The sequence below is a fragment of the Aminobacterium thunnarium genome, from assembly GCF_055390565.1.
Genome location: NZ_AP042412.1, coordinates 57,672 through 173,014, shown reverse-complemented (window position 1 = coordinate 173,014; position 115,343 = coordinate 57,672). Strand labels below are relative to the sequence as shown.

Sequence of the window (115,343 nt, the reverse complement as noted above, 5' to 3'; positions counted from 1 at the left end):
CCATTACTACAAATCTCCTCTCATTAGCACAGAGCACCCCTCTAAACAACATCTACAACGAGGTGTGCCCGCTTTTAAATTTCCTTTATTTTTAGAGCTTATCTAGCTCCATATAGTCAGTCTCTACTATAGTTTCACGCCCAAAGACAGTAACTGTAAACTTGACTTTTCCCTTCTCTGGAACAATTTCGACAACAGGACCAACTTGTCCTTCAAAGGGACCACTTTTCACCTTGACAATATCTCCAGGTTTCAAGTTCATCTCAATCTTCGGTTTACTCTGATCTTTCCCAATCTTATTCATAATTTCTTTAACTTCTTTTTCGGAAAGAGGAATGGGGTGGTTCCCTGCTCCGACAAAGCCTGTTACTCCGGGAGTGTGACGTACGACATACCAGGACTGATCATTGAGTCGCATTTCCACGAGCACATAACTCGGATAAAGTTTGCGAGTAACTTTCTTGCTTTTGCCGTCTTTGACAAAAACACGCTCTTCTACAGGAACCAAGACACTAAATATTTCGTCTTCCATGCCCATAGTGGCAATTCTCTGTTCAAGATTTGCCTTTACTCTATTCTCGTATCCAGCGTATGTCTGAACTATATACCAGCGTCTCTCGCTGCTACTTTCCATCACGCAAAGGGGGTCTCACTTGGCCCCCTCACCTCCCTACTCAATCTATTTAACCCCATTAATAATTCCATAAACACGAAAGCCTAACTGATAACCTTCGAGAAGATTCCAGTTAATGCCATGTCGACAATGCCAAGATATGCTGCAACAAAAAGGGTAAAAGCAATTACGACAAGCGTAGAATACCACACTTGTTTTTTTCCTGGCCATGTCACTTTCTTAAGTTCTGCTTTTGCTTCTCGCACGAAGCTGAGGATCTTTTCCATACCTCGGCCTCCTATCTTTAAACAAAAAAAATGGCAGGCCCGGCAGGACTCGAACCTGCAACCCCCGGTTTTGGAGACCAGTGCTCTGCCAATTGAGCTACGGACCTGCGAGCAGTGTGTATTTTACACTACTTAGTTTCTTTATGCAAGGTGTGTTTATCACACCATTTGCAGTATTTGTTTAGTTCAAGTTTTTTAGTCTGCTTTTTCTTATTAACAGTGGTCGTGTAATTTCTTCTCTTACACTCCGTGCACTGCAGACCAATAATGTCAGCTGCCATAGTTGTTCCCCTCTCTTAATTTAGCCAAGAATCTCGGTAACAACGCCAGCTCCGACAGTGTGTCCACCTTCACGAACGGCAAAACGAAGTCCTGCCTCCATGGCGATTGGCACTATCAGATCTACCTCAAAGGTCGCGTTGTCTCCCGGCATAACCATCTCTACTCCATCAGGAAGCTTGATACCTCCGGTTACGTCTGTTGTTCGGAAATAGAACTGCGGCTTATAACCAGCAAAGAACGGGGTGTGACGGCCGCCTTCCTCTTTCTTCAACACGTATACCTCAGCCTTAAACTTCGTGTGGGGTGTTATAGAACCTGGTTTCGCTAATACCTGTCCACGCTCTACGTCTTCCTTGTCGATACCACGAAGAAGTATTCCTACGTTATCTCCCGCTATGGCTTCGTCAAGAATCTTACGGAACATCTCAAGGGAGGTCGCTACTGTCTTCGTCGTATCTGGCTTCATGCCTACGATCTCAACTTCTTCGCCGGCCTTGACCATTCCTCGCTCCACTCGGCCTGTAACTACTGTGCCACGGCCAGTGATTGTGAATACGTCTTCTATCGGCATAAGGAAGGGCTTATCTGTCTCTCGCTGCGGAGTCGGAATATAAGAATCACATGCAGCCATCAAGTCCCAAATGCACTTGCTTATAGGATCGCTCTCTTCGCCTGTGCCCTCTTCCAATACCTTCAATGCGGATCCGCGGACGATGGGAACCTCGTCTCCGGGGAACTCATACTTGCTCAGAAGCTCACGAATCTCCATCTCAACAAGATCAAGAAGCTCTTCATCATCAACCTGGTCGGTCTTGTTCATGAACACGACTACGGCTGGAACGTTAACCTGACGGGCAAGAAGTACGTGCTCTCGTGTCTGAGGCATTGGACCATCTGCTGCTGATACAACAAGAATGGCTCCATCCATCTGAGCTGCTCCCGTGATCATGTTCTTAATATAGTCTGCGTGACCAGGGCAATCTATGTGAGCATAGTGACGATTCTCCGTCTGATACTCTACGTGAGAAATGTTGATCGTGATTCCTCTCTCACGCTCTTCTGGCGCCTTGTCGATCATGTCGTACGCCTCAAAATTCGACCAGCCCTTCGTCGACAAACATTTTGTGATCGCTGCTGTCAGCGTCGTCTTTCCGTGGTCTATGTGTCCTATCGTTCCCACGTTAAGATGGGGCTTCGCTCTTTCAAACTTCTCTTTTGCCATTTCTTCTCAGGCCTCCCTGCGTATATAGAATCTCTGCCCTTTCGGGCTCTGTATTCCATGTTTAATACTCAACTGTAAATCGTACTGAACAGATTTTATCATACGAGTCAAGAATATCCATATCTCTGCACATAAAAAGACTCGGAAGAGATTTTACCATACGAGTCAAGAATATCCACATCTCTATACATAAAAAGACTCGGAAGGGAATTCCTCCCGAGTCTGACTTTCAAAAAAGAATTTAATGCACAAACTTGAACCCAAAAGCTTTTGATTACAAGTTGGCAAACTTAAGATCGAGAAAATATAAATTCACATTAATCCTCCCATTCACCTCCTCCTTTTCCCATTTTACTGAAGCAATATAACAATCCTCCGATAATTACAACCGCCATAAAAATCGCTGAAAAGATCGCAGTACCAGTCATATTACTTCCCCTCCTTCTCGATCTCTATTTTTGATTTCATATTTTGTAAAATAAAACTAACGATGAGCACGACAGCTATAAGAATCCAAATGAAATTAGCCCATACTCCATACCCTCCGTAGGGTTTTTTTAAATCCTGCATAAAACCTCCATAAATCACAACAAAAAGAAGACCAGCAGGAACAACATACTTGATGAGCACATCCATCCACGGTCCAACTTTGATATCAGATGTAGCATTGACGTGCTTTCGCAACTTATCAGCACCAAAGACCCATCCAACAACAAGCGAAGCAATAGCTCCACCCAAGAGGAGCGTATAGAAAGCGACAGTTCTATCTATAATGTCCAGCCAATACAGTCCTCCACCTGTACAATAAAGGAGTCCTACTAAAAAACATACGAGACAGCCCCAGAAAACCACTTTTTCACGTTTCCAGCCAAATTTATCAATTAATGGAACCATGAAACCACCATATGCCAAAAAGTAAGCGGAACTCAAGCCTATAATCCAGAACATAAGGAAAAACAAAACTCCAGTGAGCGTGTTCAAGGCGGGCATCAGAGAAACGCCAACAGGATATGTTACAAAAGCCAATCCTATTCCAGAAATCGTAACATCTTGCAAAGGAACTCCCAAAGCCTGCATAATATATCCTACTGTACTGAAGACTGCAAAACCGGCAAGAAAGGCAAAACCTGAATCTGCAAGACCTGTAATAATTGCGTTATTTGTAATATCACCTTTTTTTGCTATAAACCGGCCATAAGCATACATACCGGCCATTCCCAAAGACATGGTAAATGCAATCTGGCTAAAGGCCGCAAACCAAACATCTGGCCCTTTAAGAACAGACCAATCGATATCCAGATAATAGTTAAGTCCGTCAACAGCACCTACAAGAGTTACGCTTCTGGCTATGATTGCAAATATAAGGATCCACGCTAATGTCATCACGACTTCTGACACCTTACCTATAATTTCAGCACCACGTCGAATAACAAAATAAATCACAATCCATGTAAAAGCCAAAGACAAAACGATCTGCCACCGCATACCACCGAGAACTCCTGGCCCATCGGTGATTTGAAGAACTTGTTCAAAGAAGTAAGGACCTGCCCCTTCTGCTCCTGCCGGGCCAACTCCCCAAGCAAGAGTCATTGAACTGAACATGTAAATCAAGGTCCATGCCATAATGACACAATAGTATGAGTCAATCAAAAAGGCTGATACAGCGGGAAACCAGCCCACCCACTCCCATTTTTTGCCAATGTTTGAAAAAACCTCGGGAGCTCCCTTCTGAAAATAATGCCCCATAGCAAATTCTGTAACGAGCCAAGGAATACCAATGGCAAAGAGGCCTATAACATACGCCACCAAGAAGGCTGCCCCACCATAGTTGTAACACATGTAAGGGAAACGCCAGACGTTCCCAAGCCCGATAGCGGATCCGATAGCCGCAAATATCAAATGACGCCGTTTTAAAAACTTTTCACGCCCAACTTCCACCATTTATCTCCCTCCTTTAAAAATTACCACGCCCCTACCTTCGAGCCTTCACGCTCGTTCTACGAATTAACATAAGCAAGGCTCCAATAAGAAGCCTAGCTACGTGCAACGCATATTTATGTTCACATGGGCTTTATGAAAATAGAAAGATCGCGGATGGGGAACAAAAATAAATGGAGGCTTTAAGAACCTAAAAAATGCGATTTAGGTTTCATGATAGCAATAGAAAAATTACTACCTTTTACTTAAAATGTTACTAGGAAGCAGAGCCCTTGTTGTACTATATTAATAGTAAAGCATATTGAATATAAAGTAAAGAGTACGAATTGTTTTACTCTAAGCTATAGAAAGAAGCACAAAAAAAGGATCCCTGAAAACGTCAGGAATCCTTCCTAATCCATGGAGCCGACTTCCGGACTCGAACCGGAGACCCCATCCTTACCATGGATGTGCTCTACCTGCTGAGCTAAGTCGGCTTTTCACATATAAATGGTGGTGGGAGTAGGGTTCGAACCTACGTAGGCGAACGCCGGCAGATTTACAGTCTGCAGCCTTTGACCACTCGGCCATCCCACCACATTTTTAACTATTTACTGGAGCCGGCGCCCAGACTCGAACTGGGGACCTGCTGATTACAAGTCAGCTGCTCTACCAACTGAGCTACACCGGCTCGCCGCTGGTATATTATAGCGGGAGAAAATAATCTGTCAACACTTTTTGTCAACTCTTATTCTCAACGGAATATCATTCTACAGTACTTTTTCTGCTTCTGCAACAAAAGCTTTTATTCCAGCCTGATGTATATACGGTTCCTCAGCCAATTGCGCTAAACGTTCGTGTAAAAGGGCTACATCACATTCTTCGCAAAAGACCATAAATGCCCACTCTTTTCCAGGGAAGATAGCATCCCCCCAATGAGTCTTTCCATTCTTTCGATCTTTACAAAGAACATCTTTCCACACAAAATAGCCGTCAAGCCCATTAGCGTCAAGAATTTCCATCAAATCTTCCGCTACGCTTTCATTGCAAAAAATCCAAAACATTTTCATGCTGTTTTCACCTGCCGCCCTTCTTCAAAACGCTTGGTTCGACGTAGTTTTTCTTCAAAAAGGCTGTAAATTACAGGAACAAGTACAAGCGTAACAATAGTCGATACAAGCAATCCTCCCATTACTGATATTGCCAAAGGCTGCCACAATTCAGCCCCTTGTCCACGGCTCACAGCCATAGGCAACATTCCAAAGAACGTTGTCAATGTTGTCATAAGAACAGGACGTAAACGGCGTTCTCCTGCCTCTAACAAAGCCTCGCGCAGTTTTAATCCTCTGGCACGAAGCAAGTTTATATAATCTACAAGAACTATGGCGTTATTGACGACTATTCCGATTAGCATAATGACCCCCAACAACCCCTGTAACGAGAGATACGTCCCCGTTAAAAGATAGGCAAAAGCAACACCCGTCAAAGCAAATGGTATGCTGAACATAATAATAAAGGGGTCAAGATATGCTTCATATTGCCCGGCCATGACCATGTAAACAAGAAGAACTCCCAAGAGGACAAGATATCCCATCTGCCTGAATGCATCGGCTTGTTCTTCCACTTCTCCGCCAAAGTTGATACGCACACCATGTGGAATCTCTACATTACGTATCATATCTCGCGCATCTTGTGTAACCTCACCTAATGACCGACCATGAACATTCGCCTCTACGATAATATACCGTTGCTTATTCTTTCGCTGTATTTCAGGCGGCCCTACGGTATCATCAAGACTGGCTATAGAGGAGAGACGAATAAGCTTTCCCGTAACACTTGGAACCATAAGACGATCAAGAATATCTCTGGAATCCCGCTGCTCATTGTTTAGGCGAATTCGAATAGGGTAGTCATCGTCACCTTCCCAATAACTTTCATTTGTCTCATATCCATAGTAGTAGGTTCGCAACGTTTGAGCTACAGCAGCAGTGCTGACTCCGGAAAGAGCGGCTTTTTCACGGTCTAATTCAACCCATACTTCTGGCCTGTTTTGTTTCTGGCTCAACGTTATATCGACAGCCCCTGGGATTTGAGCCAAGCTATCTTTTATTCGTGTTGCTGTGCTTAAAACTTCGCTCAGATTATCTCCATAAACTTCAATGTTTAGCGGTTTAGATCCTAAAAACATAGCTTTTATTGGAGATGTAACAATTACTGTCATTTTTTCAATTCCTGGTTTAGCTCTGAGCCATGAGCGCAATTCATTGGCTACGACAAAAGCGCTTCGATTTCTTTCTTTTTTAGGAACAAGCTTTATTCCCACTGTTCCTATATTGGGACCAGCTTCCTGACCTACGGCGACAGCATACCCCTTCTCATCTTTTCCATCGTAAGCATAAATGTTTGTTGCCTCGGGAATTGTCTCTTTGGCGTGCGCCATAATATCGTTCAAGAGAGCTGTCGTTTTTTCGAGTCGCGTTCCTTCAGGCAAGACAAAAGTAATTGAAATATCTCCCGTATCAGGTTCAGGAGTAAGCTCAGTTCCTATATAGCGGAATCCCCAAAAGGTCAAAACTAAAAGTAAAATGGCTACGGATACAACTTTTTTCCGATTATTTAAACTCCACGAAAGAATATTACGATACGTTTTTTCAAGCCAGACAAGACACCGTTCTGTAAATTTATGTATTCGAAATTGATCCTCTTCTCGTTTAAAAAAGCGGCTTCCCATCATAGGGATAAAAGAGAGACTTACGAAAAGAGACGCAACAACTGCTAAAACCATAACGATAGTAAGAGCAGAGAAGAATACACCAACAAGGCCAGAGATAAAGGCCAGAGGTAACAAAACAACAGCTGTTGTAAGGGTAGATGCAACAAGTGCAGATTGAACTTCTCTCGCTCCCAAAACGCTCGCAACAGACCGGCGCTCACCTAATTCAAGGTGATAAACAATTTGGTCAGTAGCAACAATAGAATTGTCAACTACCATTCCGCTGGCAACTGCAAGGGCCGATAAAGTGAAGATATTGATTGTATAGTCAAGCCATCCCATAACAATAAAAGTGATAATCAGTGAGAAGGGTATTGCCGAACAAATAATAAGTGAAGCAGGCAACCGTTTTAAAAAGGCCCAAGTCACTATAAACACCAAAAGAATTCCTACAAATAGTGACGATCCCAAATTCTTAATGGAATCCTGTATAAAATCAGCAGTATTGAGTCCCACGTAATATTGAACGTCAGAGGGAAACTCCCGAGCTTTCATTTCCTCCATTTTGGCCAATACCGAACGACTGACTTCCACTGTATTTGCGTCACTGTTTTTTAAAACGATAAGTATGACAGATCGTTGACCATCATGGAAACCTTCAATTTCTGTTTCTTTAAGGCCATCGACTATTGTCGCTACATCTTGTAAGTAAACAGGCCGCCCCCGTATAACACCAACAATAACTTTTTTAAGTTCATCTACAGATTTAAATCGTCCAGGAACACGAAGATAATACTCTACCTGATCTTCTTTCATTGATCCTGCTGGGATATTGATGTTTTCACTTTCAATAGCCTTGATTATTGTTTGAGTAGACAGCCCTAAAGCTTCGATTTTGTTTATATCGAGCTGAACTTGTATTTCTCGACGATCTCCTCCATAAATAAGAACCTCTCCCACTCCTGGAATCCGTGAAAGCGTTTCCGCTACTGTATTATCTGCGAAATGATAGAGACCCTGAAATGAGCTTCCCGCTGTAAGCGACATACTCAATACGGGAACTGTACCTGACGTAATTCTCAAAATTATCGGCTCTTCTGCATCGTCAGGAAGGTCTCGTTTTGCAAAATTAACAGCGTCACGTATATCCCCTACTTTTACATCAAGATCTTCTCCCCATTTAAACTTTACAGAGACGACAGAGAGATTATCCTGAGACTTAGAAAAAATTGTATCTACGCCTTCTATAATAGAAACCTGATTTTCTACAATTTTGCTTACTCGTTGTTCCACATCGCTTGCGGAAGCCCCTGGCCATGTTGTCAATATATTGATAACAGGGGGTTCAATTTCAGGCAATAAGTCTACTTTCAGAGTTGTAAATACCAACCCCCCCAAAAGTAATACTGCCAGAAAAACCATTAGTGTCGTAATTCGGCGTTTTACAGAAAATTCTGGTAACGTCATTTATGAACCACCTCAATAGCAACGCCTTCTGAAACTTTTTCTGACCTAGTCAAAATAACTTCGTCAGAAGAGGAAAGGCCATCAAGAATCTCAATCATTCCTTTTGACTCGTCCCCTAATGTTACATAACGCAATTCAGCCGTATCCTCTTTTGTTCGCACATAACATATGGATTGCCCAGTTCCAGCCATTTGTCCCACAGCTTCAAGAGGAAGGGCTAAACCTTCATGCGTTTCCAATTCAATAACTGTGCGGGCAAACATCCCCGGTTTTAATATTGAAAGGGAATCAAGCAACACCTCAACTTTTCCAGTTCGTGTCGCTGCATCAAGGGTTGGTGAAATTCGAGAGACAGAAGCCTCAAATTGCCTCCCCGGAAAAGCATCCAGCTGCAAAGAAGCTTTTTGACCAACTCGAACTCGAGGGTATACCTTTTCTGGAACGGAACCTACTGCCTTGACTTTCATATTCTTGGCTATCATGAAAGCAGGCGTTGACGACGTCGTATCGCCGGGATCTAGATTCCTTGCGGTGATAACTCCTGAAATAGGCGCTTCTATTTTGTGATAGCTTTTTAAAATTTTGAGTTGTTCAAGAGCTGCTTGAGCTTCTTTTACCTGTTTTTTAGATGTTTTGTACTCACCATCTATATGCTCAAAATGTTGCCTGCTAATAACTTCTTCTTTATAAAGTGCTGAGAAACGTTCAAAATCGTTTTTTACTGTCCGATAATAAATTTTAGCTTTCGATAGCGTCGCTGCCGCCTGATTAATCTGCTCACTTATCAAGCTCTCATCAAGTTCAGCCAGAATCGTACCCGCTTTAACTATGTCGCCTTCATTGACAAATACTCTTAAAACAGTTTTACTGGGAACCTTACACACTACAGCGGCTTCTTCCTCTGGTTCTAAAGTTGCTGCAAAATGAAGCTTTTCAGTAAAAAGCTTTGTTTCGGGAGAAACCGTTTCTACTTTAATTCGCTCTCGTTCAATAGGCTGTTGCTCTAGCTGATGTTGTTGATAAGCACGAAAACCTATGAGCCCAAGAAAAAGAATGACAATACTGAAGAGCAATAACACTTTTTTCATCGAAACCACTCCTATTCCCTATTCTCCGCAACCATATGGTTAGAACCAATTGAGTATAAAAGCTCAGATTCAGATGTATATGTGTCATATACAGCATCAACAAGTTGGGTTCGTGCGTTAGTTAACGCAACTCTGGCATCAAGCACATCAATGTTTGTTCCAACCTGTGCTCCATACCGCTTCAACGCCATTCGGTAGTCTTCTTCTGCACTTTCTACTTGCTTCTGAGCTACATTGATACGTTGCATCGCTGACTCAAGATTTAACTTTGCAACTGAAACTTCAAGACAAATTTGCTTTTTAAAATCTTCTGCTCTGTAAAGAAATTCATCAGCAGCAGCTCGTGCTTCTTTAGCTTTCGACTTACTCGCTCCTCCATCAAAGAAGGTCCACAAAGCTGTAACAGATATTTTCCAATCATCTTTTTCACTTGGGAAAAAGGTATCGTCTACAACGTAACTTTCAGCTTGCAACACTACCTGAGGACGTCCTTCTGCTGATGCCGCCTGAGCCAAAGCAAGAGAAGATTTAAGAGCATAGTCTAGAGCTTTCAGTTCAGCTCTTTGTTGTAGTGCTACATCTAGTGGTTTCTCTGGAATATATACATTTTTTACACTCTCTTCAGGAGTTGAAAGAACATATTTTTCTCGAAGAGAAGAACCAACGGCCCTTTCTAGAGCATTCCATGCCACATCTACAGCATTAACAGCACGAATGCGGTTTAATTCTGCTTCTGAAACATCCACGTCAACTCTGAGAAGCTCGTTCTTAGCCACTACTCCATGTTTATAAAAAGACTCGACTTGTTTTAAGTGCTCTTGTGATAAGTCCCAAACATCTTCAGCTATAACCAATTTAGCTCTGGCTCTTTGTAAATTATATAAAGCCTTTAAAACATTATTTTGTACTGTTTGAGAAACTCTGGTCTCTTGAGCCTTGGCTCCCTCAAAGGCAAGCTTTTGACTCCGTATCGAATTCTCAACTCCTCCGCTGCTATAAAGCAAGTAGTTGAGAGAAATAGCAGCTCTGTATGTTTTTTCAAAACCGGCAACAGCTCTACCTGTAGGAGCCGGAATGCCATTCAAATAGACGGGATACCAAGGAGCTTCTTTTTCTTGTTGATATGTTATAGATGTTGATAACTGTGGAAGCTGTGAAGCTTTTATTCCCTCAAAACGAGCTTGTGCTTGTTTTACCCTTTCTGCCTCGGCAGCTAACACAGGATTATTTTTTTGAGCTAGTTCTAACACTAGAGATTCAGTGAGGACTTGAGGACTTTGCGCCCAAAGCTTTCTCTCGCATGAAAGGACCAGAACAAAAATAGCCACCACTAAAATAAAAAAAGAAAATATTCTGTTATGGCGCATATGACGCCCCTCCCTTAAGAATACGCAAAACAATAAATTTCCAAGAACGTTTAGCTTCTTCGGCAGAGTATATTGTTCCCAAATTGACTAGTACTCCCGAAAGAAAGCTTTCAAAGAGCCGAATTAACTCCTTCACAGTTAATTCACCTGCTCCATTTTTAAGCTTGGGATACATTCGTATAAGGGTTGATTCAAGCTCTTCTACCAAAGAAGCGCTAATTGACTTATTGAGCTCCAGAATTTCCTTATTTCCCCTTATGGATTCAAGAGCCATATGAACGCTGAACATACGCCAAATTTTATCGTTCATCATTGCATCAATAAGCTGTTCACCCCTCCGAATAAAGAGTCCATCACGTTCTTCTGGTTCTTCAGCTTCAGATGGGAGCATAATACCCCTAATCCGTTCTACCTCCTGTTTTAACACCTCTCTGTAAAGGTCAAGTTTCCCCGGGAAATGCCAATATAAGGCTCCCTTACTCAACCCGGCTTCTCTTACTATGACATCAATACTCGTTCCGTAAAAACCTTTTTCTGCAAAATGTTTACGAGCTATATCTAATATATGCGTTCGTGTATCTTGTGCGTTATCCTTCACGGATTCACCTCCCGACCGTTTAGTATGTTATGATATATACAACATACCGAACGGTCTGTCAATATTAAGCATATAAAAAAAGGGGTGCTTTATAAAGCACCCCTATTAACATTTTCTCTGATTTTCACGAAAGGGATAAAATATTTTTTGCTATTTCAAAATAGACGATTAGCCCAAATACATCGACGATAGTTGTAATAAAGGGACCAGACATAATGGCAGGGTCGATACGCACCATTCGGGCTATAAAAGGTAAGAGTGTCCCAGCAAGATTTCCAAGTAAAACTACGGCAACAATAGCAAAAGCTACAGTTAAGGCTACGCCATATCCTGTATGAAGCATATATGCCCGAACTAAGCCTAAAACGGCTAAAGCTGCGCCTAATAAGATTCCTGTTAGCGCTTCTCTACAAATAACTTTTCCTATATCTTTCCATTCAATATCACCAAGGGTAAGACCTCTTATTACGAGAGTGGAGGCCTGCGTTCCAGCATTTCCACCTGTACCAATAAGCAAAGGGATAAAAAAGGTTAAAGCAACGACACTTTGCAAAGCAAAAGAATATCGTTTTAAAACAACAGATGTCATTGCCTCCGTTAATATACAAATGAAAAGCCACATAAAACGTTTTTTAGCCAACGTAAAAATACTCGCATCAAGATAATTCTCTTCTACAGGCTGAATACCAGCCATACGTTCAAAGTCTTCCGTTGCCTCTTCCTCAATAATATCGAGAATATCGTCAAAGGTAATAATACCGACAAGGCGCTTCTCATTATCGACTATAGGGATAGCCTGTAAGTCATATTTCGACATTATCTGAGCAACTTCCTCCTGGTCGGTTGTTGTTGTTGCATATATAGGGTCGTCCATAAGGGCTGCCACTGTAGTATGAGGTTCAGCCATTATGAGCGTTTCTAAATCGACAACCCCTTTCAGGTATCGCTGGGTATCAACAACAAAACATGTATAAATAGTCTCTTTACTTCGTGCTTGCTTACGGATTCTCTCAATAGCCTGCTCTGTCGTCATTTCTTCCTTTAAATCTATATATTCAGGAGTCATTATTCGTCCGGCAGAGCTCGCTGGATAGTTCAAAAGCATATTAGCAACCTTACGTTCATCTGAAGAAAGACGTAATAACAATCTTTTAACAGTCTTTGCAGGTAACTCATCAAAAAGAGCTGTTCTGTCATCATCAGACATTTCTTCCATAATCTCTGATACTTCCGCATCAGTGAAATGGTTCAGCATTTCTTCTATTTCAGTGCTATCCATAAACTCAAACACGTCAATAGCCTGATCTTTTGCCAGCAACCTGAAAAGAAAGACCCTTTCTACAGGAGGTTTTTCTCCCAAAATTTCAGCAACATCAGCTGGCTCAATAGTGCTTAGAAGCTCTTTTAAGCTTTTAAATTTTTTGCTAAGGAATAATTTATCGATGCTCTCGAGGAATTTGTGGTGCAAATTATCCACTGGCATCTCCCCCTTTGTTCCTATATTTTTTTAAAGGGTGAGAAACAGGTCACACCCGACGGGCGCCGGGCGCTATCAAACCTGCAATGAGGGATAATAGAACGAACTCGACGCCTGTTAGTTCATGAGAAACCTTATAAAACTACACGATAAAGGGACTATACCGCTATCCATGTTACACCTCTTTTAAAAGAACATACGGGGCATTGCATATGAAAACACCCCGTATGTTTTTCTTTTCGTAAAGTAATTAACGTTTGGAGAACTGTCGCAGTCCTCGGGCACCCTTCTGACCGAATTTCTTTCTTTCGACCATACGAGGATCTCGGGTAAGATACCCTGCCTTTTTAAGAACGGGACGAAGTTCTGGATTTAGCTTAAGAAGGGCTCTGGCAATACCAAGGCAAACCGCTCCGGCCTGGCCGGTAAGACCGCCTCCATTAGCCCTGACAAAAACATTGACTTTTCCTTCTACGCCAGCAGTTTTTAAAGGAGCTAAAGCATGTACCTGCCATACGTCGCGGGGGAAATAGTCTTCAACTGTTCTTTCATTAATTTTTATAGTTCCATCGCCCGGGCAAACTCTCACGCGAGCAATAGCATTTTTACGTCTTCCTGTACCCCAAAAATAGGAAGGAGTTGGCATTCTTTTTCCTCCTTTCTTATATTAAATGTCAAGAGTAACTGGCTGTTGTGCTTCGTGAGGATGATTGGCTCCCGCATAGACCTTAAGTTTCCGCTGGAAATTAAGGCGTGTCTTGGAAGGAAGCATCCCTTTCACAACAAGCTCGACAAGTCGCTCTGGTCTTTTCGCCATGATTTCACCGTAGGTCTGGCTTTTAATTCCGCCAGGATATCCTGTGTGGTGATATCTTTTAGCATTCATCAGCTTATTACCAGTCAACTTTACTTTATCCGCATTGATAACAATCACGAAATCTCCACAATCAACATGTGGGGTATAGGTCGCTTTATGTTTCCCCATCAGTATTCTAGCTATTTTGACAGCTAGTCTTCCCAATGGTTTATCGGTGGCATCTACTACATACCACTCACGCGCAACTTTGTCGCGAGTAGCCATGTAGGTACGATTGCTCGCCATGCTCATTTCCTCCTTTATACTTCAATTCAAATATATAGGGAAAAGCCCCAAAGGACACTCATAGACACGAAACTGTTTCTTTATAGTCGCATCTGGGAATGGTGGCGGCACTCCCACTAAAAGGAAACGTTTCTATATTCTAGAAGCATCCGTAGAACTTACTTATTTTACACGTTTTAGCTTAGAATTTTCAATAATCCCTGGCAATCTTCCTCGTTTTGCTATAGGGATTCCATCGATAACCTTCAAATCCATGGTCATATCTCGAGGAGTTCCATGAGCAATATAACTTCCAACGCCAAAAGAATCAACACCCGCTTCAGAAAGAATTCTAATTCGCTCTGGATTAAGGCCGCCTGAAGCAATAATTTTCACATGTGAAAATCCTGCTATATCTAAACGATACCGAACTTCTTTTACAAGCTCAGGTGTTACTCCGCCTCGTTCGCCGGGGGTATCGAGACGAACTCCAAAAAGACGGTCTCCGAGAGCACGAGCTACACGAAGCGACTCTTCAGCTTCATCTTTAAATGTATCGATAAGAACGATCCTCGGTTCCCCTTCCGGAACCTCTTGGTCATAATACTTGGCTAATTCAACGGTGTCTCCCACAATAAGAACTGCAGCGTGAGGAACTGTTCCTGTCGGCTCATGCCCAGCTAATTTGGCTCCTAACATGCAACTCGCACCGGAACAACCACCAACAGCGACAGCCACTCTTTCCATTACTGGAGCAATAGCAGGATGGACGTGTCTTGCACCAAAGCAAAGAACCGGCCTTCCTTCCGCAGCTTCAACGCACTGACGGGCAGCCGTTGCCCACCCACTGGAACTTGCCAAAATTCCGAGAAGAACCGTTTCGTATAGACCGAACTCGGAATAAGCCCCGCTTATTCTCATAACAACTTCTTTAGGAGCGAAAGTATCTCCTTCTTGTAATGAAGAGACAGAAACGTTTTTACTCTGCAAAATTCGCATTGCCTCTGGAAGTCCTGCAAAAACACCATTACCACGAGCAAAAAACTCCGCTACAACCGGAGTATTATCTTTTCCAGCTCGATGGAGCACATCTTTTGTTTTCAAAAAATAGACATCGGAGGTCAATCCACTCAAAATTTCTTCGTGCGTTGCACTATAAAAGCGATCTGTATCGACCGTAATAGAAGAAAGATCGTCGAGGGAATTTAAGTTCCCGTTTTTGGTCATACCTATTCTCCTTTATTTTGTCATTATTACAAGTACAAGAGAAGTTAACATGAAAAGGCCGGTTAACACAACCGTTATTTTCGTCAAGCCACTCAAACGCTGCCACTGACTTCCACCCATATCCGACTGGGTTCCTCCTCCAAAGATGCCGGAGAATCCGCCTTCTTTACGCTGTTGAAGAAGAACTACTCCCATTAAGGCAATACTCAAAAGGATATGAACTATGCCAAGAAACATTCTCACTTACTACACCCCCTACACAATAAGGCACCCAAAATCCAAACAGTAGATTATTCTATCACATTTGTTGTTGAAGAATATGTATTAATTGATAAGAAGCTATAGCTCTATGTGAAATACGAGCTTTTATTTTATCAGGAAGATCAGCAAATGGACTATCAAACCCCTGAGGAATAAAGAGTGGATCGTAACCAAATCCACCTTCTCCTTGTTGTTCCTCTGCAATTTTTCCCCAACACTCGCCTTCCGTTATTATAGTATGCCCCTCTTCAGGAAAACAGAGAGCAAAAGCAGCTACATATTTTGCTGTTCGATCTTCTTTCCCTTCAAGAGATTGAAGAAGCCACTTATTCCTCGCCTCGCTGGAAGCAGCAACTCGAGCAGAAAAAATACCAGGTTTCCACTGCAGGGCGCGAACTTCAAGACCGCTATCGTCAGCTAAAGAAGGCATACCGCTTGCTTCCGCCCACGCCGCAGCTTTCAGATAAGCATTCCCCATATATGTCTGGTATGTTTCGTCCACATCAAGAGATAGACGTTCTGGACCAAAAACAAGATTTATCTGCAAGGGGGCAAGTAAAGCGACAACTTCTTCGTATTTATTACGATTACTGCTGGCAAAAAGAACAGATCTCACCAACACAAGCCTGTCGCTCCTCTTCCGTAATATCAAGAACTGCTACCTGATGCTGCATTATCGATTGAAGTCCTTCTTCTGCCAAGTCGAGCATTGCATTGAGTTCGTCTCTAGCAAAAATTCCCTGCTCACCTGTCCCTTGAATTTCTATAAGCTCTTTATTGCCATTCATTACAACATTACAATCGACTTCAGCTCTGCTGTCTTCCTCGTAACAAAGATCCAAACAAAGACCGTTTTGTATTTTGCCAACGCTGACAGCACCAATAAAAGATTTAAGCGGCAATGTATTTATTTTTTTATTTTCCCTTAAATATCTCAGGGCATCAAACAATGCAATAAAAGCTCCAGATATGGCAGCGGTACGAGTTCCACCATCAGCTTGAATAACATCACAGTCTAGCCAGATCGTTCTTTCTCCCAAAAGAGAAAGATCAACTGCAGCACGTAAAGAACGCCCTATAAGACGCTGAATTTCTTGGCTTCTTCCGTTAATCGTTCCCTTAGTGGTGCTTCTCGTTGTTCTTTCAGCAGTAGCCCGAGGCAACATGGCATATTCTGCAGTAATCCACCCCTGGCCGCTCCCTTTCAAAAAGGATGGAATTTTTTCTTCAACAGAGGCTGTACAAATAACCTTAGTTTGGCCAAAACAGGCTAAAACTGACCCTTCGGCATAGCATGTGTATCCACGCTCAAAAGTTATTGGGCGCATGTCGTTGAACTTTCTACCATCACTTCGTACATAAATATTCTCCATAATAATGCGTTGATCCTTCCTTTTACGAACGAATTTCCCAAGGAACCGAAAGATTTACAGGCGCGCCGCTCTGAGGAACTTTCCCCTCTACGAGAAATCTCACTTTTGCAACTGGAGAGAAACTCTCTTTCACCGTCTGCACGATCCCCGTTATAAGCAGAGTACTTGTCTGCTCCCCTAGAGCATTAAGTGAAGCCATAAAGGCATTATTTACATTAAGATATGCCGTATCTCCATTTCTAAAAACATGTTGAACGCTCACTCCGCGCAATGGATCGCCGCACTCTTCAAAAAGTTTCGCAATAAGACGCTTCATGTCATCTTCCATAATGCTTGAAACTACAACTGCATCTTTTTTAACGATATTTCCGTCTATAGGAATATAGATAGGAAAGGTTACCTTTCTTCCTACAGTTGAGTCTGCTGCCAAAAATTCCGAAAGCTCCTGCTGATTCTCAACAACATCACTCTGGTTTACCAAATTTTTCTTATTCAAAAGATCCAACGTAAAAGATGTTCCCCAATAACCCACTCCAAAAAACAAAAAGACAATAGCAACCCACGCTATGATACGAAAGACCATGGGAGCTTTATGTGTCGATGTCTCTTCTGCATACCTCCGCCCACGCTTAGAACGAGGCTTTGTCTTTGATAACTCCGCTTGTCTATCTAAATTACGACGAATTTGCAAATCATCTTCAAAATCGTCAGAAAAACGATCTTCTTTACGAACCATGTTGTATAGCGCTAACGCGCCACACACCTCCTCTCACATCTCCTATTTTATCGGCCTCCATTGAAGTAGGCCTCTACCCCTCGCGCAATAGCTTCGGCAAACTGTCTTTGAAAAGACGTAGAAGCAAGCTTTTTCGCTTCACTTCGTTCAGTAATAAAACCTGTTTCTATGAGCACTGCCGGCATCGAAGCACCACGCAAAACAAAAAATGGGGCCTGAGCAACTCGTCTCATATTTAAACGATTATTTTTTCCTGCTTTAAATAGATATTCCGCTACGTCAGTACTATCACTAATTTTAGCGTTTTGCTGCATATTTCCAAGAATATTCAAAAGCATTTTTGTCTTTTTATCAACTTGTGCTGAACTCTCACTACCATTATCGCCTGTCAACTCTCGGTTTTCAATTAAAGCCAACTGCATTGCGTCTTTATCTGTAGGCAAAGCCATAATGTATATTTCCGTGCCAGTCGCATGCCTTCCTTTAGGTAAAGCATTGGCATGAATACTGATAAACATATCAGCTTCCCAATTATTCGCCAACTCAGTACGCTCTCTCAACTTTAGATAAATATCTGTGCTTCGAGTCAAACGCACATCAAAACCTCGTTTTTTAATACTCTCCGCTAATAATTTCGAAAACTGAAGGTTTAAATTCTTTTCTCTCAAGCCGTTTGAAACGGCGCCAGGATCTTTCCCCCCATGACCAGGGTCAACAACAATGAGAGGTTCTTTTGATTTCTTCTGAGGTGGCACAGCAACACGTTGAGGAACAGAAACATTCTGAGATTCAGGAATATTCCCGCCAGGTGCTGTTATTTCCAGAATTTCTTTCTGTTTTTCGGGGAATATGTCAACCACCAATCGCGTCGGATTAGGAAGGGTAAAGATGTTCATTTTCCCGCCCTGAACGGAATGCAAGGATACTATATATTTCCCATTTAAAGTATTCATTTTGACAGATACATCTTGAGGATACGGAGAAGAAAGATCGTTTTGAGAAAGACTCGAACCAGAGAAAACAATAGAAACCGACGTATCTACCTCTTTTGATTCAGGTTCGGCCACACCCAAATAGTCAAAAACTACCCTAATTTTTTCTTCATAACGTCCCCATCTCAGCGACTTTAGCTCACATGTCGGTTGTTGAATCAGTTGTTGAACCGGTTGCTGAATCGCTGGCTTAATTTCTTCATGAAGAGGTTGAAGCTCTTCTATAACAACAGGAATATCAGAAGCCCCCATCCACGATAGCGTAGATTTATCCCCCGCTGCCTGATATAAAGATTGAAGAATTTTCATGGCAGATCGAGAATCAAGCCACCAATGTCCATTTTCCAAAACGGGTGCTGAGGCTGTCGGTAGAAGCTGAACATTCAACCATACTGCTGTAGCTTTATGAACAAGTTGTAACTTATTGTTTTTGTAATAAATCAAAAGTGTATCTTCTTTTTGCTCCAAATCAAGCTGTAGAAGTCTCACCATAGTCCCAATAGAAACCATGGTCAATCTGCCTTGTTCTTTTATTGGAACGTCTCCAAGGACACGACCGTTAAGAGCCAAATTCCATCCCGTCGAAGACATCGCCGAATCGGAAATAAAAACAAGTGCTGTTATAAGAAAAATAAAAATAAATATAAATTTTTTACAAACCTGCCGCTGTAACATTATCGATCACCATCGTACATCCCCCAATATCGCCAAAAAAGGAAAGATCGCCCCCTACTAAAACGATACGATTCAACAAATCAAGTAAATTCCCAGCTATTGTCATTCCTGCAATAGGACGATCAAGGAGGCCTTCAAAGAGACGTACTCCTTTTATTCCAAGGGAAAAATCCCCACTTACAGGATTAACTGTATGAAGTCCAAGAAGCTCTGTTACATAAAGTCCATTCTGAACAGAATGGAAAATTTCCTCAGGTGAGAGCGTCCCCGGTTCCATATAAAGATTGGAAATATCCACATCAGGAAGAGAGGAGAAACTTCTTGCCCCATTTCCTGTAGAACGTACCCCATCTTTTCGAGCATATTTAAGGTTATAGAGAAAAGCTTCCACTATACCTTCTTTCATCACAACCGTTTTCTGACAAGGAACGCCCTCTCCATCGAAAGGAGAGGTTCCAAGTTTCCGTGGCATAAGACCATCATCTATGAGAGAAAGAAGAGGGCTGGCAACTTTTTTCCCGAGTTTCCCTTTGTAAAGGGAACGATTTTTATGGACGTTTGAAGCACAAAAAAGATCCCCAATGACAGAAAGCAGTGATGATGAAACCTCTGGAGAAAAAATCAAAGTATATTTTTTAGTAGGGAGAGGCGTTCCCCCCAATGTATAGGCTGTCTGTTTCACAGCCTTTTCCGCTATCTTTTGAAGAGAACAATCTTCAAGAAAACGAAACTCTTCCCCAAAACCCCCCATCTCCATATGTTCGCCGTCGCTCATAACAAGGCTAACACCAGCAGCAAGAGCCGTTCCTTCATACCATCCATATATACCTGCAGAGGACATATAAAAAGTATCCCCTTGCCCATCGGCCCATGAAGCACTTCGTACAGAAACAACCCGAGAGTCCTTTTCTCTTACATAACGAGTCATTTCATTACACCACTCCATACGCTGTTCTGGTGTGATTGACTGAACAGCATCATCTTTGAGCTCTAATTCTTCCGAATAGGAGGGGGCGTCTTCATAAAGAACAACCCACGGATCGGGTTCAACCAGAGAACAATTGTGCAAGCTCCAATCGACAAGTTGCTGTAACGCCACTTTATTTATGGCATTAACATGTGCTACACCCTGACGACCTTCCCCATCAAGAACGCGCAGTCCAATACCTGTAATACAGCCTGAATTATTCTGCTCCGGTTTCCCATCTCGAAGAGATAAGGAAGAATTACATCCTGAATAATAGAGGACATCGGCCCCAGACGCTCCTTTTTTTGTTGCTTCGTCTATTAGAAATTCTGAACAGTGAACTATCTCATCATACCAAGGGACAACCATTCTATTGTCTAACCTCTTCGACTATAATATCTGCGGCCGCCACGGCTTGTTCCCTAGAAACATCAAGATGAGTTACAAGACGTATACGCCGCTCTCCCATTGCCGTAAAAAATACGCCTCTCTTTGAGCAACGATCTATCAACATATCTGCGGTAAGATCACCTTCAGGTAAAGAGAAGAAGATCATGTTTGTCCGCTTACCATTATTCTCTACAGCTATGCCTGCTGCTTCAAGTATCTGAGCAACAAGACTGGCATTATCATGGTCTTCTTTCAAATGTTCAATATTATGTTCTAAAGCGTAGAGGCCAGCTGCTGCAATAACTCCAGCCTGCCGCATTCCTCCACCTACACGTTTCCTCCAATGGCGCGCTCTTTCTATAAAATTGCGAGAGCCGCAAATAATACTCCCAACAGGAGCCCCAAGCCCCTTTGATAAGCAAAGCTGCACAGAATCAACGAGAGTTGTATAAGCAGAGACATTTGTTTCCCACGCTGTAGCAGCATTGAAAAGCCGTGCGCCATCTAAATGAATGGATAGCCCGAGTTCTCGAGCCTTGCAAGCTGTTTGGGCAAAGACGTCAGGAGAAAGAGCTATTCCACCACATTTATTGTGAGTGTTTTCAAGACAAAGAAGCTTGGCAGGAGCAAAATGAACGTTGGGAGGAAGACATTTCTCTTGAACAGCCTCCGGGCTCGGAATCCCCACAGAGTCATCTACAAGCATAGGAAATAATCCGCCGAGAACGGATAGACCGCCACCTTCGTAATTATTGATATGAGAATAGGTCCCAAGAATGACACCATCTCCTCGATTGCCGTGAGTCAGAAGAGAAACAAGGTTCCCCATAGTTCCAGAGACTGCAAATAAAGCCGCCTCTTTTCCTGTTAGTTGGGCAGCCTTTTCTTCTAGTTTTATGACTGTGGGATCTTCTCCATAGACGTCATCTCCTACTTCAGATTCATACATTGCTCGACGCATGGCTTCACTAGGTTTTGTCACTGTGTCACTTTTTAGATCGATGGGAAAGTGCATCTCTATTCTCCTCCTTACATCATTTAGACTCTTTCGTTAACCTTATCACGTTATACTACCATTTATCTACAGGGATATACCTAAACGCGCCCAAGGTAAGAAATCAGTCTTTACACGAATCCCCATTGACACACTGGGTCTATTCGTTCCGTGAAAATCTGAACCTGCCGTAGTAAAGAGATCCATCTCTTTTGCAATACGAAGATACTGAAATATTTGTTGTGAAGAATGGCTGGGGGAAAGACACTCTATTCCCCATAAACCTAAAGATTTTAATTGTTTCAAAATATCGACAAGAACACCATAATCATCTGTCGTTTGGGCAGGATGAGCTAAAACAGCCACTCCATCCGCTTTTTGTATAACATCAATACAAACTTCAGGGGAAAGACGATAGCGAGGAACGTATGCAGAAGCATCGTGGCCAAGATATCTGTCAAAGGCCTGCCACATATTCTGAACATATCCTTTTTTAATGAGGACTCTTGCAACATGCGGACGCGCTACTACATCTCCGTTGGCTTCTGCTCTTACTTCTTCGATAGAAACAGACATCCCCAGTTTCTGAAGCTTTTCACATATTTTTATGTTTCTTTCGTCTCGTCCTTCTCGCAAATCTTTCATATGTTTTTGGAAGAGAGGAGATTCAACGTTAATCCTATATCCAAGAATATGCATAACGCCATTAAACTCTGCTGAAAGCTCTACTCCCGAAACTCCACGCACTCCCAATTTATTGCAAGCTGTTAAAAATTCATTTACACCTTCCGTGGTGTCATGATCTGTTAAACTCATGACAGACAATCCTCGCCTTTTTCCTCTGACCACAAGATCCCGAGGAGCAAGAGTTCCATCGGAACTGGTACTATGAAGATGTAAATCAATGAAAATCATCTTGCTAGCCTGCGATTTCCGAGTCTAGTTCATCAGCAAGAATAACATCAAGATCAAAAAGCGTAACGAGATCAAGAAGCACGACAAGCCGTCCGCCTTCTTGTTTTATAACTCCCAAAAGATATTTCTTTTCCATAGAGGTATCCAGTTGAATATTCTGTTCTATCTGAGAGTCAAAGACAGTACATACTTCGCGAACTGAATCGACTAAAATACCAAATTGAATATCATTCCATGAAACTACAACGATTCGAGAATCTTCAGTCAAAGCTTTTTCTTCCATCCCCAACTTCAATTCCATATCAAATACTGGGACGATCGTGCCACGAAGATTTATTACTCCACGAATGTAATCTGGAGCGTTAGGAACGCGTGTAATTACTGGCGGGACTCGAACAATTTCCTTCACTTCATTTACGTTCAGAGCAAATTCTTCCTTGCCAAGAGAAAAGACAAGAATGATTTGCTCTTCTCCTCTATCTTCCTGAGCTACATTTTCAATATTCTGCGTCTGAGATACATCCATTTTAGGTACTCCTCCTTGTGGAATCCTTATCTACCACTGTTCATGATGCAAAAGAACGCCATCTAACGTAATGATCCGTATATCATGCTCTTCGATTAGAGCTATGCTTGCCGGATCTCGCCCGCGGGGTAAAGAAGCCCCTCCCGGATTTAAAAACCACGTTTTCCCTTCTCTGACAAGTGAACCTACATGAGTATGACCAGATATGACAAGATCTGCTTTTGCATTTAATGCTAAATGTCGTAGTTGAGAGAAATGAGAGCCGTGGTTTAAGAGTATAAGTTTGCCGGCCCACCATATTGTCACGTAAGGAGAAAGTATAGGCCACTTCAGCCACTCCTGATCCCGAGAAAAATCACCGTTGCCTTTTGCAATAAGAACGGGAACAGAAGAAGCATTCATCATATCGGCTAGTCCAGTATCAACTCCACTTTTTAAAACATCTCCTGCGTGAAGAATGGCCTCCACATCACCCCATATATTCAAAGCCTTCTCCCATGCATCTGCGTGACCATGTGTATCGGCAATAACACCAAGACGACGAGACATCCTTTCTCTCACCTCCTCATAGAATCGACAATGGAAAGAACGTCACGTAAAAGGGCAAAAGCTGCTGATCGACGGCCAGCACCAGCACCTTCTATACATATCTCCCCCATTGTATCAGTCGAGATAACTGCACCATTTGTTACGCCATAAAGAGTAACGAGAGGATGATTGGCCGGTAAGGCCGCTGGGGCTACTTCTATGTAAACGTTCTGGCCTTTCCTTTCTATTCTTGAAAGGAGACGCACCACTCCACCTTTAGTTCTTGTCCTGTTAAGCATTTCAGGAGTAACTTCACGAATTCCTTTTACATGTATTTTATCTTTTGTAAGCATGGGAGAGCCCATAAGTGCTTGAGCTACAATCATTGCCTTATAAGCAGAGTCCCAACCATCAATATCTATACTGGGATCAGCTTCTGCATATCCTCGCCTTTGCGCATCAAGCAGTGCATCATCAAGAGTGCTTCCCTGACGCATTTGCTCAAGAATATAATTACATGTTCCATTCAAAACTCCTTCAAAAGACAGAACTTGAGTTGCAGGCAATCCATGTCGGACTAAAGAAAAGAGAGGGGTTCCACACATAACAGTTCCCTCAAAAAGGAAATGAGCTTTATTAACCTGAGCCAGTTTTGATAAAGGGTGATACCAAAGAGCTACTGGAGATTTGTTACATGTAACAACTGATTTTCCTCGCAAGAAGGCTCTCTCGATAAAAGAACGAGCCGGCTCTCCTGTTTCCAAACTTGAAGATGTTGTATCTATGAGAACATCATATTCTCCGTTACAAAGTAACTCTTCAAGAGAAACAGAATCACGATTTTCCTTAGCGTACAGTATCTTACCATCGATACGCCCTGTCTCTTCTTCTGCCTTAAAAACCTCATTAATATCAAGTCCTCGCGGGGAATATATATTTCCTCTTCTTCGCGTAGCTATTCCGTTAATTTGCACTGAACTTTTAAATTGAGAAAAAATTTCTTCTTTTTTTCGTATCAGTAGAGAACAAAACTCACGCCCAACGTTGCCAAAACCAAGAAGAAGAATAGATAAATTCATACAAACTCCTCCAACGCATAATCATTACAGTGCTTCAGCTTGGATAATGTTTTATTTTATCACTTTAGGTAGTGCTTCGTCTTATGTCTATTCATGTTGTATTATTTCTAAATAGAAAATAGAATAGTTCTATATCATACGGAGGGAGTTCTTATCTATGAGCGAACACATTTCTCAGGAATCCGTTTTAAAGGAACTTAAAAATCTCGTGGAGTCTTCTTCTCTTGTAACAGCCAGATTAATAGAAGCAGTCTCACTTAACTCCCAGCTTGCATCCTCTTCCACCCCCGAAATGCAGGATCTCTTTCATCAGTGGATCAACTATATTGCTGGAGAAATTCTAAACATCGCCAATAAAAATGAAACTGTCAACGTAAAAGAAGTGGCAGAGAGTATTGGCGTGTGCGAAACGACAATTCTTTCTCTGCTTCTCTACCTTGAAAGAAATGGATCAATAATTGTTGAAAACGTCACAGTAAAAAAAGGAAAGGGTGAAAATCAGGAATTGTGCCACTGCCTCCGTTCATAAAAAATAATGAGGTGATAGTATGGCAACAGATTTACAACTCTTGTCAAAAAAGGCTCGCAGAAGAGCGGCTCTCGCTGAGGCAGGGTTAGAAAAATCAGCCTCTTTTGATGTCTTATATAGTAATATGAGTTATATTTTTTCTGACATTCTCAATGAACAACAACTTTCAGAAACTTGCGATACATGCATCCAATATGAGATAAATACTCTTTTTGTTCCACTTCTTGCTGTTCCTTATGTGTCCAAGCGTTTTTCAAAAGAAAAAATAAAGGTGGGAGCTATTATAGACTACCCCTTAGCAGGGCTCCCTCCATCGTTAAAACAAGACGCCATACTTTGGGCGGCAAAAAATGGGGCAGATGTAATTGTTGTCCTCATAAGATCTGACGTCATGCATCAGAACAGTGATCATAACGAACTACGTCAAGCGCTTATCTCATACAGAAACGTTTTACCTTTTGATTTCCCCCTCTATTTTGCTTTTAATTCGTATATTTTATCTGAGGAGGAAATCATCACTTTTGCCAGATATTCAGAAATCGCTCGCGCCTCTGGCATCATTTGTATCAAGTACACGAGACAACAACATATTTTACAGAATATAGCTCTTTTACGCTCTGCTTCTCCCGACACAATGAGTGTGGGTTTTTTAGGAAATAGCAAATCCTGGCAAGAGATAGAAACATTAAATGCTGCCGGAGCTGATATGGTCATTACATGTTGTCAACCTGATCTTTTTCGATATCCTTCTCATTTTAAATTTTAAAATTTAAATAATGGGGGCATGGTAATGAATAGCAATTCATCAAGCTATATAAAGCGACTTTCTATTCCACCAATTATTTCTATACTAATTATCCTCATTTTCATTACAACTCGAAATTCCTCTTCGAAAATACAACTCACTCCCTTATTTTCTATTCTCTTACTTTGTTATATTGCCAGCTGTATTTACTATTTTTTTTCGAGTAAGTGGGGACAAAATCACGAAGTTTGGGGGTATCAATTTTTTTCGCAAGGGCTCATCATTGCGGTATTCGGATCTATACTTGGTCAGCATTTCCTAGTTTCATGGCTAGGTGTAACTTTAACCATGGTAGGTCTTATCCTTATGGGAAATAGCTTTTATTCCCATATTTCTTTCCACTTTCAGTGTAAAAACGCTACTGAAAGCATAGAAAATAGTGCCTATCAACCTATAGATATACTCTCTTGCAAGCATTCTCTCGAAATTTTTCCCTTTCCAGCTCTTATTGAAAAAGATGAGGAGAGTTTTCCCAATGGGAAAATGGAAGAACTAATTTCCCTTGATTCAATAGAATCCCCTTTCTCCGCCTTTATAAAAAAACAAAAAAATTCAGATGGTGTTATAACGCTGCCTTCTGGAGAATGGAAGGTTATTGAACATTCAAAAGAAGATATGAAAGCCCTTTTTTTAATACCACATATGAGTAACGAAAAAGAAAATGCAACAAAAACTCTGGGAATATACGATGAGACGGGGCTTTACACAAAGGAATATGCTGTAATTCGAGGGACACAAGAATTAGAAAGATCGTATAGATATCGCCGCTGGCTTTCAGGGCTTCTTATAAATTACTCCATCTCTGACTCTAATAACCTCATAGACGAAAACAAGCATACTCAACTTTTTGAAAAATTTAGTTCCCATCTTATTAAGAATCTACGACATACGGATCTCATATTCCTAATCGAAAATAATGAAATACTTGTTATGCTACCAGAAACGCCGCGTGACGGATTAAAAACCATAAGCAGCCGTATAGAAGATATGGCTTCAATACTTATAGAAAATGATAACAGTATCAGTCACTTATCAACTTGTTGCAAAATCAATTTACGAATAGGAAGTGTTTTTGTAAGTGGGAATGAAAAGATAACATATAAAGATTTTATAGCTGCACTGAAAAGATCAATTAAAAAACAAAACGAAGAAAGCATTTAACTCAAATTGTTTCATGCCAGAGAAACCAAAGGAATTATCATAGGAAATTATAGTAAGGAAGGATGAGGGTATAAAAAAAGATCTCTGGCGGCGACCTACTCTCCCACAGATAGCCTCTGCAGTACCATCGGCGCTGGAGGGCTTAACTTCCGGGTTCGGCATGGAACCGGGTGTGACCCCTCCGCTATTACCACCAGAGATCTCAAACTTTTATTCTTTCGTACTCTAAACACAGAAATCGAGGAAAGAAAACCAAGAGAAAGTGAGAATAAGGCCTCGATGTATTAGTACCGGTCAGCTAAGAGCCTCACAACTCGTACACTCCCGGCCTATCTATCCTGTCGTCTTCAGGACACCTTACTTCCCTATCGGAATGGGGTATCTCATCTTGGAGGCGGCTTCCCGCTTAGATGCCTTCAGCGGTTATCCGACCCGAACATAGCTACCCGGCTTATGCAGCTGGCGCTACAACCGGTACACCAGAGGTTCGTCCACTTCGGTCCTCTCGTACTAGAAGCAGATCTCCTCAAATACCCTACGCCTATGGTGGATAGGGACCGAACTGTCTCACGACGTTCTAAACCCAGCTCACGTACCGCTTTAATGGGCGAACAGACCAACCCTTGGGACCTGCTTCAGCCCCAGGATGCGACGAGCCGACATCGAGGTGCCAAACCCTGCCGTCGATAGGAACTCTCGGGCAGGATCAGCCTGTTATCCCCGGGGTAGCTTTTATCCGTTGAGCGACGGCCCTTCCACTCGGAACCGCCGGATCACTAAGACCAACTTTCGTTCCTGCTCGAAACGTCTCTCTCACAGTCAAGCCACCTTATACCTTTGCGCTCTCTATGGGCGATTTCCATGCGCCCTGAGGTGACCATTGCGCGCCTCCGTTACTCTTTAGGAGGCGACCGCCCCAGTCAAACTGCCCACCTGACACTGTCCTCTGTGTCGTTTCAGACCTCAAAGTTAGAACTTCGGCATGTCAAGGGTGGTATCCCAACAACGGCTCCTGCAAAACTGACGTCCTGCATTCTCAGCCTCCCACCTATCCTGTACATAACAGACCAAAATCCAATATCAGGCTACAGTAAAGCTCCACGGGGTCTTTCCGTCCCACCACAGGTAACTGGCGTCTTTACCAGTACCACAATTTCACCGGGTCCCTCGTTGAGACAGTGCTCAGATCGTTACACCATTCGTGCAGGTCGGAACTTACCCGACAAGGAATTTCGCTACCTTAGGACCGTTATAGTTACGGCCGCCGTTTACTGGGGCTTCATATCAAAGCTTCGCTTACGCTAACCTCTCCATTTAACCTTCCAGCACCGGGCAGGTGTCAGTCCCTATACTTCGGCTTGCGCCTTATGCAGAGACCTATGTTTTTAGTAAACAGTCGCCTGAGCCTGGTTTCTGCGACCACCCTTAGCTCTGTATCGTATATACACATCACCAGAGTGGCACCCCTTCTCCCTAGGTTACGGGGTCAACTTGCAGAGTTCCTTAACGAGGGTTTTCCCGCTCACCTTAGCCTTCTCAGCTAGCCCACCTGCGTCGGTTTCGGGTACGAGCAGCTTAAGACCTCCCTAGAGGCTTTTCTCGACAGCCGAGCTTCAATGACTTCGGTTCCGTAGAACCTCCCCTTCAGGTCTCAGAACTAACATCGCGGATTTGCCTGCAATGCCTTCCTACTCCCTTGGACCGGGTATTCCATCACCCGGATCACCTAGCTTTCTGTGTCACCCCTTCAGTAATAACGGTCTCAGGCTGGGGCAGGAATGTCTACCTGCTATCCATCGACTACGCTCTTCAGCCTCGCCTTAGGTCCCGCCTAACCCTGGGTGGATGAACCTTCCCCAGGAACCCTTGGGCTTCCGGTGAGTACGTTTCTCACGCACTTCTCGTTACTTATGCCGACATTCTCACTTCCATACAGTCCACACGACCTCTCGGTTCGGCTTCACCCCGTACAGAACGCTCCCCTACCGATAGTTGATACTCATCAATTATCCCGCAGCTTCGGCAGTATGCTTAGCCCCCTACATTTTCGGCGCAAAAGTCCTCGACCAGTGAGCTGTTACGCACTCTTTAAAGGGTGGCTGCTTCTAAGCCAACCTCCTGGCTGTCCAGGCACTCTCACATCCTTGCCACACTTAGCATACACTTTGGGACCTTAGCTGACGGTCTGGGCTGTTTCCCTCACGACCACGGACCTTCTCACCCGTAGTCTCACTCCCGCAATACAGTTATGGTATTCGAAGTTTGGTTGAATTTGGTAGGACCCCAGTCCCCCGCATCCATCCAGTGCTCTACCCCCATAACTGAACTCGCAAGGCTGCACCTCAATGCATATCGGGGAGAACCAGCTATCACCGCACTCGATTAGCTTTTCACTCCTATCCACAGCTCATCCAAGTCTTTTTCAACAGACAATGGTTCGGTCCTCCATCCGGCTTCACCCGGACTTCAACCTGGCCATGGATAGATCGTACGGCTTCGGGTCTATTAAACGAAACTCGCGCCCTATTCAGACTCGGTTTCCCTACGGCTCCAGTGCTAACGCACCTTAACCTCGCTACGTCTAATAACTCGTCGGCTCATTTTACAAAAGGCACACCGTCACGCGCCATACATCGCTGTATGGTTGCGCTCCGATTGCTTGTAGGCACACGGGTTCAGGTCTATTTCACTCCCCGCCAGGGGTGCTTTTCACCTTTCCCTCTCGGTACTGATTCACTATCGGTCACCAGTAGTATTTAGCCTTGGATGATGGTCCACCCTGATTCAACCGGAATTCCACGTGCTCCGGCCTACTCGGGAGATGTCTACAGAGTACATTTCCTGTCACCTACAGGGCTGTCACCTTCTATGGCGTGCTTTCCCAACACACTTCAACTAGAAAATGTATTGATAACTCTGTCGTGAGCCTGCGGACTCACTTTGACATTCCCTCGACCCCAAATACACAACGACCGCAGTCTTGACATGTATTCGGTTTAGGCTCTTCCCCTTTCGCTCACCACTACTCAGGGAATCTCTTCGATTTCTCTTCCTCCGGCTACTGAGATGTTTCACTTCGCCGGGTTCCTTCCCTTACGGGATGCCTGTACTCCTACAGGCGGGTTGCCCCATTCGGATATCTGCGGATCAATGGTCGCTTGCACCTCCCCACAGCTTTTCGCAGCTTGCCACGTCCTTCATCGGCTACTGGTGCCAAGGCATCCACCGTATGCCCTTTATACCTTATTCTCTTACTTTCCCTCGATTACTTTCCTCTATTCCTATGTCAAGGTACAAAAGCGAAACAGGTAAGACGAAAATTCTTCACAGTCATTATCTACAAGAGAATATACATCCCCTTGTCATTTCTCCTTAGAAAGGAGGTGATCCAGCCGCACCTTCCGGTACGGCTACCTTGTTACGACTTCACCCCCCTCACCAGACACACCTTCGACGGATCCTTCCATTGCTGGTTAAGCCTCCGGCTTCGGGTGCACCCAACTCGGGTGGTGTGACGGGCGGTGTGTACAAGGCCCGGGAACGGATTCACCGCGGCTTGGCTGATCCGCGATTACTAGCGATTCCTCCTTCATGTAGTCGAGTTGCAGACTACAATCCGAACTGAGACCGACTTTGTGGGATCTGCTTGCCTTCGCAGGCTTGCTTCCCGCTGTATCGGCCATTGTAGCACGTGTGTCGCCCTAGGCATAAGGGCCATGATGACTTGACGTCGTCCCCACCTTCCTCCAGCTTGTCGCTGGCAGTCCATCCAGAGTCCCCGACTCTACTCGCTGGTAACTGGATGCAGGGGTTGCGCTCGTTGCGGGACTTAACCCAACATCTCACGACACGAGCTGACGACAGCCATGCAGCACCTGTGTACGCTCTGTACCCGAAGGTACAGTCCTTCACCTTTCAGATCCGTACCACGTACATGTCAAACCTAGGTAAGGTTCTTCGGTTTGCATCGAATTAAACCACGTGCTCCACCGCTTGTGCGGGCCCCCGTCAATTCCTTTGAGTTTCAATCTTGCGATCGTACTCCCCAGGCGGAATGCTTATCGCGTTAACTCCGGCACGGATGCCTCTCGACACCCACACCTAGCATTCATCGTTTACGGCCAGGACTACCGGGGTATCTAATCCCGTTCGCTCCCCTGGCTTTCGCGCCTCAGCGTCAGTTGCTGGCCAGTAAGCCGCCTTCGCCACTGGTGTTCTTCCCGATATCTACGCATTTCACCGCTACACCGGGAATTCCGCCTACCTCTCCAGCACTCTAGATACCCAGTTTCAACCGCATACATGAGTTGAGCTCATGCCTTTTACAGCTGACTTAAATATCCGCCTGCGCGCCCTTTACGCCCAGTAATTCCGGACAACGCTCGTCCCCTACGTATTACCGCGGCTGCTGGCACGTAGTTAGCCGGGACTTCCTCGTATGGTACCGTCACTTCCTTCTTCCCATACAACAGAGGTTTACGACCCAAAAGCCTTCTTCCCTCACGCGGCGTCGCTGGGTCAGGCTTGCGCCCATTGCCCAATATTCCCCACTGCTGCCTCCCGTAGGAGTCTGGACCGTATCTCAGTTCCAATGTGGCCGGTCACCCTCTCAGGCCGGCTACCCGTCATCGCCTTGGTAAGCCCTTACCTCACCAACTAACTGATAGGACATGAGCCCCTCCTTCAGCGGATTACTCCTTTCACCTCTCGGCATATGGGGTATTAGCAGCCGTTTCCAACTGTTGTCCCCCTCTGAAGGACAGGTTCTCATGCATTACTCACCCGTCCGCTACTAAGAACACATCATCTCTCCTCCGAAAAGTCGTGATGATATGCCTCCGTTCAACTTGCATGTGTTAAGCACGCCGCCAGCGTTCGTCCTGAGCCAGGATCAAACTCTCCATGAATTTCTTTTAAATTGACTGGCTTCCTCTTCGTCTCACCTATTCACTTTACAAGGTCCTGCGCTGCCTTTCGAGCGGCGCGAAGGGTATGATATCATTTTTCCAGAAGAAGTCAACACTAAAAAAGCAAAATCTCTAAAACCACAAAAAATGTACTATCCCTTGCTACCACTGATTTTTTACCATAAAACCATATTTTTTCTTATTTTAAACAACTATTGTCTAAATATTGAATACCTTCGACATCTCAAAAAACACGCTGTTTCCCTGGCTACTATCCATAAAGCAGACTGCTTCTGCATGCTAATATATAATATTAAAATGAATAGATATTGTACTTTGGGAGGGAATGTCTTGGATTTTACAGATCTTGTAAAGAAAAGATATAGTGTAAGAAAATATGATTCTCGTCCTGTCCCCATATCTCTCATCGAAAACTGCATGGAAGCTGCAAGGTTAGCTCCTTCTGCCTGCAACTCCCAGCCATGGTCTTTTATTATCGCTAATACCCCTGAAAAAGTAAGCGCTTTGGCAAAAGCAGCCTTCAGCGGCATATATTCAATGAACTCTTTCGCTGCAAAAGCCCCCGTCCTTATAGTGGTCGTTGCTCAACATTCTCGATACAGTGCAGCTTTAGGCGGCTTTTTCCGTGGGGTACAATTCAGTCTCATGGATGTAGCTATTGCCTGCGAACATATTTGCTTGCAGGCGACAGAACTAGGATTGGGGACATGCATGCTGGGATGGCTTGATGAGAAAAATTTAAAAAAAGAATTGCTTCTTCCCTCATCTGCAAAAATAGATATTGTAATAAGTATGGGCTATCCTGAAAATAATGATGTCGTTCGATCTAAAACAAGAAAAACATTAGATGATATAAGACGATTTCTTTAGTTTATAAAAAAAGATGGATAGGGCTCATAAAGAGCTCCGTCCATCTTTTTTCTACGCCTACAATCTCACACGGAGAATTTATTTTTAAATTCCTCAGGCTTCGCAACTTTCTGTTTTTATATCACAACAACGAGCTTCTAAAGGCAAATATGTAAGATCACATTTCATTCCACCCTTAAGGGAACATGCATTATATCCTAACAATCTCATTAGAGAAACAACTTGCCCAGCAGACTGCCCCGAATAACAACAGACAATTACTTTCTTATCTTTAGGAATCTCATTTAAATGATCTCCCACTTCGCTCCAAAAAATATTAACAGCACCTTCGAGATGTTCTTCTTCATAGTCTTCAGGTTTTCTAATGTCGAGAATGTACACTTCTTCTTTTTTCATTACTTCTTTCAATTGCTCACAACTAATGAGATTGTTACACCCTTTTTTGAGATCCTGGAAATAATCTGCGACCGCTTCTACGATTGTTTTCAAGACAAAACCTCCCTTTAGAGATCGTTGTAAGTAATGATAATCAATATCAATATTGCATGAGGAGAGAGAAATTGTCAATAAGAAACAGAAAATTTATAACTATTATAAACGTTATTTATAAAAACGTTTTTGCATTATTTTTTAAACTGTATTTAAAAGAATTACTTACATTTCTTGCTGTTTTTCTTCCATGATCTGTTTTAAGCGTTTTCCAGTAATAATAAAGTATGATTTCTCCGCAACATTGGATGCATGGTCTCCCACTCGTTCAAGATGACGGCCTATCCACATCAAAGCAGCTGCACATTGGGCAGTAACTTTATCCCCTTTCGGTTTAAGGGCTATGATTTGAATAAGTTCTTCAAAAATATTGAAATAGAGAATATCAAGTTCCTGATCTTTTAAGTAAACTTCCTCGGCTAATGCAGGATTATTAGTCTCAAAAGCATTTAGTGCATTTCGAAGCATCTCTGTCGAAATATTCTTCATTTTAGGAATATCTATCAACGGCTTTAAAAGAGGATATTTGTTAAGAAAAAGTACTCGTTCAGCTATGTTAACGGCTTCATCGCCTATTCTTTCAAGATCTGTAACTATTTTTGCTACAGCAAAAACAAATCGGAGATTTTCTCGAACTGGCTGTCTCATCGCTATAGACCCTAAGCACTCTTGATCTATTTCCACTTCCAATTTATCTATAACATCATCATTGTCTATTACCTTTTGCGCAAGGTCATTGTTTCTTTCAACTAAAGCCTCTACGGCAGAGGCAACGGCTTTTATACATTCCTCTCCCATTTTATGAACCATAGAAAGAATTCTTTTTTTATCACTTGAGTAGAGAATCATTTCCGATGTCAGTTCCTGCTCTGGCTCTTTCTTCTTCCCAAAAAGCATCACCGTCCTCACCTCTTTCTCTGATTTTTCCTCCTTTGGCAACTTCTAACGAAGCAGCAACTATTACTCGTAAGGTCGCTAAGAGACTCCAAAGGGCGGCATCTTGGCGACAATTAAAAAGATGTCCGCGAAAAACCATAATCTGTCTTAACAATTCATCACGAGATCGAAATTCTTTCGCAAGTTCCAACGCCTTCTGAATACTTACAGCGTCATCAAGCGCAAAAGCGCGAAGACTATAACGTACAACATCAACTGAGAGAGAAAGATACTTTTGCCACTCCTCTCGTTGCAATTCACTGGAGAGACGATCTTCTATTCCTTCTTGCCATAAGGTGTAAAGTTTGCCTGTCGCAGTTTCAACAAGCTCTGCCATAGATATAAGCGAATACGAAATTGTTGCATATGACTCCATTTGAGAAGTATTATCGACTGGTGCCGGTATAGCAAACATATAGTCGGAACACTGCTCTAAAAGAGACGGGATCCCTCGCTGTAATTGATAAATCTGCCTTTTATAATCAGGGGCAAAAAAAAGCATATAGATAAAAGTTTCAATGTAATTTGCCAACCGTGTAATTTCTTTTTCCAAAAGAGGAACGGCAAGAGGCGGAAAATCGGTAAGACTTTCATCAAGATAGATAGCTTCTCCCGGATCTTTCGCAATTTCAGAAGAGAACCACTGCCCACTCATAACAGCAGAGCGACGTACAAAAGGCAAAAAAACAACAACATTGAGGACACTCAACCCTACTTGATAAGCTGCTAAACGCATTTCTGAATCTGCAATAAGCAAAGAAACCGAACGCAGTATAAAGGGCGCAAGAGCTATTCCTGCCACAACTCCTAAACAACGATAGACAAGAGAAAGCCAAGCAAGCCTTCGCGCATTAACACGTGCGCCAAGACTAAAAAAAAGGACGGTAACAGACGTTCCTAATCGAGCACCTAAAACTAAAGGATAGAAAGCTTCAGCTGAAGCAACACCAGAAGAAATCAAGGCTATTCCAATGGCAATAACAGCCGAAGATCCCTGAGTAAAAGATGAAACGATACATGCTACGGTAGCGAGAAGAAGAGGCTTTGTAACAAGTTGTGCGATAAAACCTCCAAATGCAGGGGTTTCAATAAGAGGGGCAAATCCAAGCTTTAAGAAGAACATCCCTGTCAAAATAAAAGCTAACCCCTTTATAATTGCCCCTACTTTCTTAAGCTTCTCAGTTTTCCCGTGAGAGAGAAAAAATCCTAATGCTAAAAAGAAAGGAGCAAGGGCAATAACGTCAAGAGCAAGCAAAGGAGCAACCAAAGTAGATCCAACTCCCGCTCCCATCATGACCAAAATAGATCCCTCATAAGGAAGAGCATGGATGTCAACGAGACCTACCGCAAACGCTGTAGCGGCAGTTCCACTCTGCGCAACGGCGGAAAGCAAAACACCCAAAGTAAAAGCCGACGATTTTTTATGCCCCATGGATGTTAACAGTTCTTTGCCGCGGCTCCCCAGGTTTCTTCTAAATGCTTTGTTGCTTTCTTCAAGACCATATAAAAGGATGGTCATTCCTCCAAGCATTAAGGCATAAGAAGAGAGATCTGAATACATTCATCATCACCCTTTTAAAAAGCTATGGAAGCAAAAGCGGTTCTTCCCCTTCGGAATCTTTCTCAAAATAATGCATCGCAACACCATGGCGTAAACCTCTGTCACTTACTGTAAAAGATTCTTCTCTCGTCATGTCTAAAATTTCTTCGACAATACATGCTCCGGCAAGGATAATATCAGCTCGACCAGGAGATAAACCTGGTATTTGACATCGATCTGCTATTGTTCTAGAAGCATACCTGAGCAATTGATCATGCACATCTTCTCTCGATAAATTAATCCCATGTATTCTACTTGCCTTATATGTTTCAAGTTCAAGCTGAACAGCTGCAAGCGTCGTGATTGTGCCGCCTATACCAATGAGGGGGCCTTGGCGGAAAACATGGTCAAGATGTTCTATCTCTTCTTTTATTGCATAACGGGCTCTCGATAAGAGCTCGTCTGATACTGGAGAGACTTGTAAATATCGTTCCGTTAAAGGAACGGATCCTAAAGAGAGGCTGCATCTATCTACAATAGAGCTTTCCTTACCTCGAACAAACTCTGTACTGCCTCCACCTATATCAAAAAGAGTAACTTCTTCGAACTTCAAAGATTGAGGCAACCCTGATAGAGCTCCGATAAAGGATAATTCGGCTTCTTCATCTCCAGAAAGAACGCGAAGCAGAATTCCTGTTTTTTCTTCAAGGAGAGTACTAAAGTAGTCTGAGTTTTCGGCAACTCGCAAAGCCATGGTTCCTACTATCTCAATTCCATCTACATCCAGCGCTTTTGCCTGGTGAACCATGGAATCAATCACTTCAACATTCCTTACTACCGGTTTATCTAAAAGTATCTTATCTTTAAAAAGGCCTTCGCTCAGGCGAGTAATTTCTGTCCTCTCAAATAATGTAGAAATAACATGATGAATGCGAGAAGCAACAAGAAGCTTTAAGGAATTAGATCCAACATCGATGACTGCTACTCTTCTCTCTCTATCCATAACTCTCCCCCCCATTTTAAGCAAAAAGCGGGCTCCCTACGCAAGGGCCCCCGCTTTTAAGTATATTTCAATCGCTAAAAGATTATCGACAAGATTTAATAGGCTTTAGCAAAAATCGTCTTTCTCGCATCAGAAGCACCAGTGAGGAAACAAGTTCCTCTCTCTGTACTATCTAATGGAATGCAACGCGGAGTCGCACCCGTTTCTTCTTTTATTTTCTTTTCATCTTCTGGCGTTCCAGCAAAATATGTCTCTACAAATCCTCCCTTTTCCTCAATAATAGTCTTTAATTCCTGCAGGGAAGAGGCTGAAGCTGTATGCTCATTACGGAAATTGAGCGCTTTTCTATAAAGATTTTGCTGTATTTCATCAAGCAGCTTTTGAACTCTGACAACAACATTTTCAAAAGGAATGTCTTCTTTGGCACCTGTATCTCGCCGAACCGCCCGTACTGTTCCGGCAGCCATATCCTTTTCACCAAGTTCCAAACGCAAAGGTACCCCTTTTTGAAGATGGTAGAAGAAACGATCACCTGGGCGCATAAAGAACTGTTCATCAACACATGTAAAACGACCACCTAATGCTTGGTTTAGCTTATCAGAGAACTCTCGGGCCTTCGGAAGAAGCTCTTCTTGTATCGCTGAATCCTTATTACTGATAGGAAGAATGGCTACCTGCACGGGAGCAATTCGAGGTGGAAGTATAAGCCCGTCATTATCTGAATGAGTCATTATTAAAGCCCCTATAAGTCGGGTAGAAACTCCCCAGCTTGTTGTCCAGGCATACTCCTGCTCTCCCTTTTGGTTTTGATACTGTATATTGAAAGCATGAGCAAAATTTTGTCCAAGGAAATGGCTTGTTCCCGCCTGTAGAGCTTTAGTATCGCTCATCATTGCTTCACATGTAAATGTATTGAGAGCTCCTGGGAAACGTTCTCCTGCCGTTTTTTCACCAGGGATAACAGGAAGAGCCAATATATCACTCATAATGTTTTTATATACCTGTAGCATTTTTAATGTCTCTTCCATAGCCTCTTCTTTTGTGGCATGAGCAGTGTGCCCCTCCTGCCACAAAAATTCTGACGTACGGAGGAAGAGACGTGGCCGTTTTTCCCAACGCATAACATTCGCCCACTGGTTGATGAGAAGAGGTAAATCACGCCAGGACTGAATCCATCTGCTATACATATGCCCGATTACCGTCTCCGATGTCGGACGAACGACAAGGGGTTCTTCTAAAGGCTCCCCACCAGCATGAGTAACGACAGCACACTCGGGAGAAAATCCTTCAACATGCTCTGCTTCTTTCTCTAGAAAAGAATTAGGAATAAGCAAAGGGAAATACGCATTTACATGCCCCGTCTCTTTAAAGGCCTCATCGAAATGGTGCTGAATAGATTCCCATAGAGCATACCCTGTTGGACGAATAACCATACAACCCCTTACTGGAGCATAGTCGGCAAGTTCTGCGACCTTAATGACATCAAGATACCACTGAGAATAATCATTCTCTTTAGGTGTTATGTTTCGTGCCATGTTTTTTTCAACCTCCGTTACAAAAACCCTTTCGGGAAAAATATTTTTATGGTAATGGATGGTGCCCCCAAATCGGTTTCCCGATAAAGAATCCCACTTTAAAATCACTTTGGTCATTATACAGGAACATAAGGCGCCCATCGAAAAAGTGTCCAGGAGCAGAGAAAGATATACCGCTCTCCCAAACACTATCAGACTTTGATCCGTTATCGTCATAAGCCCACCCTGCTCCTCCAAAAATTTCTGCAGTGAGGCTCCCCCACCAACTCTGCATGAAGACCCTGCGAAAAGCAAGATTTAACCACACCATCCGTTCTGCTTCTATTGGTCGATCTGCGTAGCTATAAAGTTCTTCTGCTGCACCTAAATAAACGGCATGGCTGGGCTCGGTCACATCTCCTTCAGCAAAACCACCTCGCAAATAGAGCCTCCACTTTTCTGAAAGAGAAAGAGCCTGAAAGATATTTACTCTGTACAAAAGTTCATCATGTTCCGGCCACCAAAATGCAACTTTCATAGAACCGCCCTTGGTGGGATCCACAGTATCATCGAGAGTATTATATGCCACATAAAAGGTAGGGCCTAGAGCGTCTTCATCTCTTCCATTGAAATGCACTCTCTCTCCGCCAATACCAACTCCCGCTCGAACATCACCCATGGAAAAATGATGAACGAGTCCCAGACCGTATCTATCCCAGTTTTTCTCAAAGGCATTTCGAGGTGTCACTTTCCAATTCTGAGCAGATAAATTGAACTCCCAAGCTTTAGAAATATCCGAAGAGGACAAATATCCCACGTCGGCCGCCCATTGTGACCCTAACTTCAAGTTCAACTTGATAGCATCACCATCTTTTAAAATATCTCTCTTTATTCCATTTATGTAAAGCCATCTATAGGGATGAAGATTTGTTGTATACCCACCTAATCGAAGCTCAGAGCTCGGACGACGCTGGGCTGTAAAGACTATCGCCGTTCCTTTCTCTCTCTTCTCAAGACGGTAGTCTACAGCAAGAACGTCTATACGTTTAGAAATCTCATAACTCGCTTTGAGTACTTTGAAAGAATCTATTGGTTTTCCTATCCAGGATTGGTAGTGTTTTTTAAATTCATTACAAACGTTTTCCGGAAGACCTTCAACACTTACTTCGGCAACAATTTCCTGCCTCTCCTTGGGCTGTAGCTGAGGAGGCGGTGCAAGATTCGATAACTCTCGTATCTTTTTGATGTGGGCCAATGCTACATTACGGCCGGCAGCAATAATTTCTTCTGCCTTAGAAGCGTCAAATAAGGGCATTTTCCCCACTTGTGGGGTCAAAAGCACATCAGCTTCTTTCACTTCATTGGCAACGTTTTGCTGAGTTAAAACCGTTATAGACTGATCAATAACATCAACTACGGTGCGCAGCTCTTTTCTTGTTCTCAGAGAGCTTGTAACGTCGACAGCAAGAACTGGATAGCCTGGAAAGAGTTCTTTCGCAGTGATAACCGGTAAATTTGAAACTAATCCTCCATCAACAAGAAGACGCCCTCCTACTGGCCACGGCTCGAAAAGACCTGGGATAGCCATAGAAGCTCTCATAGCAGAGGCGAGACTGCCACTCTGCAAAACAACCTTCGCCCCAGTCTCCAAATCTGTTGCAACTGCTGCAAAAGGAATGGGTAATTCATTAAAATGAACTACCTGTACTCTCGATGCCATCTGTGAAAATTTCTCTAGCAGCTTAACACCGGAAAGCCCTCCCAAGTAGCCCCCCACACCTCCATGATGAACAACGGAGATCCATGGGACAGAACTTCCCTCGCGTTCTCCCAAAGGTAAAAACATCGGAGAAGACCGCTCAGAAAGAAGACTGCTTAAATCAATATTCTTAACGACTTCTTCCAATTCAAAACCATTGTAGCCGCTAGAAGCCAACCCCCCAATGATAGCCCCCATACTTGTTCCCACAATTCCAGCTATAGGAATATTCTGTTCTTCAAGCACTTGAAGAACACCGATATGGGCGAGTCCCTTTGTTCCTCCGCCAGAAAGAGCGAGAACAACTCCTCCATGAGAAGAAGCTGAACAGGTAGAAACATTTAAAAGAAGGCAACTCAAAATTATAAAGCCAGCACAAATACGTTTCAGATTTGACATCGATCGGCCCTCCTCTTGTCTATACAATAATACTTACAGTGAATTTTAACGTACACAGTGCTAAGGAACAACTCTTTTAATTAATCATCTTCTTGTACTGCTCTCTAAAAGAATGTACAATTTAGATATTTACATAACAATGTGTAATAAGAAAATATTACAAAATAGCCACTCAATATTAATGGGAGGTGGAAAGGGGTATGGAAAGCGAAAAAAAAGGTATGTTCGATTGGTATTTCAAAAGTAATTTATTAATACGGATTCTTATTGGTCTTGTTCTTGGCGCAATAGTGGGGATGGTGGCCGGAGATTCGATTTTATGGGTGAAACCCTTAGGGGACATTTTTGTTCGTCTATTAAAAATGATCGTTATGCCTATTATTCTAACAACACTTGTTGTCGGGGCTGCAAGTATAAGCCCAGCGGAACTCGGCAAAGTCGGAGTCAAAATTGTCGTCTTTTATCTTCTTACATCAGCTTTTGCAGTTGCTGTCGGCTTACTTATGGGAAATTTATTCCATCCGGGACTTGGATTAGACCTCGGCGTTATAGGGGAAGCGGCAGGTCGCGCTCTTGAAAAACCATCCCTTGCAAAAACATTCCTCAATATCATTCCTACAAACCCCTTCGGTGCTCTATCTGGAGGAGATGTTCTTCCCACTATTTTCTTTGCCATTATGTTTGGTCTTGGCATCAGCTATCTTAAAATCAGCAAAAACAGTCGTATTCAAGAGGCTGGAGAGTTACTATTCAAAATGTTTGATGGTGCAGCAGAAGCTATGTACAAAATTGTCGGCTGGGTATTACAGTATGCCCCCATTGGTGTATTCGCCCTTCTTGCCGTTGTATTCGCACAACAGGGAGCCAAGGCAATTGGCCCCTTGGGAACTGTAACTTTTGCCTGCTTCCTGGGATATATCATTCATCTTATTGTTGTTTATGGAGGAATCCTCACACTGAACAAACTTGGCCTCTTTACCTTTTTACGAGGAGCAAAGGAAGCTATGATCACAGCCTTTGTCACACGAAGTAGTAGCGGAACCCTACCAGTCAGTATGAGCAATGCTGACGAAAATCTAGGCGTAGCAAAAAACGTATATTCCTTCACTCTTCCTCTGGGAGCCACCATCAACATGGACGGAACCGCCATTTATCAGGGAGTTTGCGCCCTTTTCATTGGCTTTGCCGTTGGTCTTCCTCTCAACTTTGCACAACAAATGACTGTTATTTTAACAGCGGTTCTCGCTTCAATAGGAACAGCAGGCGTTCCAGGAGCTGGCGCGATTATGCTTCTTCTTGTTCTTGATTCTGTGGGACTTCCCATAGAACAAGGATCTCCTGTAGCGGCTGCATATGCCATGATATTGGGTATCGACGCCATTCTTGATATGGGAAGAACCTGCCTCAATGTCACTGGCGACTTGGTAGGATCTACTGTCGTAGCCAAGAGTGAAAAACTGCTTGATCTATCGAAATGGAGTAAGTAGAAAATGAAGTAAATACGTTAAAAAGCACAAAAAGAAGAGGCTGCTTTGAAAGCAGCCTCTTCTTTTCATTATTTATGTTTGAGATTTTGTCTATGCTTCCAAAGTCGATAACTTCGAACAATCAAACGAACTAAAGGAAGTCGCGTTAAGGCAGGATCAGGGTCACACTCCCCAACACGTTGATATTCGTCGCAAATATCAAGAACGGGAGATTTAGGACACTTCACAATCTGATCGGGATAAATGCTTCTATATCCAGAAACAACAAAAGAGATAACTGACGCAATAGCCGCAAGGCTTGCCACTCTAGAACCAAAAAGCTCCGCAGCTAAAATAGCCGCCGCAATAGGAGTATTAGCTGCTCCAGCAAGAACGGCTACAAAACCGATGCAGCTGAAAAGAACAGGGTCTAAACTAAAGATCGATGCAAAGGTTGCACCAGAGGCCGCCCCTATGAAAAGAGTAGGAGTCACGAGTCCGCCACTTCCTCCAGCTGCCAAAGTTACACCTGTGAAGAGAGATTTCCATATAAAAGCCAACGCTGGAACCTTGGCACCAGTAATAGCCTCAGATATAGTTTGAGATCCTAGACCCAAATACCTAGGACCTACGAGCAACGATAAAAGAACGAGAACAACTCCTCCAAGAACTGACCCTAAAAGGGGGTGGAGTCCTATTTTTCTATATATTTTCTGAGCCGTGTGAAGAATTTCAATGAAAAGAAGAGAAACAAGACCAAAAAAGACCCCCGCGCATACAACCCAGACAATAATATTTGCTCCTGTTAAACGGGGGATATAAAAAAGAGGTTTATAGATATAGGCCATGCCAAGATTCAAAGAAACTTGATAACTTACCATGCCGCTCACGATACACGGCAAAAGAACATCGTAAAAGACCTGCCCAACGTACAACGCTTCAAGACCGAAAACTGCACCTGCAACTGGTGCTCCAAAGACAGACGCCATACCTGCAGATACACCACAAACGACCAATTTTCTACGATCTACATCATTCAAGCGCAATCCTGTCGCAAAAAGATTTGAAACAGCCCCACCAATTTGTGCGCTCGGCCCTTCCTTACCGAGAGAGCCCCCTGTAGAAATAGTGATAATAGCCGCTACCACCTTAACCACCACACTATAGACATTGATCCGTCCATCATGATGGTGAACAGCTTCTATCACGCTTTCCGTTCCTTGACTGCTATCATCTGAGAACTTAAGGTACCTCACCAACAAAACACTCACGAAAAGCCCGACAGGCAGCAAAACAATCCTCCATGGAGGAAGCGTACCGACTTCTGTTGAAAACTTTTCGAGAGTAAGCATAAAGGTAGAGGTACCCGTTCCCACGAAAATACCAATAATAACTGCCAACACCAACCACTTGAAAACACTGTAAAAAAGCGCAAATTCTTCTTTAAAAAACCTCGCCCACGAATCCTCCTGCAATAATCTCACTCCAAAAAAACAAAATTAACAATGAAAAGAGAGAACTAGATAGAGATAACCTCCCTGTGCAATGGAAAAAGGCAAAGTAAAATTACGAATTCCAAGAGATTCACTTGGAACCGTCCGGATGCCCGCTCCTGTAATAATTTGAGGAGGAGTTACGTCTACCCCCTCGAGAGAAGATTGGGTAAGCGCCCGACCGCTCACCATATTTGAAAGTTCCCCAATGACACTTGTTGCAACAGGATCTTCAATGTCAGGTTGTATCATGCCACCAGACATTGCTGATACGACAGCGCTGAAACCTGCCTGATCAAGCATAATTACAGCCGTTCCCTGAAGTCCTCCCCCAACAACACCGACAAGTGAGGCCAAGCAACTTCCATGAACATGAACCCCTTGCGCCACCTCTGACTTGAGAAGAGATACTTCCACCCCCATTTCACGACTCACTGAAATTAGAGATGACCCAAAAGTATTAACAAGAGTCGCCAATTTTTCTACGCCCATAAACCAGAATCTCCCTTCCTCAATCTATTCCCTCGCTTCTAATGTTATATAGCGACGAACAATTACAAGAGCAGCCAGATCATCAATATCTCGATTGGGTGTTCTAAGAGAGTCTGGAAATAACTTCCATAACCCCTTAGGGGGATGTAAGCTCCAGAACACTTTCCTCGCTTCAAGAGTTGAACCTCGCTCTTCCACTATTTCTGCATATATTCCTTGCCCTTCTAAAAAAGATAAAATCTCTTGACACGTTGTTCCATTCCCCACAACAACTCTCAGGTCTGTATCGGGGTTAAAATAGTTCTTTCTGTTTTCCCTGATCCAAGGGGTTAAAAGAGCCCATTCACGTTTCAAAAGGCTCTCCAAAAAGAGAGGCAGATCTTGCTTTTTTACTATGCCTGAAATAAGCAAAACTCCATTATCATCAGTTAGAGCCCAACCAATCTTATCTCTTCCAGGATCTATGCCCAACAACATTTTTACTTTCCCATGGTGGATGCCCAACGAGGATATAACCACATCCACTGATCCGGGTACTGAGAAATCCACGAACTTATCGAATTATTACATATAGTTACTGCTTTTGCCAGATTTTCTCCAAATTTTTCAGAATTCGAATCTTCAAAAGGAGGTAAAAAATAAAGATCGTGGTGTACCCCATCCACCCTTCTTATAATAAAAACTGGAACCATCGGGCATTCATACTTAAGACTCATTTTTATAGGACCATAAGGAGTGCTTGCGGGAAGACCTAAAAAAGGCGCGATAATCCCTTTGTCGCGAACATCCTGGTCAATCAAAATGGCAAGTACCTCTCCTTTTCTAAGGCATGTCATTGCCGCTTTTAAACTAAACCCCTTGCTTATAGTGGAAACATTACATTTCTTTCTATATTCGATAATCATGTCAGTAATTCGTTCATCTCGCTGTTCTGCTCCAATGGCATTCATTGGATATCCCATTCGGGCAATGCTCGCTGCTGCAATCTCCCAATTGCCTATATGCCCTGTTATAAGAATAACGCCATTTCCTTTTTCATATGCTCGACGAAGATTTTCTTCTCCATGAACAGTTACAAAAGAATCGAGAGAAGAAATGAATTTCGGCAAACGAACAAACTCGGCAGCAGAACGCCCAAGATTCAGATAAGATCGCCTTACTATGTGTCTAGCGGTAGTAACTCCCACACCAAGGGCTTCCACACATCTTTTTTCGGCCTTATCAACTCGCTTCTTGCTCAAAGCCCAAAGAGTTGTTCCTAAAGCACCACCCAACTGAAGAGCCGTCTTATGTGGTAATGCCTGAAACAACTTTTGCATATATTGAATTAAAGTCCATGTTGTATTCTGACTTAATCCCACTTATCTATCCTCCGTAAAAATTCGCCGATTATTATACCTTATTCAAGTGTAACACTATATATATTGCGATATACTTATTGAGAAAGTTAAGAAGAAAAAATTCCTCAGGAGGTGATTCGCAATATGTTACGGCGAATTTTGTTCCCAATGGATATGTCTTCTTTCTCAAAAGAAGCTCTTTTGTGGGTTTCCAGAAGAGCTCTTCAGCGACAATCGGACATTCTTATCGTTCATGTTGTCAGCCCGGCCGCTGGGATGAATATTCCCCAACTTGTACAAGAAGCAGAAACGACTCTCAACGAATTCTGCCAGAAAAACCTGCCAGAAAAGCTTTTTTACAAAGTAATCGTAGCTGCAGGAGAATCTCTAGAAATTATTCCTGAATACGCATCAAAAGAAGAATGTACATTCGCTGTCATTCCCTCACAAGAAGCAGGCGAATTGACCCCACTTGTAAGACGACTTGCTATTCCTCAACTTATTTTACGTTCCCGCAATGAACATTTTCCCGAAGAAGATATATATCAAAACATTGCCGTCGCAGTAGATTTATCGCCGGAACGGACAGATATGATGCTTCATGAACTCAGAGACATTCTTCAGCAGGTGGATACTGTTCCGACTCTGACTCTTGTCCATGGCGTTCCCCTTGAAGACGCAGAAGATTCCCAGACTCTCATAAATGCAGCAGAAGAGGCGCTGGAAGTGGTAACACAAGATGTAAGTTCATGGAACACCGAAACTTCGATGCAAATCGTAAGTGGGCAGCCTGAAATAGAGCTTCCTTCCTGGATAGAAAAGACTTCTCCGAGTCTTCTCGTTGTCGGTCTCTCTACGCAAAGAGAAATCTGGCAGTTAATATTAGGCTCCACAGCTGAAGCCCTTATAGAAGGAACGACGTGTCCCGTTTTGGTTCTGCCTACTGCCTGACCAGAAGATTTGAGGCAATCATAGATTCCAAACGATTAATGCGCATATCAATCAAAAACTGAACAAAATCAGGCTCTTTTAAAGGATTTTTGTTGAAAATAAACATTTTTATTCCTCTATCTTCGAGAAATTTTGCATCGTCACAAAGCAGGGAAAGCCTATTGAAAAGTGTTTCTTCTATAGGTTGAGTTGTTCGTATGGCCAGAATTCGAGAAGAGGCCTTTTTTATCTGTGGTAGAACATGTATTCCATACTGTCCATTTTCTAACATGTGAATAGAAAGAGAGTAACCCTTTGTTGTGCACTCTTGTTTCAGGAGATTCCAAAGAATGGGAATTTCTTCTATTTTTTGTCTCATCGTAAATAATTTATCCCATGAAATTTTCAAGGCTTTAATCATAAGTCTCTCATTTTGACTGCTTTCGAACTGATTCTCTTTTAGAGCCATTGAAAAATCAAAGTCAGTATGATAGTCGGGGATAAAAAAATCAGGATGACCGGATTGCACAATAAAAAGAATCCCTGCTCTTATTTCCTGCTCGTTTATGCGGCGCAATTCATTTAGATGTTTTAGAGCCCGTGTTGAAGGAGCATCTGGAAACATAGCTATCTTTTTTCCAAATAGAGAACACGATTTTACCTCTATGACCATGGGCTCTTTTCCGTTAGAGATGAGAAGATCAAATCGGCTGTTTCCCCAAGAAACTTCTCTTCTTACAACTCTATATGCCTCTAGTCCTGGAACTTGCCCCTGATTGAAAAGCCACGCCGCAACGTCATTAGTTTTATGGGTATGAAGCATAACCGGTCCATGCTCCGCAAGGGCTCCCACAACAGTAAATTTCGTTTTTCGAGACGCTGCCGCTGCGCTCTCTTTGATTAAATAGAGAGTTGTTTCAGGGTACAATAGCTCCCATAATCTGCCTGGATTTGGGAGAAATGCCTGAACTCTTTCTCCATCGGAGAGACGACATATGACTAAGAAGCGATTTGGCCTTTCCAGAAAACGTGCTTCGATAAGAGCGTTCCTTTCTCCTATATGAAATATATCTGCCATATATTATTCTCCTTAATGAGGACTACTAAAAAAGATTGCTATAAAGGGGATAGAAATGAGTACGACGGAAATACGAATGACGTGAAAAAGGAGAGCAACAGGAGCATTAGCGCCAGATTCTACAGCAGCCAACCCTAAGCCGGAAAGTCCTCCTGGCGCTGTTGAAAAGACAGCAGTCATTATATCTATTCCACTTAACTTGGAGATACAAAAAGCAAGTAAAATACTAAAAAGTAAAATGACAAGACTATACACAATCGCTATTGGAATAAATCGAGGAATTTGACGAACAGTAGCCATATCAGCTTGAGCAACTATAACAAAAGCTACGAATAATTGAGAAAGAAAGGATAAGAATTTCATATGTTGCGCTTCCATTCCCATAAAGCCCTTGATAAACAACCCCCCTAACAAGCCCCCTACAAGTGCCCCAGATGGGATCTTTAACTTATACCCTACAACTCCTCCCGCTATAATGCCAACATAAAGGAAAACATTTGTCATTTCTATTCCATCACCCTTTAAGAAAAGGGGGCTTTAAAAGCCCCCTAAATAAATTTCTGACGTTTATATTATTAAAGATTTAGCTCAAGAGGGTAAGCATAACGGACGCAGCGACGGCAGTGCCGATAACACCAGCCACGTTGGGTCCCATAGCGTGCATAAGCAGGAAGTTGCCAGGATTCTCTTTCTGACACATTCGCTGTACCACTCGTGCCGCCATGGGAACGGCAGAGACTCCAGCCGCTCCGATCATGGGGTTAATCTTCCCGCCGCTTACCACTTTCATGACCTGCCCCAGCAAAACGCCGCCAGCTGTGCTGCAGATGAAGGCAACGAGTCCCAGAACAATGATCTTGATCGTTCCCCAGGTGAGGAAGTATTCTGCGCTCATGGTTGCACCTACTGACAAGCCCAGGAAGATGGTGGTGGCGTTGAGAATCTCGTTCTGTGCCGCCTGGCTCAGTCGTTCTGTCACGCCGCATTCACGTAACAGGTTTCCGAACATGAGGATACCGATCAGAGGCACCGATGATGGGAGAAGCAATCCCGCAGAGACAGTACACACGATGGGAAAGAGCACCCGCTCCAGCTTGGAGACTGGTCGAAGCTGATCCATACGGATAGCCCGGTCAGCCTTGCTGGTGAAGAGCTTGATTACCGGCGGCTGGATGAGCGGCACCAGCGACATGTAGCTGTACGCCGCAACGGCCACCGCTCCCAGAATCTGGGGAGCCAGCTTCACCGTCAGGTAGATGCTCGTCGGGCCGTCCGCTCCGCCAATGATGGCGATGGATGCCGCCTCCTTCACGTTGAAGCCCATGAGCAGCGCTCCGAAGAGGGCGATGAATACGCCCAGCTGTGCGGCTGCTCCGAGCAGGAAGGTGATGGGATTGGCCAGAAGGGGCGCAAAGTCCGTCAAGGCCCCTATCCCCATAAAGATAATGACCGGATAGATCTCATGTTCCGTTCCGAAAAAGATATACCGCAAAAAGCCTCCGTCGTCCATGATTCCCGAGAGGGGAAGGTTCACCAGCAGGCAGCCGAATCCGATGGGGACCAGCAAGAGGGGTTCAAACCCCTTCACGATGGCCAGATAGAGCATAACAAAGGCCACCCCCAACATGATGACGTTGCCCCACGTGAGTCCCGAGAATCCCGAGGATCGAAGGATCGTTCCCAGTGAGTTTAGATAGACTTCCATAATCGCCTGTCTCCCTTCGGCTTAGCCGAGGACTACCAGGGCGTCTCCGGAATTGACGCTGTCCCCTTCCCGTGCCCGGATCTCTTTCACCGTACCGGCAGACGGGGCGGATATCTCATTCTCCATCTTCATGGCTTCGAGAATAAGAAGCACGTCTCCAGCATTGACTGTCGCGCCGACGCTGACACTTACACGAAGGATCTTGCCAGGCATGGGGGCTGACACTACTTCCCCCCCAGCTACGGGCGCTTCTGCAACTGGTGCCGGAGCAGGAGCTGCTGCCGGTGCGGGTGCCGGCGCTGGTGCTGGTGCTGCCGCCTGAACTGGCGCTGCCGCCGGTGCCACAGGAGCGGTTACGGGCGCTCCACTGCCGAGTTCTTCCACTTCTACGTTGTAGCTTGTTCCGTCCACTGTCACTTTATAGAGTTTGCTCATTCTTTTCCCCTCCACACTGCTGTGTTGTCGTTGTCTTTACCGACCTGACCAGGTCTGGTTGTTTAAGCTTTCGAGCCCTTCCATGATGGCGCTCGATCTCCACAGGCTCACCCGTGGACCACGTCTCTTCGATGATGTGGTACCTGTCGCTTCGATGCTCGTGATGCGGCAGGGCCGGCCCGTTGCTTCCACTAACGCCGCTGTGATAACGGCTATAAGACGTTTCTGGTCTCCTGATGCCGACGGTACCGATACTGGCGCTGCCACAGGCGCTGATGCAGGCTTCGCTGCAGGTGCCGGAGGCGTGCCGCCATTCCCCTTCGGTGCCGTCGGGCTCGCCTTCACACCACCAAAATACTTGATGGCATAGATGATGGCCGTCAGCCCTCCCAAAACCAGAAAAACCGTGGAAAAGGCTATGAGCGCCAAGGTGATCGCCCCGCCTATTCCCGTCTCAAAATAGGTATGAAGATCTGTCACTGCTATCGCCCCTTCCTCGCACTAATGGGGCATGACGCCGTGCTTGCGTCTCGGTCGAAGTTCGCGCTTGTTCGCCGTTCCCTGTAATGCCAGGTAGATCTCGCGGCGTGTCTCTTCCGGCAATATGACCCGATCCACGTAGCCTCGCTCCGCCGCCACGTAGGGGTTGGCAAAGGCCTCTCTGTACTCCTCTATCTTCTTGTTCCGCTCCGCAACCTGGTCTTCCGCCTTTTCGATCTCTTTGCGGAACACGATGTTCGCTGCTCCTTCCGCTCCCATTACGGCAATCTCCGACTGGGGCCAGGCCAGAACCATGTCGGCTCCCAACGATTTGGAGCACATGCCGAGATAGGCACCGCCGTAGGCCTTTCGCAATACCACCGTGATCATGGGAACGGTGGCTTCGCTGTAGGCATAGAGAAGCTTCGCTCCGTGACGGATGATGCCACCCCACTCCTGCTCCGTGCCGGGAAGGTATCCTGGAACGTCTACAAAGGTGACGATGGGAATGTTGAAGGCGTCACAATGCCGAATGAAACGGCTCGCCTTGTCTGAGGCGTCTATGTCGAGGCAACCGGCCATGTTGGCCGCCTGATTGGCGATGATGCCTATCACTTCGCCACCGACGCGACCGTAGCCTGTGACCATGTTCTTGGCCCATAAAGGCTGTACTTCAAAAAAGTCTCCGTCGTCAACCACTTTCTCGATGACGTCGTGAACTCGATATCCCTTGTTCGGATTGGTGGGAACTACGTTGCGAAGTTCCGGCACAAGACGATTGGGATTGTCGTTCGTCTCTTTCCACGGGGCGTTGTCCACGTTGTTGCTGGGAAGATAGCTCAACAACTTCTTCACCTGAGAGAAGCACTCGACTTCACTCTTCGCCATGAAGTGGGCGTTGCCGCTCTTCGCGTTGTGGGTCAGCGCTCCGCCGAGAGATTCGCTGCTGACTTCCTCGCCCGTCACCGCCTTGATGACTGCCGGACCTGTTATGTGCATGATCCCCGTCTTCTCCACCATGAAAATGTAGTCTGTCAATGCTGGGCTGTAGACCGCTCCGCCTGCCGTGGGACCCATGATGATCGACAGCTGGGGAACGACGCCGCTCGCTATGGTGTTCCTGTAGAAAATCTTCCCGTAACCGTTCAGTGCGTCTACCGCTTCCTGAATCCTCGCTCCGCCGCTATCGTTGATGCCGATGACGGGCGAGCCGTTCTTCACGGCCAGATCCATAACCTTGCAGATCTTGTCTGCATGTTTCTCGCCGAGACTGCCTCCAAGGACGGTGAAGTCCTGGCTGAAGACATAGACTCGACGACCGTCAATCTCTCCATAGCCCGTCACAACGCCATCACCAGGGATGGTGTTGCTCTCAAGACCAAAACGATGGCAACGATGGGTGACCAGCTCGTCGAGTTCGATAAAGGTCCCTTCATCAAGAAGCTGCGCGATACGATCGCGCGCTGTCCCCTTCCCCTTCGATCGCTGCTTCTCTATGGCCTTCGCTCCACCGCCCTGCTGGGCCTCGGCGCGCTTGCGATCCAGTTCTGCACAAAGTTCTTCGATACTCCGATTCGTCATAACTCTAGTTGCCCCCTCTAACGTTCTGAGAGCTCAAGCAAAATTCCCCCTGTAGCTTTGGGGTGGACAAAGGCAATTTTCGCTCCGCCAGCACCATATCTTGGCTTTTCATCAATCAAGCGAACGCCCTTTTCCTTTAACTCTGCGAGTGCTTCTTCAAGATTTTCAACACGCAATGCAAGATGATGGATTCCTTCTCCCTTTTTCTCAATAAACTTAGCAACAGGACTATCCTCAGCAGTCGGCTCAAGGAGCTCAATTTCAGTATCCTTTACCGGAAGAAAAGCTGTCTTAACTTTCTGTTCTTCAACTTCTTCCACACCTGCGCATGTAATTCCCAACGCGGTTTCCCATACTTTCAACGCTTCTTCAATATTTTTTACAGCGACACCTATGTGGTCAACAACAGTTACCTTCATGAAACAGTCCTCCTTTTATCTATTCTTTTTTCCATCATGTCCTGAAATATCAGCGCTACTAATCTTAACAAAGAAAAATAGATTTGCCACGTCCTGTAATCCTTATTTATAATGTACAATTATAATTTAAGGGAAATAAAAAGAAGGGGGGGAAACTCCTTGAATCTTGTTACTTGTAAACTTTGTGGAAAAGTATTTTCTTCGTCGCGAGGAAAGATTTGTCCCGAATGTCTTGATGAAGTTGATAACCTTTATCGACGAGTAAGGGAGTTTTTGCGAGATAATGCCTCTCGGAATTATGATGTAGAAAGTTTATCAGAAGCGACAGGCATTGATATTCGTTATATTCAGGCTCTTATCGATTTAAAATATATCGACAGGGATGTTCAGTCTAATTTCAAAGACGAGGAACAAGAAAAAAAGGATCGATTGCTGAAGGAATTTCAAAAAAACCTTGATAAAGGTAATCGCAGGCATGAGTCTGCTGAAAAAACACGCACATATGGACAAGAACGTTATGGAAGTAAGGGAAGAACTAAAAAGTAAGTAATCATAAAAACATAAAGAAACAGAAAGAGGGGCCTTTGCCCCTCTTTCTTAGAAAACCTCTAAACCAGGGCGATAAATAAGTACTGAACAGTGAGCATAACGTGCCACATTTGCAGCGGTACTACCAACGACTAGTCGTTCTATTGTGCTTTGCCCTCGGTAACCGATGACAATAAGGTTGTAATCTCCAGTTTTAGCGTAATCAATAATGACATCAGAGGGACTGCCCTCTTTAACAACCATATCGAAATCTACGTTAGCAAGTTCCGGCATGCGCTCTTTAGCTTTTCTAAAGTAATATTCTAGTTTTTTACGAGCTATCTCAGATATCTCCATGTCGATTTCTGGTGGCAGCCAGGGTTCATATCCTTTCCACAGGGTGGGATGAGGCATAACATGGATAAAGGTTGCATGAACTCCCAAACGCAGGGCTAAAGAACACCCGTAAGCGAAAACTTCTTCTGATACCTTACTTAAATCGACAGCTACAAGAATTTTTTTCGGCATGGTTCTTCCCCCCTTTAAGATCTATAGTAACACTATTATAAAGGATAGGCTGAGACTATTTTCAATACTCTAAAAATTTTTTCATGGAGGAAGGAATGGATACATTATTTTTGGTCTTTATGTTTCTTTTTTTCTTCTTTATGGGAATATATATAGAAAAGTTAGCTTTTCGCATGACCCAAGAAACTTTTCTTCCTGAAACATCTGCTCTAAGAAAAGTACTTTCAAAACCTTTCGTTGCAGGATTCATATTTGCTCTTCCTTGCTCTTTTTTCTTTCTACGGGAAGGGGTTTCTTTCTCTTTTCTTATTACAATACTTCTTTCAATGGGACTCTTTCTCTCTGCTCTCACAGATTTATATAGTGGTTTTATCTTTGATATCGTACCAATTCTGATGGGAGGGATATGTTTATTCATTCGCGCTATTGCAGGATTATCTCCTTTTATAGATGGCATAACAGGTGCTATTGCAGGCATGATAATCATGTTGCTTATTCGTTTACTCAGCAAGGGAGGCTTAGGTAGCGGAGATATTAAGCTCATGGGGGGAATGGGTGCTGGCTTAGGTCTCCACCTCTCTTTATATAGCATATATATTGGCATTCTTACAGGAGGACTCGTTGCCGCCTTGCTGCTACTTCTACGTCGGGCTCACAAAAAACAACCTATACCTTTTGCCCCTTTTCTTGCCTTTGGAGGAATAATTGCCATTGCCACCTTTTCATTTTTAGAGCGTTTCTTCAGCATCTCGCTCCCCTGGCCATGGAATTTATAAATTTACTCCATCAAACGAGCCTTTACGTGAGATACCATTTTCTTCAATGGCTGAATAGAGGCAAGTCCTCTCATTTTTCTAAAAGCATGATCCGCACCTGGTATAACAATAAACTCTTTATCTGATGTACTAACGGCATCAAAGAGACGGCGGCAAGCATCCATGCTAAATGTCTGATCGTTTTCCCCGTAAAAACTAACAAACCACCCGGACCTAATGGAATGAGCGGACTTGTAAAGAAGAGTGTTATCACCAATAGTGTCAAGAATGGGTAACTTTAAAGCCAACGATTCATCCCTATCATCAAGGCTATCGCCGCTGCCAGAGACAATAATACCTGCCGGTGCAACATCAAGGGAAGGCGCACAAAGACCACCATTTACTAATTTTTCACGGTAACTTCCACCTGCCATCAAAATAGAATGAATTCCTCCCAGAGAAAAACCCCATAAATATATTTCATCATTCATGTGACGTTTCTCTATCTCCTCAAGGGCAGCGCTCACATCGAATAGATCCATAGCATACGTTTTTCCTTTAAATGCAGTACGGGCCCAACACTCTCTGTCGTCTCCGAAGAAGCTCCGATCGCGCCGAATCCGACTAGTCTCTGTGAGATATACCGTAAAGCCCAACGGCAGAAGCATCTCTGCGAGTACAGCATATTTATTTCCCTCCTCAAGAGAAGCGCAACCATGAACTCCATGGAAAAGGACTATGATTTTTTTGGTATCTTCATTTTGAGAAAGGCGATTTATAATGACGTGTCGATCCCCGAAAATTCCTGGTATAGTGAATGTTTCTTTTTTCATTAATACTCCTCCCCTAATCAGGAGATAAAACCTTTACTCTCCTTGAGGATGACTCATCCTCTTTTAGTATTTTAAAAGCCCCGACATCCATTCTCATTTTTAAGGCTACTTTTTTTACACTCTCTGAAGATTCAAAGACTTCGTCTCCAAGAGATTTTAGTACTGATGCTTCTTGCGTCACAGAATGTATATTCTCTGAAATAATTCCAGCTTTTTCTGCTATAAGATGAATACGACTCGCTATCTCTTCGGAGCTAGCAGCTTCTTCCTGAGCTATTGAAGCAACATCTTGAGTTGATTCATTTATTTTTTCCAAGGTCTGAAGAATCTGCTCAATCTCTTTTTCTGTCTCTTCAGCAGACTGGGCCGCTTCTAGCGCTGAGGTTACGTTACTTTTTACAGTGTTTACAACTTCTGTTAAATCTGTGCTGATCTGTTGAGCTAGCATATCGATACGACCAGCTTCCTGCCGGCTTTCTTCAGCGAGTTTCCGAACCTCTTCAGCAACTACAGCAAACCCCTTGCCGTGTTCTCCAGCCCTGGCTGCTTCAATAGCTGCATTTAAAGCAAGTAAATTTGTCTGATCAGCTATATGAGAAATAGTAGCAACAAAAGACTGTATCTGGTTGGCACTCTCAGAAAGAGCTTCTACTTTTTGAGCAAACATTTTCTCATGATTTGCTACAGTATGAACTGTTCCTGTCGTCTCTCGTAATCGGCTACGGCCAGAACTCCCCGAACGGTGAGCCATATTCACCAATTCTGCCGTTTCAGCACTTCTCAAAGCAGAACGCTGAGCAACTTCAGAAATTTCAGAAACCGTCTGATTAATCTCTTCAACTCCTTGCGCCAATTTTTCCATATTTTCTGTAGCATTTTTCATCTTAGCACTAATTGATACTGTTTTTCCCCTTGATACTTCGGTAAGAGATTTCATAGAATCTGAAGATTCAGTTAGAGTTCCCGCCACGCCATCTACTGTTACCATAGCCTCGTTAAGTTTTATAAGAAAATAGTTAAGAGATCGACTCACATCTCCAATCTCATCTTTTGCCCATGTAAAGGTCCTAAAAGTCAGATCTAAATCATCTGCCAACTCCCGTAGCCCCTCAGCTGTGGCTGTCGTAGCAGACGTAATTGAATAAGAAATAAAATAACTTATAATTCCACCTACACATAAAAAGGCTGCAAGCATCCCTAAAAGGAGCTGGCCTTGAACTTTATTAAAGATCGAAAGAAGAGAAAGACCACCTAAGGATATAAAAAGGAAAAGAATAAGTGCTGCCAATCTACACTTGATGGATACCTGACGCAACATCTTCATTATAGTTTCGAACACACTCGTCACCCCCATCGGCGATTAAATGCATAGTATTTTAATTATAGTACTCTTTCCTTACGATTTGACAAAGAAGTCTAAAGGGGTCAAAATAGCGTTGACAAATACAGAGTACTGGGGGAGTCGGCGTATACCGGCTGAGAGGAGACGGATGGTCTCGACCCCTGGAACCTGATCCGGGTCATGCCGGCGAAGGGAAGTCCAGCGTAATATTTTCAACACTACCTCACCTTCCTCCGGCTAGGCCTATCAAGGAGGAATTTCTAATGCGTAATAAAACTAAGATTCTTGTTGAAGGGGCTCTTGTTGTAGCCATGACCGTGGCCTTTTCATACATTAAGCTATGGAGAATGCCTCAGGGAGGCTCTGTTACCCTTGAAAATATCCCCTTGCTTATTTTTGCACTCCGACACGGCTTGAAATATGGGTTCGGTGCTGGTACTGTCGCTGGAATTATACAGCTTCTTCTCGGTGGATATGTTGTCCACCCCGTTCAGGCTCTTCTCGACTATCCTCTTGCCTTTGGCGTTCTTGGGTTAGCTGCATTGATACGCAAACCTCTCTGGGCCGGTCTCACTTTAGGAACACTTGCTCGTCTTGTATGCCATATACTCTCTGGCGTCGTTTTCTTTGCAAGTTATGCTCCCGAAGGAACAAATGTATGGCTATACTCTACAGTCTACAATGCCAGTTATATGATACCCAATCTTGCCCTTGGTATTATCATCACCTACCTCGTTTGGGGAAGACTCAATAAAATCGGGCAATAATAGCATATGCTCAGTCTCGATCACATAGGGAAAAGCTATAACGGCCAACCCATTATCAATCATTTCAATTTAAATATGAAGCGAGGTTCCTTCACTGTATTAATCGGCCCGTCAGGATGTGGAAAAACCACGTTGTTTGACCTTCTGACTGGAACGATAGACAGAGACGAGGGAGTTATTACATGGTTAGGAGAAAGTCTGCCACATCTTGGAAAAGCTGCTGCTTATATGCAACAGAAAGACTTACTTTTACCTTGGCTCACTCTTAATGAAAATGCGTTGCTCCCTCGTGCTTTTGCTAAGCAAAATAGTTGTGACATTCAAAAAAAGGTAAAGGAACTTTTTAAGCGTTTTGGTTTGGAAAATTTTGATTCATATTTTCCTCGTGCTGTTTCAGGAGGCATGAGACAACGCTGCGCTTTGATTCGCACCCTTATGTTTGAGCGGGAAATAGTGTTATTAGATGAACCTCTTTCAGCCCTTGATGCAATCACGAGAAAGAGTTTGCAGACATTGTTGCTTACTCTTCAAAACGATTTTCATAAAACCGTTCTTATGATTACACATGACATAGACGAGGCTCTCTTTCTCGCTGATACAATTATTGTTCTCACTCAACCTCCAATGAATATACGAGAGACTATTACTCTATCGTCAAAAAAACCACGAGATCTTAATTCAGGAAAATATATTGCCCTCAAGAAAAAAATACTCTTGGAGTTGGAAGAGGAAATGAAATCATGAAATTTATGAAGAGATCGGCACTATCTCTAGGCTTCTTAACATTCTTAATTCTTATCTGGGAACTGGTCTGTCGATATGGAGATATTCCACCATTTATTTTGCCAGCTCCCTCCAGAGTTTTATATGTCGCGATTCAACAAGCACCTCTTCTTACCTATCACGCTGTTATGACAGGTGCTGAGATTCTGCTGGGTATTATTTTCTCCGTAGCCATAGCTATTCCCCTTGCCATAATGATGTTCGTATTTCCATCTGTGGAACAAGCTTTTTCGCCAATTCTCGTCGCATCACAAGCCATTCCTGTTTTTGCGTTGGCACCTCTTCTCGTCGTTTGGTTCGGATATGGCATATGGAGCAAAGTCTTTATGGCAGCTCTCATTATCTTTTTCCCCATCGTCGTCAATCTTCTCGAAGGTTTGAAAAGCTGCGATGAAGACTACAGAAAGCTCTTTACCCTTATGGGGGCTCCCTTTCTAAAAACCTTTCAATATCTCTATTGGCCGTGGGCCCTGCCCTATTTCTTAGCGGGGTTAAAAGTTGGAGTTTCGGTAGCAACAATAGGAGCTGTGATCGGAGAGTGGGTAGGCGCGCAGCGTGGACTTGGCTATCTCATGATTCAATCAAATGCCAGACTTCGAGTAGACCTCGTTTTTGCTTCAATTTTATGGCTGACAGTAATAGGAGTTTCTCTCTGGATAATTGTGGGTGCTATCGAGAAAAAAGCACTTGCATGGAAGAAATAAAATCTTTTTTGAGAAGGTGATTTTTTAATATGAAAAAAGTACGTGCCTTACTGTGTGCATTGATAATGTTGCTTACGCTGCTCTCTGGGACTGTTTTTGCACAAGAAAAACTGACTGTTATGCTTGATTGGTTCCCTAACATCGATCATTTACCCCTTTATGTTGCTCAAGAAAAGGGCATTTTTGATCAATTTAATCTTGATGTATCTATAGTGAGTCCTTCCGAAACTTCAGACCCACTCAAATTGGCTGCTGCATCTCACATTGATATTGCAATTGGCTATGAGCCCCAAATCATTATTGCAGCCTCATCAAACATTGGAATCAAAGCTGTTGGACGCCTCGTAGGACATCCATTAACGACACTACTTTTTATCGGGGGGAAAGATATTGAGACTCCTTCTGATCTGGAAGGAAAGAAAATTGGCTATACCGTGCCCGGAATGATGGATCATCTCACTGATGGTTTCGCGAAAGAAAATGGTCTGAAAAATTATGAACTGATCAATGTAGGTTTTACTATTATTCCTTCTCTCACCAGTGGAAAAGTTGACGCTATTATGGGGCCTTACAAGAACTATGAAGTTGTGGAGCTTGAACAGCACGGCTATACTCCCGGATATTTTGAACTCGAAAAACATGGAATACCAGACTATGACGAGCTTGTTTTCGTTACAGGAAATAAAACGCTACAAGAAAAGGAAGATTCGATAAGAAGATTCAAGGAAGCTGTTCAAGAAGCAATAAACGTGACGCGACAAAACCCAGAAGAGGCTCTGGAAGCCTATCTCAAGGCTGTTCCTGAAGCTTCGAGGGAGTTGGAAACAGCAGCGTTTGGGAAGACAATCGACCTCTATGCTGAAGAACAGACTTTCAGCGTCGAGAAATGGCAAAAATTTGCAGATTTTGCCCTTTCTATAGGAATGGTATCAAAGGAGGTACAAATTAATGGCATTCTCTGGAACGGAAAATAACACAGCAGTAGCTTCATCACGACTACATATAAAGAAGCTTACTTTTGCAGGATTACTTGCGGCAGCGGGGGTTCTTCTTTCAGGTATATATATTCCCTTTGGTCCAACAAAGTGCTTTCCCTTTCAGCATACAATCAACGTTTTTGCTGGAATTCTTTTGGGGCCATGGTGGGCGGCTTCTATAGCTTTCGTAACGAGTTTTATTCGAAACATGATGGGAACTGGAAGCCTCTTTGCTTTTCCTGGAAGTATTCCTGGGGCTCTTATGGTGGGTTTTGCATATCGCTTCTTCAAAAAGAATTGGGCAGCCTTGGTAGAACCTCTCGGAACCGGACCCATCGGAGCTACAATATCAGCTCTCGTTATCGGGCCTGCTATAGGGAAGACACCTGCTCTTGGAGCCCTTCAGATAGCATTTTTAGCAAGTAGTATTCCAGGAGCTCTTCTCGGTTTTGCCCTTGTCGTTATGACAAAAAAAATGGGCCTTTTCAAAGATCTTATTTAAGACGCGTTTCCTTAGTACCCCTAAAGAAAGAGCCGGCAATTTTTCTGCCGGCTCTTTTTCAAATTCGAAATTACATAATGCTCAAAAAATGGCGTGCCGCTTCTTCAATATCTTCAGAACTGACTATTGCAGAAATAACCGCAACACCATCAACACCAGCTGCCATTACATCTTTAACATTTTTTTCCGTTATGCCGCCAATACCAACAGCAGGAATAGAAACAGCCTTTATGATTTCTCCTATTCGGGATACTCCAACCACATCGGCATCGCCTTTGCTTCCTGTCGGAAAAGCCGCACCAATTCCTATGTACGACGCTCCATTATGCAGTGCTTCCTGAGCTTCTTTCACTGTATGAGCAGAAACACCGACAATAAAGTCTTCAGGTAAAAAAGAACGAACGGATTCCAAAGGCAGGTCATTTTGACCAAGATGTACTCCATCAGCTTCTGCTGCTAAGGCAATATCTAAGCGATCATTAATAATTAAAGGAGCTCCATACTTGTGACAAATCTTTTTCATCGCAACAGCGATTTCAAAGAGTTCACGCCCATTTGACTGTTTATCACGTAACTGTATCAAAGTAGCGCCCCCTTTCAAAGCAGCTTCTGTCTGTTCCAAAAGAGTTCTTGGCGCCCCTATTTTCAAATCTGGAATAACATATAATCTCAAAAAATCTCTAACATTCATCTTTCTTCCACCTCTTTGCAAACAAAACGTTCGTCATATTCTGAGAAAGCACCTGGCGAAAGATGATATATTTCATCGATGAAAGCATTTTGAAAAGAAGCTGGACCTTCTACATTCCCTCTTTGAGATGCTCTTTCAGACGCTAGCGTAGCAGCAACAAGAGCCGTTGTCGCAGCAAGCTCGAAATCAGCTGTTACTGCCGCACAAGCAGCAATCAATGTTCCAACGACACATCCGCTGGCCGTTACTTGGGGAAAGAGACTATTCCCTCCTGGAAGCGAGAGAAGAAAAGGTGACGATTTTGTGACCACCATATCGTCTTCTCCTGTCGCAACAGCAACCACATCATAGCTGGAAGCTATATGCAAAAGAGCCCTTTCAATATTATCGCTGCCAAGAGAGTCAACACCGAGAACAGCCCCCTTTTCCTCACCTAGAAGGCTCATTTCTCCACGATTACCCTTTACTACAGAGACGACGTTGCTCTCAAGTATTTCTTTAACTATAGAAATACGAAAGGGAGACGCTCCATATCCAACAGGATCAAGAACAAGTGGTTTCCCCCTCTTTTTTATAACCGGCAAGACAGCACGCATAGAGTCGCAACTTTCAGTAGTTGGCGTTCCCGTGTTGATAAGGATGCTATCAGCTTGATCGGCAAAAAGAGGTGCCTCTTCCGTCTTTAAAGACATTAAAGGAGAAGCCCCAGCAGCCAAACACACATTCGCCTGAAAGTTTGCCGCAACCATATTTGTTATATGGTACACGAGGGGACGATGTTGCCTAACACTTTCCCAAACTTCAGAGAGATAAATGCCTTTATAATTTGCTCTCTTCTGCCTCATAGCCTCTTATCCACTCTGGTGTTACAGCGTGCCCCAAGGGGCCCCATCCATGGCCTGGTTTAAAGCTGTGGAGCAATGCCAAACGCAAGTATTGACGTCCAAGCGACACTGCTTCCAACAATTCTCTTCCGGCAGAAAGTTCAGCAGCTATAGCAGCGCTTAAAGTACACCCTGTTCCATGGGTATTTTGAGTATCAATGCGAGGATCCTCAAAAACAGTTGTTTTTCCCTCGCAATACAAGACATCAACAACTGTATCCTTCGATTTCTCAACGTCCATATGCCCACCCTTAACCAAAACAGCCTTCGGGCCCAAGCCGGAAATCAATCGAGCAGCTCTCTCCATATCTTCTGTAGTATGAACTTCTATTCCGCTCAGCTTCTCTGCCTCTGGCATATTAGGCGTCACGATTAAAGCAAGAGGCAAAAGCTGTTCTTTTAAAGCCTGAATTGCCGGATCAGAAATAAGGCTGACCCCACTTTGGGAGATCATAACAGGATCAACAACAAGATTTGATACCTGATAATTACGAAGAGCTTCACATACAACAGCGATAGTTTCGGGTCGGCTCAGCATGCCTGTTTTGGCTGCGCCAATTCTAAAATCGGACAAAACGGCATCTAGTTGAGCTGCGACAGTGCTGGGAGGAACGTCATGAACTTCTTTTACTGTTAGGCTGTTTTGTGCCGTTATTGCAGTAATCACAGACATTCCAAAAACACGAAGGGCGGCAAAAGTTTTAATATCTGCCTGAATTCCAGCGCCACCACCCGAATCACTTCCTGCGATAGTCAATGCATTTCCCCGATATAGTGCCAAAGAATGTGCACCTCCTCAAAAAATAAGGAGGAGCGTCCGTATTTCGGCGAACTCCTCCTGAATAAAGACTCCCTGCGCCGGCATTATCCGGATCTGGTTATAAGGGTCGAAAGTCTACCGACTTTCCTCTCAGCTTAGTGCTCCCCTGTAATATTTTTATTTACATTTGATTCTTATGTCGATCTAAATACTTTCCTTCAGTGGGTCTTCGTCCTCTTTCAATAAAAGCCACTTTCCCCAATCAAAGTGGAGCAACCCACTTACTACATAGATAGAAATGGCAGCGAGAGGCGCCGATGTATGTAAAACGGCAATGAGTCCCATAGCAACCATTCCCAAGAAAAGGAATTTCTTCTTATTCGTGTTGCCCTTACGAAGTCCCTTTAAATTGCCATATGGAACACTTGAAATCATAAGGATGCCAGTCCCAACTGCCAGAAAAGCAGCAAAAGCAGAAGGAATTGCAAGGCCAGCTATAACGAAAGAAGCCAGAAAAAGCCCCCCGGCAGGAATGGGCAATCCCTGAAAAGGTCCAGGGACATGAACGACATTGAATCGCGCCAAACGCAAAGCTCCACACAGAGCAAAGAAACAGGCAGTAAGCGCACCAGTGACTCCCGCAAACCCATTCAGATAATTGGTATACATGAGCATGGCAGGAGCAACACCAAAGCTCACCACGTCAGCAATACTATCGTATTCCAAGCCAAATTGTGTTCCGCCACCCAAACTCCGGGCAACTTTGCCATCCATAAAATCAAAAAAGACTGCAAAAAAGATAAGCCATGCTGCCGGAATAAAGCGCCCATGAAAAGAAAGAATGAGCGACAGCATGCCACACAGCAAGTTTCCACTTGTTACCATATTGGGCGCAATTTCTCTAAAAGAAAGATGCCGCTTTTTATTCATTTTCCTCATTACTCGCCGTCACTCCCAACACAGATTTTCCCGCCTTTACTTTCTGCCCCACAGTTACTGTGGACTTTACACTCAAAGGCAGATAGACGTCAACCTTAGAGCCTAATTTTATCATTCCAAAACGTTGTCCGCGTAAGATTTTTTCGCCCCGCTTCAGTCGACAAACAATTCTTCGCGCCAAGAAGCCAGCAATCTGTACAAGAAGAACTGGGCCATGATCTGTTCTCAATCCGACATACATGCGTTCATTCTCTTCAGATGCCTTAGGATTAAAAGCCATCCATTTTTTACCTGGAACATACTCTAGGAACTCTACTGTTCCTTCATAAGGGGCTCGATTGACATGCACATTAAAAGGAGACATAAAAATTCCAACTTTTAACGCCCGCCCAGTGTAGGGATGTTCCACTTCTTCTATTTCGACAACCTTACCATCTGCAGGAGAAACCCACATTTCGACATCTTCTGGAAGGTCTCTTTCAGGATCTCTAAAGAACCAAACAACAAGGGCAAAAAAGACACCCATAACAACGGCCATCCAGGGGGAGAGCAAAAAGCTCCCCCCTGTTAAAAATCCTGTAAAGATAATGAGAGGCCAACCATCACGAGCAATCATTACTCGTCTTCGCCCTCTTTTGTATTTACAACACTAGCATTAGCTAGAATATCGCCTTCATCCAGTCTCATGATAATACTCCCCATAGCAGTTCTTCCCAAAACAGGCGTGTCTGAAACTGCGAGCCGAATAATTCGACCTCTGCTGGTAATGGCCATGATCTCGTCATCTTCTGCAACGCTCCAGCAACCTACTATCATTCCTGTTTTCTCGCTTAGATTCATTACGATAACACCGCTACCACCACGATGCCGAAGAGCAAACTCTTCGTAGCGCGTTCGTTTTCCAACCCCTTTTTCGCTTAAAAGCAAAGGCCATCGGCCTTCGGCAACTACATCACACCCAATAACGTAGTCTCCCTGCCCTAAACGCATAGCCCGAACGCCTCTGGCCATGCGCCCCATAGGTCGGAATTCGGATTCATGAACACGAAGGGCCTGTCCCTGAGCCGTTACTATGAGCAAGTGATCGTCTCCCGACGTCAAGACGATTTCTGCGATTTCATCGCCTTCGTCAAGTCCTAAAACTCTCCGTCCAGCTCGTGTCAGATTTTTAAGTTCGGAAAGATCAAGTCTCTTAGCCGTTCCATTTTTCGTAATGAAGAAGGCATATTCTGCCCCCTCTACAGCACGGCCATGCATGGTCACCACTCGTTCCTCTCCTTCCAAGGCAACAAAGCGGTTAATTAACTTACCACGTCCGTTTTTCGATTCTGGAACCATATGACCTTTCAAGGCAAAGACACGACCCAACGAGGTAAAGAGATAGATATCTCTGTGAGTACTTGTCACAGCAACCAGAGCTATCTCGTCTTCTTCTTGCAAAGAAGCTCCCTTTCTTCCTTTACCCCCTCTTCCCTGGAGAGAGTACTCTTCAAGATCTTTACGTTTCAGATATCCATCTCTTGAAAGCACAACAACAATATCACTTTCAGGGATAAGGTCTTCTAAAGAGACATCTTCCACAGCATCTATAATGTCTGTTTTTCGCTCATTTCCGAAACGTTTTTTCATATCAAGTAACTCATCTTTAATGACTGTATCAAGAACCTTCGCGTTCCCCAGAATCGTCTGGAAGCGTTCTATATCTGATAAAAGCTGGGCTAACTCAGCCTCAAGTTTTTCTCGCTCCAGTCCAGTAAGTCTCTGCAAGCGCATGTCAAGAATAGCTTGAGCCTGAAGTTCTGAAAATTCTAGTTTCTCCACAAGCCCCTTCTTGGCTTCATCAGTGGTACTTGATCCTCGAATAAGAGCGATAACCGCATCAATAATATCGAGTGCTTTTACGAGACCTTCAACAATATGCGCCCTGGCCTGGGCTTTTTCCAGACGAAACTGTGTTCGTCTACGAACAACACTTCGCCTATGGTCAAGGAAAATAGAAAGCATTTCTTCTATAGAGAGTTCTCTAGGATGACCGTCCACCAAAGCTAAATTAATAGCGCCGAAAGTGCTCTGAAGTTGTGTTCGACGATAAAGCTGCCGCAAGACCAAATTAGGATCTGTATCACGATTGACTTCAAGAACAATTCGAAGGCCGTCACGGTCAGATTCATCACGAATGTCCATAACGCCATCAATCGTTTTGTCCTGAACATTCTTGGCAATTGTTTCAATAAGATTCGTCTTATTGACCATGTAGGGAATTTCTGTGATTACTACAGAGGTTTTACCTCTTTTTCCCTCTTCTACGTGGGTCTTGCCACGCATTGTAATTTTGCCCCGTCCCGTACGATAGGCATCTATGATTCCATCTCTGCCGATTATGACGCCGCCGGTAGGGAAGTCAGGACCAGGTAACCTTGCTAATATCTCTCCTATATCAATATGCTCTGGATCAACATCAATAATGTAACAAAGAGCATCAATAACTTCTCCCAAATTATGGGGAGGAATGTTGGTAGCCATTCCTACAGCAATACCCGAACTTCCGTTTATAAGAAGGTTGGGTAGCATTGCCGGAAGGCAAAGGGGTTCCTCGAGTGATTCGTCGAAATTAGGTCCCCAATCCACCGTATTTTCATTTATATCAGCAAGCATAAGCTCTCCAATTTCATACAACCGAGCTTCTGTATAACGCATTGCTGCCGCAGGATCTCCGTCAATAGATCCAAAGTTACCTTGTCCATCGACAAGGGGATAACGCATGCTGAAATTTTGGGCCATTCGAACCATAGTATCGTAGATTGCCGAGTCACCATGTGGGTGATATTTACCCATCGTTTCTCCGACGACACGAGCAGATTTCTTATACGCCGTATTATGACGAAGTCCCAACTCCGTCATGGCATAGAGGATTCTTCTCTGTACCGGTTTCAGCCCATCTCGGGCATCTGGGAGAGCCCGCCCTACAATGACGCTCATCGCATAATCAAGATAGCTATGCTTTATCTCCTCCACCAAGGGTAAAGGGAGGACTTTTCCAAATAGGGGCTCGCCTTTTTTCTCTTCCATATAGATTCTACCTCCACAATAAATTCCTAAAAAACAATCGAAAGAATAGCAAACTATAGTATTTTAACACGTTCGAGGCAAGCTTACTAAAAAAGGGAGAAGGCCTAAAAGCTCTCTCCCCCGCCATATCTCTTCTTAACTATTTACATTATTCACCATTTTTCACGGTGCACTCGCTCTTTATTTACACCTTCATGGGGAGCTTTATGTTCTGCCGGATACCCTAATGCAGCTATTCCAATAACTTTGACACCATCAGGAACTGCTAAAATAGGAGTTACGAGCTCTTCCCGGGGATGTCGATCCATAACTTTAAGCCATACACCTTCAAGGCCAAATGCCCTGGCTGCTAACAATATATTTTCGAGTGCGGCCGCTCCATCTTCAATCCAGGCCAAATCTTCCTCTGGACACGACAACGTATCGGCACAGACAGCAATAGCAAGAGGTGATTCATGTAACATTTTCCCCGAATCATGAGCTTCTGCGAGTTTGTCAAGAACTTCTCTCTGTTGTACAACAATGAAATGGCACGGCCTTCTATTATGAGCACTTGGAGCTGCAAAAGCTGATTCGAGAAGAATATCTACAATATCTTGATCTACCGTATCTTGAGTAAATTTTCGAATACTTCTACGCCCAAGTATTATTTGTATTGTCGTATTATCTCTTTTATTCACTGATATACACCCCTTCACCAGCCATTTACATGCAACGTTCCTTCTTCGATTCCCTTATGCGGATCCTTTTTCTCCTTTCCATACCCTAAAGCTGCAATTCCTAATACAGCGATATGGGCTGGTATGGAAAGAATTTTTCGAATAGCTTCTTCGCAACCTTCCGCATGCCGAACGCCAAGCCAAACACCATCCAAACCAATTGCATGAGCTGCAACAAGAATATTCTGCATGGCAGCAGAGCAATCTTCTTCCCAATAACGTCGGGCAAAATCATTTTTTTCTGGATTTCCACACACAATAATGGCAAGAGGCGCTTCAAAAAGCATTTTGCCATAGGGATGATCCTCCGCCAGACGATTAAGAATAGGCCTATCCGTAGCAACAACAAAATGACATGGACGGCTGTTAGCTGCGCTGGGAGCCGCCGACCCACATTCAATAAGAAGCTCTATTTTTTCTTTCTCTACAGGCTTCTCTTCAAAACGCCGAATGCTTCTTCTACCTAATATTGCACGAATTGCTTCATGATCTCTGATTCCCATTGCTTTCACCGCCTTTTTTCTCTCTTTGTGCATAGCCCCTTTTCCTCAATCCTGGCCATATTTCAGGAATAGTTGCTTCTGGAAAATCTTCAAGTTTTTTACCTGCTGCTCCACGCAGAAAATTATCAACCCACCAATAGACATCCCGTTCTCGTATGGATTTGCACATTCTTTTCATTCTATTCCTTTTTTCCGTTTCATTCATTGTAACAGAGTAATATATAGCATCGGCAGTACTCTCTACATCATAGGGGTTAACGAGAAGAGCTCCGTTACGAAGCTGGGAAGCCGCTCCCGCGAACTCGCTTAGAATCAAAGCTCCTTTGTAATGAGGCTGACAAGCACAATATTCTTTACAAACGAGATTCATTCCGTCTTTAAGAGAAGTAACCAACGCTACATCTGCTGCCCTGTACATCGCTGCCAATTCCTCCTGATTCACTGTTCCGTAACGATAGAGAACAGGGATCCAAGCCGTTGTAGAAAATCGTCCGTTTATTTGACTGATAAGCTTTTGAGTCTCGTCACGAAGCACACAATATTCCACAACTCCTTCACGACTCGGAATCACCAATTGGAATAGAGTCACTTTCCCCTGGAGTTCTGGATATTTTTCGAGAGCCCGAGCAAAAGCTCTCAATTTCTCAGGTAAACCTTTTGTGTAATCAAGCCTATCAACTCCAAGCATGAGGCAATCGCCTGAAATTTCTTTACGTATCTCTTGAGCACGCAGCGCAGCGTTTTTTGTCGAAGCCAAAGAGCGAAATTTTTTATAATCGATGCTGATTGGAAGACTACCTACTCGAATTCTGTTATTCCCAATCGCTAGTTCGACAATAGCCCCACGCCCTATGACATGAGCTGAAGGGGAAAAAGATTTTACACATTCAATAAAGTTTCGCCTGTCACGAAGAGTTTGGAAACAGAGGAAAGAATAACGTTGAAGCTCTTTTATCAGCATTTTACGCCATGGAAGTTTCATAAAGATATCAGGGGAAGGAAAGGGAATATGTAGGAAAAAAGCTGTTGGGCGTTGCACACCTAATCGCTCAAGCCTGCCTGCAAGCAGCATTAATTGATAATCGTTAACCCATATAAGGTCTTCTTCCAATGAGTGTTTTGCTACGATAGAGGCAAACTTATGGTTGACACTGACGTAGGCGTTCCAATATTCGGCCTTAAAACGGCAGTGAGCCTCCAAATCATGAAAAAGAGGCCAAATTATGGAATTGGAAAAACCGTAGTAATAATCATCAATATCGCTCTTCTCAAGTAAAACGGGAACTATTCTGAATCCAGTCTCTTCCGAAATGGGGCCCAAAACATTTCGTAAAGCTTTTAAACTTATTCTCTCTTTTGTTCCCGGCCACCCTATCCACATTCCGCCGCGATCTCGCAATACAGGGGTAAGAGCCGTTACAAGCCCGCCAGAACCTGGTTCCACGAACCATGAATCTTCTCTCTTCTGCAAAATTATAGGCAAACGATTGGAAACGACAACCATACGGTGGCTATCAGCATTAGTCGTGGTTCATCTCCCCTCTCTTCTCTTGCAGACATCTCTTCCAACATCTGAAAAAAGATAAGACCTCGCATGGAGGAACAAGCCTTACATCAGCTAATGTTTGTCGATCTTCATCTGAGACAAGAATTCCCATACATCTTTTCTGCAAAACCGCAAAGGCATCTTCATCAGTAGCATCATCACCTAAATAAGCACAAATAGAATCTGGATATGCACTTAGTATTGTCTTGACAGCCTTCCCCTTATCAAATCCTGGTGCTAGAATTTCTACTCCTCCGTTAAAAGAAAGAATTTTTAAACCATACTCGACCTGTAACTTACTCCAATACTCCATAATTTTTTTGAGTTTATCTTGATAAAGCGCAATATTCCTGCCTCTCCAATGAAGTGCCAAAGAGACATATTTTCTCTCGATCCATGTCTGAAGAGACTCTTCCATAGCCTTTTGCCAAGCTTTTTCAAGCCCCGCTTCGTATAATGGAGCAAGATTTATTCTATGAATAATGCCATCTACTGTCATACGTTCTGCACCATGATATCCCCAAATCTCAATGCCTGTTTCCAATTGCGAAAGCTCTTTAACTTCTGCTATAGACCTTCCTGATATCAAGACAACGATTCCTGAAATTGCTATAACAGTGCGTAACTCTTCAATCACTCCAGGCCAGGGGAAAGCCTTATCTCGTTCTGATGTAAAGGGAGCAAGAGTTCCATCATAATCACATAATAAAAGAGGCGGCTGTTTGCTCTTCATCATTTCTTGCCAAAAAATTGAAGGAACTTCACGCATTGTCATGATGTCATACACATTTCAAAGTCATTTGAACTATCTTGAGAAAGACAGAGCATTAGAGCAAGAAGGGCACGAAGATGAGTTGTAATTAAAAAATTCTCTTGTACATATTCGTGAGCATTTTGCCCCATCCGTTTGCATCGTCTTCCATGTGCAAGAAGATAGCGCAATCGAAGGGCAGCACCTTCTGCAGATTGCACACGAAAACCGTTGTAACGATTTATAATTTGGAGACGAATTCCACCAACATCTCCGCCAATAACTGGTTTATATTTCCACATTCCTTCAGCAACAGTAAGTCCAAACCCCTCTCTGATCGATTTTTGAATAATCACATCTGCGGCAGCCTGTAGTGCATTAATAACTCTGTGGGCATCAGAAGGAAGCTCTATTACATGAATATCCGAATCATCAGAGGCAACATTTCTAACCTGTTCAAGAACAGCCCCTGCTTCTGGATCATCTGTCGCGCCTCCTCCCGCTAAAACAAGTTGCATGTCGGCATGTTGTTTTGCCATTTGATACCCTTTAATTACCCCAAGAGGATCCTTAAAGAGGTCGAATCGTGAAATTTGAACTATAAGAGGACGTGCTCTGTTTATTCCAAAACGTTGGCAAACATCATCTACCTCCCGTTCAGAAAGAATAATATTTTTTTCGCTGAGGGGATCAATACTTGGAGGGATAAGATACTGGGAGTGCGGTAAATGCTGGGAAAAATCAGCAAGAGAGAAAACGGAGGCGTCATAAGAAGATACAATGTGACGAAGCATTTTCCAAACGTTCCTATTGGGAGAACTTGCATCTATATGACAACGCCAAATCCATTTTCCCCTCCGTTTAGGACACAAAGAAAGAAGAGGCGCAGGCTGCGGATCATGAATAAAAACAAAATCTGCATCTTCCAAACGATCTCGCATTTTCTCCGCGTTTTCTCTATTTGTCTCAATATATATTTCACGATATGACTCTGGAAAAGGAACTTCTAATCCCTGCAAGGCATTATGAATAGACTTTGTCGCAACAAAGAAAGATTCAGATCCTTCTATAACCTCCCAACGTGTTTCGATGCCTAATTCATTCAAAAGAGGAACCATACATCGTAAAATTTCTGCAACGCCACCTCCTTTTCGCGTCGAATTAACATGAACCACTTTTTTGCCCTGAAGGAAATTTGCAAAACGGTACAAACTACTTATAACCTGTTCTCCTGCGATAGACCCATATTGTTCCAAAAGCTCTGTCATAGCCTCTCTACCCCCTCTATGACAAGACTTTTCCCGAGAATTGCCACTATCTTTTCCCGAAGCTCCGTAAGAGAATACAAATACGGATCAAGAATGGACAATTTTTCTCTCGCCTCAGCAGTCGTTTCTCCAAAATGTTCAAGCCATCTAGAGAAATCATCTCTTCTATCTTCCCGAACGCGACGTTTCGCCTCTATAAAGTGGAAAAAAATACTTCCCCGGCTCGAAGAAGCTACTGCTTCAGCTAAATTCTCAGGGCTCTCTGCCACCAGAGAGGTCTCTACGATAATCAGTTGTGTCTGTGTAAAATGAAAAGCTCTATCGGCTTGCTTCCAGCTCATAAAATGTTCTGATGAAAGAGATTCGTCAAGAAGATCGATAAGGTCATCTCTAAGTTCCTCTAAATCTCCTTTGTAATCGGGGCTTAAAGCACTTAATTTTTCAGAAAGTGCCGTTTCATGAAGATATTCTCGTGTCCATGATGCAAAATCGTTAACATATTCAGATTCGGGAAATTGAGGGCTGAGGATTCTTCCCCAGAAATGGTAATGCAGGCAACTTATAGGAACTTCTTCTATCCCCTCACGAAGCTCTTGGAGATTTCTAGCCTGGATTCCCGTACTGATAGGAATAAGAGTACATTCTTTGAACTGAAAGTTTCCGTTTTGCACAAAAGCGACCATAGAATATCAGCCTCCTTTTTGAAAAAGACAAAGCTGAGTTTTCTGTATTTTTGGTGTAGTATAAATATGCAGTAAAATTGTAACACAGATAAAAAAAGGGAGGGGACAACGAAAATGACAGGAAGAGAAGTTGCCATTCTTGTAGAGGAAAATTTTAATGATCTTGAATTTTGGTATCCTTATTATCGTCTTATTGAGGAAGGATTCTTCCCAATAGTTGTAGCTCCTGTTGCACCCCGTCATTATATGGGGAAATACAATACTGCAGTAGACGCAACATACTCACCTCAAAGCCTTATGGAAAACTTGCCCTCGGCGGTTATCATTCCTGGAGGTTGGGCTCCTGACAAGTTGAGAATGTCTGTTGAGATTGTTTCATTAGTAGCAGAAATGCATCGAACTCGAAAGGTCATAGCCAGTATTTGCCATGGGGGCAGCGTTCTTGTCTCAGCTGGCATACTTCAAGGACATCAAGTAACATCTTTCCCCAGCATAAAAGATGACATGCAGTGTGCTGGAGCGATATGGGTAGATGAACCAGTGGTTATATCCGACAAATTAATAACGAGCAGAAAGCCATCGGATCTGCCTTTTTTTACAAAGGCAATACTCGAAGCGCTCGGGAAAAAGTAATATGCTCCATCGAAACAGAATTTATATCTATTCGCTATCTGCCTGGAAGACCCCGTAAACAAGTTTTTCCAGAGCACGTTCTATTCTGTTCCATCCAGCTTCAGAACGAATGTCTATGTCGAGGTATGTCTGAGTCGTCTGACTTCGCAGCATAAGATATGTTAGGCCTGCAGAGAGTAAAGCGACAATAGCCGATGTATCAACAGAAGAGTGACAATGAGATTTTTTCATTTGCTCAACAAGAGCAATGCCCTGTTTTTTTCTTGCAGGAGCAGTTTCTTCTGATAGTTCGTTTTGCGAAAGTAATTCTCCTTTTAGTATTTCTTGCGCAAGAACAGAATTTTGCAGTTTTCTAATGTACCCTTTTAACAGGAATAGGCTTGATTCTGCCATATTTTTTGTTTCTTCTCCACATTGTCTCGCTTCTTGTACTATCTCATCAAAAGAAGGCCAGGATGTTCCCTGAGCAACAAATGCTTTAAGTAATTGTGATAGACCGCCAAAGTATCGATAAATTAATGTTTTATCGACTCCAGCTTCTCGAGCAATACGATTAATTCCTAGCTCTTGGAAACCCTCTTGAGAAAGAATTCTTTCTACTGCTTGCAAAATTTTCTTTTTTGTAAGCTCCTTATTCCTGATGATCCTCACCCCTTTTCTCATAATTAATGTACCACAAAGTCACTTATTACGTGGATGACCTCAATATTAATAAGTTTAATTATTCTTTACAGATTTACTATACCTTGAAAAAAATTTCAATTATAGATATACTCAGTTTTGCATATGTTTTTAAGTTGCTTCGAAACTCTAGTCACGCTATTTAAGATCAACAGATGAGAATCTGTTCCTGAAATAGCTCAACGTAGAGTTTGTACAATTAAATAAGCTGCTTTATCTGTCGGCCTGATCGAAAAGCCCGATCAGCAAAGAAGATGAAAAACAGCAGGTGTACCCCTTGTATTGAAGGGAATATACCTGCTGTTTTTTTATTTTTAATCAGAAGGGGGATGAATTGACAAGACGAGACACGGCACAGGCATTACAATACTCATTTGTTTGAATTCAAAAGATCGGGGAGAAAAGGATGAAAATCGTTTCAATTCAAACAGGGAATATGTCACTCCCATTGAAAAAACCTTTTAAAACTGCAGTTCGCTCGGTAAATTCTATTAATGACGTGGTCGTAAAAATAGAAACAGATGCAGGTGTTGTCGGTTATGGAGAAGCTCCTCCTACCGGTAAAATCACCGGCGATACTACAGGTGCAATTCTTGGAGCTATCAATGATCATATTCGTCCGTCTCTTATCGGAAAAGACGCAGAAGACCTGGAAGGAAACCTTCAAGCCCTTCATGAATGTATTATCGGGAATACAAGTGCAAAAGCAGCTTTAGATATGGCTCTTTTTGATATTTGGGGCAAGAGCTTACACGCACCTCTCTATAGACTCTTCGGAGGAAACAAAAAAAGTATAGAGACTGATGTAACCATAAGTGTTAATGAAGCCGATGAAATGGCAAAAGATGCAATAAATGCTGTTAACGGAGGGTACAAAATCTTAAAGATCAAAGTAGGGAAAGAAACGGAAAAAGACTTTGACCGTATTCGAGCCATACGAGAGGCCATAGGATACGATGTCAAGATTCGCATTGATGCCAATCAAGGCTGGCAACCCTCAGAAGCTGTACGCATTTTAACAAGAATGGAAGATGCCGGGTTTGACATAGAACTTGTGGAACAACCGGTAAAAGCCCACGATTTAGGTGGCATGGCTTATGTTACAGCAAGCACCTATATTCCCGTTGTTGCAGATGAAAGCGCATGGAGTCCCGAAGACGCCTTAGAAATTCTGAAGCGCAAAGCGGCAGATATGATCAACATAAAATTAATGAAATGTGGCGGCCTTTCAAACGCCATAAAAATTATTGCTATCTCCGAAATATTTGGAGCAGAAGTCATGTTAGGAAGCATGTTAGAAGGTCAGATTAGCGCCAGTGCAGCTGTCCATCTCGCTCTCGCCAAAAGCAACATTACTCGTATCGATATAGATGGCCCCCTGCTTTGTTCTTCATTACTAGATGTTGGTGACGCCCGTTTCATAGGTCCTGAAATCGTTTTAGGAGAAGATGCCGGGCTGGGAATTACAAATGTACCCGGCACACAATGGAATTAAAAAAAGGAGGGCATTATTATGGAGCATGGAACATTGTTAGGTCTTATTCCTCTTCTTGTGTACATCGTATTATGCTTTAGTCGTTTCGGGCAGATTTTTGCTGTTTCTGTAGGTATCGTTGTGGCAGCAATCATAGGCCATCATGGGATTATGGACATTGCGCAAGGATTAAGAGGTGGGCTCGGTTCCTTTTTAGGGTATATAGGCCTTATTATTTTACTCGGCGGCGGATTGGGACAAGTATTAAAGAAAACAGGCGTTGTAAAAGAACTTGTCTATATGGTAACGCGGAGAATGAACGTAAACTCCCCTCAAAAGGCATTTTTAGTCACGATGACATGTTCTGTTTTCATCGTCAGCTTACTTGGAACATTGGCTGGCGGAAATGCTATTTTAGCTCCCATATTGATTCCTATCGCAGCCTCCGTTGGAGTCACACCTAATGCAATGGCAGTATTGCTTCACGGAGCAGGCGCTTCAGGCCTATTTCTTGGGCCCTTTACTCCTCCTATGGTTGCATTAATGGAGTTTACCGGACTTTCATATCCTCAGGTTTTGCTTAACGCAGGATTGCCAATATCTGTAATCATGTGGATCGTAACTTTCTTCTGGGCATCAAGAGTTCAGAAGAAAACAGCTGGTAAAAATCATTATTCCGAAGCTGACATAGAAAAAATTGATGCCAATGAACTGAGATCTACCCCTCATGTAAAACGAGCCACATTTGTTTTTCTTGTCACAATGCTCTGCACCGTAAGCTACGGAATCTATATAGAGGGCGGCTCTACATTTGTTGTTGCCGTCATGATTCTTGCTTCTCTTCTCACAGGCCTTGCTGGGCGTCTTCAGATTGTAGAGATCATTGATGCTATCTGTGAAGGCGCCAAGGGACTTATTTGGCTTTTCTTCTTCTTCGTATTGCTTGATCCTTTCATTAACTTCATTTCAGACACAGGTGCTTTCCAGGCTTTAGCCACAATGCTTGAGCCTCTGGTCAAACAGAGCGGAACTGTAGGCTTCATCGGCCTGTCCACCTTGGTTGGCATTTTTGGTGTTCCAGGAGCTGCCGTAGCTCAGGCAGAGGTTATAAATAAAATGTTCGGACCGCTGGTTGAATCACTCAACGTCCCCATGACGCTATGGGTTGTTGTTCTTCTGGTTGGATCTCAAATGACTTCTTTTGCCGTTCCAGAAGGAGATATGCAGGGGCAAATGGGACTTGCCAGATCTGACGATCTTAAGTCCGTACTATGTAACGGTTGGCTCATTGTTGTTTGCACCGTTATTTATGTTCTTATTCGAGCAATTATAGTGGCGATGTAAGATGAGCTGGAAAAAGCAAATAGAACAAGTTCTCATTTCAAAAGGGATGACCAATAAGGCTGGAATCATTATCAAAGATATTAAAAATGATGAAACTTTTTCTCTCAACGGAGAGCAATCGTTTCCCTCTGCCAGTCTCATTAAGCTTTCTATACTATGGACTCTTTTCTCCAAGGAGAACGCAGAGGAGTTATCTCTTAATGAAACCATTACATTAAAAGAAGCGGATAAAGTGGAAGGTGGTCTCCTTCATCTTTATAAAGAAGGGGCAAAACTTCGCCTTGAAGACCTTGCTCTTTTGATGATCGCAGTTAGCGACAATACGGCAACAAACCTTATTATAGATCGACTTGGCATTGATCAAATCAATAACGAAATCAAAAAGCTAGGGTTAAAAGGAACTATACTTGGACGAAAAATGTTAGATTTTGAGGCTAAAAAAGCAGGAAAAGATAACTACACGACACCAGAAGATATATCAAATCTTCTGGGAAAGATACTAACAAGCACATCTCTTCCCGTTTCACGTAGAAAGAGAATGTTGGAGATGCTCTCTGCTCAAAAGCTAAATATTAAACTTCCTTCTTTAGTTCCCTTCAATGACGTTGATGAAATTGAAGGCTTCCTCGCTCATAAGACGGGGGAACTACCTGGCTCAGAACATGATGCAGGAATTTTCTTCTACAATTCAGATCATCCCATTCTTGTCACTGTACTGACAAGGAACCTCTCAAACAGAGTAGCTGGAGTTGATCTATGCGCCCAAATAGGAGCCATTATTTTCGAACATTTTGGGAAAGGCTATTTCGACGCATAATAACAAGGGGCTGCAACAATGCAGCCCCTTGTCTCATAAGATAAAGCAACGTCGTTATTTTAGAGTCCTTCTCGATATTTCTTCAGTGCATCTTTATATGCAACCTGTATAGCCTTTTTAGACGAACCGAAGTATCGTGACTGAATTTCTTCTGTTATTTCTTGTTCATCTTGAAGCAAATAGCGTCCTACAAAAAGGTCTCGAATAAAACGGTGAGTAACATCAAGAGTAACAGAACTCTGACAATCCAGGATAAGAGATGATTCTCTTTCTACAATGAAAGAAATAAAGAAAGCATTAAATTGAAAAGTAATTGGGTTATCGCTTGTCGTTCGTGAGTTGCCTACAATGAGAACTGAATTGTCAGGATAATACTTTTCCATACGCTTCACCTACGAAATATATAGCACAAAATTATAGATAGTCAACAAATTTGACTATTTCTAGAAATTCATCCCCATAACCCGCATTAACCAAGCATAAGAATTCTTCATAAGATATGGGTTGAAGGCAAAAATAACATAAAAGCCCATTGCCATAATAGTATGTAGAATAGAAAAGAATCCTCGATACTCCTCTTTTCTGGCCACGACACCTAAAGCACCCTCGCAAATAAAGAAAGCGGAAAGATAATAAATCCATCCTTTCGTTTCTGGAAGCTGAGCAAAGCGCATAGCTCGAAGAACAGAATATGCCGACCACGCCGTTAAAACATACATCTGGGTAAAGAAAAGAACTATTCTTAAAAGAAAGGAAGTACCTTGAACATGAAGAGATCGCGTTTTACCACTTTTTTTGTTTTCCAAACCTTCAAGTAAATCGTAAACTGATAAAACTCTTGGAACAATATAGCGGCTGTACGAACTTGATAAAACCCAGGCCCAAAGAATAAACGGTAGAGCGAACTTGATATAAAGCACAGATGTTCCTCCTCCCCTAGAACCTTTATATTGCTTATTTATTTTACATCATCTTCGCAAAGCCGATACTAAATTAAGGGGTAAATCTGGGAGGTGATTTATATGGATGCCGTAAATGCTGTTCAAAGTGCAAAAGCACAGGAAGTTTGTCAAAACGTTATGATGGCAACGCAAGCATACACATTAAAGAGCGTCACGCAGCTTCAAGAAAAGATGATGGCCCAACTTTTTGAAAGTATGGGAATAGGGCAAAATTTGAATATTAAAGCATAACGTCTCTATCCAGAAACCCCTTGTAAAGATGGGGGATCCATATCCCCCATCTTTATTCATTATTATCAGTCTCTCTGTCAACGAGAGGTTTTGAATATGCTGTCTCAGAATCCCACGGGAAAAGAATCCACGTATCCTGGCTTACCTGTGTTATATAGGTATCAACGTAAAGACTTCCCTCCGGTTTGGCATATACTGTTGCAAAATACGCTTTGGGAAGCATTTTTCTTACAATCTGTGCTGTTTTTCCAGTATCCACAAGATCGTCAATAATAAGACAATTCTCCCCGTCACCCTGAATTTCTTTTAGTATACTGGTTTCTCCCTGTGTTCGAATTGTATAACTCGAAATACAAACCGTATCTACAAGACGAATGTTCAATTCTCTCGCAATAATAGCCGCAGGAATAAGGCCTCCACGAGCAATCCCTATTATTTTCGTCCATTTTCTTGATAGAAGTCTCCATGCAAGAGCTTTACAATCCCGATGAAGCTGATCCCAAGAAACCGGATACGTTTTATGATACCGCTCTTCACTTCCCATCGTTTAGTGCCTCCCTGAATAGAATAAAAAATGGTAAACTTTATATTACAAGTTTTTCTGAATTAGTGGAATTGCTTATTTCTTTTCTGTTACTTTCTCGTCTATCACTTTTTCCCTTTTCTTTTATCATAATCTTAGTATAATTGTTAACAATCATCTTTATTTTTGATAAGTTCTCACACCAAAAGAACGCTCAAGGAGGGCATGCATAATGAAGAAGAGTCTTGTTGTTTTGTTCGTAGCACTGAGTATCGCCCTCTGCGGAACAGCTTTTGCAGCTGAAGCTATTCCCGCAGAAAAAGTAAATCCTGGTTTTGTGTATATTGGTCCTGTAGGAGATGGCGGATGGACATATATGCATGATCAGGGACGATTAGAAATGGAAGAAGCGTTTCCTGGAGTAAAATCAAGCTTTGTCGAGTCTGTTCCAGAAGGGCCAGACTCTGCACGCGTAATGGAAACTTTCATTCGAAACGGCTCTAAAGTCATATTCGCCACATCATTTGGATATATGGACTTCGTACAAGACGTAGCCAAACGTTATCCCGATGTTGTGTTTATGCACTGTTCCGGTTATAAGAGAGCAGATAACGTAGGAATTTATTTCGGAAGAATGTATCAAGCTCGCTATCTTTCTGGTCTTGTTGCTGGAAAGATGACAAAGAACAATGTTATTGGCTTCGTTGCTGCTCATCCAATACCTGAAGTTGTACGTGGCATTAATGCATTTACACTAGGTGTTCGAAAAGCCAACCCGAAAGCAGAAGTCAAGGTCGTGTGGCTTTTCTCTTGGTTTGATCCGGGGAAAGAAAAGGAAGCAACGAAAGCCCTTATCGACTCTGGTGCCGACGTTATCGCTATGCATGCCGATAGCGGGGCAGCACCTCAGACAGCAGAAGAAGCTGGAGTATATGTTGTCGGTTATAATAACGACATGAGCCAATATGCACCGACCAAACATCTCACTGCACCAATTTGGGATTGGGGAATTGTATATAAACGTGTTATGGAACAAGTTACCACTGGAACCTGGAAATCAGAAGATATTTGGTGGGGACTTAAGGAAGGAATGGTAACTCTTTCTGGATACGGCAAAGATGTGCCAGAAGAAGTCAAAGGTCTTGTAGAAGAGGAAAAGGCTAAAATCATTTCTGGCGAATGGGATGTTTTCAATGGTCCTATTAAAGATCAAAGCGGTACAATAAAAGTTGAATCTGGACAATCGCTTTCAGATGCAGATAAGCTCTCCATGAACTGGTTCGTAGAAGGGGTTAAGGGAGATATGCCCAAATAGAAACCCCTAGAATATAGAGGGAGGGCGCATTTCGCGCCCTCTTTTTTTTGAAAGAGATCGCTGTGAAAGGAAACGTTGCCATGGAAAAAGTCATATCGGCTCCACCACTTATACATATGGAAAACATTACGAAAGAGTTTGCCGGTGTCGTGGCAAACCGTAACATCGATTTCGATGTAAAACGCGGAGAAGTGCACGCATTACTTGGCGAAAATGGCGCAGGAAAATCTACACTCATGAATATATTGTACGGCCTGTACCGCCCAGATAAAGGGCACGTGTGCATTGACGGTAAAAGCGTCTCTTTCTCTTCTCCTAAAGACGCTATTGCGTCTGGAATAGGTATGGTACATCAACATTTTATGCTCATCCCCAGTCAAACTGTCTGGGAAAACATGATATTGGGATTAGAGGGGCTTCCTCAAATTCTTCCACGCAAGGAAATTCACCAGAAAATTATAGATATCTCAGAACAATACGGTTTAGAAGTCGATCCTGACGCAAAAATATGGCAGCTTTCTATTGGGGAACAGCAGCGTGTTGCTATTTTACAAATGCTTTATCGTAGAGCGCGGGTTCTTATTCTTGATGAACCCACTGCAGTACTTACACCTCAAGAATCGCTTCATCTTTTCAAGACCATACGACAAATGACCGCAGAGGGACATGGCATTGTCTTTATTTCTCATAAACTTGATGAAGTTCTTTCTCTCTCAGACCGCATAACTATTCTTCGCAAAGGCGAAAAAACAGGAACTGTTCAAACTCAAAACACATCAAAAGAACAACTCGCCGAATTAATGATGGGAAGAAAAGTAACCTTCACTGTTGCTAGAAAGAGTATTGCCCCGGGAAAAGATATCTTGAAAACCGATAATATTACTGTTCTCGGGGAAAGAGGTCTCCCTACTGTAAAAAATATTTCTATTGCAGTGAAAGAACGGGAAATTTTGGGCCTTGCTGGAATTGCAGGAAACGGACAACAGGAACTTTGTGAAGCTCTGGCAGGGTTACGTCCTTTAAAAGAAGGTCGTATTTTTATCGAGAACGAAGAGATGACTCATCGTTCTCCAAAGCAATATATAGATCGAGGAATTCGATACATTCCCGCAGATCGCAAAGGAACGGGACTTGTTCCCAACATGGACGTAAAAGAAAATTCTATTTTGAAAAAGTACTGGAACAAACCTGTAGCCAAGGGGCCTATGATTGATTGGAAAGCGGTTTTCACTCATGCGATGAACCTTGTAAAAAAATATAGCGTGAGTACACCATCAATGGAAACTCCAGTAAAAAATCTTTCAGGAGGTAATCTTCAAAAGCTTATGCTTGGACGAGAGCTGTGCGATGCACCCAAAGCCCTTATTGCAGTTCACCCCACGTGGGGACTCGATGTTGCCGCTACCCACTTTGTGCGAGAGCAGCTTCTCGAAGAACGTGATCGCGGCGCAGCCATTTTTCTCGTATCTGAAGATTTGGAAGAGCTCCTTTCATTAAGTGACAGGCTCGCAGTTATATTCAAGGGGGAAATTATGGGTATACTCAATCACCCCGAAGAGGCCACTCCTGAATTGATTGGCCTCATGATGGCTGGAACTCCCCTCTCTTCTATAAAGAAAGGGGCAAAATAGCGATGAAATATTTAAAGGTTGAAAAACGTCTTGTTACACCAGTTTGGTTTTCTGGCGTCATTCCTATTTTTGCTATTATTTTGGCACTCCTGACAGGTGCCGTTTTTTTAAATTTTATGGGTGTCTCTCCTGTAAAAGCATATCTTTCAATGTTCAAAGCGTCCCTTGGTGATGCCTACGGCCTAACAGAAACAATTGTAAAGGCTATTCCCCTGGCCATGGCAGGTGTAGCCGTAGCTCTTTCGTTTAAAATGCTTATCTGGAATATTGGCGCAGAGGGACAAATCTTTATGGGATCTCTGGCTACGGCTGCGGCTGTTCGCTATTTTTTTGTCGATCAGCCCTTCATTATGTTCTGGATCATGTTTATCTCAGCCTCAGTTGCAGGTGGACTCTGGGCCGCTTTTGCTGGCTATCTGAAAGCGCGTTGGAATGTCAATGAAATAATCACAACCCTCATGCTCAACTACATTGCACTCCATCTCATTGATTTCTTTGTTTACGGCCCCTGGAGAGATCCCGCCAGTCTTGGTTTCCCAATGACAGCACCCTTTCCAGATGCCGCCAGATTGCCTCTTTTCGGCGATACACGTATTCATCTTGGTCTGTTTATTGCCATCTTTCTCGCGATCTTTTTCTGGGCTCTTCTCAAATGGACACGATGGGGATATGAGATTCGAGTCATTGGAGAAAATCCTCGCGCCGCGACTTTTGCCGGAATAAACTATTTACGCAATGCAGTCATCATCATGTTTATATCGGGAGCAATTGCAGGTCTTGCCGGAATGTGTGAAATTGCAGGATTACAAGGTCGTCTTCAGCATGCAGCTTCTGCTGGATACGGTTATACGGCTATTATTGTCGCCTGGCTAGGGCGTCTCAATCCTTTAGCCGTCCTCTTTGTTGCTTTTATTATAGGATCTCTTCTGGTAGGAGGAGATACGTTGCAAATTGTTATGCGCTTGCCTCTGTCTAGTATTCTAGTGCTTCAGGGCCTGCTTCTCTTCTTTGTTCTTGGAGGAGAATTTTTCAGAAGATATCGTATTCGTTTTATCAAGAGGGGAGATAACTAGCTATGGAAATTCTTATTCCTATTCTTGCTGCTGCCGTAAGAAGCGGTACGCCAATCCTCTATGCTACATTAGGAGAAATTATTACAGAAAAAGCAGGCATCTTGAACCTCGGTCTTGAAGGAATAATGCTTGTTGGCGCCTACACGGGATTTTCCGTCACATATAAGACAGGAAACCCGTGGATCGGTGTAATAGCAGCTTTTATCATTGGAACTATGATGGCTACTATACACGCCTTTATTTCAATCACATTAAAGGGGAACCAGGTAGTCAGCGGATTAGCTTTGACTATGTTTGGAACAGGAGCAAGCTCTCTATTAGGTCGATCATATATTGGCTTTACTATTAAGGGACTCAATAAAATTCCATTACCCCTTCTTTCAGATATTCCTATTCTAGGGCCGGTTTTATTCAATAATGATGCCCTTATCTATGTTTCATTTGTATTGGTCGTTATCTTATATATGTTTTTTGTCCGCACTCGAAATGGTCTTTATCTTCGTGCTGTAGGAGATAATCCACGAGCAGCAGATGCCATGGGAATAAACGTAGACAGAACTCGCTATATCTACACCCTTATTGGAGGAGGAATTGTAGCAATAGGTGGAGCCTATATGTCTATCGCCTACACCAAGATGTGGGCAGAACTTATGACAGCTGGTCGTGGCTGGATTGCCGTAGCCCTCGTCATTTTTGCTATTTGGAATCCTTTCCGGGCTGCATTGGGAGCGTACCTTTTCGGAGGTGTAGAGGCGTTTCAACTTCGCCTTCAGGCGGCAGGAACAAGCATTCCAACCCCTCTTCTCATGATGTTGCCTTATATTTTGACTATTTCAGTTCTTTTTTTCATTTCGGTGAGCCAAGGGAAGGGTATCCTTTTTGGAGCCCCGTCTTCTCTCGGTCAGCCATTTTTTAGAGAAGAAAGAGATTAGAGAGTACGAGGGGGTCTGCTCATGAGCTTTTTTATTGGCGATATTCCAGCATCAGGAAGTATTGTAAACTGCGCTGCCGTTATTGTAGGTAGTTCTATTGGTTTGCTTTTTAGATCAAAGCTACCTCAACGTTTTATAGATATGGCCTTCCAAGTGTTGGGGCTTTTTACGCTGTTTCTTGGATTTTTAATGGCACAAAAAACATCCAATTTCCTTATTCTTATCTTCAGTATGGTTGGAGGAGCCATCATTGGTGAAGCCCTCGATCTTGACGGTCGTTTTGCCCGTTTTTCTAATGGAATCAGCCAAAAATTCAAATCGAGCGGCCCAACCTTTGCCGAAGGATTTCTCACCGCAACCCTTCTTTTCTGCATGGGATCTATGGCTATCCTCGGCGCTATAGAAGAAGGACTGGGAAATTACCCGAATCTGCTTATAGCAAAGTCGCTTCTTGATGGGATTTCCTCCCTTGCCTTGGCAACATCCTTGGGCGGAGGCGTGCTAATCGCAGCCTTTCCTGTTCTTCTTTACCAGGGAAGTATTACTCTTCTTGCCAGCACGTTACAACCTATTCTTTCTGAGGGCGTCATAAACGAAATTTCAGCAGCAGGGGGACTTATGCTTATCGCCCTTGGCCTCTCCATTCTTGAAATCAAACGCTTCAGAGTAACAAATATGCTGCCAGCCCTTATCCTTGCAGGGATTCTGGCTTCTTATTTTGTACACTAATTAAAGGAACGCCAACGCATCCAGGGCTGGGTCATTCCATAAAAAGCTATCTTTTGGTTAGAAAAGTATGCCCAGTTCTGGTTGCCATAATCATAGTGCCACCACTCTTCCGGATAGTTTGTAAACCCCGCCTCTTTCATGCAATGATATAAAAGACGGCGATTTTGTAAGGCAGTAAACCCCTTCTCATCAAGAGTTCCCCTTTGTATCATGACATTTTCGTAGTAACACGTAGCAGAACGAGGAGATGTTTCATCAAAGTTACTCCCCATATACAAAAGGCACCCTTCATCATCGACAATGCCAAGATCTACAGCCCCTCCTGTTAGATGGGGAGATGGTTTTCTCGGATCAACTGATGGCAAGGCCACGTACTGTGACACGAGTTTTGACAATTCTGTTTCGGTCATTTCGTTATGTAATTGTTTTATTTCTTCGTAATAGCTGTCATAAAGATGCTTCTGTATACTCAAAGACCGCCAACCATCAAAAATGACGAACTTAAATCCTGAAGGCAGCATGGCAACAGCCTCTCTTAAACGGAAAAAGGCACTCTCCCGAATAAAACACTCTGAAAGAGCATCAGGAACAGACTGGACGTAATATTGGGATCGAACAAGAATACGTTCTGGATAGAGGCTTAATGGAACAAGTTCTTCTCCGCTCTCTTCGATAGGGATACTTTGAATTTTTTCCCAAATCCAAACGGACGGAGAAGAAATAGGCGTTCCATATATATCCATTATGAATTCATCCCTCCTCCTTTACGACAAGTTCAATAGCCTTGGAATAGCTGTAGTTATGGGAGGAAAAGATATTATAAGAAAAAGCACAAGAAGGGCTACACCGATGAAAGGCCATATATACTTAAACACATCGCCTAACTTCACTCCTCCTACAGCTGCAACAATATAATTACACGCCCCCATTGGAGGCGTTATTAAAGCTATAGTCACATTAAGTGTCATGACAACACCAAAGTGAAGAGGATCGATGCCAGCCTTTTGGGCTAAAGGCGCAAAAATAGGAGTAAGCAGCGTCAACGTAGACACCTCTTCCATAAACATTCCAACAGGGAAAATAATTGCTGAAAGTAAAAGCATGAGAAGCCACGGACTCTCTATAAGCCCCGATTGTGTAATAAATCGTGCAAAATGCTGGGGGATTTGTTCCCATTTCAATATCCAGCCTATAACAGTGGCAGCTCCCATAATGAGGAAAATAGAGCTTGTAAGCCTCACTGTTTCATAAATGGTCTCACCCAAAATTCTGGCTGTCAGCTTTCTGGTATAAAAGAAACCTGCCAAAAGGCAGTAGGCAACTCCTAATGCGCCAGATTCCGTAGGAGTCACGATACCCGTTACAATACCTCCGATAATAATAAGAGGCGCAATGAGACCGACAAGGGAACGACGAAGAATCTCTTTGGCATTCTTGCGAACCTCGTTAAAGTCTGAAACTGCCATCTGATGTCGACGTGAGTAAAAATAATTCATCACCATAAAAGCCCCGCCAAGAACAATGCCGGGGAGAATTCCTGCTGCAAAAAGTCCCCCAATAGATGTATTGGTCATTGTGGCATAAATAATCATAAAAATACTCGGAGGTATAATAGGCCCAATGAGAGAGCTACTTGCTGTCAATCCCGCTGAATAGGCAGGAGAAAACCCATCCTTAACCATGGCAGGAATCAAAATAGAGCCAAGAGCAGAAGCATCTGCTGCCGCCGAACCATTGACTCCAGCTAAAATAATTCCACCAACGACATTGACATAGCCTAGGCCACCTCGCACAGAACCAACAATAAGACGACTAAAATCGAGAAGGCGATCTGTAAGTCCGGATCGGTTCATAAGAATCCCCGTCCATATGAAAAAAGGAATTGCCATAAGAGAAAAGATATCCATTCCTCCATAAAACTGCTGCGCTATTACTCGCAATAATGAATAATCACCAAGCAAGACTATTCCTAAAAACGAGGTCGTTAAAAGGGATAGATAAAGAGGAATGCCAAAAATCATCATGGCAAAAAAAACAATAAGCATAATAAAAACCATTACAACCGCTCCTCCTGCTTAAAGAAAGATCGAACAAATAGAAGAATGACTTCCGATAACAACAATGCAAAACCCACAGGAACAGAGAGAAGAGGAATTGTCTTAGGTATATTGAGAGCCAGAGTCTTCATCTTCCACATATTTAAGGCATTGACAGTTCCCAAATAGGTAACAAGAGAAAGAATCCCAACGGTGATAAAGAATTTTATCCAGAGAATACACCTTTGGATATGTCGAGAAAGCTTTGGCGTTACAAAGTCTATAACCATATGATCGCCATGACAAAGGGCTCCAGTCGCTCCCAACATTACAAGCCATACAAGGGAAAAACGAGCTACTTCTTCAGTCCATACAATAGAGCTTTTCAAGACATAACGCATAAAAATTCCTAACAAAATATCGGCGACATTAATAACGAGAAGCGCCCCAGCACTCCAGGCGCTGAGACGCTCAAAGAAATATATTAACTGATTCAGAGAAACAGCGGCTTTCGACCTTTCTCTCATATCATCAACCTTCAATTCCATTCATTATTTACTTGCAGCTGCATTGGCATTCTTGGCACATTCTAAAGCCAGGTCAAGCCACTCCTTGCTTACTTTAGTTTTCAACCACTCATGATAAGCTGGTAAAGCTTTTTCACGAAATGCGTTCATCTCTTCCTCATTTGGCGTATAAACCTGCATTCCATGATCTGAAAGGAATTGAACATCCTTTGAATCTTGTGCCTCGACAGCCTCTCTATTCATGGCATTTGCCTTTTTTGCAGCTTCTAGAACAATATGCTGATTTTCTTCTGACAAAGAATCAAAAAGATCACCATTAATAACAAGGAATTGATCAGAATACTGAATATTAGCTAATGTAAGGTGCTTCTGCACTTCGTACAAACTTCCCATTTTTATGTACATGGCGGGGTTCATCTGACCATCAACAACTCCTGTTTTTAAAGCCATATAGAGCTCCGTCCATGGGATGGGCGTTCCACTGGCACCGAAAGCCTTATAGAGAGTGATCTGGCCTTCGTCCATTCCCCGAAACTTCAATCCTTCAAAATCCTGAGGAGAGCGAATTCCTCTCTTTGAATTAGTAAAAGCTAGGAATCCCCCTTCTTCTATAGCTTCAAGCAAAACAGCACCTGTTCTTTTTTTGAATTCCTCTTGTGCCTGTTTCCAAAAGCGACTCTGATCAAAAAAGATATGGGCAGCTTTATAAGAATTGAACATAAAGGGAACAGCGGTGGCATATATTTCGGGGAAGAGGGGTGCTATCCCTCCAAAAGAAGCGATATTGATGATTGGCTGGTTCATTCCCTCTCGAGCAAGAAGCTCCATTCGCTCTTCTTCGTTACCTAACTGGCTATCAGGATAAAGAGAAATCTTAAGTGATCCAGCGCTCTCTTCTTCAACCATTTTTTTAAAGTTTGTGGCAAATAAGTGTACTGCATTATTCTCTATGTCTGCAGGGCCGTTGTATGACATTTTTATTTCCTGAGCCCATGCCGGCAAAGAAAGACAAAGAATCAAAAGACAAACAGCAATAACGTGAAGAAATTTCACCTTCCCACGCAACATTCTTATCACTCTCCCCATAAATTGTCGTTTCTTTTCCAAATAATTGTACATTTAAAAGATAGGTCCTTCAACTATTCGCGAATCTGTCCATCACCATAGATAATAAATTTCGTTGAGGTTAGTTGCTCTACGCCCATAGGACCTCTCGCATGAAGTTTTTGTGTGCTAATGCCAATTTCTGCTCCGAAACCAAAAACTCCGCCATCAGTAAAGCGCGTCGAGGCATTGACATACACGGCAGCAGAATCAACTGCTCCCAGAAATTTCTGCGCATTGCTATAACTTTCGGTCAAAATGGCATCGCTATGTCCAGTACCATATGTTGCAATATGCTCAATAGCTTCATCAATACTTTCCACAACCTTTACAGCAAGAATAAGGTCGTTATACTCTGTCGCCCAATCCTCCTCTGTTGCGGAAATTGCACGCGAGTCTAGTTTGCATATAGCCTCATCCCCCCGTATTTCCACATTCTTCTCGTGGAGAGCTGCCGCAACTAGGGGAACAAAACGAGATGCAACATTGGCATGGATCAGCAAGGTTTCTACTGTATTACATGTAGATGGACGCTGGGTCTTCGCATTTATAACAATGGGGATAGCTTTCTCAAAATCAGCTGTTTCATCAATAAAAATATGACAATTGCCCATACCCGTCATAATAAAGGGGACCGTCGCATTTTCCTGCACAACTTTCTTTAAGCCTTTTCCACCACGTGGGATAAGCACGTCAAGATATTCATTCAATCGCATCAATTCCATTGTCGCTTCTCGATCAGGACTATCTATAAGATTAATAGCTCCTTGCGGAATTCCAGCCTTTACGGCAGCATCAGATATTATCTGAGCAATAATTCTGTTCGAATGAAGAGCCTCTTTTCCCCCGCGAAGAATCACACTGTTGCCAGCCTTAAGACAAAGCCCTGCAGCATCCGCCGTTACATTGGGACGAGATTCATAGATTATGCCTATCACCCCCAAAGGAACACGAACCCGACCTACACGAATTCCACTCTGTGCTGTCCACATCCCCAAGACTTCACCTATCGGGTCATGGAAGGCCGCTATTTCTTCAAGCCCCACAGCCATGGCTTCCACGCGCTTTTCATTGAGTGTTAGACGTTCGAGAAGAGCATAAGAAAGCCCAGCTTGACGCCCCTCTTCCAAATCCTTCTTATTTGCACATAATATCTCGCTGCAATGATCTCGAAGGGCTCCAGCCATGGCACATAATGCTTTATTTTTTTCTTCAGATGAAGCTGTTGCCAAAAAACGGGATGCTTTTTTAGCCTTTTTACCCATATCCCGAACATATTCAGACATCTTCTTCAATACTATTCCTCCTCCACTCTAGATCAAAGCTAAATTATTACGATGAACAATCTCGTCATAATCGGTATTTCCAAGAAGAGCTTCTATTTCATCAGTATGATGGCCGGCAATAATAGCAATTTCATCGGAGGAAAAATTAACCATTCCCCGAGCTATTTCCACTTTGCTACCATCAAAAATTGATACGACTTCACCTCGCGAAAAATTCCCCTCCACTGCAACAACACCTGATGGCAGGAGGCTTTTCCCTCTATTGCGAACTGCTTCAGCAGCGCCATCATCAACAACAATTCGTCCATGGGGAGTACTTCCGAAAGCAATCCACTGTTTTCGAGCCTGAACAGGCTCCCCAGAAGGAAGGAAAAGCGTTCCCAAATTTTCCCCATCCAAAAGACGACGTAAGATATTCGGCTCTTTATTATTTGCAATAATCATGGGGATACCTGAGGTCATAACAATTCGTGCTGCTGCGAGCTTAGTAAACATACCTCCACTGGAATGCTTGCTTCCCTTCGTACGGGAATGAGCCAATAATTCCTGAGAGACCTCCTCCACAACAGGAAGCAGGTGGGCCTCAGGATTGATTCTTGGATCATCGCTGAAAAGCCCATCTATATCAGAAAGGATAATTAAAAGATCTGCATCGATAAGACACGACACCATTGCTGAAAGAGTATCATTATCTCCAAATTTTATTTCGTCTACAGCGACAGTATCATTCTCATTAATAATGGGGACAACGGCAAAATCAAAGAGGGTCAATAAAGTGTGTCGAGCATTCAAATAGCGAAGACGATTAGAGAAGACGTCACGAGTCAACAAAACCTGAGCCACTGTCTTGCCGTATTCTGAAAAGAATTTTTCATACATGTGAACAAGCCGTCCCTGCCCGATAGCGGCAAGAGCCTGCTTCTCCGGCAAGGTTTTAGGCCTGTCTGGAAAATTGATTTTACCCACGCCAGCTCCAACCGCTCCCGAACTGATGAGACAAACGTCACGCCCGCTACTTTGCAAGTCTGAAATCTCCCTCGCTAAAGTCTCCATGCGAAGTAGATTTATTTTCCCCGTCGAGTGGGTTACAGTACTCGTTCCAACTTTTATAACAACACGTTTACACGACTTTAAACGTTCTCTTTGTACCATTCTTGATTCACCCTCCGCACAACTCTCCAAATTAACGATTACGTACAAGTGTAACACTTGATATAACTATAATTTATAGAACAAAAATTTAAATGTTTAAAGTCTCATATTAAGTAAATCTCCAACCGCTTTATATGCGGGGTTTTCAAAGATTAAAGGATCAGAAAGAGACGCATATACATTTTGAACCTTCCATAAATTAATATCCCAATGGTGACGACGAACAAACTCCAGCATTCTTTCCACCTTGGCCAATGAAGAAAATTGCAATTCCCTATCTGTCTGCTCAGCAAGATAGATCATTTCTCGCTCAAGACGCCCTCGAATATGGTGTTGCAACTCTGCCTCATTAATATCAACTCTCCACGAATGTGCTTGTGTAAGTCGCCTTTCTATTTGTTCCAAATCGGGATCGCCATCCCAAATAACTCTTTTGAGTTCTCCGTTCAAGACAACTTCAGCAGCACTCAGAAGCACGTCAGGCAAAGGCATTCGTATTAATCCCATAAAAGCAAGGAGGCTATCGTAATCACGAATAACACTCTTCAAATAATTTTCTATACGAGTAACATCTCTATCAATAATAGAGTGCATAATTCGCCGCTGTCCATCTTTAAAAAGATGTCGAAGTGAATAAGTGCGATGCCCGAAGAGTTCTACGAAAAATTTCTCTGTTTCTTGAGGAAATTTCTCTTGAAGAGATTCTTGCCATTGGAGCATGTCTTCCTGCCTCGCCGAAGCTCGAACGCCGCAAAGGACGTCGTGTCCTCCCCTATGGAATGCTGCGAAAAAGATTCTCTGTTTCTCACCTGTCACCATATGTAAAAGAGTGGCAACACCCAAAGAGAGACGTTCTCCTTTTTCTTTAAGAAGAACCTTCTTCTCGGCTTGTATTTGATAATTATAAAGAGAAAAAATATCTTCTTCCGCAACATCTTCTTCAAAAAGCGTCTTTACAGCATAATGGGCCGCAACTCGGAAAAAGTCAACATAAAAAGGAACCACAAAAATTTCAAAAATGACGCCACCATTTTTAAACTCTCGTACGTTACTTGGAGCTTTTTCGAGCAAAGACATAAAGTTGTTTTTTATACCTTTACCTGACAATTCTTCAAGCAACGATAGAGCATGATATGCATATAAAAGAACTTGAAGAGCCTCTATACCAGATATTTCATCGAAAAACCAACCACAGCTCGTATACATAAACATAGCGCTACGTTCCATCTCCAAAAGCTTTAACGCCCGTATTTGCTCTTCTGAAGAGAGCTCCCTTGGAGAAACAGCAGAGAAAAATTCTTGGCGAGATCCAGTTGAATTGCCCAGTAGACATTGCACATAGACATTTCTCGCCTGCCATGGGTCCGTAAAGAGAGAAGATGCGTCTTTTTCATAAAATTCATCTATTTTTTGCCGCAACCAATCCAAAGATTCTCTCAGCGGCTGCCTCCACTTCTGATGCCATCCTGGATGTAATCCACTATTACAGCCGCAATCCTCTTTCCATCGTTTTATGCCATGAACACAGCTCCATGATGTTTCGTCACGAATTTGTACTTCATATTGAGGCGGAAAGTTATCAAGATATTCTCCATATATGGTAAGTCGTGTATCTTCTCTTTGTTCCATGTAGTTCAAACACCAGGCAAGAGCCATATCTCCATATTTATGGTGATGGCCAAAGGTCTCCCCATCAGTAGCAACATGAGCAAGAGGTGCTTTTTCTTTCACTCTCTCTATTGACGAAAGAAATCTTTGAGCTAAAAGCTGGCCATTCTGTAAGAGGGAACCAAATGCAATGTCTCTTGCTAAAAAATCGTCGTAGAAAAAGAGAGCAATACTTCTTCCCGACGGAAGATGGCATAAATATGGATGCCATGTTTCAATAGGTTTTTGGCTAGTATCATGCCAATTCGTTTCGATTATACTTTTCCATCTTTTAGCCTGATGAGGGGCCAAAAGAGTAAATCGAATACCCTCAGCTGCCAGAACATCCAGAGTTTCCACATCAATAGCCGTTTCAGGAAGCCACATTCCCTCTGGGAAACGTCCAAAACGAGACGTAAAATCCTGAATACCCCAAACTACTTGAGTTACTTTATCTTTCATGGAGGCCAAAGGCATTATCATGTGGTTGTAAACTTGAGCAAGCGCAGGACCATGATTGGAAAATCTTTCTCTTCCTCTACGGTCTGCTTCTAGCAATCCTTCATATGTGTCATGGTCGTGTCGTTCCATCCACTGTAGTAAAGTAGGCCCTACATTAAAACTCATTCGCTCATAGTTCGAGATAATTTTAATTATTTTGCCGTCTTTGCCTAGAATTCTGGCAACCCTGTTCGGAGCATAACATTCGGCAGATATCCGTTCATTCCAATCATGCCAAGGAGCTGCTGACTCTTGCAACTCAATATCGCCAAGCCACGGATTTTCTCGTGGCGGTTGATAAAAATGTCCATGTACACATATATTTTTCATTTCACTCTTCCTCTTTTCTGAAGAAAAGAGCTCCAAAAGCAGGAAGAGTCAAAGAGAGGAAAGCGGAGTGTTCTTTCCAACGTTCAGGAATGGCTTCCTTTCCGCCGAAATTTCCCTCTCCTCTTCCTCCATACATTTCTCCATCGCTGTTAAGGAGCTCTCGCCAATATCCAGCAACAGGAACTCCGACACGATAGTTATAACGAACAACAGGAGTAAAGTTAAAAATGGCCAAAATCATATTCTCTTCTTCATCTTTCCGAATAAAGCCGACAATGCTTGCGCTGCTATCAGAACATGCAATCCATTGAAAACCTTGCTGTTTAAAATCATTAACATGCAATGCTTTTTCGCTAACATATATCTTATTGATATCATGCACCCATCGCTGAACTCCCTTATGAAAAGGCAAATCCAAAAGAGACCAATCTAAGGATTCCTCATGACTCCATTCTCTCCTTTGCGCAAAGTCATCTCCCATAAAAATTAATTTCTTCCCTGGATGGGCATACATATATCCCAAAAGCAAACGTAGCTGCGAAAATTTTTCTTCGAGATTTCCAGGCATTTTTTCAAGCAACGATCTTTTTCCGTAGACAACTTCATCATGAGAAAAGGGAAGAATATAATTTTCAGAGAAGGCATACATCAGGCTAAAGGTCAGGTCATTTTGATGGTATTGTCTATAAAAGGGATCTTTCTTCATATATTCCAAAATATCGTGCATCCAGCCCATATTCCACTTCATTCCGAAACCCAATCCTCCTGCATAGGGTGGACGAGTTACAAGAGGCCATGCCGTAGATTCTTCAGCAATAGTCAAAGTGTCAGGGAAATAGAGATAAATTGCTTCATTAAGACGACGTAAAAAGGAGACAGCCTCCATATTTTCACGCCCCCCATATTGGTTGGGAATCCACTCTCCGTCATTTTTCGCATAATCGAGATAGAGCATAGAGGCAACGCCATCGAGACGAAGTCCATCTACATGGTAATAATCAATCCAGAAAAGAGCGCTGTTAATGAGAAATTCCTGCACTTCAGTTCGACCGTAGTTAAAAATATAGCTTCTCCACTCTGGATGAATTTTCTGTCGAGGGTCTGAATGTTCATATAAAGATGTTCCATCAAAATAGGCAAGACCATGAGCATCGGAAGGAAAATGAGAAGGAACCCAGTCGAGAAAAACTGCAATATCGGCCCTGTGCAGCATGTCTATAAGAAACATAAGATCTTGTGGAGCTCCATAACGCCTCGTGGGAGCGAAAAAACCCGTTACCTGATAGCCCCAGGATCCATAAAAAGGGTGTTCCATAACAGGCATAAGCTCCACAGCCGTAAATCCCATTTTTTTTACGTAAGCAACCAAAGGATCTGCAATATCTCTATACGAAAACCACTCTCCTTTTTTTCTCATCCAAGAACCTAAATGGACTTCGTATAAAGAGAGGGGGAAAGAAAACCAATTGATTGTTTTTCTTTTCTCCAGCCACTCAGTATCTCCCCATTCGTAATTGAGGGATGTAATAACTGATGCCGTTTTAGGAGGCTTTTCACACATAAAAGCAAAGGGATCTCCCTTATCAAAAATTTCTCCTTTCTTCGAACGGATATGATATTTATAAAAATCACCACAAGAAGCAGAAAAGACTACCCCTTCCCAAATGCCACTTTCATCCCATCTATTAGTGAGACAATCTGCCTCAGGATTCCAATTATTAAAATCTCCAATGACAGAAACTTCAGCAGCATTAGGAGCCCATACTGCAAAATATACCCCCTCGACACCATCTATAGACACAACGTGAGCTCCCATTTTTGTATAGAGTTTCAAATGGGTACCCTCTTTGAAAAGATAGGTATCAATATCTGAAAAAAGGGATAATGGTAAATCTTTGCCGCTCATAATTGTCCCCCTTGCAAAATAAATAAAATTATTTTTTAAATTATAACAATCTCTACCCTCTGTGGTGTAGAATGTCAATACTTAGAAAAAGAGAGAGGAGGGAAAATATGACAAGACATGGTGGAATTTTGCTGCCAGTTTTTTCTCTTCCATCTCCATGGGGCATTGGCGATGTGGGATCTCGTGCCAGGAACTTCGTAGATTGGCTTGCCCAGGCAGGCCAACACTATTGGCAAATGCTGCCCCTGACACATACAAAAGAAATCTTCGGGAATTCTCCTTATAGCAGTCTCTCTGCCTTCGCATGTTCTCCCCTACTTGCAAGCATTGAAGATTTAATTGATGAAGGTTTGATCTACCCCAATGAAATTCCCCTCTTCAATGAAGAAAAGGTCGGCAAGGTGCACTATGGTCTGGCTGAAAAGCTGAAAATGCCTCTTTTGGAGAAAGCCTTTCAGCGCTTTATCCAACGGGCTAACATGGATCCCCTTTATCTTTTTTGGGAAGAACAGCGATGGTGGCTTAACGATTTTGCCCTTTTTATGGCTATTCGCCATAGAATAGAAGATGATCGATGGAACTTATGGCCAGCTTCCATCAGACAAAGAGAGAAGCAAACTTTAGATACGATCAGATCAGAAGAAAAAGAGTATATCCTTTTTACCGTATTTGTTCAGTATGTCGTATTTTCTCAATTTCAAAAATTACGTTCCTACTGTCGTTCCCGAAATGTTGAACTCATTGGAGATCTTCCCATATACGTAAGTTTTGAAAGTGCAGATGTATGGGGTTGTCCTGAAATGTTTCAACTGAATGCTGATATGACTCCCATCGCCGTATCAGGAGTTCCACCTGATTATTTCAGTTCTACGGGGCAACGATGGGGGAATCCTCTATATCGATGGGATTACGCTCAAGATAATTCTTTTCATTGGTGGATAAAACGACTCGAACATGCGTTGCACTTTTTCGATCTGGTCCGCTTCGATCACTTTAGAGGATTTCTTGCCTACTGGAGTATCCCATATGAAGAGAAAACTGCTGTAAAGGGACATTGGGAAGAAGGCCCGAACGACAACTTTTTTTCCGCAATAAAAGAGAAATTCTCAACTATGCCCTTCATTGCCGAAAACCTGGGAATTATTACCCCTGACGTAACTGAAGCCATGAAAAGATACGATCTACCCGGGATGCTCGTTTTACTCTTTGCCTTTGATGAATCGATGCCTCGTAACCCATATATTCTGCATAATCATACTCCCAACAACTTCATATATACGGGAACACACGATAATAATACTGTAAAAGGTTGGTTTGACGAAGACTCCACCACCCAAGAAAAAGAAAGGCTAAGCACCTATACCAATACGCCTCTCGATCGCAACAACGTAACAACCGTTCTTACCCGGCTCGCCCTCATGTCTGTAGCTGACACAGCAATTATTCCTCTTCAGGATTATCTCAATCTGGGGAGCGAAGGAAGAATCAATACTCCATCAACAATAGAAGGGAACTGGCAATGGATGTTAACGGGAAAAGAATTAACAGATTCTCTGGCTGCATCTCTTCATTCCCTCATGACCGTTTATGGAAGGATATAAAGAAAGAAGGTGATGACCAATGCAGTTTCAGCCTCAAAAAAATTTAGGAAAATCTATACAAGATCTCCTTGAGCAAGATCCCTCCTTTCGAACTGTGGCGTATTTCTCCATGGAAATAGGAATAAAAACATCTATCCCCACATACGCCGGTGGTTTAGGTATTCTCGCCGGAGATATATTAAAAAGCGCTGCAGATATGGGAGTTCCCATGGTTGGAATCACTTTGCTCTATCGAAGAGGGTATTTTGAACAAGAATTTAATAATGAACAATGGCAAACAGAAAAACCTGTTCTTTGGCATCCTGAACAGGAACTTACGCCCCTCCACAATAAAGTTTCTATTAAAATTCAAAATCGGGATGTCAACATACAGACGTGGCTCTACGAAATTGCAGGTTCATCCGGATACTCTATCCCAATATACTTTCTTGATACTGATATAGAGTCAAATCATCCGGAAGATCGTCAACTCTCATGGTATCTTTACGGTGGGGAAACCCTCTACCGCCTATGCCAAGAAATAGTTCTTGGTGTAGGTGGACTTCGAATGTTGCGAGATTTAGGCTACAACAACATAGAAACATTCCATCTCAACGAAGGGCACGCCGGCTTCCTCTCTTTGGAACTCATGAGAGAAATGGGATATTACGATCCGGCAAAAGTCAGAGAACACGTTGTTTTTACAACTCATACCCCTGTAGCAGCAGGGCACGATTTTTTTAAATACGAGCTCATTGAAAAGGTTATGTCTTCAGATGCTTTAACAACACTTAAGAGAATGATTCCTTCAGAGGGCGTCTCTATGACCGAATTAGGCCTTCGATATAGTCGATTTGTAAATGGAGTCTCAAAAAAGCACGCAGAAATAAGCCGTAAACTTTTCAATGCGCCTACAATTCAAAGTGTCACCAATGGAATACATCCTACAACATGGGTCAGTCCTGGGATGAGAAAGCTTCTTTCTCGTCACATTCCGGGTTGGGAAAATGATCCAGGTCGTCTTGTCCAAGCTCTGACTCTTCCCTCTGATGAACTCTGGTCTGTACATCAAGCATCTAAAATGCGACTTCTTGCATATATTCTCGAAGAAACGGGAGTATCTCTCAAATCTGACATTTTAACAATCGGTTTCGCACGTCGAGCTGCTACATATAAACGAGCTGACCTCATTTTTTCTAATCTAAAAAAACTCATAGAGATAGGAACAGGTAAAATTCAGCTTATTTTTTCCGGTAAAGCCCATCCTAAAGACGATGGGGGCAAAGCCCTTATACAAAGAATAATGAATACGTCAAATAAAATCAAAGACTCTATACTCATGGTTTACCTTCCAAATCACACAATGGAGCTTGGTCGTCTTATTACCCAAGGAGTAGATATTTGGCTCAACACTCCACTTCGTCCAAGAGAAGCTTCAGGTACAAGCGGAATGAAGTGTGCTTTAAATGGGGTCATGAATTTTTCTGTTCTTGATGGTTGGTGGATTGAAGGCTGGATAGAAGACGTTACAGGCTGGGCCATTGGCCCAACGCCCAGCGATACAGATCTTCATGCCTATGACGAATCGAAAGACGCCATAGATCTTTACGAAAAACTCGAAAAGAAAATTATCCCTGCCTATTATTCAGATCGGGAGCATTGGATAAGAATGATGAAAAATGCAATCGCGCTGAATGGCAGCTATTTCCATACTCATAGAGTTATAAAAGAGTATTGTGAAAAAGCCTATGGGATTTCATTTCGTGGAATATAAGGAGGTGCTACTTTTATGAAAATTTTGCATGTAGCCAGTGAAGTAGCACCTCTTTCAAAAGTTGGAGGTCTCGGCGATGTTGCCGGTTCTCTTCCCAAAGCTCTCCACAGGCTCGGAGCTGATGTAAGAATCATAACTCCGGCATGGCCTGGCGTTCTCGACAAAGCTCGTGAAGAAGGGAAAAAGATTACTCGCCTTCCTCCTCTTATTCATGTCGCGTTACAGTGGCATGTCATTAGCGCTAAAGTATGGAAAACGATAATAGAAGATGTTCCTATTTATATTATTGAAAATAACTCGCTCTTTGAGAAAATACCTATTTATCCAGATGAACTCACTGTTGAAAGCTCTCTCCCATTTGCTTTCTTTTCTCTTGCTGCTCTTGAACTCGAACAAAAGAGCCGTTGGGATCCCGATATTATCCATTGCCATGACTGGCCTTCGGCCCTCGTCCCTATTAGTTTTAGGTGGCATAAATTTTATCGTACCCAAAAGCCCTATCCTCTAACTGTATTGACCATACACAACATTGCCCATCAGGGAGTGCTTCCTTTTCACGTACTTGAAGAGTGGGGAATCGATACACAGTCATTCTCCATTGATGGTCTTGAATTTTACGGGCATGTCAACCTTCTAAAAGGAGGTATTGTAACTGCAGATAGTGTAACAACAGTCAGTCCGCAATATGCAGAAGAAATTCAAACCCAGGAAATGGGCTTCGGACTTGATGGTGTTATCAAAGAAAATAAAAACAAATTATATGGAATCTTAAATGGAATAGATGATACGTGGTCTCCTGAAAGAGACCCTCTTCTCTCATGTCACTATTCATCTGAAGAGTTAAATGGCAAGAAAAATTGCCGGAAAAACCTTCTGGAACAACTGGGATGGGAAGATGACGAATCTCCGCTTCTTCTTTCAATTAGCCGTTTAGCCATGCAAAAGGGGTATGACATACTGATTCCGGCTCTCGATACTATAAGAGATATGGGAATTCGATGTCTTTTTATAGGAAGCGGCAATCCTCTCTTTTCCACTTCTCTGCGTGAAAAAGCCACACTTTACCCAGATCGTATCTCTTTTTTAAACGGTTTTCATGAAAAATTTTCTCACCTTGCCTATGCGGGAGCAGATATGCTTATTATGCCTTCACATTTTGAACCATGCGGCCTCTCTCAGCTCATAGCCCTACGATATGGAACTGTGCCGGTTGCACGAATGACAGGTGGAATTATAGATACGATTCTCGATGCAGATCACTTCTCTGATGGCTACGGATTCACTTTCTCACCATATACAACAGAAGCTCTCGTTAAAACGGTACAACGGGCCCTTGATGCGTTCAAAAATCAGAAACGCTGGGAAGAAATTATGCAACGAGGCATGGTAAAAGATTTTTCGTGGAAAAACTCTTCTCAAAAGTATTTTGACTTGTATCAAAAAATGTTACGCGAAAAAAGGCGGTAGAAAACCTTCTACCGCCCACCATTAACTCCATTAACCTGAAAAATGGAATTCCAATAGTCTGAGAAAAAACGTGCGTACTGTTTATTATCAGCAAGTGGCTTTTCCAATTGAACTCTTATATCGTCAGAGATCTTTGCCGAATGAGCAAATTGTTCCCCCGCTTTTGTCAAAGAAGAAAGATACAAGGAGACGGCATCATGAACCTCTTCATTTTTGTTGTGAAGGAAGTCGGCCTGAGACCTGTACATCTCAAGATCAAGCTGCATTCCTGATATATTTTGTGCCCAACGTTCAAAATAGCTGTGAAGAGGAACAAAAGCCTCTTTTTCAGAGAAACTTCCACTTGCCATAACAATGAGGGAAAGAGGCTTCTCCCTATCTCTGAAAATGAGCTTCACTTGGCCTGTCTCTTCAGAAATTTCAGGCTGGAAGCAGGGCATAAGTCGATCAATAAAAACTCTCATAATAGAAGTCATACCCGAAAAATGAAGGGGAGTGGCAAGCAAAATAGCATCAGATTCTATAACTTTCTTCCGCAACTCCCGCATATCATCCTGCAAAATACAACGCCCAGGGGTCTTTGTCCAACAATAGAGAGACCCTAAGCACGAATGGATAACTTTATCTACAAGCACAACAGAAGATACTTCTGCTCCTCCATTTCGAGCTCCCAACAAGAAATTTTCTATCATAATCGAGGTAGCGCCTCGTCCTCCACGAGGGCTACCATTAAAAGCTACAATTTTCAAACATCCCACCTGCTTTTCACAATAAGTCTTTATAGTGCTATTTCTTTAGTATATTCTTTAAACCTTCCTGAATAGCTTCTTCTAAAAGGTTTTCAGGCTTCTTTTCTGTTTCTCCAGTGGAATCTTTAGGCGGAGCTATCTGCTCTTCAACAGCTGAAGGTTGTGTTCCTTGAGGCGTTGTTTTATCCACTGTCTGAGGCGCCGGAGCTATTTTGACATTAGAAACAGATGGCTTCCCTATCGTTCCGCCTACATTAAAAGAAATATCTCTAAAATCAGATTTTTCAAGTCCAGCTTTTGCTCCTGTAAGAGCTCCCTTCAAGATACCCTCAAGAGATGACGTTCCACCAGCGCCTAAAATACCGGCAACACCTCCGAACAAAGCGTTTAAAACCTGAATATTAGCGTTTCCCTGACATTGAAGAGCTAAAGTTGTATCGAAACCTACAGGCCCTGAAGCTTTAAGGAAACGATATATAGGATCATTCTGGAACGCTGTTGCTTTTGCATTATCGAGTATAATACGTCGCGTTTCAACCCGGAAAGGAGCCACAACTGAAGCAAAACGAATTGCAGATTGGCCATAAAGTGATGCTCCCAGTTTTACCGCTTTGAAGTCACTAATAGAGCCTTCACCTATATGTACCTCTCCTTTACCGTTAAAGCTCAATCCTTTTGCCATGCGCCCTGAAAGCGACACATCGCCCTTAGCTTTGCCGTTAATATGTCCTTCAAGTCCTCCTGTTGCATCTTGCAAGAGAGGATCAACATTTACATTTTCCATATGTACAGATTTTGTAAATGTGCCTTTGGCAAGATCAATTTCACCCTTACCTGAAGCTGTTCCCCCATAAAGTTCTGCGTGCGCATTTGCAAATATAACATTCATACCTTTTAATGTGAAAGGATAAGAAATATTCGAAAGCTTGAGGCCAGCAAAAGATAGAGAAGGAGCTGATAATGATCCTTTCCCCTCACTTGACACTCCAGAAAAAGTTCCATCAAAATCAACGTTAATCGTTCCAGAGGGTTTATACGCAGCCATCTCTTTTACACCGGAAGTAAGAGCAGCCGCATCCAACCCTTTTCCAGAAAGAGAAAGGGTCGCTTCCGGAACATCTTTCTTTAAATTAAACGTTCCTTGAGCGGAGACAGTACCTCCTCCTACAGATGCATTAAAGTTTTTCAACGACATTTTCCCCATGTTGCCTTCCACAGCACCGTTAAGGTTTGTAAAAGCAAAACCAGAGAAAACAGTTCTGGGAGAAGAGAACTCTGCCGATATCGATGGGTTATCGGCCTTACCTTTAACTGCCGTCTTTCCGCTTAATGTTCCAGAGAGAGAGTAGGGAAGCTTTCCTGCCCTCGCCAGCACGGCTAAATCTCCTTCTTTTATTTCAAAAGTAAGATCAAGATCTGCTGGGGCCTTAGGCTGCAATTTCACAGATCCAGAGCCAGATATTTCTCCAGATCCCAAACGAGCCGTAAGTGTACTAAGAGAAATACTCTCTTTCGAGGCATCGATACGAGCCGCTATCTTTTCTGCTCCTACACCTGCAAACCCCAAGGATCCAGCCTTAACATCAAGCTGAACCTGTTTGGGAATCCCCTCTTTCAGAGCGAGATCTGTTTGCAAAGAAAAATCTGCTACATGCCCCTGTTCCATAAAACCTAAACGAGGGGAAACAGCAGAAAGTTGTATCTTCGGAGAAGTTGTCTTTCCTTCTATGCGAGCCGTCGCTGTTACGTTTCCCCGTAAAGCATAATTTTTCAACTCAGGGAAAAAGGGTTCAAGATTTTTAGGGTCAACCTCAGCTGCCTGCACGGTAAGGTTTAAAGAGGGAGAGGGGCTTCCCACTCCTGCTATCGCACCTTTACCAGTCATTGGTATATTACGCCAACGTCCACGAGCCGAAGAGAGAGTCAGCACATCTTTCTCGAAAACAAAGACAACGTTAAGATCATTAAAAGCCTCTTCTCCATAAGAGAGTCGATCAGACCATGTTCTGCCTTCAAGGCGGGGGGCAGTTACAACACCCTTAATACCAACATCAGCGCTCACGGCCCCTTTAGGAACAATTTTCGGGGCTTTAGGAAGAGAAGCTGTTATTTTGCCTACATCTATACTTCGAGCCTTGAAAAGAATATCAAGACGAGGATTTTTTTGTAATTGGCTCACAGATCCGCTTAACGCAAGTGACCCTCCATCAATAACGGAATTCCCTTTGATTGTTGCTGTGCTTCCCTTGAAAGCCACATTGGCAGACGTATTTTGTAGCTGCTGACCATAAGCTTCTATCTGAGCGGCTTTCAGATCTATATTCCCTGCAAGAGTTGTCGGAGACCCCTTCACAACCACTGAAAAAATATCAACTTTTCCCTTAGCGGAAGCTAATGCTGGAACGGTTTTCTTTAACTCTTCCAAAGAAGCATTTTTCCCTTCCAATGCGATATCAATAAATGGGGCTTTCCCCGGAACAAAAGCAAAAGCAGCACGCCCACTAAGAGGAAGAGCCAAAGCTGTTCCCTTTAAATCTTCAAGATTCAAACGAAAAGCTTCATACCTCCAATTACTTTCCACTGATTGTACGGGATATCCTGCAAGAGACGTTCCTGAAAAGGAAAGATGACCGGAAAGAATAGGGTTATTCCATATCCCTTCTGCAATGAAGGATGACGAGAAAAGACCATCATAGGCGCTTCCTCGTAATGTGGGCCAAAAAAGAGCAAGCTGAGCTACGTTCAGTTTCTCTATCTCGCCCTTAATGGAAAGGCTTGGAAGAATAGCACCCTTCGCCATTATCCTTCCCTCTCCAATTTTCATATTAAGATCCTTGAATTCAAGAACTTCTTTCTCACGTCTAAGGTTTATTCCACCTTTAATGGGAACGGTATTCATTAATAAATCTACATCGGCTTTTATACCATCTTTGCTTAGATCAAAATCCGTTTGAGCAATAGTTGTCTCTCCCCAAGGAGTATGGACTCTGCCATTTCTAATAGAAAGAGCCTCTATAGGAGCTTCTCCTTCTCCAGGTTTCATCTTTATTGCAGCGAATTCCTTAGAGAGCTTCTCTGCATCAACATCAAGACCATGAATAGTAACCCGAGAAAGTCGGGGTGATCCTGAAAAAACAGACATAAGATTCACTTTTACTCCCAAAGAATCAGCAGAAAGTAATAATGCTCCCTTTTTACTCAGGGTGATTTCATAAAGGTTGTAGCCTTTTAAAGGATTACCTGTAACGCTTTCAATAGCCAAATCAGCACCAAGAATTTCAGAGACAGCTGTTGTCGCTTCCCGTCTGACAATATCTCCACCAACGTTCATACTCCCTATGATAAGAAGTATTCCGACAACTCCAACGGCTATAAAAAGCGCGAGTGTCATTTTTTTACTTCGCTTCATTTATTACACCTCCTTATACGCCACAAAAAACGTTTTTCCGTTTTTCTCTACGCCAGGCACTCATCATAAAGTTTTCCTTCGGCTACCATAACAGCCTTGCCTTTAAGGTAGGTTTTACAATAATTTCGCTTTTCATCAAAGGAAAAAGAAACCCAGTTGTCTCCCCCTGGATTATGCACATGTATAGGAGAAGTCATTTCCAACACAATAGATGCCGCTACGGCAGAAGCCGCAGACCCCGTTCCACAAGAGAGAGTCAGATCTTCAACTCCACGCTCGTATGTCACTACCTTGAGTTCAGATTCTCCTACTCGCTGAATAAAGTTAACATTTGTTCCGTTGGGGAAACGTTGTGTATCATAACGAACAGTTCGCCCGATTTCGACTAACGTCTCTCTTGAAAAATCTGTAATATTTTCTATAAAAAGAACGCAGTGAGGAACGCCTACGATCAGATAGACAAAAGGAAATGTCTCACCACCTACATTCAGGCTTTCTCCCCAAAACCCCTCTGATAAATCAACATTCCCCATATCGAGTTCCACAAAGGGAGCTTCAACTTTAGCGTGAATAGGGCCTGCCAAGGTTTCAAAAGACATACTTTCTCCCGCTAATTTTTTTTCCCAAGCATAACGAGCAATACATCGAGCCCCATTTCCACACATTTCGCCCTCAGAGCCATCCCTATTAAAGAGACGCATTCTAAAATCTTCATGCTCCGATTTCTCAACAACTAAAAGGCCGTCAGCACCAACAGACTCGCAACGTCGACAGATACGTTCTGCCAATTGCGAGAGAGCTAATGTCCCCATCTGATTGTCTCTATTATCAATAACAACAAAATCGTTGCCATTACCCTGCATTTTTGTAAATTCTAACATAACCGACACCTCGTATTCTGCATTAAAAATGGCAGAGGAATCTCTCCTCTGCCATTATTGTACCGTACCAATTAAAAGTTCGCGTCAGTAAAAACTCAGGCTTTTTCTTCGATTGGTTTCGAAACAAAGAAGAAAAGAGAACATGACGCAACTGCTCCCAAAACGAGAGAGAAGAAAACAGGAAGTCCGAAACCAATGAGGACATAACCTGCTGCCGCTCCTGCAGCAGCCACAAAAGCATAGGGAATCTGAGAGTTCACGTGATCAACGTGGTCAGAACCACTGAACATGGAACTCATGATTGTAGTATCAGAAATGGGACTGCTGTGATCTCCCCACACGGCGCCAGCAAAGACAGCTCCAATCGTAGGAAGTAATATTTCAATAAACCCTGCATCATGAATTTGCGTAACGTTATAAACGAGTGGAACAACTATTGGCATAAGTACGCCCATGGTTCCATATGATGTTCCCGTACAGAATGAAATGATAGCGCCAGTAAAGAAAGTCAAAAGCGGAATCCATGCTGGCGAAAGGGCATTTCCTGCTATTCTGACTATGTACTGAGCTGTTCCTACCTCTTTAATAGCCGATCCGATAGCCCAGGCAAAGATAAGGATCAGGGTTCCAAAGAAAATAGAACTCATTCCTTGCATGAAACCGGCGAAAAGTCTGTTCCAGGAAGCTAGTCTCTGAGCTTTAAAGAAAACGAGGGTAAGGAAAACAGCGCCGAAAGACCCCCAAACCAAAGCCTTTGAACTGTCGCCTTCTCCTACAGCCGTAGCCAAAGAGACATTTGGCCACCCGCCGGTAACAATAAGCATGAGGAAAATCAACCCAACCATAAATGCGAGGGGAACCAAAAAATTAACAATGCGTCTCGGCGTTCCTTCCTCTGGTTCGAAATCTGCATGCTTAGTTGTAATAAGAGGTTTTGCTCCCTCCCGAAGAACCTGCCCCGTCTGTCTGGCTCTCCGCTCTGCATGAAGCATAGGTCCCATATCTCGCTGTGTATAAATAACAAAGGTTAAAAGCACAAGGGCAATAATGTTATAAAACACATATGGAATAGAACGAAGATATGCTACATACGGAGAGTAGCCTATCTCAAGAGCATTAAACTGATTACCAATCTGTCCAACCATATAGGCAACCCATGAAGAAATACCTGCAATACAGGCAATAGGAGCCGATGTCGAATCAACGATATACGACAATTTTTCTTTAGAAATCCGATATTTATCAGTAATAGGACTCATTGTCGTTCCCACAACGAGCGTATTGACGTAATCTTCGAAGAAGATGATAAAACCTGCAAGTTCGGTAACGAGCATTGCTCCGCGAACACTCTTGATCTTCTTGGTAATCCATTGAACAGTGGCTTCAATACCACCGCCAATTTGCATTATCCCTACAAGTCCGCCCATGGTAAGGCTGGTAAGTACAATTCTGGCTCCCCAAGGATCACCTAAATTATTCCACAGCAACTCCACAGCTTTTCCAAAACCTACAATAGGGTTCCATCCTGCCATCATCGTTCCTGCAAACCATGCACCAATAAAAAGAGAAGGAATTACCTCCTTTGAAAGAATACAGAGCCCTATGGCAATAAGAGGAGGCAACAAAGAAAGGATTCCGAAGTCAGGCTTGACCTCGCCTTCCGCTGCCCATGCGATCCCGGTCATAAACAGCAACCCCAGAATTGCTGATACACTCAGGATAAAAACTCTTTTGCCTCTGTTTCTCTCGTCCATCACCATACCTCCCTTATTTAAGAGTTAGTACCCTATTACCTGTGCAAGAGCGAGAAGTCCCATTTGAATAAGATACGCAAATCCAAAAAGAGGAACAAAAAATTTCCACCATTGATCTAACGTTACATGTGCAATACCACACATAATTACGATATTGGCTGATGTAGGGAAAAGAAGATTGGAAAATCCATCGCCATACTGGAAAGCCAGAATTGCTGTCTGCCTTGTCACGCCTAAAATATCAGCCAAAGGCGCCATGATCGGCATTGTAGTTGCCGCCTGTCCAGACCCGGAAGGAATAAAGAAGTTAATGAGAGTCTGCGTTATAAGCATGCCCTGCGCCGATATAAAACGAGGCAACCCTGAAAGAGGTAAAGAAAGACCATATATAACGGTATCTATAACATTTCCCTCTGCCAATACAACCAATACGCCTCGCGCCAGTCCCACTACAAAAGCTCCACCCACAACATCACTGCATGCACTTGCATATTCTTTCGCTATTTTGTTTGGAGACCAACCAGCTACAAGTCCACTTGATATTCCCATGGTTAGGAAGAGACCACAAAGCTCGTTGAATCCCCACCCCAATTTAAGTGTTCCGTAAACAAGAAGAACCATCGTTACTGCAACAATGGCCAAAACACCTTTGTCTCGCCATGTTGTCGTGTTGCTCATTATTTCTTCTCTGTTCATCGCGATATGGCTAAAATCGGTTCCATTTACAATGCTTAATTCTGGATTTCTTTTTACCTTTCGAGCATATCGAAGAGTCCACCAGATAGCAATCGCAGTAAAAAGAGCCCAATGGAAAAATCTAAAGCCAAGCCCCGAAAAAAGAGGAACCTCAGAAACTTTCTGTGCAATTCCAACAGTGTAAGGATTGGTCATGGATGCTGCAAAGCCAACACCGGTAGAGAGACCGACAATGGCTAATCCCACCATGGCATCGTATCCCAGCGCAATCGCCAAACCTACAAAAAGAGGAATAAAACCATAAAACTCTGAAAACATCCCAAAAAGAGATGCGCCAAGACTGAATACGATAGAGAACAAAGGAATCAGAAGAACATCCTTCCCCTGCGTTACGCGTAACAACCAACCGACAAAACTGTTCATTGCTCCTGTCCGGACAACAATGCAAAAAGACGCATACGGCAGAAAAACAAGGAAAATAATGTCAGCAGCAGCAACCATTCCCTTATAAATTGAAATCATCGTTTCAAAAGGACTTACAGGCGACGATTCAACGGTATGATAGCTTCCCGGCACAAGAACTTGGCGTACCTGATTAGGGCCTATTTCCATAGCTTGTCTGTCAAATTGCCCTGCTGGCAGAAGATGAGTCAGAACGGCAGCCAGACAGATCATGATAAAAAGCAATACAAAGACGTGAGGAAGTTTAAACTTCTTTCGTGTTCCGGTACTTGTTTCAGTATTCGTGTCGGTGTTTGTGTCGGTCATTCTTTACATCCTTTCCGTTATATATTGATAAGAAATATTTTTAGAGCAAATGTTGAGGAATACCCTCTCCCAAAAGGAGGTCATCGTAGCTTTGACGATTCACAATAACGTGAGATTCTCCATTACGAACAAGAACAACAGCTGCTCTCGGAATACGGTTATAATTACTCGCCATAGAGAAGTTGTATGCGCCTGTATTAAATACCGCTAAAATATCGTCACGGCTGATGGTGTTAGCAACAAAAACTTCTCGCATTAACACGTCACCAGACTCACAACATTTACCTACAACTGTTACTTTTTTCTCAGCAGGTTCATCGGCTTTATTGGCAACAACTCCCCAATACTGAGCTCCATATAGGGCTGGTCTTGGGTTATCTGTCATTCCTCCATCCACACCGACATAGGTAATGCCCCCAGGAACATCCTTTATGCTCCCGACTCTGTACAGAGTGATGCCAGCTTCAGATACGATCCATCGACCTGGCTCAATAATGATCATGGGACGAACAAGCCCTGCCTTTTCACACTCTGTTGTTACGTGAGACATAATGGGATCGATAAAGTATTTGAGAGTGGTTCTCGTATCTCCCTGATGTTGAGGAACGCCAAACCCTCCGCCTATATTGAGTTCTTCTGTAACAAACCCCAGTTGTTTGAACATCAGATTCATTTCATTCACTAAAGCATCTACGGCCAAAACATGAGAACGATTACTCTGAAGTTGAGAGCCTACATGGAAATGGAATCCTTTAAGTTCAAGAAGATCGGAAGCCATGATCCGGCGAATCGTTCGCAGCAACGTATCACCAGCTAGCGAAAAGCCAAACTTGGATGTGGTATGTCCTGTAGCAATATATTTATGGGTTTCTGCATCAACTCCTGGAGCCACCCGAAGAAGAAGAATTGCTTTTTTGCCTCTTCGTCGTGCCGCTTCCTCGATAATATCTATTTCAGACTCGCTATCTGCAACAATACGTCCCACCCCGGTTTCCAAGGCAAGCTGAAGCTCTTCCAACGTTTTGTTGTTTCCGTGGAATACTGTTCTTTCCATGGGGAAACCGGCCCTATAAGCCGTATAAATCTCTCCTCCGGAAACAACATCAAGCCCCAATCCCTCACTGGCAATAATTTTGGCCATAGCCATAGTAAGAAAGGCTTTGCTCGCATAGACAGCTTTTGTGTTGGGATATTTATGAAGAAAATCTTCCTTCACTTCATGGCAACGCTCACGTATTGCTGTTTCCGAAAGCACATAAAGCGGCGTGCCAAAAGTATTGGCAAGCTCTACAGTATCGCAACCATCAAAAACCAAATGTTCCCTCGAACTCATTTTGTTTCCTCCTCAATATAAAAAAAGGACTCGTCCCCGAAGGGACGAGTCCTTGAACTCGCGGTACCACCCTGCTTAGATACATACACGTATCTCGCTCTGGTCTTATAACGGAGACTACCCGGGAACGTACTCCAGATATGGCTCTATCTTTTCCGCTCCAGCTCCACAGGTTTTAAGCTCTTCAGCCGTGATAAGAACACCTCTCAGTCCATCGAATGTTCATCCCTGGTATCACGATATGCCAAATGCGCGCCCTGTTTCATCGCTGTTTCTTAAAAACATTTGGAGGTATTATAACGAACCCACTTTACTACGTCAACATAGTGTTTGAATTTATCTTTTTAACAGAATTCTCTGAAAGCTTCAGCAATCCTTTCTATTCCCGTAGACATCTCACCAGCTTTTACCTTTGCAAAGGAGAGACGTATAAAGTGTTTCCCTTCCTCTGGAAACGCGAAGAAAATTTCTCCTGGGATAACGGCAACCTTGTGCTCTTTTGCAGCAAAACGGGCAAAAGCCACTCCATCTATCTTTTTATTTTCTCCCCAAAAAAAGAAACCACCATGGGGAAGAGAAAAGGAAAAGCCTAAGGGGGTTAAATATTTGGAAATCGCCTCGGCCATAGCATCTCTCCGCTCTTTATACTCATCTCTGAGTGAATGAAGATGTTCGTCAAAAGAAGGCTGTGATACCACAAAAAAGACAATTCTCTGCAAAAGCGCCGAAGATCCCAGTTCAAGAGTCAGACGTAGCTGAACAGCTTTTTCCATAACCTCAGGAGGTAAAACCATCCATCCGCAACGAAGTCCTGGCGCTACAATTTTAGAGAAGCTGCCAAGATAAATTACAGGATCATCTTCTTCTGCAATACTAAGATAAGTGGCCTCAGGCTGGCTATCAAACCACAACTGTCTATATGGATCATCCTCAACAAGAGTCACCCCATACTTTTTCAAAAGAGCCAGAATTTCTCTTTTTCGTTTTAAAGAAGTGCTTGCCCCTGATGGATTCTGAAATGTAGGGATCGTATAAAAAAAGGCTACTTTTTCTTTTTTTAAAACTTTCTCAAGTCGCATAGGGTCAGGTCCCTCTTCATCTATGGGAACGGTAAGAAAACGAGCCCCCTCTTTTTCAAAGGTCAGCATTGCTTCTGGATAGGAGGGGTTTTCAACAATAACGACATCCCCATCTTTCAGAAAAAGCTGCGAAAGAATATTCAATCCCTGCTGAGAACCAGTAGTCAAAAGAATGCGATCTTCGCCTGGAGCTTCTAAAACAAGTTTTTCATCAGCCATCCAATCAGAAACCCATTTACGCAGCAAAGGATCGCCTGCTGTATGGGGATAAGCCAAAACAGACATATCGTTCAGTGCCTCATTGAACCCTTGTTTAATAACTTCAACCGGATAGAGGTCTTCGGAAGGTTGACCTGCAGCGAAAGAGATAGTTCCTGGACGAGAAGCATAAACCATCATTTCCTGAATCCCCGATGGTTGTAGCTTTTGAGCGCGGGCGTTAAAGAGAGATTCCCAATGCATAATAACAATCACCTCAACATAAAAATTCACTTGACAGAGATGATAAATCTGATACCATCTCTCCATAAACTTTAAAACATATTTTTATCAATCTGTAAACCTTTGTTTAAGGTGGAGGTGTAGGAAATTGAAAAAAATTATCGTTTCAGTACTATTTCTTTATTTGTTCGTTCTCTCACCCATTTCTGCGCATGCTAAGGTTCTAGATAAAGATACCATAGTTATAGGAACAGAGAGCACATATCCCCCCTATGAATTTCGGGATGAAAAGAACAATCTTCAGGGATTTGACATTGAACTTATGGAAAGTATTGCAAATAAACTCGGGAAAAAGATTGAGTGGGTAGATATGCCCTTCGATAGTCTTATCCCAGCGCTACTAGCCCATAAGATCGATATTGTCGCCGCAGGAATGAGCGCAACCCCCGAACGAGCCAAACGAGTAGCTTTTTCTACCCCCTATGAAATATCTATGAGCGCTTTTTTAGCAAAAACTGAGAACACTTCGCTCAAAACACTAAACGACATGAAGGGGAAAATTATAGCTGTTCAGCTTGGAACTGTTCAAGAAACTTTTTCTCGCACAATAGAAGGAGCAAACGTAAAGACCTTCCAAAAATTTGATGATTGTGTGAGAGAAGTTACGCTGGGAAGGGCTGATGCTACATTGATGGATGTTCCAGTAGCTAAAAAATTCCTCGATCAAAAAGATTTTGACGGTAAAATTTCTATCGCATTTGAACAAGAAATTACTGGAGCTGGCAAAGCGCTAGCTATTCATCTTGAAGAAAAAGACTTTTTAGATGCTGTAAATGGAGCCCTTAACGAAATGCAAAACTCTGATGAGCTGGAAAATCTCAGAAACAAATGGTTTAAACAATAAACTAAATAGAAACACACGAAGAAAGAACACAGGGAGGCACACTTTATTTTATGTGCTTCCCTTTATTATTTATTATTTTCTTCTTACTGTCACACAATTTCCTGCAGGAACGCACAAAGCAGGACCCACTGGAATCTTTTTTTCGATCCATTCCAAAGCCTCTTTTTCATTGGTAAAAACTTCCCCTGGAAAAGGCAGGTCAGAACGATCCGAAACAAGTGCCGCTGGATGCCCCTTAAGGTCTGCCACTATTTTCGAAGCAATAAAAGCAGGAATGGAAAAATTTTGTTGCAATTTCTGCATAGCCCTCTCGGGCTCTTCTATAGCAAGGCGAAAATCTTCGCCGAAAGTTCCTGGTCCAGCGCCATCTTCAAGACCTGCAAAAAGGACTAGACCTCCTTTGGAATCCAGTGCATGAAGTACGGCTGAAATAGCTTTTGTCGATTGGTATAGATCAATATCGTATGGATAGCCACCACACGAAACCAGAACCAAAGACGCTTTTTCAGATATCCAAAGGGTCTGAAGCTGTTGCGCCAACTCTGTTCCTTTCAACCATGCCTGGAAAGGATCTCCTGCTACATAACAATATGGGTTCCCATTTTCATCAGGAATCACATTTAGCAAAAATCCTTTTCGTTCAGAAAAAACTATTTGTGCATACTCCTCCATATCTTCAGCTACGGGATTGCCCTTTAATGCTCCGCACTGAACAGAAGAAGCAATTGTCGCGCCCACAAGAGAAAGTGCATGGTTATGCTGAATGGCTTCTGCTCCTGATATACCGGGAAGCAGTGCCTTACGACCACCGCTGAAACCAGCAAGATCGTGATAGGCTATTCCGCCAATGGGAACAATCAAGTCAGCCCTGGCCACAGATTGGTGCAAAATCACAGGAGTTCCACGAGAAGTCACATCTCCAGTTCTGACTCCCTGAGTACTGTCATGGCAAAGAATTTTGTCACCACTCAATGGTATATCTTCAAGAAGCATTTGTATTTCGTTCTTTGTAGGTAATCTATGCTGCCCTCCGCCAATAATCCACGTCACCGGCATACGACCGCCTTCGCGTAGTTCTCTTCGAATAGCCTGAGCCATACGTGGAACATCTTGCCAAGAACGGGTTGCATCAGGAATAACAACAGTAATATCTGAAACTTCTCTAGCCATATTACGCAAAAGAGGACTCTCGCACGGAAGAGCCAAAGCTTTCTCTGGAGAATTAGGGATTGGACGGTTTCCCAGAATCTGAGTTTCCAATATTGGCCGTTCTAAAGAGATATCAAGAGTTCGACGGCCAAGAGCAAAACTGTGAAGAGATTTCATACTGTTTTAAGTCCACCTTTCCATTCATAAAACGTTTTAGGACGCCCAGGACGACCATCCAAAGAAGCAGATACACGCACTACCATTCCCCGATCGGCTAGAAAATCGAGATACCTATGGGCAGTCACATAAGCAAGTCCGGTCTGAGCTGCGACTTCATCACAATCCATAGCTTCCTTATTTCGCTTAACACAATATATAACTTCCCTCATAGTATCGACACTAATGCCTTTTTTACGTATATCCCAATTCAGCTGCTCCCTATAGCTAACCAACTTTTCATGTAATCGCAAACGAGCTCTGAAATCTGAGAGCCGTAACGGTTTTATAATAAAATCATCAGCTCCTACCAATAAGGCCCTTGAAGCCGTATCTTCTTCTTCTGTTTCTGATAAAGCAATGAGAACCACTTTTTCCGAAAGATCCCTCGCTTTTTGTATAAGCTGATACCCACTAACAATGGGCATTTTAATATTCAAGAGAAGGATATCTATTTCATCATCACGTATCCAAGCAAGAGCTTCTTCGGGATCAACTGTAGCGTAAAAACGCCACTCTTCTGCTTCCGCCATTTTTTCAAGCTGGTAGAGAACTTTCCGATCGTTGTCTATAGCTCCCAAATATAGAGTCACTTTTCTTCTCCCCCATTTTTCTTGTCACAAAAGAGCATCCATCTTCGATGAGAAAACAAAACCCATCCGCCCAAGAAAACGCCAAGTAAAGAAAAAAACCAACTTTTTTGAGATGCCATCTCTTTCGAAGGAGAGGAATTATACGGGATACCATATTTTAGGCTCAAATCATGAAGATTGAGAAAATGGAAGACAGGGTACCCTGCAGAGAGAGCCCGACCTATAATGCCATCTCCTGCGTTTTCTCTTCCAGAAGGAAGATGTAAACCTCCTGAGAGAGTCAAGATTTCATCATCATTACCCATATTTGCATGAGAACCACCTATGCTCATCACAAGTTTGGGAACAAAGTTTTCTACAATATTCATCTTCTTTTCTATCATTTTTTCGAGATTCTCTTCACGTAGAAGGGGCACACCTTCCCTTTCCGCCGCTTGAATCATTATCTCTACCCCTTCAGGAGCAATTCCTCCTCCATTTTCGTCATCACCGCCAAGGGTATAGTAATTAGCTTTCGTATGTAATAATCCGTTTTTTCTAAGTTCTTCTGCCATTATGGGCCAAGGAATTTCAGGCACATTGGCACCCCATGTTGACGATCCCAACGAGACGATAAGAAGCACGTTTAGTTTTCGATATTCCGCAGCTTTCAATGCATTAAGCAATAATCCCGGGAAAGAGGATGAAGAAAGTATTGCCACTGGATCTCCTTCTTTCAACCCCATACTATCAAATTTTCTAAGAATGGCCACAGACCAGCCAGGATGACACGCTGTTCGCTTAGATTCAAGACTTCCTAGAGTCGTCGAAAGAGGACTCCACTCCACACCTATAAGTCCAAGTTTCCACGGATCTGCTCCCCCTGCTCCTATCTGTTGATCTTCTCGCAACTGCCAGATATAAAGTTCTGCTTGACGGACATCGTTCCATAATCGCATTTCTTCAGAGGAAAATCCCCAGCGTCTCGGCAAAAACCATAAGAGCACAAGAACAAAAGCCAAAAATAAAAGACGCATACGACTTTTCAAAACAAAGGCTCGTTGTTTCTTCAGATAATCGTTTAAAGACGGGATATGTTCTTCGTTCATAACTTATATCGACCTCTCTAAAAGATGCCCTAAACCAACCAATACATCAAAAGACATCGCCGTAAGCAAAGTCACGATAACCGTTCCAATAAGGGTCTCCCCTATCCCTTGGCGTTGCATATCGGCTGCTAAAAGGCCAGGAACCACCCAGCCAAGCCAAAGAGATGTAGAGGGGAAGAAAAGATCGAGAAGTACTTTACATCCCAAAGCCATGAGCATTGCCAGTGCAATGCGCTGTCGACCATATATACCCGTAAAACGGACAATTATCTCAAGAAGTAAAGCAAGAAAAAGTGCCGTTCCTATAGCTATTCCTACAGAAAGAGGATTTCCTAACTGAAGGGCGATAAAACCTGGGGTAATAATTCCACCACAAGAACGTCCCGTTCGACGATAAAAAAGCATTCCTAAAGCAATTCCTATCCCTATTGTCGCAAACTGAAGATTATGCATGTTTACACCTTTTATATGTATATTCAAGAAGATATTCGAGTGGTAGACCTGCCACATTTCCGCATCCTAATACTCGTTTTTTCTGCCTCATAAAACTCGCAAATTCTTGTGTAGATACCATTTTTATATATTCAATCCCCTCATGACCACAAAAGGGACGAGCCCCCATTAAATAGACTTTCTTCCAATCTTTTCGCCTAAGCCAAGGGAGAAAAGCTTTTAATCGCTCAGGTCTATCCCTTCGATTGTTGAAAAGAAGAGTCGTATCCTCCACGGGCCATCGAAGACTTTCAAAAAGTCGCTGCGTTGTCTCTACATCATTGGCTGAAAAAGCAACTGCTAAAATATTTTCTCCAAACTTTATTTCCTGAAAATCTGCTATATCAGGGAGAAGACGCGTCATTGCTTCTTCTCCCAATTTGGGATCAAGCCCCAAAAAAGAAAGAATATCTCTCACTATCGCCATGTTTTCTTCTTTCCACATAACACATGTTTCAAGAGAAGAAAATGCAGCTA

General features: G+C 43.0%; 109 protein-coding genes, 4 tRNA genes, 3 rRNA genes and 2 riboswitches (2 of these 118 cut by a window edge). Of the genes, 27 read left to right on the top strand and 89 right to left on the bottom strand.

Annotated features, from left to right (window positions below; all coding sequences use genetic code 11):
• The 30 genes from rplK to ACZ5GY_RS00665 all read right to left on the bottom strand — a co-directional run.
• Positions 1–4: the 5' end (the start) of a 50S ribosomal protein L11 gene (gene rplK, locus ACZ5GY_RS00810; protein ID WP_213691344.1), read on the bottom strand. 422 nt of this gene lie to the left of the window's left edge; only the first 4 of its 426 coding nucleotides appear in the window; its start codon is at positions 2–4; its stop codon lies off the left edge, out of view.
• A gap of 87 nt (positions 5–91) precedes the next feature.
• Complete coding sequence (gene nusG, locus ACZ5GY_RS00805; RefSeq protein WP_213691348.1) at positions 92–634, bottom strand: transcription termination/antitermination protein NusG; 543 nt, start codon at positions 632–634, stop codon at positions 92–94.
• 83 nt (positions 635–717) lie between these two features.
• Complete coding sequence (gene secE, locus ACZ5GY_RS00800) at positions 718–900, bottom strand: preprotein translocase subunit SecE (RefSeq protein WP_213691345.1); 183 nt, start codon at positions 898–900, stop codon at positions 718–720.
• 31 nt (positions 901–931) lie between these two features.
• Positions 932–1,007, bottom strand: a tRNA-Trp gene (locus ACZ5GY_RS00795).
• Between the two features lie 21 nt (positions 1,008–1,028).
• The gene (gene rpmG / locus ACZ5GY_RS00790; protein WP_213691346.1) at positions 1,029–1,181 is read right to left on the bottom strand and encodes a 50S ribosomal protein L33; all 153 of its coding nucleotides are present in this window, start codon (positions 1,179–1,181) and stop codon (positions 1,029–1,031) included.
• Between the two features lie 20 nt (positions 1,182–1,201).
• Positions 1,202–2,404 (bottom strand): elongation factor Tu, encoded by a 1,203-nt coding sequence (gene tuf, locus ACZ5GY_RS00785; RefSeq protein WP_307879570.1) that lies wholly within the window; start codon positions 2,402–2,404, stop codon positions 1,202–1,204.
• Positions 2,405–2,833: 429 nt separating this feature from the next.
• Entirely contained in the window at positions 2,834–4,345 is a 1,512-nt protein-coding gene (locus ACZ5GY_RS00780) for a sodium-dependent transporter (RefSeq protein WP_213696055.1), read from the bottom strand.
• A 397-nt stretch (positions 4,346–4,742) separates the two neighbouring features.
• Positions 4,743–4,818: transfer RNA gene (locus ACZ5GY_RS00775), tRNA-Thr, on the bottom strand.
• A gap of 14 nt (positions 4,819–4,832) precedes the next feature.
• A tRNA-Tyr gene (locus ACZ5GY_RS00770) sits at positions 4,833–4,918 on the bottom strand.
• Positions 4,919–4,936: 18 nt separating this feature from the next.
• Positions 4,937–5,012 (bottom strand) — tRNA-Thr (locus ACZ5GY_RS00765).
• A 79-nt stretch (positions 5,013–5,091) separates the two neighbouring features.
• A complete protein-coding gene (locus ACZ5GY_RS00760; RefSeq protein WP_213692156.1) occupies positions 5,092–5,391 on the bottom strand; it encodes a PG0541 family transporter-associated protein in 300 nt (99 codons plus the stop codon).
• Complete coding sequence (locus ACZ5GY_RS00755) at positions 5,388–8,501, bottom strand: efflux RND transporter permease subunit (RefSeq protein WP_213692157.1); 3,114 nt, start codon at positions 8,499–8,501, stop codon at positions 5,388–5,390. The genes ACZ5GY_RS00760 and ACZ5GY_RS00755 overlap by 4 nt, the downstream gene beginning before the upstream one ends.
• The gene (locus tag ACZ5GY_RS00750; RefSeq protein WP_213692158.1) at positions 8,498–9,589 is read right to left on the bottom strand and encodes an efflux RND transporter periplasmic adaptor subunit; all 1,092 of its coding nucleotides are present in this window, start codon (positions 9,587–9,589) and stop codon (positions 8,498–8,500) included. Before ACZ5GY_RS00750 ends, ACZ5GY_RS00755 begins: the two co-directional genes overlap by 4 nt.
• A gap of 11 nt (positions 9,590–9,600) precedes the next feature.
• Entirely contained in the window at positions 9,601–10,956 is a 1,356-nt protein-coding gene (locus ACZ5GY_RS00745; RefSeq protein WP_213692159.1) for a TolC family protein, read from the bottom strand.
• Positions 10,946–11,554 carry a TetR/AcrR family transcriptional regulator gene (locus ACZ5GY_RS00740; RefSeq protein ID WP_307879572.1) on the bottom strand — a complete coding sequence of 203 codons (609 nt, stop codon included), beginning with the start codon at positions 11,552–11,554 and terminating at the stop codon, positions 10,946–10,948. The genes ACZ5GY_RS00745 and ACZ5GY_RS00740 overlap by 11 nt, the downstream gene beginning before the upstream one ends.
• 124 nt (positions 11,555–11,678) lie before the next feature.
• On the bottom strand, positions 11,679–13,037 hold the full coding sequence (gene mgtE, locus ACZ5GY_RS00735) for a magnesium transporter (protein ID WP_213691739.1): 1,359 nt from the start codon (positions 13,035–13,037) through the stop codon (positions 11,679–11,681).
• Positions 13,038–13,281: 244 nt separating this feature from the next.
• Positions 13,282–13,677 (bottom strand): 30S ribosomal protein S9, encoded by a 396-nt coding sequence (gene rpsI / locus ACZ5GY_RS00730; protein WP_213691738.1) that lies wholly within the window; start codon positions 13,675–13,677, stop codon positions 13,282–13,284.
• Between the two features lie 21 nt (positions 13,678–13,698).
• Positions 13,699–14,133 (bottom strand): 50S ribosomal protein L13, encoded by a 435-nt coding sequence (gene rplM, locus ACZ5GY_RS00725; RefSeq protein ID WP_213691737.1) that lies wholly within the window; start codon positions 14,131–14,133, stop codon positions 13,699–13,701.
• Positions 14,134–14,295: 162 nt separating this feature from the next.
• Positions 14,296–15,339 (bottom strand): nicotinate phosphoribosyltransferase, encoded by a 1,044-nt coding sequence (locus ACZ5GY_RS00720; RefSeq protein WP_213691736.1) that lies wholly within the window; start codon positions 15,337–15,339, stop codon positions 14,296–14,298.
• Between the two features lie 12 nt (positions 15,340–15,351).
• Positions 15,352–15,576, bottom strand: a complete 225-nt coding sequence (secG, locus tag ACZ5GY_RS00715; RefSeq protein WP_213691741.1) for a preprotein translocase subunit SecG — start codon at positions 15,574–15,576, stop codon at positions 15,352–15,354.
• Positions 15,577–15,637: 61 nt separating this feature from the next.
• Entirely contained in the window at positions 15,638–16,222 is a 585-nt protein-coding gene (rdgB, locus tag ACZ5GY_RS00710; protein WP_213691735.1) for an RdgB/HAM1 family non-canonical purine NTP pyrophosphatase, read from the bottom strand.
• Entirely contained in the window at positions 16,188–16,973 is a 786-nt protein-coding gene (rph, locus tag ACZ5GY_RS00705) for a ribonuclease PH (RefSeq protein ID WP_213691734.1), read from the bottom strand. The genes rdgB and rph overlap by 35 nt, the downstream gene beginning before the upstream one ends.
• A 22-nt stretch (positions 16,974–16,995) precedes the next feature.
• On the bottom strand, positions 16,996–17,709 hold the full coding sequence (locus ACZ5GY_RS00700) for a GerMN domain-containing protein (RefSeq protein WP_464111915.1): 714 nt from the start codon (positions 17,707–17,709) through the stop codon (positions 16,996–16,998).
• A 47-nt stretch (positions 17,710–17,756) separates the two neighbouring features.
• Positions 17,757–19,376 (bottom strand): N-acetylmuramoyl-L-alanine amidase family protein, encoded by a 1,620-nt coding sequence (locus tag ACZ5GY_RS00695; protein WP_464111914.1) that lies wholly within the window; start codon positions 19,374–19,376, stop codon positions 17,757–17,759.
• A complete protein-coding gene (locus ACZ5GY_RS00690) occupies positions 19,354–20,712 on the bottom strand; it encodes a TldD/PmbA family protein (RefSeq protein ID WP_213696058.1) in 1,359 nt (452 codons plus the stop codon). The genes ACZ5GY_RS00695 and ACZ5GY_RS00690 overlap by 23 nt, the downstream gene beginning before the upstream one ends.
• A gap of 1 nt (position 20,713) precedes the next feature.
• A complete protein-coding gene (gene ltaE, locus ACZ5GY_RS00685) occupies positions 20,714–21,748 on the bottom strand; it encodes a low-specificity L-threonine aldolase (RefSeq protein WP_213691730.1) in 1,035 nt (344 codons plus the stop codon).
• Between the two features lie 66 nt (positions 21,749–21,814).
• Positions 21,815–22,642, bottom strand: a complete 828-nt coding sequence (locus tag ACZ5GY_RS00680; RefSeq protein ID WP_213691729.1) for a PHP domain-containing protein — start codon at positions 22,640–22,642, stop codon at positions 21,815–21,817.
• A gap of 4 nt (positions 22,643–22,646) precedes the next feature.
• Positions 22,647–23,168 (bottom strand): chemotaxis protein CheW, encoded by a 522-nt coding sequence (locus ACZ5GY_RS00675; protein WP_213691728.1) that lies wholly within the window; start codon positions 23,166–23,168, stop codon positions 22,647–22,649.
• A gap of 30 nt (positions 23,169–23,198) precedes the next feature.
• A complete protein-coding gene (locus tag ACZ5GY_RS00670; RefSeq protein WP_213691727.1) occupies positions 23,199–23,717 on the bottom strand; it encodes a YfcE family phosphodiesterase in 519 nt (172 codons plus the stop codon).
• An 8-nt stretch (positions 23,718–23,725) separates the two neighbouring features.
• Complete coding sequence (locus ACZ5GY_RS00665; RefSeq protein ID WP_213691726.1) at positions 23,726–24,775, bottom strand: homoserine dehydrogenase; 1,050 nt, start codon at positions 24,773–24,775, stop codon at positions 23,726–23,728.
• A gap of 157 nt (positions 24,776–24,932) precedes the next feature.
• Here ACZ5GY_RS00665 and ACZ5GY_RS00660 point away from each other — a divergent pair, with 157 nt between their 5' ends.
• From ACZ5GY_RS00660 to ACZ5GY_RS00650, 3 genes are read left to right on the top strand one after another with little or no spacing between them, the layout of a single operon-like run.
• Entirely contained in the window at positions 24,933–25,304 is a 372-nt protein-coding gene (locus ACZ5GY_RS00660; protein ID WP_213691725.1) for a hypothetical protein, read from the top strand.
• A 19-nt stretch (positions 25,305–25,323) separates the two neighbouring features.
• Positions 25,324–26,070: a beta/alpha barrel domain-containing protein gene (locus ACZ5GY_RS00655; RefSeq protein WP_213691724.1), complete on the top strand. Its 747-nt coding sequence runs from the start codon at positions 25,324–25,326 to the stop codon at positions 26,068–26,070.
• A gap of 24 nt (positions 26,071–26,094) precedes the next feature.
• Positions 26,095–27,270 carry a hypothetical protein gene (locus ACZ5GY_RS00650; RefSeq protein ID WP_213691723.1) on the top strand — a complete coding sequence of 392 codons (1,176 nt, stop codon included), beginning with the start codon at positions 26,095–26,097 and terminating at the stop codon, positions 27,268–27,270.
• An 82-nt stretch (positions 27,271–27,352) separates the two neighbouring features.
• Here ACZ5GY_RS00650 and rrf read toward each other — a convergent pair.
• The 3 genes from rrf to ACZ5GY_RS00635 all read right to left on the bottom strand — a co-directional run bounded on the left by rrf (position 27,353) and on the right by ACZ5GY_RS00635 (position 32,177).
• Positions 27,353–27,468 (bottom strand): 5S ribosomal RNA (rrf, locus tag ACZ5GY_RS00645).
• A gap of 66 nt (positions 27,469–27,534) precedes the next feature.
• Positions 27,535–30,519: ribosomal RNA gene (locus tag ACZ5GY_RS00640) — 23S ribosomal RNA — on the bottom strand.
• Between the two features lie 127 nt (positions 30,520–30,646).
• A 16S ribosomal RNA gene (locus ACZ5GY_RS00635) occupies positions 30,647–32,177 on the bottom strand.
• Together the 16S, 23S and 5S rRNA genes form the textbook arrangement of a ribosomal RNA operon.
• Positions 32,178–32,528: 351 nt before the next feature.
• Between ACZ5GY_RS00635 and ACZ5GY_RS00630 the strand changes: the two genes are divergently transcribed.
• Positions 32,529–33,068, top strand: a complete 540-nt coding sequence (locus ACZ5GY_RS00630; protein WP_213691970.1) for a nitroreductase family protein — start codon at positions 32,529–32,531, stop codon at positions 33,066–33,068.
• 93 nt (positions 33,069–33,161) lie between these two features.
• Here the strand turns inward: ACZ5GY_RS00630 and ACZ5GY_RS00625 are convergent, their stop codons facing one another.
• The 6 genes from ACZ5GY_RS00625 to ACZ5GY_RS00600 all read right to left on the bottom strand — a co-directional run bounded on the left by ACZ5GY_RS00625 (position 33,162) and on the right by ACZ5GY_RS00600 (position 40,708).
• Complete coding sequence (locus tag ACZ5GY_RS00625; RefSeq protein ID WP_213695692.1) at positions 33,162–33,557, bottom strand: rhodanese-like domain-containing protein; 396 nt, start codon at positions 33,555–33,557, stop codon at positions 33,162–33,164.
• 165 nt (positions 33,558–33,722) lie between these two features.
• Positions 33,723–34,454 carry a phosphate signaling complex protein PhoU gene (gene phoU / locus ACZ5GY_RS00620; protein WP_307880082.1) on the bottom strand — a complete coding sequence of 244 codons (732 nt, stop codon included), beginning with the start codon at positions 34,452–34,454 and terminating at the stop codon, positions 33,723–33,725.
• Positions 34,387–36,054, bottom strand: coding sequence for a Na/Pi cotransporter family protein (locus ACZ5GY_RS00615; protein ID WP_213699804.1), 1,668 nt, complete (start codon positions 36,052–36,054; stop codon positions 34,387–34,389). The genes phoU and ACZ5GY_RS00615 overlap by 68 nt, the downstream gene beginning before the upstream one ends.
• Before the next feature lie 22 nt (positions 36,055–36,076).
• The gene (locus ACZ5GY_RS00610; protein ID WP_213691973.1) at positions 36,077–37,036 is read right to left on the bottom strand and encodes a Ppx/GppA phosphatase family protein; all 960 of its coding nucleotides are present in this window, start codon (positions 37,034–37,036) and stop codon (positions 36,077–36,079) included.
• 95 nt (positions 37,037–37,131) lie between these two features.
• Positions 37,132–38,571 (bottom strand): proline--tRNA ligase, encoded by a 1,440-nt coding sequence (gene proS / locus ACZ5GY_RS00605; protein ID WP_213691974.1) that lies wholly within the window; start codon positions 38,569–38,571, stop codon positions 37,132–37,134.
• Positions 38,572–38,617: 46 nt separating this feature from the next.
• A complete protein-coding gene (locus ACZ5GY_RS00600; RefSeq protein ID WP_213691975.1) occupies positions 38,618–40,708 on the bottom strand; it encodes a patatin-like phospholipase family protein in 2,091 nt (696 codons plus the stop codon).
• A 200-nt stretch (positions 40,709–40,908) separates the two neighbouring features.
• Between ACZ5GY_RS00600 and ACZ5GY_RS00595 the strand changes: the two genes are divergently transcribed.
• Complete coding sequence (locus ACZ5GY_RS00595) at positions 40,909–42,195, top strand: dicarboxylate/amino acid:cation symporter (RefSeq protein WP_213691976.1); 1,287 nt, start codon at positions 40,909–40,911, stop codon at positions 42,193–42,195.
• Positions 42,196–42,263: 68 nt separating this feature from the next.
• Here ACZ5GY_RS00595 and ACZ5GY_RS00590 read toward each other — a convergent pair whose 3' ends face one another.
• The 4 genes from ACZ5GY_RS00590 to ACZ5GY_RS00575 form a co-directional block, all read right to left on the bottom strand.
• A complete protein-coding gene (locus ACZ5GY_RS00590; protein WP_464111913.1) occupies positions 42,264–43,577 on the bottom strand; it encodes a chloride channel protein in 1,314 nt (437 codons plus the stop codon).
• A gap of 96 nt (positions 43,578–43,673) precedes the next feature.
• Positions 43,674–44,159, bottom strand: coding sequence for a chemotaxis protein CheX (locus tag ACZ5GY_RS00585; RefSeq protein WP_213691978.1), 486 nt, complete (start codon positions 44,157–44,159; stop codon positions 43,674–43,676).
• 24 nt (positions 44,160–44,183) lie between these two features.
• Positions 44,184–44,636 (bottom strand): RuvC family protein, encoded by a 453-nt coding sequence (locus ACZ5GY_RS00580; RefSeq protein WP_213691979.1) that lies wholly within the window; start codon positions 44,634–44,636, stop codon positions 44,184–44,186.
• 2 nt (positions 44,637–44,638) lie between these two features.
• Entirely contained in the window at positions 44,639–45,520 is an 882-nt protein-coding gene (locus ACZ5GY_RS00575) for a lysophospholipid acyltransferase family protein (protein WP_213691980.1), read from the bottom strand.
• 123 nt (positions 45,521–45,643) lie between these two features.
• Here ACZ5GY_RS00575 and ACZ5GY_RS00570 point away from each other — a divergent pair, with 123 nt between their 5' ends.
• Positions 45,644–46,450 carry a universal stress protein gene (locus tag ACZ5GY_RS00570; RefSeq protein WP_213696022.1) on the top strand — a complete coding sequence of 269 codons (807 nt, stop codon included), beginning with the start codon at positions 45,644–45,646 and terminating at the stop codon, positions 46,448–46,450.
• Here ACZ5GY_RS00570 and sfsA read toward each other — a convergent pair.
• The 7 genes from sfsA to mce all read right to left on the bottom strand — a co-directional run bounded on the left by sfsA (position 46,440) and on the right by mce (position 52,127).
• Positions 46,440–47,507, bottom strand: a complete 1,068-nt coding sequence (gene sfsA / locus ACZ5GY_RS00565; protein ID WP_213696023.1) for a DNA/RNA nuclease SfsA — start codon at positions 47,505–47,507, stop codon at positions 46,440–46,442. The two genes, ACZ5GY_RS00570 and sfsA, sit on opposite strands and share 11 nt — an antisense overlap.
• A 12-nt stretch (positions 47,508–47,519) precedes the next feature.
• Complete coding sequence (locus tag ACZ5GY_RS00560) at positions 47,520–48,011, bottom strand: AbrB family transcriptional regulator (protein ID WP_213691983.1); 492 nt, start codon at positions 48,009–48,011, stop codon at positions 47,520–47,522.
• Positions 48,012–48,090: 79 nt separating this feature from the next.
• Positions 48,091–49,212, bottom strand: a complete 1,122-nt coding sequence (locus tag ACZ5GY_RS00555; RefSeq protein WP_307879578.1) for a sodium ion-translocating decarboxylase subunit beta — start codon at positions 49,210–49,212, stop codon at positions 48,091–48,093.
• A gap of 21 nt (positions 49,213–49,233) precedes the next feature.
• Entirely contained in the window at positions 49,234–49,647 is a 414-nt protein-coding gene (locus tag ACZ5GY_RS00550; protein ID WP_464111912.1) for a biotin/lipoyl-containing protein, read from the bottom strand.
• A gap of 36 nt (positions 49,648–49,683) precedes the next feature.
• Entirely contained in the window at positions 49,684–50,127 is a 444-nt protein-coding gene (locus tag ACZ5GY_RS00545) for an OadG family protein (RefSeq protein WP_307879580.1), read from the bottom strand.
• 21 nt (positions 50,128–50,148) lie between these two features.
• On the bottom strand, positions 50,149–51,708 hold the full coding sequence (locus tag ACZ5GY_RS00540; RefSeq protein WP_307879581.1) for an acyl-CoA carboxylase subunit beta: 1,560 nt from the start codon (positions 51,706–51,708) through the stop codon (positions 50,149–50,151).
• Positions 51,709–51,725: 17 nt separating this feature from the next.
• Entirely contained in the window at positions 51,726–52,127 is a 402-nt protein-coding gene (gene mce / locus ACZ5GY_RS00535) for a methylmalonyl-CoA epimerase (RefSeq protein ID WP_213689874.1), read from the bottom strand.
• A gap of 159 nt (positions 52,128–52,286) precedes the next feature.
• Between mce and ACZ5GY_RS00530 the strand changes: the two genes are divergently transcribed.
• Complete coding sequence (locus ACZ5GY_RS00530; protein WP_213689875.1) at positions 52,287–52,673, top strand: hypothetical protein; 387 nt, start codon at positions 52,287–52,289, stop codon at positions 52,671–52,673.
• A 51-nt stretch (positions 52,674–52,724) separates the two neighbouring features.
• Here the strand turns inward: ACZ5GY_RS00530 and ACZ5GY_RS00525 are convergent, their stop codons facing one another.
• Entirely contained in the window at positions 52,725–53,183 is a 459-nt protein-coding gene (locus ACZ5GY_RS00525; protein WP_213689876.1) for a universal stress protein, read from the bottom strand.
• A gap of 95 nt (positions 53,184–53,278) precedes the next feature.
• Here ACZ5GY_RS00525 and ACZ5GY_RS00520 point away from each other — a divergent pair, with 95 nt between their 5' ends.
• Complete coding sequence (locus tag ACZ5GY_RS00520) at positions 53,279–53,959, top strand: prepilin peptidase (protein WP_213689877.1); 681 nt, start codon at positions 53,279–53,281, stop codon at positions 53,957–53,959.
• Between the two features lie 2 nt (positions 53,960–53,961).
• On the opposite strand, the gene ACZ5GY_RS00515 is transcribed toward ACZ5GY_RS00520, so the two are convergent.
• Together ACZ5GY_RS00515 and ACZ5GY_RS00510 are read right to left on the bottom strand one after the other, a co-directional pair.
• Positions 53,962–54,771, bottom strand: coding sequence for an alpha/beta hydrolase (locus ACZ5GY_RS00515; protein WP_213689878.1), 810 nt, complete (start codon positions 54,769–54,771; stop codon positions 53,962–53,964).
• A 13-nt stretch (positions 54,772–54,784) separates the two neighbouring features.
• Positions 54,785–56,110 carry a methyl-accepting chemotaxis protein gene (locus ACZ5GY_RS00510; RefSeq protein ID WP_213689879.1) on the bottom strand — a complete coding sequence of 442 codons (1,326 nt, stop codon included), beginning with the start codon at positions 56,108–56,110 and terminating at the stop codon, positions 54,785–54,787.
• Between the two features lie 106 nt (positions 56,111–56,216).
• Positions 56,217–56,325: riboswitch (TPP riboswitch) on the top strand.
• Between the two features lie 51 nt (positions 56,326–56,376).
• Here ACZ5GY_RS00510 and thiT point away from each other — a divergent pair.
• Genes thiT through thiW form a run of 5 tightly spaced genes read left to right on the top strand, consistent with a single transcriptional unit; the run spans position 56,377 to position 59,846 of the window.
• Positions 56,377–56,880, top strand: a complete 504-nt coding sequence (gene thiT, locus ACZ5GY_RS00505) for an energy-coupled thiamine transporter ThiT (protein WP_213689880.1) — start codon at positions 56,377–56,379, stop codon at positions 56,878–56,880.
• Positions 56,881–56,886: 6 nt separating this feature from the next.
• Positions 56,887–57,624 (top strand): ABC transporter ATP-binding protein, encoded by a 738-nt coding sequence (locus ACZ5GY_RS00500; protein ID WP_213689881.1) that lies wholly within the window; start codon positions 56,887–56,889, stop codon positions 57,622–57,624.
• On the top strand, positions 57,621–58,367 hold the full coding sequence (locus ACZ5GY_RS00495) for an ABC transporter permease (protein WP_213689882.1): 747 nt from the start codon (positions 57,621–57,623) through the stop codon (positions 58,365–58,367). Before ACZ5GY_RS00500 ends, ACZ5GY_RS00495 begins: the two co-directional genes overlap by 4 nt.
• Positions 58,368–58,396: 29 nt before the next feature.
• The gene (locus ACZ5GY_RS00490; RefSeq protein ID WP_213689883.1) at positions 58,397–59,341 is read left to right on the top strand and encodes an ABC transporter substrate-binding protein; all 945 of its coding nucleotides are present in this window, start codon (positions 58,397–58,399) and stop codon (positions 59,339–59,341) included.
• The gene (gene thiW, locus ACZ5GY_RS00485; protein ID WP_213689884.1) at positions 59,316–59,846 is read left to right on the top strand and encodes an energy coupling factor transporter S component ThiW; all 531 of its coding nucleotides are present in this window, start codon (positions 59,316–59,318) and stop codon (positions 59,844–59,846) included. Before ACZ5GY_RS00490 ends, thiW begins: the two co-directional genes overlap by 26 nt.
• A 70-nt stretch (positions 59,847–59,916) precedes the next feature.
• On the opposite strand, the gene thiE is transcribed toward thiW, so the two are convergent.
• The 12 genes from thiE to ACZ5GY_RS00425 all read right to left on the bottom strand — a co-directional run bounded on the left by thiE (position 59,917) and on the right by ACZ5GY_RS00425 (position 71,659).
• A complete protein-coding gene (thiE, locus tag ACZ5GY_RS00480; RefSeq protein ID WP_213689885.1) occupies positions 59,917–60,537 on the bottom strand; it encodes a thiamine phosphate synthase in 621 nt (206 codons plus the stop codon).
• Positions 60,534–61,382 (bottom strand): hydroxyethylthiazole kinase, encoded by an 849-nt coding sequence (gene thiM, locus ACZ5GY_RS00475; RefSeq protein WP_213689886.1) that lies wholly within the window; start codon positions 61,380–61,382, stop codon positions 60,534–60,536. Before thiM ends, thiE begins: the two co-directional genes overlap by 4 nt.
• Positions 61,357–62,202 (bottom strand): bifunctional hydroxymethylpyrimidine kinase/phosphomethylpyrimidine kinase, encoded by an 846-nt coding sequence (gene thiD / locus ACZ5GY_RS00470; RefSeq protein WP_213689887.1) that lies wholly within the window; start codon positions 62,200–62,202, stop codon positions 61,357–61,359. The genes thiM and thiD overlap by 26 nt, the downstream gene beginning before the upstream one ends.
• Positions 62,203–62,254: 52 nt before the next feature.
• Positions 62,255–62,359: riboswitch (TPP riboswitch) on the bottom strand.
• 26 nt (positions 62,360–62,385) lie between these two features.
• Positions 62,386–63,120, bottom strand: a complete 735-nt coding sequence (pssA, locus tag ACZ5GY_RS00465; protein WP_213689888.1) for a CDP-diacylglycerol--serine O-phosphatidyltransferase — start codon at positions 63,118–63,120, stop codon at positions 62,386–62,388.
• A complete protein-coding gene (locus ACZ5GY_RS00460) occupies positions 63,104–63,736 on the bottom strand; it encodes a phosphatidylserine decarboxylase family protein (RefSeq protein ID WP_213689889.1) in 633 nt (210 codons plus the stop codon). Before ACZ5GY_RS00460 ends, pssA begins: the two co-directional genes overlap by 17 nt.
• On the bottom strand, positions 63,736–66,189 hold the full coding sequence (gyrA, locus tag ACZ5GY_RS00455) for a DNA gyrase subunit A (RefSeq protein WP_213689890.1): 2,454 nt from the start codon (positions 66,187–66,189) through the stop codon (positions 63,736–63,738). Before gyrA ends, ACZ5GY_RS00460 begins: the two co-directional genes overlap by 1 nt.
• Positions 66,190–66,341: 152 nt before the next feature.
• The gene (locus ACZ5GY_RS00450; protein WP_213689891.1) at positions 66,342–66,869 is read right to left on the bottom strand and encodes a nitroreductase family protein; all 528 of its coding nucleotides are present in this window, start codon (positions 66,867–66,869) and stop codon (positions 66,342–66,344) included.
• A 14-nt stretch (positions 66,870–66,883) separates the two neighbouring features.
• Complete coding sequence (locus ACZ5GY_RS00445) at positions 66,884–67,411, bottom strand: nitroreductase family protein (RefSeq protein ID WP_213689892.1); 528 nt, start codon at positions 67,409–67,411, stop codon at positions 66,884–66,886.
• The gene (locus ACZ5GY_RS00440) at positions 67,392–68,915 is read right to left on the bottom strand and encodes an alpha,alpha-trehalose-phosphate synthase (UDP-forming) (protein ID WP_213689893.1); all 1,524 of its coding nucleotides are present in this window, start codon (positions 68,913–68,915) and stop codon (positions 67,392–67,394) included. The genes ACZ5GY_RS00445 and ACZ5GY_RS00440 overlap by 20 nt, the downstream gene beginning before the upstream one ends.
• Before the next feature lie 16 nt (positions 68,916–68,931).
• Positions 68,932–69,732 (bottom strand): trehalose-phosphatase, encoded by an 801-nt coding sequence (gene otsB / locus ACZ5GY_RS00435; protein ID WP_213689894.1) that lies wholly within the window; start codon positions 69,730–69,732, stop codon positions 68,932–68,934.
• Positions 69,729–70,976 carry a glycosyltransferase gene (locus ACZ5GY_RS00430; RefSeq protein ID WP_213689895.1) on the bottom strand — a complete coding sequence of 416 codons (1,248 nt, stop codon included), beginning with the start codon at positions 70,974–70,976 and terminating at the stop codon, positions 69,729–69,731. Before ACZ5GY_RS00430 ends, otsB begins: the two co-directional genes overlap by 4 nt.
• The gene (locus ACZ5GY_RS00425; RefSeq protein ID WP_213689896.1) at positions 70,973–71,659 is read right to left on the bottom strand and encodes a DUF5752 family protein; all 687 of its coding nucleotides are present in this window, start codon (positions 71,657–71,659) and stop codon (positions 70,973–70,975) included. Before ACZ5GY_RS00425 ends, ACZ5GY_RS00430 begins: the two co-directional genes overlap by 4 nt.
• A 114-nt stretch (positions 71,660–71,773) precedes the next feature.
• Here ACZ5GY_RS00425 and ACZ5GY_RS00420 point away from each other — a divergent pair, with 114 nt between their 5' ends.
• Positions 71,774–72,292 (top strand): type 1 glutamine amidotransferase domain-containing protein, encoded by a 519-nt coding sequence (locus tag ACZ5GY_RS00420; protein WP_213689897.1) that lies wholly within the window; start codon positions 71,774–71,776, stop codon positions 72,290–72,292.
• A 27-nt stretch (positions 72,293–72,319) separates the two neighbouring features.
• Here the strand turns inward: ACZ5GY_RS00420 and ACZ5GY_RS00415 are convergent, their stop codons facing one another.
• The gene (locus tag ACZ5GY_RS00415) at positions 72,320–72,901 is read right to left on the bottom strand and encodes a TetR/AcrR family transcriptional regulator (protein ID WP_464111911.1); all 582 of its coding nucleotides are present in this window, start codon (positions 72,899–72,901) and stop codon (positions 72,320–72,322) included.
• Between the two features lie 478 nt (positions 72,902–73,379).
• Here ACZ5GY_RS00415 and ACZ5GY_RS00410 point away from each other — a divergent pair, with 478 nt between their 5' ends.
• The 3 genes from ACZ5GY_RS00410 to ACZ5GY_RS00400 are packed head-to-tail and all read left to right on the top strand — an operon-like array spanning position 73,380 to position 76,608.
• Entirely contained in the window at positions 73,380–74,468 is a 1,089-nt protein-coding gene (locus ACZ5GY_RS00410; protein ID WP_213689899.1) for a dipeptide epimerase, read from the top strand.
• Positions 74,469–74,486: 18 nt separating this feature from the next.
• Positions 74,487–75,791, top strand: coding sequence for a GntT/GntP/DsdX family permease (locus tag ACZ5GY_RS00405; protein WP_213689900.1), 1,305 nt, complete (start codon positions 74,487–74,489; stop codon positions 75,789–75,791).
• 1 nt (position 75,792) lies between these two features.
• Positions 75,793–76,608 carry a serine hydrolase gene (locus ACZ5GY_RS00400; protein ID WP_213689901.1) on the top strand — a complete coding sequence of 272 codons (816 nt, stop codon included), beginning with the start codon at positions 75,793–75,795 and terminating at the stop codon, positions 76,606–76,608.
• 59 nt (positions 76,609–76,667) lie between these two features.
• Here ACZ5GY_RS00400 and ACZ5GY_RS00395 read toward each other — a convergent pair whose 3' ends face one another.
• A complete protein-coding gene (locus ACZ5GY_RS00395) occupies positions 76,668–76,991 on the bottom strand; it encodes a DUF3870 domain-containing protein (protein ID WP_213689902.1) in 324 nt (107 codons plus the stop codon).
• A gap of 60 nt (positions 76,992–77,051) precedes the next feature.
• Positions 77,052–77,528, bottom strand: coding sequence for a hypothetical protein (locus ACZ5GY_RS00390; RefSeq protein WP_213689903.1), 477 nt, complete (start codon positions 77,526–77,528; stop codon positions 77,052–77,054).
• A 102-nt stretch (positions 77,529–77,630) separates the two neighbouring features.
• Here ACZ5GY_RS00390 and ACZ5GY_RS00385 point away from each other — a divergent pair, with 102 nt between their 5' ends.
• Positions 77,631–77,801 carry a hypothetical protein gene (locus ACZ5GY_RS00385; protein ID WP_213689904.1) on the top strand — a complete coding sequence of 57 codons (171 nt, stop codon included), beginning with the start codon at positions 77,631–77,633 and terminating at the stop codon, positions 77,799–77,801.
• Between the two features lie 52 nt (positions 77,802–77,853).
• Here ACZ5GY_RS00385 and gpt read toward each other — a convergent pair whose 3' ends face one another.
• Positions 77,854–78,345 carry a xanthine phosphoribosyltransferase gene (gene gpt, locus ACZ5GY_RS00380; protein ID WP_213689905.1) on the bottom strand — a complete coding sequence of 164 codons (492 nt, stop codon included), beginning with the start codon at positions 78,343–78,345 and terminating at the stop codon, positions 77,854–77,856.
• Between the two features lie 211 nt (positions 78,346–78,556).
• Here gpt and ACZ5GY_RS00375 point away from each other — a divergent pair, with 211 nt between their 5' ends.
• From ACZ5GY_RS00375 to ACZ5GY_RS00355, 5 genes are read left to right on the top strand one after another with little or no spacing between them, the layout of a single operon-like run.
• Complete coding sequence (locus ACZ5GY_RS00375; RefSeq protein WP_213689906.1) at positions 78,557–79,639, top strand: BMP family ABC transporter substrate-binding protein; 1,083 nt, start codon at positions 78,557–78,559, stop codon at positions 79,637–79,639.
• A gap of 47 nt (positions 79,640–79,686) precedes the next feature.
• Entirely contained in the window at positions 79,687–81,270 is a 1,584-nt protein-coding gene (locus tag ACZ5GY_RS00370) for an ABC transporter ATP-binding protein (protein WP_464111910.1), read from the top strand.
• A gap of 2 nt (positions 81,271–81,272) precedes the next feature.
• Positions 81,273–82,343, top strand: coding sequence for an ABC transporter permease (locus tag ACZ5GY_RS00365; protein ID WP_213689907.1), 1,071 nt, complete (start codon positions 81,273–81,275; stop codon positions 82,341–82,343).
• Between the two features lie 2 nt (positions 82,344–82,345).
• A complete protein-coding gene (locus ACZ5GY_RS00360) occupies positions 82,346–83,275 on the top strand; it encodes an ABC transporter permease (RefSeq protein WP_213689908.1) in 930 nt (309 codons plus the stop codon).
• Positions 83,276–83,296: 21 nt separating this feature from the next.
• On the top strand, positions 83,297–84,004 hold the full coding sequence (locus ACZ5GY_RS00355; protein ID WP_464111909.1) for a DUF554 domain-containing protein: 708 nt from the start codon (positions 83,297–83,299) through the stop codon (positions 84,002–84,004).
• On the opposite strand, the gene ACZ5GY_RS00350 is transcribed toward ACZ5GY_RS00355, so the two are convergent.
• From ACZ5GY_RS00350 to glgB, 8 genes are all read right to left on the bottom strand, one after another.
• Positions 84,001–84,747: a M15 family metallopeptidase gene (locus ACZ5GY_RS00350; RefSeq protein ID WP_213689910.1), complete on the bottom strand. Its 747-nt coding sequence runs from the start codon at positions 84,745–84,747 to the stop codon at positions 84,001–84,003. The two genes, ACZ5GY_RS00355 and ACZ5GY_RS00350, sit on opposite strands and share 4 nt — an antisense overlap.
• A 21-nt stretch (positions 84,748–84,768) precedes the next feature.
• Positions 84,769–86,061: a TRAP transporter large permease gene (locus tag ACZ5GY_RS00345; RefSeq protein WP_213689911.1), complete on the bottom strand. Its 1,293-nt coding sequence runs from the start codon at positions 86,059–86,061 to the stop codon at positions 84,769–84,771.
• On the bottom strand, positions 86,061–86,588 hold the full coding sequence (locus ACZ5GY_RS00340; RefSeq protein ID WP_464111908.1) for a TRAP transporter small permease: 528 nt from the start codon (positions 86,586–86,588) through the stop codon (positions 86,061–86,063). Before ACZ5GY_RS00340 ends, ACZ5GY_RS00345 begins: the two co-directional genes overlap by 1 nt.
• 3 nt (positions 86,589–86,591) lie before the next feature.
• On the bottom strand, positions 86,592–87,635 hold the full coding sequence (locus ACZ5GY_RS00335; RefSeq protein WP_213689913.1) for a TRAP transporter substrate-binding protein: 1,044 nt from the start codon (positions 87,633–87,635) through the stop codon (positions 86,592–86,594).
• 71 nt (positions 87,636–87,706) lie between these two features.
• A complete protein-coding gene (locus ACZ5GY_RS00330) occupies positions 87,707–88,957 on the bottom strand; it encodes a glutamate-5-semialdehyde dehydrogenase (RefSeq protein WP_213689972.1) in 1,251 nt (416 codons plus the stop codon).
• Positions 88,958–88,984: 27 nt separating this feature from the next.
• The gene (gene proB, locus ACZ5GY_RS00325; protein ID WP_213689914.1) at positions 88,985–90,109 is read right to left on the bottom strand and encodes a glutamate 5-kinase; all 1,125 of its coding nucleotides are present in this window, start codon (positions 90,107–90,109) and stop codon (positions 88,985–88,987) included.
• A 96-nt stretch (positions 90,110–90,205) separates the two neighbouring features.
• The gene (locus ACZ5GY_RS00320) at positions 90,206–92,587 is read right to left on the bottom strand and encodes a DUF3536 domain-containing protein (protein WP_464111907.1); all 2,382 of its coding nucleotides are present in this window, start codon (positions 92,585–92,587) and stop codon (positions 90,206–90,208) included.
• Between the two features lies 1 nt (position 92,588).
• Positions 92,589–94,493: a 1,4-alpha-glucan branching protein GlgB gene (gene glgB / locus ACZ5GY_RS00315; protein ID WP_213699494.1), complete on the bottom strand. Its 1,905-nt coding sequence runs from the start codon at positions 94,491–94,493 to the stop codon at positions 92,589–92,591.
• 107 nt (positions 94,494–94,600) lie between these two features.
• On the opposite strand from glgB, the gene malQ reads away from it, so the two are divergent.
• From malQ to ACZ5GY_RS00300, 3 genes are read left to right on the top strand one after another with little or no spacing between them, the layout of a single operon-like run.
• Positions 94,601–96,094, top strand: coding sequence for a 4-alpha-glucanotransferase (gene malQ / locus ACZ5GY_RS00310; protein WP_464111906.1), 1,494 nt, complete (start codon positions 94,601–94,603; stop codon positions 96,092–96,094).
• Positions 96,095–96,113: 19 nt separating this feature from the next.
• The gene (gene glgP / locus ACZ5GY_RS00305; RefSeq protein ID WP_213689918.1) at positions 96,114–97,847 is read left to right on the top strand and encodes an alpha-glucan family phosphorylase; all 1,734 of its coding nucleotides are present in this window, start codon (positions 96,114–96,116) and stop codon (positions 97,845–97,847) included.
• 15 nt (positions 97,848–97,862) lie between these two features.
• On the top strand, positions 97,863–99,314 hold the full coding sequence (locus ACZ5GY_RS00300) for a glycogen synthase (RefSeq protein WP_213695683.1): 1,452 nt from the start codon (positions 97,863–97,865) through the stop codon (positions 99,312–99,314).
• Between the two features lie 8 nt (positions 99,315–99,322).
• On the opposite strand, the gene ACZ5GY_RS00295 is transcribed toward ACZ5GY_RS00300, so the two are convergent.
• The 7 genes from ACZ5GY_RS00295 to ACZ5GY_RS00265 form a co-directional block, all read right to left on the bottom strand.
• Positions 99,323–100,063: a flavodoxin family protein gene (locus ACZ5GY_RS00295; RefSeq protein ID WP_213689920.1), complete on the bottom strand. Its 741-nt coding sequence runs from the start codon at positions 100,061–100,063 to the stop codon at positions 99,323–99,325.
• 37 nt (positions 100,064–100,100) lie between these two features.
• Positions 100,101–103,472 (bottom strand): AsmA-like C-terminal region-containing protein, encoded by a 3,372-nt coding sequence (locus ACZ5GY_RS00290; RefSeq protein ID WP_213699489.1) that lies wholly within the window; start codon positions 103,470–103,472, stop codon positions 100,101–100,103.
• A gap of 47 nt (positions 103,473–103,519) precedes the next feature.
• Positions 103,520–104,353 (bottom strand): diaminopimelate epimerase, encoded by an 834-nt coding sequence (dapF, locus tag ACZ5GY_RS00285; protein WP_213699488.1) that lies wholly within the window; start codon positions 104,351–104,353, stop codon positions 103,520–103,522.
• Positions 104,354–104,448: 95 nt separating this feature from the next.
• Complete coding sequence (locus ACZ5GY_RS00280; protein ID WP_213695680.1) at positions 104,449–106,107, bottom strand: Na+/H+ antiporter NhaC family protein; 1,659 nt, start codon at positions 106,105–106,107, stop codon at positions 104,449–104,451.
• Between the two features lie 24 nt (positions 106,108–106,131).
• Entirely contained in the window at positions 106,132–107,571 is a 1,440-nt protein-coding gene (locus ACZ5GY_RS00275; RefSeq protein ID WP_213689924.1) for a YfcC family protein, read from the bottom strand.
• Between the two features lie 40 nt (positions 107,572–107,611).
• On the bottom strand, positions 107,612–108,904 hold the full coding sequence (gene lysA / locus ACZ5GY_RS00270; protein WP_213689925.1) for a diaminopimelate decarboxylase: 1,293 nt from the start codon (positions 108,902–108,904) through the stop codon (positions 107,612–107,614).
• Positions 108,905–109,248: 344 nt separating this feature from the next.
• Positions 109,249–110,475 carry an aminotransferase-like domain-containing protein gene (locus ACZ5GY_RS00265; RefSeq protein WP_464111905.1) on the bottom strand — a complete coding sequence of 409 codons (1,227 nt, stop codon included), beginning with the start codon at positions 110,473–110,475 and terminating at the stop codon, positions 109,249–109,251.
• A 97-nt stretch (positions 110,476–110,572) separates the two neighbouring features.
• Between ACZ5GY_RS00265 and ACZ5GY_RS00260 the strand changes: the two genes are divergently transcribed.
• Positions 110,573–111,328, top strand: coding sequence for a transporter substrate-binding domain-containing protein (locus tag ACZ5GY_RS00260; RefSeq protein ID WP_213699486.1), 756 nt, complete (start codon positions 110,573–110,575; stop codon positions 111,326–111,328).
• 72 nt (positions 111,329–111,400) lie between these two features.
• Here ACZ5GY_RS00260 and ACZ5GY_RS00255 read toward each other — a convergent pair whose 3' ends face one another.
• The 5 genes in view from ACZ5GY_RS00255 to ACZ5GY_RS00235 are tightly spaced (at most 3 nt apart) and all read right to left on the bottom strand, a layout consistent with a single transcriptional unit that may run on beyond the window.
• Positions 111,401–112,654, bottom strand: coding sequence for a nickel-dependent lactate racemase family protein (locus ACZ5GY_RS00255; protein ID WP_213695678.1), 1,254 nt, complete (start codon positions 112,652–112,654; stop codon positions 111,401–111,403).
• Positions 112,651–113,286 (bottom strand): response regulator, encoded by a 636-nt coding sequence (locus ACZ5GY_RS00250; protein ID WP_213689929.1) that lies wholly within the window; start codon positions 113,284–113,286, stop codon positions 112,651–112,653. The genes ACZ5GY_RS00255 and ACZ5GY_RS00250 overlap by 4 nt, the downstream gene beginning before the upstream one ends.
• The gene (gene pgsW / locus ACZ5GY_RS00245; protein WP_213699485.1) at positions 113,283–114,374 is read right to left on the bottom strand and encodes a poly-gamma-glutamate system protein; all 1,092 of its coding nucleotides are present in this window, start codon (positions 114,372–114,374) and stop codon (positions 113,283–113,285) included. The genes ACZ5GY_RS00250 and pgsW overlap by 4 nt, the downstream gene beginning before the upstream one ends.
• Before the next feature lie 3 nt (positions 114,375–114,377).
• Positions 114,378–114,827, bottom strand: coding sequence for a poly-gamma-glutamate biosynthesis protein PgsC/CapC (locus ACZ5GY_RS00240; RefSeq protein WP_213695676.1), 450 nt, complete (start codon positions 114,825–114,827; stop codon positions 114,378–114,380).
• Positions 114,820–115,343: the 3' portion of a Mur ligase family protein gene (locus ACZ5GY_RS00235; RefSeq protein WP_213695675.1), read on the bottom strand. 514 nt of this gene lie beyond the right edge of the window; only the last 524 of its 1,038 coding nucleotides appear in the window; its start codon lies off the right edge, out of view — the gene reads right to left on this strand; its stop codon occupies positions 114,820–114,822. Before ACZ5GY_RS00235 ends, ACZ5GY_RS00240 begins: the two co-directional genes overlap by 8 nt.

What these genes read in the sequence shown, in the direction of transcription:
- nusG (WP_213691348.1), bottom strand. Translation starts at nt 634, where the DNA reads ATGGAAAGTAGCAGCGAGAGACGCTGGTATATAGTTCAGACATACGCT.
- secE (WP_213691345.1), bottom strand. Translation starts at nt 900, where the DNA reads ATGGAAAAGATCCTCAGCTTCGTGCGAGAAGCAAAAGCAGAACTTAAG.
- rpmG (WP_213691346.1), bottom strand. Translation starts at nt 1,181, where the DNA reads ATGGCAGCTGACATTATTGGTCTGCAGTGCACGGAGTGTAAGAGAAGA.
- tuf (WP_307879570.1), bottom strand. Translation starts at nt 2,404, where the DNA reads ATGGCAAAAGAGAAGTTTGAAAGAGCGAAGCCCCATCTTAACGTGGGA.
- ACZ5GY_RS00780 (WP_213696055.1), bottom strand. Translation starts at nt 4,345, where the DNA reads ATGGTGGAAGTTGGGCGTGAAAAGTTTTTAAAACGGCGTCATTTGATA.
- ACZ5GY_RS00760 (WP_213692156.1), bottom strand. Translation starts at nt 5,391, where the DNA reads ATGAAAATGTTTTGGATTTTTTGCAATGAAAGCGTAGCGGAAGATTTG.
- ACZ5GY_RS00755 (WP_213692157.1), bottom strand. Translation starts at nt 8,501, where the DNA reads ATGACGTTACCAGAATTTTCTGTAAAACGCCGAATTACGACACTAATG.
- ACZ5GY_RS00750 (WP_213692158.1), bottom strand. Translation starts at nt 9,589, where the DNA reads ATGAAAAAAGTGTTATTGCTCTTCAGTATTGTCATTCTTTTTCTTGGG.
- ACZ5GY_RS00745 (WP_213692159.1), bottom strand. Translation starts at nt 10,956, where the DNA reads ATGCGCCATAACAGAATATTTTCTTTTTTTATTTTAGTGGTGGCTATT.
- mgtE (WP_213691739.1), bottom strand. Translation starts at nt 13,037, where the DNA reads ATGCCAGTGGATAATTTGCACCACAAATTCCTCGAGAGCATCGATAAA.
- rpsI (WP_213691738.1), bottom strand. Translation starts at nt 13,677, where the DNA reads ATGCCAACTCCTTCCTATTTTTGGGGTACAGGAAGACGTAAAAATGCT.
- rplM (WP_213691737.1), bottom strand. Translation starts at nt 14,133, where the DNA reads ATGGCGAGCAATCGTACCTACATGGCTACTCGCGACAAAGTTGCGCGT.
- ACZ5GY_RS00720 (WP_213691736.1), bottom strand. Translation starts at nt 15,339, where the DNA reads ATGACCAAAAACGGGAACTTAAATTCCCTCGACGATCTTTCTTCTATT.
- secG (WP_213691741.1), bottom strand. Translation starts at nt 15,576, where the DNA reads ATGTTTCTTGGCATAGTTCATATCCTTTTGAGTATTGCCTTAATGGGA.
- rph (WP_213691734.1), bottom strand. Translation starts at nt 16,973, where the DNA reads ATGGAGAATATTTATGTACGAAGTGATGGTAGAAAGTTCAACGACATG.
- ACZ5GY_RS00700 (WP_464111915.1), bottom strand. Translation starts at nt 17,709, where the DNA reads ATGGTTCGTAAAGAAGATCGTTTTTCTGACGATTTTGAAGATGATTTG.
- ACZ5GY_RS00695 (WP_464111914.1), bottom strand. Translation starts at nt 19,376, where the DNA reads ATGTTACAGCGGCAGGTTTGTAAAAAATTTATATTTATTTTTATTTTT.
- ACZ5GY_RS00690 (WP_213696058.1), bottom strand. Translation starts at nt 20,712, where the DNA reads ATGGTTGTCCCTTGGTATGATGAGATAGTTCACTGTTCAGAATTTCTA.
- ltaE (WP_213691730.1), bottom strand. Translation starts at nt 21,748, where the DNA reads ATGCACTTTCCCATCGATCTAAAAAGTGACACAGTGACAAAACCTAGT.
- ACZ5GY_RS00680 (WP_213691729.1), bottom strand. Translation starts at nt 22,642, where the DNA reads ATGATTTTCATTGATTTACATCTTCATAGTACCAGTTCCGATGGAACT.
- ACZ5GY_RS00675 (WP_213691728.1), bottom strand. Translation starts at nt 23,168, where the DNA reads ATGGATGTATCTCAGACGCAGAATATTGAAAATGTAGCTCAGGAAGAT.
- ACZ5GY_RS00670 (WP_213691727.1), bottom strand. Translation starts at nt 23,717, where the DNA reads ATGTCTCGTCGTCTTGGTGTTATTGCCGATACACATGGTCACGCAGAT.
- ACZ5GY_RS00665 (WP_213691726.1), bottom strand. Translation starts at nt 24,775, where the DNA reads ATGAATTTATCTATTCTTCTTCTTGGTTTTGGCAACGTTGGGCGTGAG.
- ACZ5GY_RS00660 (WP_213691725.1), top strand. Translation starts at nt 24,933, where the DNA reads ATGAGCGAACACATTTCTCAGGAATCCGTTTTAAAGGAACTTAAAAAT.
- ACZ5GY_RS00655 (WP_213691724.1), top strand. Translation starts at nt 25,324, where the DNA reads ATGGCAACAGATTTACAACTCTTGTCAAAAAAGGCTCGCAGAAGAGCG.
- ACZ5GY_RS00650 (WP_213691723.1), top strand. Translation starts at nt 26,095, where the DNA reads ATGAATAGCAATTCATCAAGCTATATAAAGCGACTTTCTATTCCACCA.
- phoU (WP_307880082.1), bottom strand. Translation starts at nt 34,454, where the DNA reads ATGCTTTTTGGGAAGAAGAAAGAGCCAGAGCAGGAACTGACATCGGAA.
- ACZ5GY_RS00615 (WP_213699804.1), bottom strand. Translation starts at nt 36,054, where the DNA reads ATGTATTCAGATCTCTCTTCTTATGCCTTAATGCTTGGAGGAATGACC.
- ACZ5GY_RS00610 (WP_213691973.1), bottom strand. Translation starts at nt 37,036, where the DNA reads ATGGATAGAGAGAGAAGAGTAGCAGTCATCGATGTTGGATCTAATTCC.
- proS (WP_213691974.1), bottom strand. Translation starts at nt 38,571, where the DNA reads ATGGCACGAAACATAACACCTAAAGAGAATGATTATTCTCAGTGGTAT.
- ACZ5GY_RS00600 (WP_213691975.1), bottom strand. Translation starts at nt 40,708, where the DNA reads ATGTCAAATCTGAAACGTATTTGTGCTGGCTTTATAATTTTGAGTTGC.
- ACZ5GY_RS00595 (WP_213691976.1), top strand. Translation starts at nt 40,909, where the DNA reads ATGGAAAGCGAAAAAAAAGGTATGTTCGATTGGTATTTCAAAAGTAAT.
- ACZ5GY_RS00585 (WP_213691978.1), bottom strand. Translation starts at nt 44,159, where the DNA reads ATGGGCGTAGAAAAATTGGCGACTCTTGTTAATACTTTTGGGTCATCT.
- ACZ5GY_RS00580 (WP_213691979.1), bottom strand. Translation starts at nt 44,636, where the DNA reads ATGTTGTTGGGCATAGATCCTGGAAGAGATAAGATTGGTTGGGCTCTA.
- ACZ5GY_RS00570 (WP_213696022.1), top strand. Translation starts at nt 45,644, where the DNA reads ATGTTACGGCGAATTTTGTTCCCAATGGATATGTCTTCTTTCTCAAAA.
- sfsA (WP_213696023.1), bottom strand. Translation starts at nt 47,507, where the DNA reads ATGGCAGATATATTTCATATAGGAGAAAGGAACGCTCTTATCGAAGCA.
- ACZ5GY_RS00560 (WP_213691983.1), bottom strand. Translation starts at nt 48,011, where the DNA reads ATGACAAATGTTTTCCTTTATGTTGGCATTATAGCGGGAGGAGTTGTA.
- ACZ5GY_RS00555 (WP_307879578.1), bottom strand. Translation starts at nt 49,212, where the DNA reads ATGGAAGTCTATCTAAACTCACTGGGAACGATCCTTCGATCCTCGGGA.
- ACZ5GY_RS00550 (WP_464111912.1), bottom strand. Translation starts at nt 49,647, where the DNA reads ATGAGCAAACTCTATAAAGTGACAGTGGACGGAACAAGCTACAACGTA.
- ACZ5GY_RS00540 (WP_307879581.1), bottom strand. Translation starts at nt 51,708, where the DNA reads ATGACGAATCGGAGTATCGAAGAACTTTGTGCAGAACTGGATCGCAAG.
- mce (WP_213689874.1), bottom strand. Translation starts at nt 52,127, where the DNA reads ATGAAGGTAACTGTTGTTGACCACATAGGTGTCGCTGTAAAAAATATT.
- ACZ5GY_RS00525 (WP_213689876.1), bottom strand. Translation starts at nt 53,183, where the DNA reads ATGCCGAAAAAAATTCTTGTAGCTGTCGATTTAAGTAAGGTATCAGAA.
- ACZ5GY_RS00520 (WP_213689877.1), top strand. Translation starts at nt 53,279, where the DNA reads ATGGATACATTATTTTTGGTCTTTATGTTTCTTTTTTTCTTCTTTATG.
- ACZ5GY_RS00515 (WP_213689878.1), bottom strand. Translation starts at nt 54,771, where the DNA reads ATGAAAAAAGAAACATTCACTATACCAGGAATTTTCGGGGATCGACAC.
- thiT (WP_213689880.1), top strand. Translation starts at nt 56,377, where the DNA reads ATGCGTAATAAAACTAAGATTCTTGTTGAAGGGGCTCTTGTTGTAGCC.
- ACZ5GY_RS00500 (WP_213689881.1), top strand. Translation starts at nt 56,887, where the DNA reads ATGCTCAGTCTCGATCACATAGGGAAAAGCTATAACGGCCAACCCATT.
- ACZ5GY_RS00495 (WP_213689882.1), top strand. Translation starts at nt 57,621, where the DNA reads ATGAAATTTATGAAGAGATCGGCACTATCTCTAGGCTTCTTAACATTC.
- ACZ5GY_RS00490 (WP_213689883.1), top strand. Translation starts at nt 58,397, where the DNA reads ATGAAAAAAGTACGTGCCTTACTGTGTGCATTGATAATGTTGCTTACG.
- thiW (WP_213689884.1), top strand. Translation starts at nt 59,316, where the DNA reads ATGGCATTCTCTGGAACGGAAAATAACACAGCAGTAGCTTCATCACGA.
- thiE (WP_213689885.1), bottom strand. Translation starts at nt 60,537, where the DNA reads ATGAATGTTAGAGATTTTTTGAGATTATATGTTATTCCAGATTTGAAA.
- thiM (WP_213689886.1), bottom strand. Translation starts at nt 61,382, where the DNA reads ATGAGGCAGAAGAGAGCAAATTATAAAGGCATTTATCTCTCTGAAGTT.
- pssA (WP_213689888.1), bottom strand. Translation starts at nt 63,120, where the DNA reads ATGAGGAAAATGAATAAAAAGCGGCATCTTTCTTTTAGAGAAATTGCG.
- ACZ5GY_RS00460 (WP_213689889.1), bottom strand. Translation starts at nt 63,736, where the DNA reads ATGATTGCTCGTGATGGTTGGCCTCTCATTATCTTTACAGGATTTTTA.
- gyrA (WP_213689890.1), bottom strand. Translation starts at nt 66,189, where the DNA reads ATGGAAGAGAAAAAAGGCGAGCCCCTATTTGGAAAAGTCCTCCCTTTA.
- ACZ5GY_RS00445 (WP_213689892.1), bottom strand. Translation starts at nt 67,411, where the DNA reads ATGGGAATCAGAGATCATGAAGCAATTCGTGCAATATTAGGTAGAAGA.
- ACZ5GY_RS00440 (WP_213689893.1), bottom strand. Translation starts at nt 68,915, where the DNA reads ATGGTTGTCGTTTCCAATCGTTTGCCTATAATTTTGCAGAAGAGAGAA.
- otsB (WP_213689894.1), bottom strand. Translation starts at nt 69,732, where the DNA reads ATGACAATGCGTGAAGTTCCTTCAATTTTTTGGCAAGAAATGATGAAG.
- ACZ5GY_RS00430 (WP_213689895.1), bottom strand. Translation starts at nt 70,976, where the DNA reads ATGACAGAGCTTTTGGAACAATATGGGTCTATCGCAGGAGAACAGGTT.
- ACZ5GY_RS00425 (WP_213689896.1), bottom strand. Translation starts at nt 71,659, where the DNA reads ATGGTCGCTTTTGTGCAAAACGGAAACTTTCAGTTCAAAGAATGTACT.
- ACZ5GY_RS00420 (WP_213689897.1), top strand. Translation starts at nt 71,774, where the DNA reads ATGACAGGAAGAGAAGTTGCCATTCTTGTAGAGGAAAATTTTAATGAT.
- ACZ5GY_RS00410 (WP_213689899.1), top strand. Translation starts at nt 73,380, where the DNA reads ATGAAAATCGTTTCAATTCAAACAGGGAATATGTCACTCCCATTGAAA.
- ACZ5GY_RS00405 (WP_213689900.1), top strand. Translation starts at nt 74,487, where the DNA reads ATGGAGCATGGAACATTGTTAGGTCTTATTCCTCTTCTTGTGTACATC.
- ACZ5GY_RS00400 (WP_213689901.1), top strand. Translation starts at nt 75,793, where the DNA reads ATGAGCTGGAAAAAGCAAATAGAACAAGTTCTCATTTCAAAAGGGATG.
- ACZ5GY_RS00395 (WP_213689902.1), bottom strand. Translation starts at nt 76,991, where the DNA reads ATGGAAAAGTATTATCCTGACAATTCAGTTCTCATTGTAGGCAACTCA.
- ACZ5GY_RS00385 (WP_213689904.1), top strand. Translation starts at nt 77,631, where the DNA reads ATGGATGCCGTAAATGCTGTTCAAAGTGCAAAAGCACAGGAAGTTTGT.
- gpt (WP_213689905.1), bottom strand. Translation starts at nt 78,345, where the DNA reads ATGGGAAGTGAAGAGCGGTATCATAAAACGTATCCGGTTTCTTGGGAT.
- ACZ5GY_RS00375 (WP_213689906.1), top strand. Translation starts at nt 78,557, where the DNA reads ATGAAGAAGAGTCTTGTTGTTTTGTTCGTAGCACTGAGTATCGCCCTC.
- ACZ5GY_RS00365 (WP_213689907.1), top strand. Translation starts at nt 81,273, where the DNA reads ATGAAATATTTAAAGGTTGAAAAACGTCTTGTTACACCAGTTTGGTTT.
- ACZ5GY_RS00360 (WP_213689908.1), top strand. Translation starts at nt 82,346, where the DNA reads ATGGAAATTCTTATTCCTATTCTTGCTGCTGCCGTAAGAAGCGGTACG.
- ACZ5GY_RS00355 (WP_464111909.1), top strand. Translation starts at nt 83,297, where the DNA reads ATGAGCTTTTTTATTGGCGATATTCCAGCATCAGGAAGTATTGTAAAC.
- ACZ5GY_RS00350 (WP_213689910.1), bottom strand. Translation starts at nt 84,747, where the DNA reads ATGGATATATATGGAACGCCTATTTCTTCTCCGTCCGTTTGGATTTGG.
- ACZ5GY_RS00345 (WP_213689911.1), bottom strand. Translation starts at nt 86,061, where the DNA reads ATGGTTTTTATTATGCTTATTGTTTTTTTTGCCATGATGATTTTTGGC.
- ACZ5GY_RS00340 (WP_464111908.1), bottom strand. Translation starts at nt 86,588, where the DNA reads ATGGAATTGAAGGTTGATGATATGAGAGAAAGGTCGAAAGCCGCTGTT.
- ACZ5GY_RS00335 (WP_213689913.1), bottom strand. Translation starts at nt 87,635, where the DNA reads ATGTTGCGTGGGAAGGTGAAATTTCTTCACGTTATTGCTGTTTGTCTT.
- ACZ5GY_RS00330 (WP_213689972.1), bottom strand. Translation starts at nt 88,957, where the DNA reads ATGTCTGAATATGTTCGGGATATGGGTAAAAAGGCTAAAAAAGCATCC.
- proB (WP_213689914.1), bottom strand. Translation starts at nt 90,109, where the DNA reads ATGGTACAAAGAGAACGTTTAAAGTCGTGTAAACGTGTTGTTATAAAA.
- ACZ5GY_RS00320 (WP_464111907.1), bottom strand. Translation starts at nt 92,587, where the DNA reads ATGAAAAATATATGTGTACATGGACATTTTTATCAACCGCCACGAGAA.
- glgB (WP_213699494.1), bottom strand. Translation starts at nt 94,493, where the DNA reads ATGAGCGGCAAAGATTTACCATTATCCCTTTTTTCAGATATTGATACC.
- malQ (WP_464111906.1), top strand. Translation starts at nt 94,601, where the DNA reads ATGACAAGACATGGTGGAATTTTGCTGCCAGTTTTTTCTCTTCCATCT.
- glgP (WP_213689918.1), top strand. Translation starts at nt 96,114, where the DNA reads ATGCAGTTTCAGCCTCAAAAAAATTTAGGAAAATCTATACAAGATCTC.
- ACZ5GY_RS00300 (WP_213695683.1), top strand. Translation starts at nt 97,863, where the DNA reads ATGAAAATTTTGCATGTAGCCAGTGAAGTAGCACCTCTTTCAAAAGTT.
- ACZ5GY_RS00290 (WP_213699489.1), bottom strand. Translation starts at nt 103,472, where the DNA reads ATGAAGCGAAGTAAAAAAATGACACTCGCGCTTTTTATAGCCGTTGGA.
- dapF (WP_213699488.1), bottom strand. Translation starts at nt 104,353, where the DNA reads ATGTTAGAATTTACAAAAATGCAGGGTAATGGCAACGATTTTGTTGTT.
- ACZ5GY_RS00280 (WP_213695680.1), bottom strand. Translation starts at nt 106,107, where the DNA reads ATGGACGAGAGAAACAGAGGCAAAAGAGTTTTTATCCTGAGTGTATCA.
- ACZ5GY_RS00275 (WP_213689924.1), bottom strand. Translation starts at nt 107,571, where the DNA reads ATGACCGACACAAACACCGACACGAATACTGAAACAAGTACCGGAACA.
- lysA (WP_213689925.1), bottom strand. Translation starts at nt 108,904, where the DNA reads ATGAGTTCGAGGGAACATTTGGTTTTTGATGGTTGCGATACTGTAGAG.
- ACZ5GY_RS00255 (WP_213695678.1), bottom strand. Translation starts at nt 112,654, where the DNA reads ATGAAATCTCTTCACAGTTTTGCTCTTGGCCGTCGAACTCTTGATATC.
- pgsW (WP_213699485.1), bottom strand. Translation starts at nt 114,374, where the DNA reads ATGAACGAAGAACATATCCCGTCTTTAAACGATTATCTGAAGAAACAA.
- ACZ5GY_RS00240 (WP_213695676.1), bottom strand. Translation starts at nt 114,827, where the DNA reads ATGCATAATCTTCAGTTTGCGACAATAGGGATAGGAATTGCTTTAGGA.